The sequence below is a fragment of the Pseudomonas veronii genome (assembly GCF_001439695.1).
Classification (GTDB): Bacteria; Pseudomonadota; Gammaproteobacteria; order Pseudomonadales; family Pseudomonadaceae; genus Aquipseudomonas; species Aquipseudomonas veronii.
The window spans coordinates 227,061-342,403 of sequence record NZ_JYLL01000002.1; the positions used below are offsets into that span (position 1 = coordinate 227,061).

Annotated in this window: 103 protein-coding genes and 1 pseudogene (2 of these 104 cut by a window edge); 72 read left to right on the top strand and 32 right to left on the bottom strand. The window is 62.4% G+C overall.

Translation table 11 applies throughout. From position 1 onward, the window contains the following. Positions 1-138 carry the 5' portion of a YbaN family protein gene (locus TU80_RS03525; protein WP_057003912.1) on the bottom strand. The gene continues 246 nt to the left of window position 1, outside the view, so the window shows 138 of its 384 coding nt (coding positions 1-138); it begins with the start codon at positions 136-138; its stop codon lies off the left edge, out of view. 20 nt (positions 139-158) lie between these two features. Continuing rightward, positions 159-746 (bottom strand): UPF0149 family protein, encoded by a 588-nt coding sequence (locus TU80_RS03530; protein ID WP_017845347.1) that lies wholly within the window; start codon positions 744-746, stop codon positions 159-161. A 275-nt stretch (positions 747-1,021) separates the two neighbouring features. Between TU80_RS03530 and recQ the strand changes: the two genes are divergently transcribed. Beyond that, positions 1,022-3,148 (top strand): DNA helicase RecQ, encoded by a 2,127-nt coding sequence (recQ, locus tag TU80_RS03535; protein WP_017845348.1) that lies wholly within the window; start codon positions 1,022-1,024, stop codon positions 3,146-3,148. 121 nt (positions 3,149-3,269) lie between these two features. Next, the gene (locus TU80_RS03540) at positions 3,270-3,704 is read left to right on the top strand and encodes a MarR family transcriptional regulator (RefSeq protein ID WP_017845349.1); all 435 of its coding nucleotides are present in this window, start codon (positions 3,270-3,272) and stop codon (positions 3,702-3,704) included. 136 nt (positions 3,705-3,840) lie between these two features. Here TU80_RS03540 and TU80_RS03545 read toward each other — a convergent pair whose 3' ends face one another. Next, on the bottom strand, positions 3,841-6,030 hold the full coding sequence (locus TU80_RS03545) for a patatin-like phospholipase family protein (RefSeq protein ID WP_057003856.1): 2,190 nt from the start codon (positions 6,028-6,030) through the stop codon (positions 3,841-3,843). Between the two features lie 84 nt (positions 6,031-6,114). On the opposite strand from TU80_RS03545, the gene TU80_RS03550 reads away from it, so the two are divergent. Further along, on the top strand, positions 6,115-6,402 hold the full coding sequence (locus TU80_RS03550) for an Rdx family protein (protein ID WP_017845351.1): 288 nt from the start codon (positions 6,115-6,117) through the stop codon (positions 6,400-6,402). A gap of 41 nt (positions 6,403-6,443) precedes the next feature. On the opposite strand, the gene TU80_RS03555 is transcribed toward TU80_RS03550, so the two are convergent. The 3 genes from TU80_RS03555 to TU80_RS03565 form a co-directional block, all read right to left on the bottom strand. Further along, the gene (locus TU80_RS03555; RefSeq protein WP_046488286.1) at positions 6,444-6,725 is read right to left on the bottom strand and encodes a hypothetical protein; all 282 of its coding nucleotides are present in this window, start codon (positions 6,723-6,725) and stop codon (positions 6,444-6,446) included. Positions 6,726-6,852: 127 nt separating this feature from the next. Further along, a complete protein-coding gene (locus TU80_RS03560) occupies positions 6,853-7,737 on the bottom strand; it encodes a DMT family transporter (RefSeq protein ID WP_046382500.1) in 885 nt (294 codons plus the stop codon). A gap of 96 nt (positions 7,738-7,833) precedes the next feature. After that, a complete protein-coding gene (locus TU80_RS03565; protein ID WP_057003857.1) occupies positions 7,834-8,586 on the bottom strand; it encodes an AraC family transcriptional regulator in 753 nt (250 codons plus the stop codon). A 137-nt stretch (positions 8,587-8,723) separates the two neighbouring features. Here TU80_RS03565 and TU80_RS03570 point away from each other — a divergent pair, with 137 nt between their 5' ends. Beyond that, positions 8,724-9,533, top strand: a complete 810-nt coding sequence (locus TU80_RS03570; RefSeq protein ID WP_057003858.1) for a UDP-2,3-diacylglucosamine diphosphatase — start codon at positions 8,724-8,726, stop codon at positions 9,531-9,533. A 130-nt stretch (positions 9,534-9,663) separates the two neighbouring features. On the opposite strand, the gene TU80_RS03575 is transcribed toward TU80_RS03570, so the two are convergent. From TU80_RS03575 to phhA, 3 genes are all read right to left on the bottom strand, one after another. Beyond that, on the bottom strand, positions 9,664-10,860 hold the full coding sequence (locus TU80_RS03575) for an amino acid aminotransferase (protein WP_017845356.1): 1,197 nt from the start codon (positions 10,858-10,860) through the stop codon (positions 9,664-9,666). Continuing rightward, positions 10,860-11,216, bottom strand: a complete 357-nt coding sequence (locus TU80_RS03580) for a 4a-hydroxytetrahydrobiopterin dehydratase (protein WP_017845357.1) — start codon at positions 11,214-11,216, stop codon at positions 10,860-10,862. The genes TU80_RS03575 and TU80_RS03580 overlap by 1 nt, the downstream gene beginning before the upstream one ends. Before the next feature lie 105 nt (positions 11,217-11,321). Next, on the bottom strand, positions 11,322-12,113 hold the full coding sequence (gene phhA / locus TU80_RS03585; protein WP_046382503.1) for a phenylalanine 4-monooxygenase: 792 nt from the start codon (positions 12,111-12,113) through the stop codon (positions 11,322-11,324). Positions 12,114-12,369: 256 nt separating this feature from the next. Between phhA and TU80_RS03590 the strand changes: the two genes are divergently transcribed. Then, positions 12,370-13,953 carry a sigma-54-dependent phenylalanine hydroxylase transcriptional regulator PhhR gene (locus tag TU80_RS03590; RefSeq protein WP_017845359.1) on the top strand — a complete coding sequence of 528 codons (1,584 nt, stop codon included), beginning with the start codon at positions 12,370-12,372 and terminating at the stop codon, positions 13,951-13,953. A gap of 43 nt (positions 13,954-13,996) precedes the next feature. On the opposite strand, the gene TU80_RS03595 is transcribed toward TU80_RS03590, so the two are convergent. Further along, the gene (locus tag TU80_RS03595; RefSeq protein ID WP_057003859.1) at positions 13,997-14,785 is read right to left on the bottom strand and encodes a hypothetical protein; all 789 of its coding nucleotides are present in this window, start codon (positions 14,783-14,785) and stop codon (positions 13,997-13,999) included. Between the two features lie 597 nt (positions 14,786-15,382). Here TU80_RS03595 and TU80_RS03600 point away from each other — a divergent pair. From TU80_RS03600 to cspE, 36 genes are all read left to right on the top strand, one after another. Next, a complete protein-coding gene (locus TU80_RS03600; protein ID WP_046382505.1) occupies positions 15,383-16,123 on the top strand; it encodes a flagellar basal body rod protein FlgF in 741 nt (246 codons plus the stop codon). 67 nt (positions 16,124-16,190) lie between these two features. Next, positions 16,191-16,976: a flagellar basal-body rod protein FlgG gene (flgG, locus tag TU80_RS03605; protein WP_046382506.1), complete on the top strand. Its 786-nt coding sequence runs from the start codon at positions 16,191-16,193 to the stop codon at positions 16,974-16,976. Positions 16,977-17,029: 53 nt separating this feature from the next. Next, positions 17,030-17,725: a flagellar basal body L-ring protein FlgH gene (flgH, locus tag TU80_RS03610; protein ID WP_046382507.1), complete on the top strand. Its 696-nt coding sequence runs from the start codon at positions 17,030-17,032 to the stop codon at positions 17,723-17,725. A 27-nt stretch (positions 17,726-17,752) separates the two neighbouring features. Further along, positions 17,753-18,841: a flagellar basal body P-ring protein FlgI gene (locus TU80_RS03615; protein WP_164887039.1), complete on the top strand. Its 1,089-nt coding sequence runs from the start codon at positions 17,753-17,755 to the stop codon at positions 18,839-18,841. 4 nt (positions 18,842-18,845) lie between these two features. After that, positions 18,846-20,111 carry a flagellar assembly peptidoglycan hydrolase FlgJ gene (gene flgJ, locus TU80_RS03620; protein WP_046382509.1) on the top strand — a complete coding sequence of 422 codons (1,266 nt, stop codon included), beginning with the start codon at positions 18,846-18,848 and terminating at the stop codon, positions 20,109-20,111. A 10-nt stretch (positions 20,112-20,121) separates the two neighbouring features. Continuing rightward, positions 20,122-22,164: a flagellar hook-associated protein FlgK gene (gene flgK, locus TU80_RS03625; RefSeq protein ID WP_057003860.1), complete on the top strand. Its 2,043-nt coding sequence runs from the start codon at positions 20,122-20,124 to the stop codon at positions 22,162-22,164. 14 nt (positions 22,165-22,178) lie between these two features. Further along, positions 22,179-23,780, top strand: a complete 1,602-nt coding sequence (locus TU80_RS03630) for a flagellar hook-associated protein 3 (RefSeq protein WP_057003861.1) — start codon at positions 22,179-22,181, stop codon at positions 23,778-23,780. Positions 23,781-24,059: 279 nt separating this feature from the next. Then, on the top strand, positions 24,060-24,989 hold the full coding sequence (locus TU80_RS03635; protein WP_057003862.1) for a ketoacyl-ACP synthase III: 930 nt from the start codon (positions 24,060-24,062) through the stop codon (positions 24,987-24,989). A 277-nt stretch (positions 24,990-25,266) separates the two neighbouring features. Further along, positions 25,267-26,682 carry a flagellin N-terminal helical domain-containing protein gene (locus TU80_RS03640; protein WP_057003863.1) on the top strand — a complete coding sequence of 472 codons (1,416 nt, stop codon included), beginning with the start codon at positions 25,267-25,269 and terminating at the stop codon, positions 26,680-26,682. A gap of 74 nt (positions 26,683-26,756) precedes the next feature. Beyond that, the gene (locus TU80_RS03645) at positions 26,757-27,107 is read left to right on the top strand and encodes a flagellar protein FlaG (protein WP_057003864.1); all 351 of its coding nucleotides are present in this window, start codon (positions 26,757-26,759) and stop codon (positions 27,105-27,107) included. A gap of 80 nt (positions 27,108-27,187) precedes the next feature. Further along, positions 27,188-28,594, top strand: coding sequence for a flagellar filament capping protein FliD (gene fliD / locus TU80_RS03650; RefSeq protein WP_057003865.1), 1,407 nt, complete (start codon positions 27,188-27,190; stop codon positions 28,592-28,594). Positions 28,595-28,734: 140 nt separating this feature from the next. After that, on the top strand, positions 28,735-29,139 hold the full coding sequence (fliS, locus tag TU80_RS03655) for a flagellar export chaperone FliS (RefSeq protein ID WP_057003866.1): 405 nt from the start codon (positions 28,735-28,737) through the stop codon (positions 29,137-29,139). 24 nt (positions 29,140-29,163) lie between these two features. Next, positions 29,164-29,460 (top strand): flagellar protein FliT, encoded by a 297-nt coding sequence (gene fliT, locus TU80_RS03660; protein ID WP_057003867.1) that lies wholly within the window; start codon positions 29,164-29,166, stop codon positions 29,458-29,460. Positions 29,461-29,630: 170 nt separating this feature from the next. Further along, positions 29,631-31,106 (top strand): sigma-54 dependent transcriptional regulator, encoded by a 1,476-nt coding sequence (locus tag TU80_RS03665; RefSeq protein ID WP_046382517.1) that lies wholly within the window; start codon positions 29,631-29,633, stop codon positions 31,104-31,106. A gap of 110 nt (positions 31,107-31,216) precedes the next feature. After that, a complete protein-coding gene (locus TU80_RS03670; RefSeq protein WP_046385204.1) occupies positions 31,217-32,428 on the top strand; it encodes a sensor histidine kinase in 1,212 nt (403 codons plus the stop codon). A 6-nt stretch (positions 32,429-32,434) separates the two neighbouring features. Then, positions 32,435-33,811, top strand: a complete 1,377-nt coding sequence (locus TU80_RS03675; protein WP_017845376.1) for a sigma-54-dependent transcriptional regulator — start codon at positions 32,435-32,437, stop codon at positions 33,809-33,811. 131 nt (positions 33,812-33,942) lie between these two features. Further along, entirely contained in the window at positions 33,943-34,272 is a 330-nt protein-coding gene (gene fliE / locus TU80_RS03680; protein WP_046382518.1) for a flagellar hook-basal body complex protein FliE, read from the top strand. 16 nt (positions 34,273-34,288) lie between these two features. Continuing rightward, positions 34,289-36,067 (top strand): flagellar basal-body MS-ring/collar protein FliF, encoded by a 1,779-nt coding sequence (fliF, locus tag TU80_RS03685; protein ID WP_017845378.1) that lies wholly within the window; start codon positions 34,289-34,291, stop codon positions 36,065-36,067. Then, positions 36,060-37,079, top strand: a complete 1,020-nt coding sequence (fliG, locus tag TU80_RS03690) for a flagellar motor switch protein FliG (protein ID WP_010563975.1) — start codon at positions 36,060-36,062, stop codon at positions 37,077-37,079. The genes fliF and fliG overlap by 8 nt, the downstream gene beginning before the upstream one ends. 10 nt (positions 37,080-37,089) lie before the next feature. Beyond that, the gene (fliH, locus tag TU80_RS03695; protein WP_017845379.1) at positions 37,090-37,854 is read left to right on the top strand and encodes a flagellar assembly protein FliH; all 765 of its coding nucleotides are present in this window, start codon (positions 37,090-37,092) and stop codon (positions 37,852-37,854) included. Beyond that, the gene (fliI, locus tag TU80_RS03700) at positions 37,844-39,202 is read left to right on the top strand and encodes a flagellar protein export ATPase FliI (RefSeq protein ID WP_017845380.1); all 1,359 of its coding nucleotides are present in this window, start codon (positions 37,844-37,846) and stop codon (positions 39,200-39,202) included. Before fliH ends, fliI begins: the two co-directional genes overlap by 11 nt. Before the next feature lie 3 nt (positions 39,203-39,205). Further along, a complete protein-coding gene (gene fliJ, locus TU80_RS03705; protein ID WP_017845381.1) occupies positions 39,206-39,655 on the top strand; it encodes a flagellar export protein FliJ in 450 nt (149 codons plus the stop codon). A 120-nt stretch (positions 39,656-39,775) separates the two neighbouring features. Beyond that, the gene (locus tag TU80_RS03710) at positions 39,776-40,081 is read left to right on the top strand and encodes an STAS domain-containing protein (protein WP_017845382.1); all 306 of its coding nucleotides are present in this window, start codon (positions 39,776-39,778) and stop codon (positions 40,079-40,081) included. After that, positions 40,078-41,796: an ATP-binding SpoIIE family protein phosphatase gene (locus TU80_RS03715; RefSeq protein WP_057003868.1), complete on the top strand. Its 1,719-nt coding sequence runs from the start codon at positions 40,078-40,080 to the stop codon at positions 41,794-41,796. Before TU80_RS03710 ends, TU80_RS03715 begins: the two co-directional genes overlap by 4 nt. A 30-nt stretch (positions 41,797-41,826) precedes the next feature. Next, a complete protein-coding gene (locus TU80_RS03720; protein WP_017845384.1) occupies positions 41,827-42,171 on the top strand; it encodes an Hpt domain-containing protein in 345 nt (114 codons plus the stop codon). 98 nt (positions 42,172-42,269) lie between these two features. After that, entirely contained in the window at positions 42,270-43,658 is a 1,389-nt protein-coding gene (locus tag TU80_RS03725) for a flagellar hook-length control protein FliK (RefSeq protein ID WP_057003869.1), read from the top strand. 228 nt (positions 43,659-43,886) lie between these two features. Further along, positions 43,887-44,387: a flagellar basal body-associated protein FliL gene (gene fliL / locus TU80_RS03730; RefSeq protein ID WP_017845386.1), complete on the top strand. Its 501-nt coding sequence runs from the start codon at positions 43,887-43,889 to the stop codon at positions 44,385-44,387. Positions 44,388-44,396: 9 nt separating this feature from the next. Beyond that, positions 44,397-45,365, top strand: a complete 969-nt coding sequence (fliM, locus tag TU80_RS03735; RefSeq protein WP_017845387.1) for a flagellar motor switch protein FliM — start codon at positions 44,397-44,399, stop codon at positions 45,363-45,365. 56 nt (positions 45,366-45,421) lie between these two features. After that, positions 45,422-45,889: a flagellar motor switch protein FliN gene (fliN, locus tag TU80_RS03740; RefSeq protein ID WP_017845388.1), complete on the top strand. Its 468-nt coding sequence runs from the start codon at positions 45,422-45,424 to the stop codon at positions 45,887-45,889. Between the two features lies 1 nt (position 45,890). Further along, a complete protein-coding gene (gene fliO, locus TU80_RS03745; RefSeq protein ID WP_026139822.1) occupies positions 45,891-46,334 on the top strand; it encodes a flagellar biosynthetic protein FliO in 444 nt (147 codons plus the stop codon). Further along, positions 46,334-47,077, top strand: a complete 744-nt coding sequence (gene fliP / locus TU80_RS03750) for a flagellar type III secretion system pore protein FliP (RefSeq protein ID WP_046382522.1) — start codon at positions 46,334-46,336, stop codon at positions 47,075-47,077. The genes fliO and fliP overlap by 1 nt, the downstream gene beginning before the upstream one ends. Positions 47,078-47,081: 4 nt before the next feature. Continuing rightward, positions 47,082-47,351 (top strand): flagellar biosynthesis protein FliQ, encoded by a 270-nt coding sequence (gene fliQ / locus TU80_RS03755; RefSeq protein WP_003175300.1) that lies wholly within the window; start codon positions 47,082-47,084, stop codon positions 47,349-47,351. 4 nt (positions 47,352-47,355) lie between these two features. Further along, a complete protein-coding gene (fliR, locus tag TU80_RS03760; RefSeq protein WP_057003870.1) occupies positions 47,356-48,141 on the top strand; it encodes a flagellar biosynthetic protein FliR in 786 nt (261 codons plus the stop codon). Positions 48,142-48,144: 3 nt separating this feature from the next. After that, positions 48,145-49,281 carry a flagellar biosynthesis protein FlhB gene (flhB, locus tag TU80_RS03765; protein WP_017845392.1) on the top strand — a complete coding sequence of 379 codons (1,137 nt, stop codon included), beginning with the start codon at positions 48,145-48,147 and terminating at the stop codon, positions 49,279-49,281. A gap of 161 nt (positions 49,282-49,442) precedes the next feature. Further along, the gene (locus TU80_RS03770) at positions 49,443-49,643 is read left to right on the top strand and encodes a cold shock domain-containing protein (protein WP_057003871.1); all 201 of its coding nucleotides are present in this window, start codon (positions 49,443-49,445) and stop codon (positions 49,641-49,643) included. 44 nt (positions 49,644-49,687) lie between these two features. After that, the gene (cspE, locus tag TU80_RS03775; protein WP_017845394.1) at positions 49,688-49,891 is read left to right on the top strand and encodes a transcription antiterminator/RNA stability regulator CspE; all 204 of its coding nucleotides are present in this window, start codon (positions 49,688-49,690) and stop codon (positions 49,889-49,891) included. Between the two features lie 109 nt (positions 49,892-50,000). On the opposite strand, the pseudogene TU80_RS03780 reads toward cspE, so the two are convergent. Next, positions 50,001-50,282: pseudogene (locus TU80_RS03780) on the bottom strand (DUF6124 family protein). A 447-nt stretch (positions 50,283-50,729) separates the two neighbouring features. Here TU80_RS03780 and TU80_RS33675 point away from each other — a divergent pair. The 18 genes from TU80_RS33675 to yegS all read left to right on the top strand — a co-directional run bounded on the left by TU80_RS33675 (position 50,730) and on the right by yegS (position 68,414). Beyond that, positions 50,730-50,855: a hypothetical protein gene (locus TU80_RS33675; protein WP_262375255.1), complete on the top strand. Its 126-nt coding sequence runs from the start codon at positions 50,730-50,732 to the stop codon at positions 50,853-50,855. Next, positions 50,852-52,318: an S-type pyocin domain-containing protein gene (locus TU80_RS03785; RefSeq protein ID WP_057003872.1), complete on the top strand. Its 1,467-nt coding sequence runs from the start codon at positions 50,852-50,854 to the stop codon at positions 52,316-52,318. Before TU80_RS33675 ends, TU80_RS03785 begins: the two co-directional genes overlap by 4 nt. Continuing rightward, complete coding sequence (locus TU80_RS03790; protein ID WP_057003873.1) at positions 52,318-52,779, top strand: DUF6392 family protein; 462 nt, start codon at positions 52,318-52,320, stop codon at positions 52,777-52,779. Before TU80_RS03785 ends, TU80_RS03790 begins: the two co-directional genes overlap by 1 nt. 261 nt (positions 52,780-53,040) lie before the next feature. After that, the gene (gene flhA, locus TU80_RS03795; RefSeq protein ID WP_057003874.1) at positions 53,041-55,155 is read left to right on the top strand and encodes a flagellar biosynthesis protein FlhA; all 2,115 of its coding nucleotides are present in this window, start codon (positions 53,041-53,043) and stop codon (positions 55,153-55,155) included. A gap of 11 nt (positions 55,156-55,166) precedes the next feature. Further along, complete coding sequence (gene flhF, locus TU80_RS03800) at positions 55,167-56,483, top strand: flagellar biosynthesis GTPase FlhF (protein ID WP_046382525.1); 1,317 nt, start codon at positions 55,167-55,169, stop codon at positions 56,481-56,483. 105 nt (positions 56,484-56,588) lie between these two features. After that, the gene (gene fleN, locus TU80_RS03805; protein ID WP_003192912.1) at positions 56,589-57,422 is read left to right on the top strand and encodes a flagellar synthesis regulator FleN; all 834 of its coding nucleotides are present in this window, start codon (positions 56,589-56,591) and stop codon (positions 57,420-57,422) included. Beyond that, positions 57,419-58,159: an RNA polymerase sigma factor FliA gene (fliA, locus tag TU80_RS03810; protein WP_017845400.1), complete on the top strand. Its 741-nt coding sequence runs from the start codon at positions 57,419-57,421 to the stop codon at positions 58,157-58,159. Before fleN ends, fliA begins: the two co-directional genes overlap by 4 nt. Before the next feature lie 168 nt (positions 58,160-58,327). Then, complete coding sequence (locus TU80_RS03815) at positions 58,328-58,702, top strand: chemotaxis response regulator CheY (RefSeq protein ID WP_003192908.1); 375 nt, start codon at positions 58,328-58,330, stop codon at positions 58,700-58,702. 18 nt (positions 58,703-58,720) lie between these two features. Then, positions 58,721-59,509 (top strand): protein phosphatase CheZ, encoded by a 789-nt coding sequence (locus TU80_RS03820; protein ID WP_017845401.1) that lies wholly within the window; start codon positions 58,721-58,723, stop codon positions 59,507-59,509. Positions 59,510-59,520: 11 nt separating this feature from the next. Continuing rightward, positions 59,521-61,770, top strand: a complete 2,250-nt coding sequence (locus tag TU80_RS03825; protein WP_057003875.1) for a chemotaxis protein CheA — start codon at positions 59,521-59,523, stop codon at positions 61,768-61,770. Between the two features lie 48 nt (positions 61,771-61,818). Next, on the top strand, positions 61,819-62,943 hold the full coding sequence (locus TU80_RS03830; RefSeq protein WP_046382527.1) for a protein-glutamate methylesterase/protein-glutamine glutaminase: 1,125 nt from the start codon (positions 61,819-61,821) through the stop codon (positions 62,941-62,943). Further along, complete coding sequence (locus tag TU80_RS03835) at positions 62,943-63,683, top strand: flagellar motor protein (protein ID WP_017849387.1); 741 nt, start codon at positions 62,943-62,945, stop codon at positions 63,681-63,683. The genes TU80_RS03830 and TU80_RS03835 overlap by 1 nt, the downstream gene beginning before the upstream one ends. 142 nt (positions 63,684-63,825) lie before the next feature. Beyond that, on the top strand, positions 63,826-64,713 hold the full coding sequence (motD, locus tag TU80_RS03840; protein ID WP_017849389.1) for a flagellar motor protein MotD: 888 nt from the start codon (positions 63,826-63,828) through the stop codon (positions 64,711-64,713). 50 nt (positions 64,714-64,763) lie between these two features. Then, positions 64,764-65,552 (top strand): ParA family protein, encoded by a 789-nt coding sequence (locus TU80_RS03845; RefSeq protein WP_017849390.1) that lies wholly within the window; start codon positions 64,764-64,766, stop codon positions 65,550-65,552. Continuing rightward, complete coding sequence (locus tag TU80_RS03850; RefSeq protein WP_017849391.1) at positions 65,552-66,364, top strand: CheW domain-containing protein; 813 nt, start codon at positions 65,552-65,554, stop codon at positions 66,362-66,364. The genes TU80_RS03845 and TU80_RS03850 overlap by 1 nt, the downstream gene beginning before the upstream one ends. 80 nt (positions 66,365-66,444) lie before the next feature. Next, positions 66,445-66,927 carry a chemotaxis protein CheW gene (locus TU80_RS03855; protein ID WP_017849392.1) on the top strand — a complete coding sequence of 161 codons (483 nt, stop codon included), beginning with the start codon at positions 66,445-66,447 and terminating at the stop codon, positions 66,925-66,927. Beyond that, positions 66,928-67,320 carry a DUF2802 domain-containing protein gene (locus TU80_RS03860; RefSeq protein WP_046382529.1) on the top strand — a complete coding sequence of 131 codons (393 nt, stop codon included), beginning with the start codon at positions 66,928-66,930 and terminating at the stop codon, positions 67,318-67,320. A 173-nt stretch (positions 67,321-67,493) separates the two neighbouring features. Beyond that, a complete protein-coding gene (gene yegS / locus TU80_RS03865) occupies positions 67,494-68,414 on the top strand; it encodes a lipid kinase YegS (protein WP_046382530.1) in 921 nt (306 codons plus the stop codon). Here yegS and TU80_RS03870 read toward each other — a convergent pair. The 3 genes from TU80_RS03870 to TU80_RS03880 all read right to left on the bottom strand — a co-directional run bounded on the left by TU80_RS03870 (position 68,373) and on the right by TU80_RS03880 (position 70,651). Next, positions 68,373-69,032 (bottom strand): response regulator transcription factor, encoded by a 660-nt coding sequence (locus tag TU80_RS03870; RefSeq protein ID WP_057003876.1) that lies wholly within the window; start codon positions 69,030-69,032, stop codon positions 68,373-68,375. The genes yegS and TU80_RS03870 overlap by 42 nt on opposite strands. Beyond that, on the bottom strand, positions 69,029-69,922 hold the full coding sequence (locus tag TU80_RS03875) for a sensor histidine kinase (RefSeq protein WP_046382531.1): 894 nt from the start codon (positions 69,920-69,922) through the stop codon (positions 69,029-69,031). Before TU80_RS03875 ends, TU80_RS03870 begins: the two co-directional genes overlap by 4 nt. A gap of 279 nt (positions 69,923-70,201) precedes the next feature. Beyond that, positions 70,202-70,651, bottom strand: coding sequence for a hypothetical protein (locus TU80_RS03880; protein WP_169865368.1), 450 nt, complete (start codon positions 70,649-70,651; stop codon positions 70,202-70,204). Between the two features lie 551 nt (positions 70,652-71,202). Between TU80_RS03880 and TU80_RS03885 the strand changes: the two genes are divergently transcribed. Both TU80_RS03885 and TU80_RS03890 read left to right on the top strand, forming a co-directional pair. Continuing rightward, a complete protein-coding gene (locus TU80_RS03885; RefSeq protein ID WP_046382532.1) occupies positions 71,203-72,138 on the top strand; it encodes a chemotaxis protein CheV in 936 nt (311 codons plus the stop codon). A 39-nt stretch (positions 72,139-72,177) separates the two neighbouring features. Next, complete coding sequence (locus tag TU80_RS03890; RefSeq protein ID WP_046382533.1) at positions 72,178-72,984, top strand: MOSC domain-containing protein; 807 nt, start codon at positions 72,178-72,180, stop codon at positions 72,982-72,984. A 62-nt stretch (positions 72,985-73,046) separates the two neighbouring features. Here TU80_RS03890 and ppnP read toward each other — a convergent pair whose 3' ends face one another. The 7 genes from ppnP to TU80_RS03925 form a co-directional block, all read right to left on the bottom strand. Further along, positions 73,047-73,331, bottom strand: coding sequence for a pyrimidine/purine nucleoside phosphorylase (gene ppnP, locus TU80_RS03895; protein ID WP_017849400.1), 285 nt, complete (start codon positions 73,329-73,331; stop codon positions 73,047-73,049). A 64-nt stretch (positions 73,332-73,395) separates the two neighbouring features. Beyond that, complete coding sequence (locus tag TU80_RS03900) at positions 73,396-73,938, bottom strand: 3'-5' exonuclease (protein ID WP_057003877.1); 543 nt, start codon at positions 73,936-73,938, stop codon at positions 73,396-73,398. Between the two features lie 73 nt (positions 73,939-74,011). Further along, a complete protein-coding gene (locus tag TU80_RS03905; RefSeq protein ID WP_057003878.1) occupies positions 74,012-75,925 on the bottom strand; it encodes an acetyl/propionyl/methylcrotonyl-CoA carboxylase subunit alpha in 1,914 nt (637 codons plus the stop codon). Continuing rightward, on the bottom strand, positions 75,922-76,689 hold the full coding sequence (locus tag TU80_RS03910; RefSeq protein WP_046484819.1) for an enoyl-CoA hydratase/isomerase family protein: 768 nt from the start codon (positions 76,687-76,689) through the stop codon (positions 75,922-75,924). The genes TU80_RS03905 and TU80_RS03910 overlap by 4 nt, the downstream gene beginning before the upstream one ends. Next, the gene (gene atuD, locus TU80_RS03915; protein ID WP_046382537.1) at positions 76,686-77,843 is read right to left on the bottom strand and encodes a citronellyl-CoA dehydrogenase; all 1,158 of its coding nucleotides are present in this window, start codon (positions 77,841-77,843) and stop codon (positions 76,686-76,688) included. The genes TU80_RS03910 and atuD overlap by 4 nt, the downstream gene beginning before the upstream one ends. Positions 77,844-78,371: 528 nt before the next feature. Beyond that, positions 78,372-79,988, bottom strand: coding sequence for a geranyl-CoA carboxylase subunit beta (atuC, locus tag TU80_RS03920; protein WP_057003879.1), 1,617 nt, complete (start codon positions 79,986-79,988; stop codon positions 78,372-78,374). A gap of 75 nt (positions 79,989-80,063) precedes the next feature. Continuing rightward, complete coding sequence (locus TU80_RS03925) at positions 80,064-81,842, bottom strand: acyclic terpene utilization AtuA family protein (protein ID WP_057003880.1); 1,779 nt, start codon at positions 81,840-81,842, stop codon at positions 80,064-80,066. A gap of 154 nt (positions 81,843-81,996) precedes the next feature. Between TU80_RS03925 and TU80_RS03930 the strand changes: the two genes are divergently transcribed. Together TU80_RS03930 and TU80_RS03935 are read left to right on the top strand one after the other, a co-directional pair. Then, a complete protein-coding gene (locus tag TU80_RS03930; RefSeq protein WP_046382540.1) occupies positions 81,997-82,620 on the top strand; it encodes a TetR/AcrR family transcriptional regulator in 624 nt (207 codons plus the stop codon). 92 nt (positions 82,621-82,712) lie between these two features. Then, the gene (locus TU80_RS03935; protein ID WP_079444439.1) at positions 82,713-83,501 is read left to right on the top strand and encodes a substrate-binding periplasmic protein; all 789 of its coding nucleotides are present in this window, start codon (positions 82,713-82,715) and stop codon (positions 83,499-83,501) included. A 36-nt stretch (positions 83,502-83,537) separates the two neighbouring features. Here the strand turns inward: TU80_RS03935 and TU80_RS03940 are convergent, their stop codons facing one another. Continuing rightward, positions 83,538-84,089 carry an RNA polymerase factor sigma-70 gene (locus TU80_RS03940; protein WP_017845800.1) on the bottom strand — a complete coding sequence of 184 codons (552 nt, stop codon included), beginning with the start codon at positions 84,087-84,089 and terminating at the stop codon, positions 83,538-83,540. A 303-nt stretch (positions 84,090-84,392) separates the two neighbouring features. Between TU80_RS03940 and TU80_RS03945 the strand changes: the two genes are divergently transcribed. Beyond that, complete coding sequence (locus tag TU80_RS03945) at positions 84,393-85,145, top strand: thioesterase II family protein (protein WP_057003881.1); 753 nt, start codon at positions 84,393-84,395, stop codon at positions 85,143-85,145. Positions 85,146-85,190: 45 nt separating this feature from the next. Continuing rightward, positions 85,191-98,087, top strand: a complete 12,897-nt coding sequence (locus tag TU80_RS03950; RefSeq protein ID WP_057003882.1) for a non-ribosomal peptide synthetase — start codon at positions 85,191-85,193, stop codon at positions 98,085-98,087. Between the two features lie 114 nt (positions 98,088-98,201). On the opposite strand, the gene dsbG is transcribed toward TU80_RS03950, so the two are convergent. Genes dsbG through dsbD form a run of 3 tightly spaced genes read right to left on the bottom strand, consistent with a single transcriptional unit; the run spans position 98,202 to position 101,526 of the window. Further along, entirely contained in the window at positions 98,202-98,963 is a 762-nt protein-coding gene (gene dsbG, locus TU80_RS03955) for a thiol:disulfide interchange protein DsbG (RefSeq protein ID WP_017845803.1), read from the bottom strand. After that, on the bottom strand, positions 98,939-99,799 hold the full coding sequence (locus TU80_RS03960; protein ID WP_046382546.1) for a TlpA disulfide reductase family protein: 861 nt from the start codon (positions 99,797-99,799) through the stop codon (positions 98,939-98,941). Before TU80_RS03960 ends, dsbG begins: the two co-directional genes overlap by 25 nt. Further along, complete coding sequence (gene dsbD, locus TU80_RS03965; RefSeq protein WP_057003883.1) at positions 99,799-101,526, bottom strand: protein-disulfide reductase DsbD; 1,728 nt, start codon at positions 101,524-101,526, stop codon at positions 99,799-99,801. Before dsbD ends, TU80_RS03960 begins: the two co-directional genes overlap by 1 nt. A 177-nt stretch (positions 101,527-101,703) precedes the next feature. On the opposite strand from dsbD, the gene TU80_RS03970 reads away from it, so the two are divergent. From TU80_RS03970 to TU80_RS03990, 5 genes are all read left to right on the top strand, one after another. Continuing rightward, positions 101,704-102,384 (top strand): response regulator, encoded by a 681-nt coding sequence (locus TU80_RS03970; protein ID WP_046382548.1) that lies wholly within the window; start codon positions 101,704-101,706, stop codon positions 102,382-102,384. Continuing rightward, on the top strand, positions 102,384-103,703 hold the full coding sequence (locus TU80_RS03975) for an ATP-binding protein (protein ID WP_046382549.1): 1,320 nt from the start codon (positions 102,384-102,386) through the stop codon (positions 103,701-103,703). Before TU80_RS03970 ends, TU80_RS03975 begins: the two co-directional genes overlap by 1 nt. Positions 103,704-103,827: 124 nt before the next feature. After that, positions 103,828-104,595: an N-acetylmuramoyl-L-alanine amidase gene (locus tag TU80_RS03980; RefSeq protein WP_057003884.1), complete on the top strand. Its 768-nt coding sequence runs from the start codon at positions 103,828-103,830 to the stop codon at positions 104,593-104,595. A 174-nt stretch (positions 104,596-104,769) separates the two neighbouring features. After that, complete coding sequence (locus TU80_RS03985; RefSeq protein WP_046382551.1) at positions 104,770-106,182, top strand: aspartate aminotransferase family protein; 1,413 nt, start codon at positions 104,770-104,772, stop codon at positions 106,180-106,182. Between the two features lie 82 nt (positions 106,183-106,264). Then, positions 106,265-106,486: an MbtH family protein gene (locus tag TU80_RS03990; RefSeq protein ID WP_017845810.1), complete on the top strand. Its 222-nt coding sequence runs from the start codon at positions 106,265-106,267 to the stop codon at positions 106,484-106,486. 73 nt (positions 106,487-106,559) lie between these two features. Here TU80_RS03990 and TU80_RS03995 read toward each other — a convergent pair whose 3' ends face one another. The 7 genes from TU80_RS03995 to minC all read right to left on the bottom strand — a co-directional run bounded on the left by TU80_RS03995 (position 106,560) and on the right by minC (position 113,315). After that, positions 106,560-108,728, bottom strand: a complete 2,169-nt coding sequence (locus TU80_RS03995; protein ID WP_057003885.1) for a mechanosensitive ion channel family protein — start codon at positions 108,726-108,728, stop codon at positions 106,560-106,562. A gap of 72 nt (positions 108,729-108,800) precedes the next feature. Further along, the gene (locus tag TU80_RS33005; RefSeq protein WP_169796378.1) at positions 108,801-108,977 is read right to left on the bottom strand and encodes a hypothetical protein; all 177 of its coding nucleotides are present in this window, start codon (positions 108,975-108,977) and stop codon (positions 108,801-108,803) included. Positions 108,978-109,123: 146 nt separating this feature from the next. Continuing rightward, complete coding sequence (locus TU80_RS04000; RefSeq protein WP_046382553.1) at positions 109,124-110,413, bottom strand: M18 family aminopeptidase; 1,290 nt, start codon at positions 110,411-110,413, stop codon at positions 109,124-109,126. A gap of 161 nt (positions 110,414-110,574) precedes the next feature. Further along, positions 110,575-111,210 (bottom strand): RluA family pseudouridine synthase, encoded by a 636-nt coding sequence (locus TU80_RS04005; protein WP_015885133.1) that lies wholly within the window; start codon positions 111,208-111,210, stop codon positions 110,575-110,577. A 96-nt stretch (positions 111,211-111,306) separates the two neighbouring features. Then, on the bottom strand, positions 111,307-111,561 hold the full coding sequence (gene minE / locus TU80_RS04010; protein WP_003175252.1) for a cell division topological specificity factor MinE: 255 nt from the start codon (positions 111,559-111,561) through the stop codon (positions 111,307-111,309). A 3-nt stretch (positions 111,562-111,564) separates the two neighbouring features. Beyond that, complete coding sequence (gene minD / locus TU80_RS04015; RefSeq protein WP_003209098.1) at positions 111,565-112,377, bottom strand: septum site-determining protein MinD; 813 nt, start codon at positions 112,375-112,377, stop codon at positions 111,565-111,567. A gap of 200 nt (positions 112,378-112,577) precedes the next feature. Next, entirely contained in the window at positions 112,578-113,315 is a 738-nt protein-coding gene (minC, locus tag TU80_RS04020; protein WP_017845814.1) for a septum site-determining protein MinC, read from the bottom strand. 119 nt (positions 113,316-113,434) lie between these two features. Between minC and TU80_RS04025 the strand changes: the two genes are divergently transcribed. Then, entirely contained in the window at positions 113,435-114,370 is a 936-nt protein-coding gene (locus TU80_RS04025; RefSeq protein WP_057003886.1) for a lipid A biosynthesis lauroyl acyltransferase, read from the top strand. Positions 114,371-114,400: 30 nt separating this feature from the next. Then, positions 114,401-115,343 carry the 5' portion of a patatin-like phospholipase family protein gene (locus TU80_RS04030; RefSeq protein ID WP_017845816.1) on the top strand. The gene runs 212 nt beyond the window's last position, so only the first 943 of its 1,155 coding nucleotides appear in the window; its start codon is at positions 114,401-114,403; its stop codon lies beyond the right edge, outside the window.

Here is a 115,343-nt window from a genome sequence, read left to right on the forward strand (position 1 = left end):
CGCGAAGCAGGCGGCGGCAAGAAGCAGGAAGGGGGTGGTGGGCAATACCGGCAGGAAGATGCCGATCACCCCCAGCGCTACGCTCAGCCAGCCGATGGCCAGCAGTGCGTAACGCAGGAGCGGCGAGCGCTTGCCCATGGCGATCACGGGCGTGCGACTCAGTGGTGACGTGGCTTGAGGAGCGCCGGTTTTTCGTCGGGGGCGTTGCACAGCAGGTACAGGGCGGTCAGGGCTTCCGGGATCTGTACGATCATGTCGTCCATCAGATTGGCGTCGGCGGCGATGTCGGAGAACTCCGGCTGGTCGTCGAACAGGCCCGAACCGACCATGATCGGCAGCAGCATTTCGCTGACTTCTTCTTCGGCGGTTTCGAACCAGGCGGCTTCGCGCAGGAACACACCTTCCATGAAGCCGATGCACCAGCCGCGCAGGTCGGAGTCGTCCGGCTCTTCGCCCAGGTCGAGGTCGCACGGCAGCTCGAATTCCTCGTCGGAGGCCAGTTGGCGACCGATGTGGGCCTTGAGGGCGAGCAGGGTGGCTTCGATCTCTTCGCGCTGGGCGGCGTCAGCGTAATGAGGCTCTTCGGCGAACAAGGCGTCGATCCACTCACGGTCCGGCACGATGTCGGAAGAAATCGACAGGGCGGTCAGGTAGCCGTGGGCGGCCACGTAGTCCAGCGCCTCGTCATGCAGCTCATCGGCGTCGAGGAAGGCTTGCAGGCGGGTTAGTTGCTCAGCGAAGGACATTGAAGGACTACCTTGGGAATAAACGATGCTGAATTCTAGGCTTTCTTGAGCGCCCAGGCCAGCCACACTGCATATTTGGCCGGTTTTAGATAGCGGCCGCTGTTCGTCAGCCGCGCCCTTTGCCGGCCGACGCTCGGGTATACTGCCGCGTTTTGTGATGCCCCCTGCAGGCCAGCGCCAACCCGAGAAAACTTCGCTTACGGATTATTTTCCGTAGATACGCGCTTTTTCGGCCAGCCTGTATGGAGGGATTTCGGCGATATTTGGAGTTTTACATGCTCGAGCAGGCTCAACGCGTCCTCAAGGACATCTTCGGCTACGACAGTTTTCGTGGCCGCCAGGGTGCAATCATTGAGCGCGTGGCCAATGGCGGTGATGCCCTCGTCCTGATGCCGACCGGCGGTGGCAAGTCGTTGTGTTTCCAGGTGCCGGCGTTGCTGCGTAACGGCCTTGCCGTGGTGGTGTCGCCGTTGATCGCGCTGATGGACGATCAGGTGGCGACCCTTGAGGAACTCGGCGTTGCTGCCGCCGCATTGAACTCCACGCTCAGCGCCGAACAGCAGCGCGACCTGGCCGCGCGTATCAAGCGCGGCGAAGTGAAAATGCTTTACCTGGCCCCCGAGCGCCTGGTGCAGCCGCGCATGCTGGCCTTCTTGCAGAGCCTGGAAATCGCCCTGTTCGCCATCGATGAAGCGCACTGCGTATCGCAATGGGGGCATGATTTCCGTCGCGAATATTTGCAGTTGGGGCAGTTGGCGGAACTGTTCCCCGACGTCCCGCGTATCGCCCTGACCGCCACCGCCGACAAGCGCACTCGCGAAGAAATCGTCGAGCGTCTGCATTTGCAGAACGCCGAGCGCTTCCTGTCGAGCTTTGACCGGCCGAATATTTTCTATCGCATCGTGCCCAAGGAGCAGCCGCGCAAGCAGTTGCTGGCGTTCCTGTCCGAGCGGCGCAGCGATGCGGGCATCGTCTATTGCCTGTCGCGCAAGAAGGTCGACGAAGTGGCCGCCTTCCTGTGCGAGCAGGGTTATCCGGCGCTGCCCTACCATGCAGGCTTGCCCAACGACTTGCGTGCCTATCATCAGAAGCGCTTCCTCAACGAGGAAGGCCTGATCATGGTGGCAACCATCGCGTTCGGCATGGGCATCGACAAGTCCAACGTGCGCTTCGTGGCCCATATGGATCTACCCAAGTCCCTCGAGGCGTATTACCAGGAAACCGGGCGCGCCGGGCGTGATGGCCTGCCGGCCGATGCGTGGATGGTCTACGGCCTGCAAGACGTGGTGATGCTCAAGCAAATGCTGCAGAACTCCGAAGGTGACGAGCGCCACAAACGCCTGGAACAGCACAAGCTCGACGCCATGCTGTCACTCTGCGAAGAGACGCGTTGCCGCCGCCAGACCTTGCTGGCGTATTTCGACGAAGACATGCCCGAACCCTGCGGCCATTGCGACAACTGTGTCGACGGCGTGCAAACCTGGGATGCCACTGAACCGGCGCGCCAGGGTTTGTCTGCCATCTACCGCACCGGCCAGCGTTATGGCGTCGGCCATCTGGTGGATGTGTTGCTGGGCAAGGACAACGAGAAGGTGCGCAGCTTCGGCCACGAGAAACTCTCGGTCTACGGCGTCGGCAAGGCCCGTGCCGAAGGCGAATGGCGATCGCTGTTCCGCCAGATGGTCGCGCGCGGCCTGGTGGACATCGACATCGAAGGCTACGGCGGCCTGCGCCTGAACGACAGTTGCCGGCCGTTGCTCAAGGGGGAAGTGAGCCTGGAACTGCGCCGCGACCTCAAGCCGCAGACCACCGCCAAGAGCAGTACCAGCCAGGCCAGCCAACTGGTGCGCTTCGAGGAGCGTGAACAGTGGGAAGCCTTGCGCGCCCTGCGGCGCAAACTGGCGCAGGAACACAGCGTGCCGCCTTACGTTATTTTCCCCGACTCGACCTTGCTGGAGATGTTGCGCGAGCAGCCGACCACCCTGGCCGAAATGGGCCGGGTCAGTGGCGTGGGCGCACGCAAGCTGGAACGTTATGGCCAGGCCTTCCTCGAAGTGCTCGGCGGCCAGGCCGAAGCGCCGAAGGAAATTGCCGATATTCGCCACGAATTGATCAGCCTGGCGCGGGCCGGCATGACCCCGATCCAGATCGCTGGCCAGTTGCAATGCTCGGAAAAAAACGTCTACACGCTGCTGGCCGAATCCATCGGTAAGCAACAGTTATCGTTAGAGCAGGCCCTTGATTTGCCAGAAGATTTGCTCGGTGAAATCCAGGATGCTTTCCTGGACGGTGAAGGCGAACTGCCACCAGTTGCGGAGATTGCACCGCTGTTCACGGGGCGGGTTCCCGAGGGTGTTTTGTACTGTGTGCGTGCCGCGTTGCAGTCTGAGTTCGAAATTTAGTGTGCCAATTGCGACGATGAAACGAATCAGTACAGACGAGCGCTTGCCTACTGACATGGCTCATGCTTAGCTGACTAATAATTAGTCATACTTTGTTTTCAGTCTAAACCATGAGTTTTTTATGCCGTTAACCGATCAACACCGTTTTGGCATGCAGTTGGCGCAAATGTCCCGAGGTTGGCGCGCCGAACTGGATCGCCGTTTGGCGGGGCTGGGCTTGTCTCAGGCACGCTGGCTGGTGCTGCTGCACTTGGCGCGTTTCGAAGAGGCGCCGACGCAGCGTGAGCTGGCACAAAGTGTCGGCGTCGAAGGGCCGACACTGGCACGCTTGCTCGACAGCCTGGAAAGCCAAGGGTTGGTGCAGCGCCAGGCGGTGGTGGAAGACCGGCGCGCCAAGCGCATCCTGCTGTGTGACAGCGCCCGACCGTTGATCGAGCAGATTGAAACCATCGCCACTGCATTACGCCATGAGTTGTTCGTGGGCGTGAATGAAGAGGACCTGCGGGTGTGCATGCGCGTGCACGGGCACATTCTGGCGAATCTGGAAAAGTCCTGACGTCAGGCGCAACAGAGATCGAATAGGTGGGAGTTGGCTTGCCTGCGATAACGGACATTCAGTCAATTGATCTGGCGACTGAAATACCGCCATCGCAAGCCAGCCAGCTCCCATCTTGGTTTTTACGGTCAGCGTTTCAGAAGGTCTGGCCGAGGTTCAGGTACACCGCCTGCTGATTGTCGTCGTTGAACCCGTAGCTGAAATTCAGCGGCCCCAACGGTGTGTCGAAGCCCAGGAAAATACTCGCGGCGTTGATGTAACCGCTGTCGAACTCATTGTCGTTGTTCCACGCCCGTCCGCGTTCCAGCGACGCGCCCAGGTACAGCGGGAAATCCAGCGGCAAGTATGAGCGCGGCGTCAGGCGGCGGTAGTACACGGCGCGCATCAAGCTGACGTTCTGCCCCGAGATCGCGTCCTGACGGAAGCCCGACAGCTGCCGTGCGCCGCCCAGTAGGAAGCTGGATATCACCACGTCCGTATTGTCCATGGTGCGTCCGTAGCGGCCGCCCAGTACGAGTGTGTCCGGGCCGTGGCTCATGGCCTTGTCCAGCTTGAATTCCCATTGCCGGTAGCGTTGATCGGACCCCAGCCCCGGTTCGAATTCGCGCCAAGCCAGGCCGATGTCTTCGCCGGTGTGGGGGAAGTACACGTTGTCCAGGGAGTCGAAGGAGTACTTCAGTTCGTAGAAGCCTTCGCTGAAGCTCACGCTTGGCAGGTCGCGGTCGCCGATGCGTACATCCGCCTTGCCCCAGGCTTCGCCGACGCCGAAACGCAGCTCGCCACTGTTGCCGATCTGGCGCCCGACGTTCAGGCCGAAACCGTAGCGTTCCAGGCGGTATTCGGAGATGGGGTCGTTGTCCAGAATCAGTTCGACATTCTGCGCCTGGGCCTTGAGGTAAGGGGCGACGAAATAGCGCGAGCCGGTGTCCATCGGTTGGTAGAACTCGCTGTACAGCTCTTGCCGATCGCCGATCTGCACCCGCGTCAGCCATTCCGCGCCGAGGCGGTTGATGCCATTCATGCGGTAGCTGGCGCCGAGGTTGAAGGCGCTGTCGCCACGCATGTCGTCCGACAGGTTCAGGCCCAGGCGCAGGTAGTCGGTGCCGCTGCGTTTGCCGCGTGCGCTGATCACCAGGGTGTTGTCGTGGCCTTTTTTCACCACGCGGTATTGCACCTGTTCAAAGTAATCCAGGCCATACAAGGTGCCCATGTCCACTTGCAGGCGGCTCAGGTTCAGCGGCTCGCCGAGGGCTTGGTGGATGTAATAGCGGATCACGTCGTCGCTGACTTTCGAGTCGTTCTCCACGCTGATCGCAGTGATGATCGGAGTCCGTTCGCCCGGCGCGCGCGCGGCCACCAGTTCCGGGTCGATCGGCTCGGCGGGACGCAGGTGGGCCAGGCGCACATCGAGGGCGCGGGTGGCGCGGTAGCCGGCGTCGATCATGTCCTTGGCGCGGCCGAAGTCGGTGACGCCGTAGGCGGCCAGAGGCGGCTGGATCAGCACATCCTTGGGGTGCAGGGCCTTGAGTTGTTCTTCGGAATTGCGCCGGGTCATCAGGGTGATGGACTGGTTGAGCACGTCCACCACCGTGGCCAGTTGCTTGCGCGAGCGCAGCGGCGTGCCGATGTCCACCACGATGGCGATGTCGACGCCCATCTCCCGCGCCACGTCCAGCGGGATGTTATCGGTCATGCCGCCGTCCACCAGCAGTCGGCCGTCGAGTTCCACTGGCGCGAACACGGCCGGGATCGACATGCTGGCGCGGATCACCTGGGGCAGATGGCCTTTGCTGAACACCACTTTTTCGCCGGTGGTGATATCGGTTGCGACGGCGCGAAAGGGGATCGGCAGCTTGTCGAAATTTCGCGTGTTGCTGCTGTGGGCAAACATGCTTTCCAGCAGCAGCGCGAGGTTCTGGCCCTGGATGACGCCCAGCGGCAGGCCGAGGCTGCCATCGTCGCGGAAACTGAGTTTCTGCTTGACCAGGAAGTCCCGGTCATCCTGCTTGCGGCGAAACGGCACGTCCTCCCGGGGTGGCGCATCGGAGAGTGCCTGCTGCCAATCGATACCCAGTGCGAGCTTTTCCAGCTCATCAATCTTGTAGCCCGACGCGTACAACCCGCCGATCACCGCGCCCATGCTGGTGCCGGCAATTGCATCGATATGAATCCCTTGTTCCTCCAGGGCCTTGAGCACGCCGATGTGGGCCAGCCCGCGTGCGGCGCCGCCGGACAGCACCAGGCCGATTTTCGGGCGTGGGGTTTCAACCGCCTCGGCAAGAAGGGGCAGCAGGCACAGCAACAGGCAGGACAACAGGCGGCGCATCATGAATCTCGGGGCTGGACGATAAAGGCCGGTATTATAGCCACCCGACCCTCCCAGCCCGTTACGCCAGGAACCTGTCAAATTATGTCGCCGAATAAACCCGAGATCGTCATCACCTATTGCACCCAGTGCCAGTGGCTGTTGCGCGCCGCATGGTTGGCCCAGGAACTGTTGAGTACCTTTGCCGACGACCTGGGCAAAGTGGCGCTGGAACCGGCTACCGGCGGCGCTTTTCGCATCACCTGCGACGGTGTGCAGATCTGGGAGCGCAAGGCCGATGGCGGCTTTCCGGAGGCCAAGGTGCTCAAGCAGCGCGTGCGCGACCAGATCGACCCGCAGCGCGACCTGGGGCACAACGATCGCAAGGCGTGAAGGTCACCGCCGCACAGGGGCGGTGACCGGGCGATGCGCCCCTACTTGGCGGCCATCTTGCTCTTGATGAAACCGACGACCCACGTCAGCACCAGGCCGCCGACGCCACCGCCGACGATGTTGCTGCCGACCGTCGCCACATCCATGGCTTCGCCGCCGGATGTGCCCGTCAGCGCCGAGACGAGCTGGCCCAGCACCAGGCCGCCGACACCGCCGAGGAAGGTATTGAGCCCGGTGCCCAGGCTCTGCTTGGTCATCCCCGCCAGATTACCGCCGACGGCACCGCTGATGATCTGAACCAGCAAGCTGATAAGTGTTTCCATGATGCAACTCCTGCATAGCGTTAATGGCGTGACCACTCGCTTGCAGCACCGTTAAACACCCTGGCTGTCGTCGAGAAGTCTTTATCCGTCGACGACGACACACTGTTGCGGATGGGCAGAGTATAGATCAGGCCGTTGCAGCCGGCTGTTTGGCCTGGCTGGCGCTGCCCAGCAGGCCGGAAAGCACGATGGCGACGATGATCAGCGCGCCGCCCAGCAGCATGCGCAAGGTCGGGGTTTCGGCAAACAGCAGCCAGGCGACGGTGATGCCGTAGACCGGTTCCATGGCGAACACCACCGAGGCGGTGCGGGCCTTGATCACCGCGAGGCTGGCGACAAACAGGCTGTGGGCCAGGCCGGTACAGAACACACCGAGCAGGCCGATCCACAGCCAGTCGAGCGCGCGCACATCCGCCAGCCCCGGCGCCGCCACGGGCAGCAGGCACAGCGCGACCACCACGTTCTGGCACAGCGCCGCCTGTACCGCTGGAACCCGGCCGGAGCTGGCGCGGTTATTCAGTGACAGCAGGGAGAACAGCAACCCCGAGGCGATGCCCCAGAGCAGGCCGCCCGTGGCTTGGCTGGCGAGGTTGAAGTCCGGTGTCACCAGCACCAGGCCCACCGTGACCAGGGCCACCAGCAGCACTTCGTTGGCGCGGATGCGCTCGCGGAAGATCAAGCCTTCGAGGATCACGGTAAACGCCGGGAACGCGGTAAACCCCAGGGTGGCGACGGCCACGCCGGCGACTTTGACCGCGATGAAGAACGTTACCCAGTGCGCCGCCAGCAATACACCGCTGATCAGCAGCCGGCGCCAGTCGCGCATCTGCAGCTGTTTCCACGGCGCATTGCTGGCGAACCGCGCAAAGATCGCCAGGGCAATCACCGCAAACGCGGCGCGACCGAACACGATGATGGTCGGCGAGGCGGCCGCCAGTTTGCCGAATACGCCGGTGAGGCCAAACATCAATGCGCCGATATGCAGGGCGCCGAGGGCTGAGCGGGGAGTCATTGGGATCCTTGAACCAACGGGGTGACAGGCGCGCAGTCTAGAGGTTGGGGGCGTGAGTGTCTGTCGCCCGACTGGCGATTTTTAGCGCAGGACTCGCTATTTTGTGGTGCGCCGCAGCGCGCTGGGCGCGGCGCCGAATTCGCGCAGCATCGCAGCGGCAAACGCGCTTTGCGAGGCATAGCCGACGCGCTCGGCAATTTCGCCGATGGGCAACGGCGTTTCCCTTAACAGGCCCAAGGCCTTATGCAGGCGGCGACTGCGGATGAAGTCCATGGGCGTCTGCCCGCACTCGGCGATGAAACGGGCATGCAGGCGCGCTACCGACAGGTCGGCGAGGCGTGCCAGGTCCGCGACTTGCAGAGGATGGGCGGCGTGCCGTTCGATATGTGCATTGAACGCGGCATAGGGCAGGCGGCGGCCCGGCACGCTGGGGGGCAGCGGATGATTGAGGCTGGCCAGCAGCAGTACCGCGCCTTGCTGGACGATCAGCGGGTCGTCCACCGGGCTGTGCGCCAGCCATTGCACCAACTGGCTTTGCCGCGAATCCAGGGCCAGACGCGCCGGTTGGTCGAGCAGGCGGCGGCTGGCATCGGCATGCTCGCCCAACGATTGCAGCACCCAGTGTTCGGTGGGCACGTCCAGCACCAGGCATCGGCTGCCATCGCGACTGCCGCAGGTGTGGTGGGCCGAGAAGGGCAACACCATCACGCTGCTCTCGCGGACCTGGCTGCCGCGCCCCTCCACTTCAAGGTCCAGGTGCCCGGACAGGCCGAAGACCAACTGCGCATGGTCATGGCTGTGGGCAATGGGTGCTTCGATGTAGTGGCGTAGCGTGAGGGACGCTCTCATCGCGCTCTCCTGGGCAGCAGGTTGCCAGTCTACAACGCTTCGCCGTCGGCGGGCGCTGTCATCAGACTGACGCACAGCTGTCATGGGCTATTAATCGCCAGGGCGCAAGCTCGCGAAAACACCGTCGAGGGATGCCCATGACCCGTGCCGAATTCGCTACACCCAGCCGCAAGCAACGGGTTCGTACCCTGTGGATTTCCGATGTACATCTGGGCACTCGGGATTGCCAGGCCGAACACTTGGCGCAATTTCTCAAGGGCTACCACGCCGACAAGGTGTACCTGGTGGGCGATATCATCGACGGCTGGAAACTGCGCGGCGGCATGTATTGGCCCCAGGCCCATACCAACGTGATCCGCCGCCTGTTGACCATGGCCAAGCGCGGTACCGAGGTGATCTATGTCACCGGCAATCACGACGAGTTCCTGCGTCGCTACTCCAAGCTGATCCTGGGCAACATCCAGTTGGTGGACGAAGCCATCCATGTCACCGCCGATGGCCGCCATCTCCTGGTGATCCACGGCGACCAGTTCGATGTGATCACGCGCTATCACCGCTGGCTGGCGTTCCTCGGCGACTCGGCCTACGAGTTCACCCTGACGTTGAACCGTTGGTTGAATCACTGGCGTGCGCGGTATGGCTACGGTTACTGGTCGCTGTCGGCGTATCTGAAGCACAAGGTGAAGACGGCGGTGAGCTTTATCAGCGATTTCGAAGAAGCCATCGCCCATGAAGTGACCCGGCGCGAATTGCATGGGGTGGTGTGCGGGCATATTCACCATGCGGAGATTCGCAAGGTGGGCGAGGTGGATTACCTCAACTGCGGGGATTGGGTGGAGTCGTGCTCGGCGTTGATCGAGCACTGGGACGGGCATATCGAGTTGTATCGGTTGGCGGATGCGCAGGCTAAAGAGGCGCAGCTGAAATCGGAGATGGTCGCGGGTTAAGGCCTGGCTCGGCCCAACAAGTGGGAGCGGGCTTGCTCGCGATCGCGCAGTGTCAGTCACTGTATTTGGCGACTGATCCATTGCTATCGGGAGCAAGCCCCCTCCCACATTGGGCTTTGCATTTCTTCGGTTAAGTGTGCGAAACGTCTGCAATGGCTTGCGCCAGCAGCGTCAATCGCGTCGCATCGATCCCCGCGACGTTGGCTCGCCCCGAACTGACCATATACACGCTGTGTTTCTCGCGCAGTTGCTTGACCTGTTCGGCGCTCAAGCCGGTATAGGAAAACATCCCACGTTGTGCGCCGATATGTGCAAAGCGTTCGGCCAGCCCGTGTGGCGCGAGCGCCTCCACCAGCCCGGCGCGTAACTGTGCGATGCGCGAGCGCATGGCTTCTACTTCGTCGCTCCACTGTGCCTTCAGCTTGGCATCGCCGAGGATCGTCGCGACGACTGCCGCGCCGTGATCCGGCGGAGTCGACCACAGGTTGCGCGCGATATTCGCCAACTGGCTGCGCACATCCGTCAGCTTTTCGGCATCCGCCGCACACACGATCAGCGCGCCGACACGGTCGCTATACAGGCCGAAGTTCTTCGAGCAGGAGCTGGTGATCAACACTTCCGGCAGCTCGCTCGCGAACAGGCGCACCGCCCAGGCATCCTGCTCCAGGCCGTCGCCAAAGCCCTGGTAGGCGAAGTCGATCAGCGGCAGCAGGTGGCGCTCGCGCACGATCTGCAGGACCTGGCGCCAGTCAGCCTGGGACAGGTCGAAACCGGTCGGGTTATGGCAGCAGGCGTGCAGCAGCACCACGTCGCCCTCGGGCACCGTGGATAAGGTCGCCAGCATCGCGCTCACATCCAGGTGATTGTCCGCACCGACGTAAGGGTAGTGACTGACCTTGATCCCGGCCTTGGCGAAGATGCTTTCGTGGATCGGCCAGGTCGGGTTGCTCAGCCATACGCCGCGGCCGGGCAGGCTGTGGGCGATAAAGTCGGCGCTCAGGCGCAGGGCGCCGGTGCCGCCTGGAGTCTGGGTCGCACCGGCACGGTGTGCGCGCAGCAGCGTGGACTCGGCGCCGAGCACCAGTTCGCTGATCAATCTGCCGAACGCAGCGTCGCCGTGGCCGCCAATGTAGGTCTTGGTGGTTTGCTGCTCCACCAGGCGCTGCTCGGCGAGTTTCACGGAAGGGAGGATCGGTGTCAGCCCCTGGTCGTCCTTGTACACGCCCACGCCGAGGTCGAACTTGTTCGGGTTGGCATCCTGGGCATACAGGTCCATCAGCCCGAGGATCGGGTCGCCGGGCACGCGGCCAATCGCATCGAAGTGCATTATTTGCGGCCCTCGGCATCCTTGGCCACTTCGTCGGTGCGCGCGGCCATGATGAAGTCGTTGCGGTGCAGGCCTTTGATGGAGTGGCTCCACCAGGTCACCGTGACCTTGCCCCACTCGGTGAGCAGGCCTGGGTGGTGACCTTCGGCTTCGGAAATGGCGCCCATGGCGTTGGTAAAGGCCAGGGCGAACTTGAAGTTCTTGAACAGGAAAACCTTTTCCAGTTGCATGACGCCATCGCGGACTTCGATGTTCCAGTCGGGGATCTGCTTGAGCAGCACCGGCAGTTCTTCATCGCTGACTTGCGGGGCATCGGCGCGGCAGGCTTCGCAGTGGGCTTGGTTCAAGGTGGTCATGTGGGGGGTCCTGAATTCGAGTGTCTGGAAAACGGTCGTCAGTGGCGTCACCCTAAAGCAACGCGGGGCCAGGGAACAGATTCACCTGGTATCAAAACCTACGGTTCACGCCGCTTTGGGTTTGGGTGGGAACTTCGGTGCGTGCAGACCCAACTGCATGCCGCGCTCGACCATGCCCATGATGTCTTCCTGGGCGACATCGAACAGGCGCTTGAGCTCGGGCAAGACAAAATATAGCGGTTGCAGGATGTCGATGCGATACGGTGTACGCATCGCCTCCAGCGGGTCGAAGGCCTGGTGCTCAGGTTCGGACGACAGGCTGTACACCGTTTCCTTGGGCGACGACAAAATACCGCCACCGTAGATGCGCCGGCCTGCGGGCGTATCCACCAGGCCAAACTCGATGGTCATCCAGTACAGGCGCGCCAGGTACACGCGCTGCTCTTTGGTGGCCGCGAGGCCGAGCTTGCCGTAGGTGTGGGTGAATTCGGCGAACCAGGGATTGGTCAGCAGCGGGCAGTGGCCGAAGATCTCGTGGAAAATATCCGGCTCTTGCAGGTAGTCCAGTTCTTCGCGGGTGCGAATAAAAGTCGCCACCGGAAACTGCTTGTTGGCGAGTAACTCAAAGAACGTCTGGAAGGGGATCAGCGCCGGCACGCGGGCGACTTGCCAGCCGGTGGTCTCGGCCAGCACCGTGTTGATTTCGCTCAGTTGCGGGATGCGGTCCAGGGGCAGGCCGAGCTTGTCGATGCCGTCCAGGTATTCCTGGCAGGCCCGGCCCTCGATCACCTTCAACTGGCGTGTGATCAGGGTGTTCCACACCGCGTGTTCTTCCGGCGGGTAGTGGATAAAACCTTGCGCATCGGGCTCGCGGGCCACGTAGTGCGTCTGCTTCATACGGCTCTCCTGCTAGGCATTCGTTCTTGTTATGTCCTGCGATGTACGTATTGATAACCCGATTGGGGTGAGATTCCAGCGGCCTGCGCAAGGGGACCGTAGGAAAATTTACCGATATTCGTAAAGTATTCGTTACGGAATGGCCGTTCATTGATGTGTTGGGCTGTGAAAAGACGGCTGACTGTCACATAATCTTGACGACTATCTGCGCCCAGCGACAAAAAGACGCGGCGCCTACCCTTCTTCGGGCCTTTTCATGCGTATCAAAGTGCATTGCCAGAACCGCATCGGCATCCTGCGGGACATTCTCAACCTGTTGGTGGAGTACGGCGTCAACGTCGCCAAGGGCGAGGTCGGCGGTGAGCATGGCAATGCCATCTACCTGTTCTGTCCGAATCTGGTGAACATGCAATTCCAGGCGTTGCGCCCGCAGTTCGAGGCGATTGCCGGGGTGTTTGGCGTAAAGCGTGTGGGGCTCATGCCCAGCGAACGTCGGCACATGGAGCTCAATGCGTTGCTCGGGGCCCTGGAGTTTCCGGTGCTGTCCATCGACATGGGCGGCTCGATCGTCGCCGCTAACCGCGCGGCCGCGCAGTTGCTCGGGGTGCGGGTGGACGAGGTGCCGGGCATCCCGCTGTCGCGTTACGCCGAGGATTTCGACTTGCCGGAACTGGTGCGCGCGAGCAAATCGCGGATCAATGGCCTGCGGGTCAAGGTCAAGGGTGACGTATTCCTGGCGGACATCGCGCCGTTGCAATCCGCCGAACACGACGACAGCGAAGCCATGGCCGGCGCAGTGTTGACCCTGCACCGTGCCGACCGCGTCGGTGAGCGCATCTACAATGTGCGCAAGCAGGAGCTGCGTGGCTTCGACAGCATCTTCCAGAGTTCCAAGGTCATGGCTGCCGTGGTCCGTGAGGCCCGACGCATGGCGCCGCTGGATGCGCCGCTACTAATAGAAGGCGAAACCGGCACCGGCAAGGAGCTGCTTGCCCGCGCCTGTCACTTGGCCAGCCCTCGTGGCCAATCGCCGTTGATGGCGCTCAATTGTGCCGGTTTGCCGGAGTCGATGGCCGAGACCGAGCTGTTCGGCTACGGCCCCGGCGCTTTTGAAGGGGCACGGGCCGAGGGCAAGCTGGGGCTGCTGGAGCTGACGGCGGGCGGTACGCTATTTCTTGATGGCGTCGGGGAAATGAGCGCACGCCTGCAGGTGAAGTTGCTGCGGTTCCTGCAGGACGGTTGCTTTCGCCGAGTCGGCAGCGATGAAGAGGTGTACCTGGATGTGCGGGTGATCTGCGCAACCCAGGTGGACCTCTCGGAACTCTGCGCGCGGGGCGAATTCCGTCAGGACCTTTATCACCGCCTGAACGTGCTGTCGCTGCATATCCCGCCGCTGCGCGAATGCCTCGATGGCCTGGCGCCGCTGGTGGAACACTTCCTCGATCAAGCCAGCCGGCAGATCGGCTGCCCGTTGCCCAAATTGGCTTCGGCGGCCATGGAGCGACTCAGTCATTACCACTGGCCGGGCAATGTACGGCAGCTGGAAAACGTCCTGTTCCAGGCGGTTTCGCTGTGTGAGGGCGGGACGGTCAAGGCTGAACACATTCGTCTGCCGGACTATGGCGTGCGTCAGCCGCTTGGCGATTTCTCTCTGGAGGGCGGCCTGGAAGCCATCGTCGGCCGGTTTGAAAAGGCCGTGCTGGAAAGTCTGTATGCCGAACATCCCAGTAGTCGGCAGTTGGGCAAGCGCTTGGGCGTCTCCCATACAACGATTGCCAACAAGTTGCGGGATTATGGTTTGGGCAAGGAGGGCAAAACCCCTGAACACGCTGCTCGATAGACGCCATGTCCAGGGTTTTTCTGCGAGGGGTGACACGGCGGCGTCAATACATCGCGTAGCTTGGATCTTGATGGATGAGCACGGTGTCATCTGTTTCTTTCTCAACCCAGGCCATGTAAGGCGCTTCATTGGGTGGGGGGGAAAAGAGTGTGGTCAGTGCGTAGTCTTTATGATTCTGCAGTTTTTCAAGGCTCTGATTGATCTCCGGAGGAAGACGCCCGTACTTTCCGGATCTCAGTTCGTTGGCAGAAACCCCTTCGTTGTTATAGGTGGGTATAAGCATTGATAAGTCGATATGTTCAAGCAACGCTGAGCCATTGGGCGGAAATACCGTCCCCTCTGTAGAACTTTCGATTTCAATGGGGCTGCCGCCGTTTTCAGGGAACCATGCCAATGATCCGCTTATTGAGTCATTCTCCTCTTTAACGCGAGAGACCAATTGGTAGTTTTGGTTCTTATCCAGTTTTTCCAGTTCCCTGAGTGCGCTGTGCGATAACGCTCCAAACTTGCCGCTGCGTACATCGTTGGCGGACACGCCCAGGCCGGTCTCGATGGTCCTGCCGGGGATGTTGTCCAGCAGTTCCAGGAACGCCGAGGTCGTCGGGTCTAGGTCGCAACAGGGCGGCAGTGTCCCGGCATCGTACTCCCCAGCTCGGCTTTCCCAGTATTCTTTATTGTTAGGATTCAGCTCCGGGCGTACCTCCAACTCGCGCTGTTGTTCGGGCGATAGGCTGCTTAATGGCTCGAACCGGTCTAGAATTTCGTTATAAGAAAATTGTTTTTGCCAAGTTGTCGTCATGTGCGTATGGGGGGCATTATCAATACCAGGCATTTCAGTATCCTTGGAAAATAATAAGTTGATAAGGTGCGAGTGATCGGAAAGTAGTCGTGACCGCTTTGCGCCGCACCGAAGTTACGGGTGCTGTATTTGAACGCCAAGTGGGTTTTGATCAGTAAATGTAAAAAGCTATCGGACTATTCTTGTTTGGAGTTGGCTTTGTCTGGGTTTTATAAAAATCAAGCCAGCTACATATGTACTCACGCATTTACCGGGCCGTCAGGCATATGGTTTTTTGGGCGCTTGTAATGGTCGGACAACAAAACCTCGGTCCCATCGTTTCGAGGTGGCCAACGGGGAGGGCAAGTGCCCAGTGGCTTGCCAAGTGTTTCAGCGGTTCGGCGTGCTCCGCGCTCCACCCATGCGTAGCGCTTGAGCGCCGGGAAAAGCCTGCGGGACACCAAGCGTTGCCGTCTGCGGCATAACTCCGCCGTTTTTTCGACTCCGCCTGGGCCTGCCTTTTTTCACGCCTTGCCGCAAACCCTTGCCCCGCCTGGGCTTTCTGCACTTTTTGAAAGTTGGTTCGCAAATTGCTTAAGCCTCATCAGTACAGCGGTGGGCGGCAAGCGTCCGTCAGAAAGAGGATAGAGCGTGGACAAGTACCTTTACGTGGCAATGACCGGCGCCAGCCAGAATGCTCTGGCGCAGAAGGCCCATGCCAACAATCTGGCGAACATTTCCACCAACGGCTTCCAGCGTGACCTTGAGCAGGCGCGCTCGATGCCGGTGTTCGGTGACAGCTTTCCGGCGCGGGCGTTTGCCATGACCGAGCGGCCTGCCACCGACTTCTCTCCGGGTGCCATGATCGAAACCGGTCGTGACCTCGATGTGGCGGTCAGCGGTGACGGTTGGATGGCCGTGCAAACCCCCGATGGCAGCGAAGCCTACGTGCGCAGCGCCAGCATGAATGTGGATGCGCTCGGCGTGCTGCGGGCCGGCAATGGCATGCCGATCATGGGCAACGGTGGTCCGATCGCCGTGCCGCCGCAGCAGAAGATCGAAGTAGGCGCCGACGGCACCGTCAGCATCCGCGCAATGGGTGAAGGCCCGCGGGTGATGGCTGAAGTGGACCGGATCAAGCTGGTCCAGCCCGACCTCAAGAACATGACCAAAGGCCTGGACGGCACCATCCACACCAAGGACGGCCAGCCGGCCCAGGCCGACGCGAACGTCAAGCTGACCTCGGGGTTCCTGCAGGCGAGCAACGTCAATGCGGTGGAAGAAATGACCGCGGTGCTGGCGCTTTCCAAGCAGTTCGAGCTGCACATCAAGATGATGAACAGCGCTAAAGAAGACGACCAGGCCATGACCCGCGTTCTGGCGATGAGCTGATAGCGGTTTCACTGAATACTAATTTTGCGGCGCAGCGCCAACAAACAGGCGCACGAAGGAGAACAGCATGCTTCCGGCTCTATGGGTTGCCAAAACAGGTCTGTCCGCCCAGGACACCAACCTGACCACCATCTCCAACAACCTGGCGAACGTTTCGACCACGGGCTTCAAACGTGATCGCGCCGAGTTCCAGGACCTGCTCTATCAGATCAAGCGCCAGCCAGGCGCCCAGTCGACCCAGGACAGCGAACTGCCGTCGGGCCTGCAATTGGGTACCGGTGTGAAGATCGTCGGCACCCAGAAGAACTTCACGGCCGGTAACCTGCAGCAAACCGGTCAGCCTCTGGATATGGCGATCAACGGCAAAGGGTTCTTCCAGATCCTGCAACCAGACGGAACGACGTCCTACTCTCGTGATGGTTCTTTCCACCTGGACTCCAACGGCCAGATCGTCACGTCCAACGGTTTCGCCCTGGAACCGGCCATTATCGTGCCGGCCAATGCCCAGACCTTCACCGTCGGCAACGATGGCACCGTGTCCATCACCGTGGCGGGCAACCCAGCGTCGCAAGTGATCGGCAACCTGCAAACCGCCGACTTCATCAACCCGGCCGGCCTGCAAGCCATCGGCGGCAACCTGTTCCTGGAAACCGCCTCCAGTGGCGCGCCGCAAATCGGCACCCCGGGCCTGAACGGTTTTGGTACCACGCTGCAAAGCACCCTGGAAACCTCCAACGTCAGCACGGTGGAAGAGATGGTCAACATGATCACCACTCAGCGCGCCTACGAGATGAACTCCAAGGTGATTTCCACCGCCGACCAGATGCTTTCGTTCGTTACGCAGAATCTGTAATCAAGTCTATGGGGCGCTCCTGAGGGCGCCTGCAACACCGTGAGGTTAGGGTCATGAATCGCTATGTTTCCGTTCTGGCATTGAGTGGGATTGCCGTGCTCGCGGGCTGTGTCGCCCCGACGCCAAAACCCAATGACCCGTACTACGCGCCGGTGTTGCCACGCACACCGCTGCCGGCGGCGGCCAATAACGGCTCGATCTACCAGGCCGGTTTCGAACAGAACCTGTACGGCGACCGCAAGGCGTTCCGGGTCGGTGACATCATCACCATCACCCTCAACGAGAAGACCACGGCCAGCAAGAACGCCAACTCGCAGGTGGGCAAGACCAGCAAGACCGGTATTGGCCTGACCTCGTTGTTTGGTGCCGTGCCGAACACCAACAACCCCTTGGGCAGTGGCGACTTGAGTTTGAGCGCCGGCTACAGCGGTGACCGCGCCACCAACGGCAAGAGCTCCGCTGGGCAGAACAACAGCCTGACCGGTTCGATCACCGTGACAGTGGCCGATGTATTGCCCAACGGCATCATCGCCGTGCGCGGTGAGAAGTGGATGACCCTCAACAGTGGTGACGAGCTGGTACGCATCGCCGGCATGGTCCGTGCCGATGACATTGCCACCGACAACACGGTGCCTTCGACGCGCATTGCCGATGCGCGCATTACCTACTCGGGTACGGGTTCGTTTGCTGATGCGAGTCAGCCGGGCTGGTTCGACCGTTTCTTCCTTAGCCCGCTGTTCCCTTTCTAGGTGGCCACTTTGAAATTCAAACAGCTGATGGCGGCGGCACTGTTGCTGTCCCTGAGCGCAGTCGCCCAGGCTGAACGCCTGAAAGACATCGCCAGCATTTCCGGCGTGCGTTCTAACCAGTTGATCGGCTACGGCCTGGTGGTCGGGCTTAACGGTACGGGTGACCAGACCACCCAGACCCCGTTCACCCTGCAGACCTTCAACAACATGCTCTCGCAGTTCGGCATCAAGGTGCCGTCGGGCTCGGGCACCGTGCAGCTGAAAAACGTCGCGGCCGTGTCCATCAGTGCCGACTTGCCGGCGTTCTCCAAGCCGGGTCAGGTGGTGGACATTACCGTGTCGTCCATCGGTAACTCGAAAAGCCTGCGCGGCGGCACCCTGTTGATGACGCCGCTCAAAGGTATCGACGGCAACGTCTACGCCATCGCCCAGGGCAACCTGGTGGTGGGCGGGTTTGACGCTGAAGGCCGCGACGGTTCGAAGATTACGGTGAACGTGCCATCAGCCGGGCGCATCCCTGGCGGCGCCACGGTTGAACGCACCGTGCCCAGCGGCTTCAACCAGGGCAACAGCCTGACCCTGAACCTCAACCGTTCCGACTTCACCACCGCCAAGCGTGTGGTCGACAAGATCAACGACATGCTCGGCCCTGGCGTGGCCCAGGCCATCGACGGCGGCTCGATCCGGGTCACTGCGCCGCTGGACCCAAGCCAGCGCGTGGATTACCTGTCGATCCTGGAAAACCTCGAGGTCGACCCCGGTCAGGCAGTGGCCAAGGTCATTATCAACTCGCGCACCGGCACTATCGTGATCGGCCAGAACGTCAAAGTGTCGCCGGCCGCGGTGACCCACGGCAGCCTGACCGTGACCATTACCGAAGACCCGATCGTCAGCCAGCCTGGGCCGTTGTCCAATGGCCAGACCGCCGTGGTACCGCGCTCGCGGGTGAACGCCCAGCAAGAAGCCAAGCCGATGTTCAAGTTCGGCCCCGGCACCACCCTGGACGAGATTGTCCGCGCGGTGAACCAGGTGGGCGCGGCGCCCGGCGACTTGATGGCGATCCTCGAAGCATTGAAACAGGCCGGCGCCTTGCAAGCCGACCTGATTGTGATCTGAGGCCATGGCCATGGATATGCGCAACAGCGGGATCAGCAGCACGGCGGACTCGGGGTCTTATTCCGACCTGAACCGGCTTAACCAGCTCAAGGTCGGCGCCGACAAGAACAGCGACGGCAACATGCGCAAAGTGGCGCAGGAGTTCGAGTCGCTGTTCCTGAGCGAGATGCTCAAGTCGATGCGCTCGGCCACCGACGCCCTGGGCAAGGACAATCCGCTGAACACTCCGGCCGCCAAGCAGTACCAGGAAATGTACGACCAGCAGTTGGCTGTCTCGATGTCCCGCGAAGGCGGGGGTATCGGCCTGGCCGACGTGCTGATGCGTCAGATGCAGAAGAACAAGCCGGTGGACGCCCAGGCGGCCACCTTGCAGGGCCCGGCGGCGGCTGAGCCGGTGAAGAAAGTCGACGTACCGACGGAAATCGCCGCCGGCACCCAGGCGACCGGGCCGCTGGGCCGCTCCAATGGCCAGCGCCCACTGTGGGCCTACCGCGTGGCTGTCCCCGAAGGCGCCAGCGCTCACACCAACGATGTGGCACTGATGAACCAGCGCCGCCTCGCCTTGCCGAGCAAACTGACCGATCGACTGCTCGCCGGCATCGTGCCGAGCGCGCCGGTCGCGATCGATGCCAATCGCGCACCACTGCGTAACAGCGTCGCCGATGACAACGTGATCAACAGCAGCGCACGCAGTTTTGCCGTGCCCAGCGGCCGCATGCAGGTCTACGGCCGCGCCGTGGCCCAGCCGCCGTTGGCCCCGGCGAAGAAAGCCTTCAGTTCCCAGGACGAATTTGTCGCCACCATGTTGCCGATGGCCAAGGCTGCCGCGGCGCGTATCGGTGTCGATCCGAAGTACCTGGTGGCCCAGGCCGCCCTGGAAACCGGTTGGGGCAAGTCGGTGATGCGCGCCGACGACGGCAGCAGCAGCCACAACCTGTTCGGTATCAAGGCCGGCCAGAGCTGGCAGGGCGGCCAGGCCCGCGCGATCACCAGCGAGTTTCGCGATGGCGCGATGGTCAAGGAAACGGCGCAGTTCCGTTCCTACGATTCCTACCAGGACAGCTTCCATGACCTGGTGACGTTGTTGCAAAGCAATGATCGCTATAAAGAAGTTGTGAAGTCAGCCGACAACCCGGAACAGTTTGTGCGCGAGTTGCAAAAAGCCGGCTATGCCACCGATCCGGATTACGCCAGCAAGATTTCGCAGATTGCCAAAACGATGAACAGCTACCAGAACTACGCTGCCGCGGGCGCGACCACTCATTTATAAGGTCTGAATCATGAGTTTGCTCAATATCGGGATGTCGGGGCTAAACGCCGCTCAAGGATCGTTGTCGGTCTTAAGTAACAACATCGCCAACGCCAATACCGCAGGCTACTCGCGTCAGCAGACCACTCAGAGCGCCAGCGCTTCGAACCAGTACGGCGGTGTGTTCATCGGCAGTGGCACGACGTTGGCGGATGTGCGCCGGGTTTATAACGAATTCCTGGACGCGGCCTACCAGAACAGCACGTCGCTCAACAGCGATGCTAAGGCTTATGCCGATCAGGTCAGTGCTGTCGACAAGACCTTGTCGGACAAGACCACCGGCATGTCCTCGGTACTCAGTGCATTCTTCTCCGCGGTGCAGACCGCGGCCGCCAACCCCAGTGACACGTCCGCCCGGCAGGTGCTGCTGACCAGCGCGCAGACCCTGAGCAACCGGTTCAACTCGATCTCCTCCCAGTTGAACCAGCAGAAAGAGTCGATCAACGGCCAGTTGAGCACCATGAGTGATCAGGTCAATCAGTTGACCTCCTCGATTGCCTCGCTCAACAAGCAGATCAGTCAGGTCCAGGGCTCGACCAACACTGCGCCGGCCAATTTGCTGGATGCGCGTAATGAAGCCGTGCGCTCGCTCAATGAGCTGGTGGGGGTGACCACCAGTGAAAAGAACGGTGTGTTCAGTGTCAGCACCGGCTCGGGCCAGTCCCTGGTGCTGGGCGACCAGTCCAACAGCATTTCCGCCGTGCCGAGCAAGAGCGACACCAGCCAGTACACCATTGAGTTGAACGTGGGCGGCGGGACCTCTGTGGACCTGGGCAACGTGCTGTCCGGCGGCAGCATCGGCGGGTTGCTGCGTTATCGCAGTGATGCGCTGATGCCGGCCATCAATGATCTGGGGCGTATCGCCCTGGCGACGGCCGATACGGTCAACAATCAGTTGGGCCAAGGCCTGGACCTGAATGGCGACTTCGGCACCTCGCTGTTCAAGGACATCAACAGCGCGACAGCGATTGCCCAGCGCAGCCAGGGCGCCGTTGGTAACAGCAGTGCCGGCAACCTGAATGTGAGCATCGCCGATACCAGCAAGCTGTCGACCTATGACTATAAGGTCACCTTCAGCAGCGCCAACAATTACACCGTGGTGCGTTCCGACGGCAAAGCCATGGGCGCGTTCGACGTCACCACCACGCCGCCGCCGGTGATCGATGGGTTCACCTTGGCGTTGGATGGCAAGGGGGCGATGGCGGCGGGCGATAGCTTCAAGGTCAGCCCCACCGCGACTGGCGCCACCAATATCGGCACCGATATGACGGACTCCAATAAAATCGCGTTTGCCGGGCCTTTACTGGGCGAAAGCAGTAAAACCAATCAGGGGACTGGCACTTTCACACCACCGAGCCTGACGCTGCCGATCGACATTCATGGCGGCGCGACTACCGCTCAACTGCGCGCCGGGATTGAACACTCAATGCCGGTGAAGATGGTCTTCGGCAAGCCGGCAGCCGACGGTACCCAGGCCTACACGCTCAACGATGCTCAGGGCAACTCGATAGGCAGCGGCACGATTGTGCCGGGCCAGGGTAACAAGATCACCGTCAACGTACCGATGCGCGATGCCAGTGGTGCGCTCGTCGTACCGGCCGCGAGCTTCGGTTTCGATACGACCGTCGGCGGCTCGCCGACCGATGGCGACAGCACCACGTTCTCTTTCAATGCTTCCGGCAGGTCGGACAACCGCAATGCCCAGGAACTGCTCAATCTGCAGACCAAGGCCTCGGTCGGTCTGGCCGATGGCAGCGGGGGCGGGGTGAGCCTGGTCGCGGCCAACAGCCGCCTGGTGTCCACCGTGGGGGCCAAGGCCGCCTCGGCCACTACTGACACCACGGCCACTGGCGCGTTGTTGACGGCCAACAAAAACGCACGCAACTCGGTGTCCCAGGTCAACCTGGATGAAGAGGCGGGCGACATGATCAAGTTCCAGCAGTACTACACCGCGTCGTCGCAGATCATCAAGGCTGCGCAAGAAACCTTCACTACGCTGATCAATAGTCTTTAAGGGAGTCTGGGACGATGCGAATTTCTACACAGCAGTATTTCGAAACCAGTTCCGCCAAGTATTCGGATAACTATTCCAGTGTGGTGAAGGCCCAGGATCAGGCCAGTTCCGGTGTGCGTGTGCAAACCGCCGCGGATGATCCGGTGGCGGCCGCCCGTTTGTTGTTGTTGCAACAGCAGAAAGACATGCTGGGTCAGTTCAATGGCAATATCACCAGCCTGAAAAACTCCCTGACCAACGAAGAAAGCGTGCTCAGCTCGATCAACGATGCCTTGCAGCGCGCCACTCAGTTGGCCCTGCGTGCCGGCGGCTCGATCAGCGATGCCGATCGCCGCTCGATTGCCAGTGAAGTCGGGGCGATCGAGGATCAGGTCCTGGGCATGCTCAACAGCAAGGACTCTTCCGGCAACTACTTGTTTTCCGGTTCCAAGACCCAGACCCCGCCCTACAGCCGCAACAATGACGGCACTTACAGTTATCAAGGCGATGAAACGCCGCTGACCCTGCAAGTCTCCAATACGTTGAAGATCAGCGCCGGTGATACCGGCAAGACCATTCTGGAGGGCGCCGCCAACACCAGTCGCACCCAGGCCACATGGCTTGCCCCTGTGCCTCAGACGGTGCCGCCGACGGTCAATGACAACAAGGTTGCGCTGTCGGCCGGCTTGGTGACTTCAAGCGCCGACTACTCCAACAAGTTCGCCGACGGCCAGCCGTACAAGCTGACCTTTACCAGCAGCACCCAATACAAGGTGTCCGATAAGAACGGCACTGACGTGACCTCGGAGATTGCGGGTAACGGCACCTTCGATGCCACCAAGGAAGGCAGCACCAGCGTGGCACTGCGTGGGGTGAAGTTCGACATCACCATGGGCCTCGGGGATGTTGCCCCGGGCGCCAACTCCGATGCGCTGGTCAAGGATCGCTCGTTCAGCCTGGAAGCCAAGCCGGATACGTTCAGTATCTCGCGCACGCCAAGCAACACGTCCACTGCGCAATTGAACGGTGCCACCGTGTCCAACCAGACGGACTATGCCAGCACGTTCCCGAGCAACAGCGGGGCGCTGATCAAGTTCACCAGCGCGACCGCCTACGAGGTGTACGCCCAGCCCTACACGGCCGCTAGCAAAACCATTGCCACCGGTGATACCGGTGGCGGTACGACCTTGACGGCGGCCGGGGTGACGTTTGACATCAGCGGCGGTACGCCACAAGCGGGCGATCAGTTTTCCGTCGGTGCCAATACCCAGAAAACGCAGAATGCGCTGGACACCCTAGGCCAATTGCGCAAGGCGCTGGAGCTGCCGGCCGACGGTAATCCGGCGGCGACGGTCAAGCTCAAGGACGTGCTGGATGCCTCCATCAGCAACTTGGCAAACTCAATGTCCCAGATCACTAACGTGCGCGGTGACATCGGTGCGCGGGGGAACGCCCTGGATATTCAGTCCGGCGAAAACACCAGCATCGGTCTGGCCAACACCAGCACCATGAGTGACCTGGCTAACGTCGACATGGGAGAGGCGGCGATCAATCTGACGCTGCAGCAGACCATGTTGCAGGCTTCACAGCTGGCCTTCGTTAAAATTTCCCAGTTGAGCCTGTTCAGCAAAATGTGATTTCAGCGTGACAACACCGCGGCCCACTCTGGAAACAGGGTGGGCCGTTGTCGTTTTTACGGCTCAATTGTTCAAAGGTTTTGCATAAACCGCACAAAATTGAGTGACCTGTGAGTCATAAAGCGCATCTTCACTGTATCGTATGAAAAGGATAAGTCGTCACAGGGTCCTTGCGGGACGGCTTTCAGCGAAATTGTCATGGGGTTATCCCCTTTATTGTCAGCACTCCAGGCGTCGTCCGAGGGGTGTTCTCCAGCTATTTAGTATTGGGAAGCCACAATGATTGGCATAAAAAGCATCGCCAGTTACGTGCCGGCCGACGGGATCGATAATTACGCCCAGGGTGCCAAATTCGCCAAGGATGAAGAGTTCATCATTGGCAAGATCGGGTCGGCATTCCTGCCGCGCAAGGAAGCTGGGCAGGAGACCTCCGACCTGTGTGTCGAAGCGGTCAATGCATTGTTTGCCAACAACCCGCAGTTGAAGCGTGAGTCTATCGACGCGCTGATCGTCGTCACCCAGAACGGCGACGAAGAGGGCTTGCCCCACACCGCCGCCATCGTCCAGGACAAGCTCGGCCTGCCGACTCACGTCGCTGCCTTTGACCTTTCCCTGGGTTGCTCCGGCTACGTCTATGGCATCTACGCGATGAAGGGCTTCATGGAGGCCACCGGCCTGAAGAACGGCCTGCTGATCACCGCCGATCCGTATTCGAAGATCGTCGACCCGGAAGATCGCAACACCACCATGCTGTTCGGCGATGCCGCCACCGCGACCTGGATGGGTGAAGATGCCTCGTGGTTGCTCGGCAAGGCCAAGTTCGGCACCGACGGCTCCGGCGCACCGCACTTGAAAGTCAGCGACGGCGTGTTCTTCATGAATGGCCGCCAGGTGTTCAACTTCGCCTTGCTCAAAGTGCCGGCGCACTTGCACGCGCTGCTCGATGAGTCGGACCTCAAGGCCGACGACATCGATGCCTTCTGCATTCACCAGGGCAGTGCGGCGATCGTCGACGCCGTGGCGCGGCGTTTCGAAGATGCGCCAGTGGAAAAATTCATCAAGGACATGGTCGAGACCGGCAACACCGTGTCGTCGAGCATTCCGTTGCTGCTGGAAAAGCATGCGATGGACTCCACCTGGAAACGCGTGGCAATCAGCGGATTTGGTGTGGGCCTGTCCTGGGGCTCGGCGATTCTCTATCGTCCGTGACGCTTAAATAGGTTGCACGCGCTTCAAGCATGAAGACGCCGATGATCGAACGATCATCGGCGTTTTTTATTTGGCGCCAGAAAAACCAATGAAATCAGGCCTTTTTGCCGGACTAAGCCCTTGAATTACAAGGGGTGGCACGGTGCTAGTAAAAAAAATCAAAAAACTCCTCAAGCAACCGGCTACCACGACGATAACTATTACGTAGGTTCTCTAGGCCACACCCGGCGGTTGCCAGGGCCGGAAGCCGCAGTATCCATCCAACGAGGATTTCGTCATGGCTTTAACAGTAAACACCAACATTGCTTCCATCACTACCCAGGGCAACCTGAACAAAGCTGGCAGCTCCCTGGCCACTTCCATGCAGCGCCTGTCTTCCGGCCTGCGTATCAACAGCGCTAAAGACGACGCTGCCGGCTTGGGTATTGCTACCCGCATGACTAGCCAAATCAACGGCCTGGGTCAAGCAGTCAAGAACGCCAACGATGGTATCTCCATCGCGCAAACCGCTGAAGGCGCAATGCAGGCTTCGACCGACATTCTGCAAAAAATGCGTACCCTGGCTCTGTCTTCGGCTACTGGCTCCCTGAGCACCGACGACCGTAAGTCGAACAACGACGAATACCAGGCTCTGACTTCGGAACTGACCCGTATCTCGCAAACCACCACTTTCGGCGGCCAGAAACTGCTGGACGGTTCGTACGGTACTAAAGCTATCCAAGTTGGCGCCAACGCTAACGAAACCATCAACGTAAGCCTGGACAACGTTGCTGCCAACAACATCGGTTCGCAGCAGATCAACAGCCTGGGCATCACCCCTGGTGCTGGTGTTGCTGGTGGCGCAATCGCTGTGACTGGTAACGGTCAGTCTACCAGCGTAACCGTAGCTGCCGCTGCTTCCGCTAAAACCATCGCTGCCCAACTGAGTGGCGCCGTCGGTGGCCTGAGCGCTACTGCCAGCACTGAAGCTCAGTTCGTTGTCGGCGCGGGTGCTGCTGCTGCTCCGGCTTCGTTCACCATGACCGTTGGCGGCCAAGCCACCACGTTCGTCGGTGTGAAAGATACCGCCAGCCTGGCTGACCAACTGAAGTCGAACTCCGCCAAACTGGGTATCAGCGTTAACTACGATGAATCCAAAGGCACTCTGTCGGTTAAATCCGACACTGGTGAAAACCTGGCCTTCAGCGCTTCGACCGCTGCCGGTACCATCACTGTTGCGACCAAAGACGGTTCCGGTACCTACGGTACTGCTACTGCCCTGGCTGACGGCATCATCGCTACCGGTGCTGTGAACATGAACTCCTCCAAGGGTTACTCCCTGGAAGGTGCTGGTGTGACCGGTCTCTTCGGTGCCGCGACTTCCGCTGCCTCGGCCAAGACCTCCGTATCGCAGACCGACGTGACTGACGCCACCAAGGCTCAGAACGCTGTGTCCGTGATCGACCAGGCTATCGCTACCATCTCCAGCTCCCGTTCGGGCCTGGGTGCTGTTCAGAACCGTCTGACCAGCACTGTGGATAACCTGACCAACATCCAGAAAAACACTACATCTGCCCGTAGTACTGTTCAGGACGTCGACTTCGCTTCCGAAGCCGCTGAACTGACCAAGCAGCAAACCCTGCAGTCGGCTTCCACCGCGATCCTGTCGCAGGCTAACCAACTGCCATCCGCTGTACTGAAGCTGCTTCAGTAATCACGGCACTGGGTAAATGATGGGGGGGCGCGTTTACGTGCCCTTTCGTCTTTTCCAATCAGAGGAGATTGGGCATGGACATGAATGTAAAACTGAACTTGTCTTATCCGCCACAGGCCCCTCAAGGCCCCGTGGCACCTGTGGTTGCTGACAAAGACAAGACTAAGGTTGAGCCGGCCGCGCCAACCACGGACAAGCCCCAAAAGGGCGATCTGGAAAAAGCGGTCACCGATATTAAAGAATTCGTACAAGCGGCCCAGCGTAATCTGGATTTTTCCATTGATGATTCCACCCATAGGGTTGTGGTCAAGGTCATTGCCACCGACACCGGTGAAGTGATCCGCCAGATTCCCTCGGAAACGGCCTTGAAGCTGGCGCAAAGTTTGTCCAGCGCCAGTCACGTATTGTTTGACGACAAGGCTTGAGCTGGCATGAAAATTGTTGCTGTTACGGCTTGAAGTGTTCTTCGTCAAGATAACGGCAGCCACCGTAAAGGAGAAAGATGATGGCGGGTACAACGATTACTGGCGTGGGGTCGGGCTTCGACACCCAGGCAATTGTGAAATCCCTGGTGGATGCCGAGCGAGCGCCGAAACAGGCGCAGATCAACACCCAATCGCAAAAGGCAACTACCCAGCTGTCGTCGATCGGCAAGATCCAGGCAGCCCTGGACGCCTTCCGTGGTGCGCTGACCAGCATGGGCACCGACAACAGCTTCAGCGGCTTGACCGGTACCTCTTCGGACGAAAAGGTCGCCACCATGACGGCCAACCAAGGTGCGGCGAACGGCAGCTTCTCGCTGATCGTCAACCAGCTGGCCGCGCCTTCGAAGCTATCGACCAAAACGTTTGCCGGTGGCCAGTCGACAGTCGTCAACGCCGGCACCACGCCGACAACGCTGACAATCACGCAGTCGGGCAAGAACTTTGATTTGAGTGTGCCGGCAGGCGCGACACTGCAACAGGTGCGTGATTCGATCAACTCCACGTTCGGCACCGCCGGCCTGAGTGCCAACATCCTCACCGACTCCACCGGTTCGCGTCTGATCCTGACCTCCACCAATGGCGGGGTCGGTTCGGACCTGACGATGTCGGGCAACTCTGGGATTGATACCGGCTACACGGTAGTCAGCTCGCCTCAGAACGCCAAGTACACTATCGATGGCATTGCGGCGGAGTCCAAGTCCAACAGCATCACGGATGCGGTGAGTGGGGTAAGCATCAAGTTGCTGTCGCTGTCGCCTACGGTCACGGCCAACGATCCGAATACAACCAACCCGCTTCGTACCGCCATGACCATCTCGGTCAGCACCAGCGCCACCGCGCTGAAGTCCGGGGTCAAGGGCTTCGTCGACACCTACAACGCTCTGCTCAAGGCCATGAACGCCGAGACCAAGGTCACCAAGGATGCTGCCGGTAACTCCATCGCCGCAACCCTGACTGGCGACTCGACCATGCGTACCTTGCAGTCGGCGATCCGCAACGAGTTCAACGCACTGTCCGGCAACGGCACCTTGAAGTCCCTGGCGCAGTTCGGCGTCACGACCGACCAGGACACCGGGGCGCTGAGTATCGACAGCAAGCAGTGGGATAAGGCTGTCGCCACCAATGCCGCCGACATCAACAGTATTTTCAGCGGCAAGACCGGCTTGCTGGCGCGCCTGACGGCGGCTACCGATGGCTACGCCAAGGCCTCCACCGGGATTCTGGCGACGCGCACGACGTCGTTGGCCGACAGCCTGAAAGACCTGACCAAGCAGCAAACCGATCTGGATGATCGTCTCACGACGATGCAGGACTCCTTGACCCGCAAGTACACGGCCATGGACACGCTGGTGGCGCAGTTGCGGCAACAGAGCAGCAGCATCCTTGGCACGCTCAGTGCGCTGAGCAACTCCAAAAGCAGCAGCTGATTGAATGTGCGTGAAAAAGCCCGGGTCCGTTGACCTGGGCTTTGTTCTTTATAGCGCCGGCGGGTTAAAGTTTTTTGCGATCCAGTCGACATAATGGTTACTGCAACCCATCTAGCTGTTGCCTGTCACGAGGTAGAAACATGAATCCCATGAGAGCCCTTCGCCAATATCAGAAGGTCAATTCCCATGCTCAGATCTCCGAAGCCAGCCCGCATCGCCTGGTGCAAATGCTGATGGAGGGCGGTCTGGACCGTATGGCGCAAGCCAAAGGGGCGCTGGCGCGTGGCGATATCGCTCAGAAGGGCCTGATGCTCGGCAAGGCTTCTGACATCCTCATTGGCCTTCGTGATGGCCTGGATGCGGAAAAAAGCGACAACAAGGAATACGTCCAGCAATTGGACGGTCTATATGTCTATATGACCAACCGTCTGATGGAAGCCAATTTGCACAACGATGTCGACATGATCGACGAAGTCGCTCGTCTGTTGATTACCGTCAAAGAAGGCTGGGATGCCATTGCCGCACCACAAGGTGCCGCACAGTAAGGCCTCGGCCTTGAGGAACTGATCATGAGCCAAGCACTGCAACGCATCGATGAAACCCGCGAAGCCCTGATCGGCGCGCTGGCGGAGCGCAACTGGGAAGCCGTTGGCGAACTGGACCTGGGCTGTCGCGCGGTGATTGATCAGGTACTCAGCGAAGCGCCGGTGGACGAGGACGCCCTGCGGGAAAAGCTGGAGAGCTTGCTGGCGGTGTATCAGCAGTTGCTTGAGGTGACGACCGGTGAGCGCCAGGCGATTTTCGAAGAGATGTCGCAGATCAACCGAGCGGAAAGTGCGTCAAAGGTTTACCATTTGTTCGGCTGAATGGGCTCAGTTAATCCGAACGGTGCGTCATATATTTGACTGTGCCAGCATTTTTGACTTAACTAGTGCTGTTTTCAGATTTCAGACGTCTAGTAAGGTAAGAAATCTTACAAACGTCTAGATTGCCCTCACTCTGGGGCAGAGCGTTTTACTAGGGAAGTTGCTATTGCATGTGGCGTGAAACCAAAATTCTGCTGATTGATGACGATAGCGTCCGCCGCCGCGATTTAGCGGTGATTTTAAATTTTCTTGGCGAAGAAAATCTGCCCTGCGGTAGCCATGATTGGCAGCAGGCGGTCAGCTCGTTGTCCTCGAGCCGTGAAATCATTTGTGTACTGATCGGGACGGTAAACGCTCCTGGCGCAGTTCTGGGCTTGTTAAAGACACTGTCAACCTGGGATGAGTTCCTTCCGGTGTTGCTGATGGGCGATATTTCTTCGCTCGACCTGCCGGAAGACCAGCGCCGCCGGGTGTTGTCCGCCCTGGAAATGCCGCCCAGCTACAGCAAATTGCTCGACTCCCTGCATCGCGCCCAGGTCTATCGCGAGATGTACGACCAGGCCCGTGAGCGCGGTCGTCACCGCGAACCCAACCTGTTCCGCAGTCTCGTCGGCACCAGCCGGGCGATCCAGCACGTGCGCCAGATGATGCAGCAAGTGGCCGATACCGACGCCAGTGTGCTGATCCTCGGCGAGTCGGGCACCGGCAAGGAAGTGGTCGCGCGCAACCTGCACTATCACTCCAAGCGCCGCGACGGGCCCTTTGTGCCGGTCAATTGCGGGGCGATCCCGGCAGAGCTGCTCGAAAGCGAACTGTTCGGCCACGAGAAGGGCGCCTTTACCGGGGCGATCACCAGCCGTGCCGGGCGTTTCGAGCTGGCCAACGGCGGCACGCTGTTCCTCGACGAAATCGGCGACATGCCGCTGCCGATGCAGGTCAAACTGTTGCGCGTGTTGCAGGAGCGCACCTTCGAACGTGTGGGCAGCAACAAGACCCAGAGCGTCGACGTGCGGATCATTGCGGCCACCCACAAGAACCTCGAAAGCATGATCGAGGTCGGCAGCTTCCGCGAAGACCTCTATTACCGCCTCAACGTGTTCCCGATCGAGATGGCCCCGCTGCGTGAGCGCGTGGAAGACATCCCGTTGCTGATGAACGAACTGATCTCGCGCATGGAGCACGAAAAGCGCGGTTCGATCCGCTTCAATTCGGCAGCGATCATGTCCCTGTGCCGCCATGGCTGGCCGGGCAACGTCCGCGAGCTGGCCAACCTGGTGGAGCGCATGGCGATCATGCATCCCTACGGTGTAATCGGCGTGGTCGAGCTGCCGAAGAAATTCCGCTACGTCGACGAAGAAGACGAGCATCTGGTGGACAGCCTGCGCAGCGACATGGAAGAGCGGATCGCCATCAACGGTCATACCCCGGACTTCGGTGCCACCGCGATGCTGCCGCCGGAAGGCCTTGACCTCAAAGACTACCTCGGCAACCTTGAACAAGGGCTGATCCAGCAGGCCCTGGACGACGCCAACGGCATCGTCGCGCGTGCCGCCGAGCGCCTGCGTATCCGTCGAACCACCCTGGTGGAAAAGATGCGCAAGTATGGGATGAGCCGTCGAGACGGTGATGAACAGGCAGATGATTGACGCCTGTTTTTCAAGTAACTGAAAACTAAGCGCATTTTTTTAGGCACGGGTATTGCTACAGCCCTCGCAACGTTCCGTTTAACTGACGGTCAGCCAAGCGAGAGAGCATGATGCCCCACGCCGCCCAACTACCTTCGGCCCCTGAACTCCAGGGGCCTGTCCCGTCCGCCGAACAGCTCAGCCGGCATGGCCTTGAGCAGGCGTTCTCGCTGTTCAGTCAGATGTCCAGCCAGTTGACCGACTCCTACAGCCTGCTGGAAGCGCGGGTCTCCGAGCTCAAGGGCGAATTGGCGGTGGTCAGTGCCCAGCGCATGGAAGAGCTGGCCGAGAAAGAGCGCCTGGCCAACCGTCTGCAGAACCTGCTCGATCTGTTGCCTGGCGGTGTGATCGTCATCGACGACCAGGGCCGTGTGCGCGAAGCCAACCCGGCCGCCTGCGACCTGCTCGGACTGCCGTTGGAGGGCGAACTGTGGCGCCATGTCATCAGCCGCTGCTTCGCGCCGCGTGAAGATGACGGCCATGAAATCTCCCTCAAGGATGGGCGCCGCTTGTCCATCGCCACTCGCTCCCTGGACGCGGAGCCCGGTCAACTGGTGCTGCTCAACGACCTGACTGAAACCCGTCACCTGCAAGACCAACTGGCGCGCCATGAGCGCTTGTCGTCGCTGGGTAGGATGGTCGCTTCTTTGGCGCATCAGATCCGCACGCCGTTGTCGGCGGCGTTGATCTACGCCAGTCATTTGACTGATGAGCAATTGCCCGCGGACACCCACCAGCGTTTTGCCGGACGCCTCAAGGAGCGCTTGCATGAGTTGGAGCACCAGGTGCGCGACATGCTGGTGTTTGCCCGCGGCGAATTGCCGCTGACCGACCGCATCACGCCGTCCGGCCTGATGCAGGCGTTGCAAGCGGCGGCCGCCACCCATGTGCAGGACGCCAATGTGCGCTGGCAGTGCGACAGCCACCAAGGCGAATTGCTGTGCAACCGCGACACCCTGGTGGGCGCGCTGCTCAACCTGATCGAAAACGCGACCCAGGCCAGCGGCCCCGGTGCGCGGCTCAAGGTGCATGTGTACGCCCGTGCGCAAACCCTGCGCCTGTGCATCAGCGACAGCGGTAGCGGTATCGAGCCGCAGGTGCTGCAGCGCCTGGGCGAACCGTTTTTCACCACCAAGACCAACGGTACGGGCCTCGGCCTGACGGTGGTCAAGGCTGTGGCGCGCGCCCATCAGGGAGAATTGCAGCTGCGTTCCCACTTGGGGCGTGGCACTTGTGCATTGATGACCTTGCCGCTGTTTTCATGCGCGGCAAGCGCGGAGTAAAAGGCTATGGCTATCAAGGTTCTGTTGGTGGAAGACGATCGTGCCCTGCGTGAGGCATTGGCTGACACGCTGCTGCTGGCGGGCCATGACTATCGGGCGGTCGGTTCTGCCGAGGACGCCTTGGCGGCGGTGGAGCAAGAGGCCTTCAGCCTGGTGGTCAGCGACGTGAACATGCCTGGCATGGACGGCCATCAGTTGCTCGCGCTGCTGCGCGCACGCCAGCCGCAGTTGCCGGTGCTGCTGATGACCGCCCATGGCGCCGTCGAGCGCGCAGTGGATGCCATGCGCCAGGGCGCGGCGGATTACCTGGTCAAGCCGTTCGAGCCCAAGGCGTTGATCGAGCTGGTGGCGCGGCATGCCCTGGGGGTGATTCCTGTCGGCGAGGCAGACGGCCCGATTGCTTTTGAGCCGGCCAGCGCACAATTGCTGGAACTCGCGGCCCGCGTGGCGCGCAGTGATTCCACCGTGTTGATTTCCGGCGAGTCGGGCACCGGCAAGGAAGTGCTGGCGCGCTATATCCACCAGCAATCGGGGCGCGCCCAGCAGCCCTTTATCGCGATCAATTGCGCGGCGATCCCCGACAACATGCTCGAAGCCACGCTGTTCGGCCACGAAAAGGGCTCCTTCACCGGCGCCATCGCGGCCCAGGCGGGCAAGTTCGAGCAGGCCGACGGCGGTACCATCCTGCTCGACGAAATTTCGGAAATGCCCCTGGGCCTGCAAGCCAAACTGCTGCGGGTGCTGCAGGAGCGTGAAGTGGAGCGGGTCGGTGCGCGCAAGCCGATCCAGCTGGATATCCGCGTGGTCGCCACCACCAACCGAGACCTGGCGGGTGAAGTGGCGGCGGGGCGCTTTCGTGAAGACTTGTTCTACCGCCTCTCGGTATTCCCCCTGGCCTGGCGCCCGCTGCGCGAGCGCCCGGCGGACATCATCCCGCTGGCCGAGCGCCTGCTGAACAACCACGTCAAAAAAATGAAGCACGCTCAGGCGCGGCTGTCGGCCGAAGCCCAGGCATGCCTGATCGGCTACCCCTGGCCCGGCAACGTGCGGGAGCTGGATAACGCCATTCAGCGCGCGTTGATTCTGCAACAGGGCGGCTTGATCCAACCCCAGGACTTCTGCCTGGCCATGGGCAGCGGCGCCGCGCCGTTACCGAGCCTGGCGCCCGCGCCGCTGGTCGCCGAAGCCGAATCCGCCGGGGCCCTGGGCGACGATCTGCGCCGCCGTGAATTCCAGATGATCATCGACACCCTGCGCGCCGAACGCGGCCGCCGTAAAGAAGCGGCCGAGCGCCTGGGCATCAGCCCACGCACCCTGCGCTACAAGTTGGCGCAGATGCGGGATGCGGGGATGGACGTGGAAGCTTATCTGTTTGCTATCTGAGCGGTAACAAGGTCGACAAGTTTTGTCGCCTTTTCTTACAGGTTGATACAGAGCTGGCACCCTTGTTGCTACCACCCCTAGTAACCGCTGCGTAGTGTCAAAAAATTGCGGGTCGTCGGAGAGAGAAGGTCATGAGCCAGGGTATTGAGTTCAATCGGTTGATGTTGGATATGCGCTCCATGCAAATGGACGCCATGGCTCAACCGAAATCCGTCGCACAAGCGCCGGAATTGGGCCAAAGCAGTTTCGCCGATATGCTCGGCCAGGCCATCAACAAAGTCAGTGACACCCAGCAAGCCTCCAACCAGTTGGCGACCGCGTTCGAGATTGGCAAGAGCGGCGTGGACCTGACCGACGTGATGGTCGCTTCGCAGAAAGCCAGTGTGTCCTTTCAAGCCTTGACCCAGGTGCGCAACAAACTGGTCCAGGCTTATCAAGACATCATGCAGATGCCGGTTTAAGGACGAGATTTAAGTCATGGCAGAAGCAGTCGTGGACAACGTACCCGCCAAGACAGACGGCAAGCCGCCGCTGTTTGGCCTGTCGTTCCTGGAAAACCTCTCGGAAATGACCATGCTGCGTCAGGTGGGCCTGATGGTCGGCCTGGCGGCCAGCGTGGCGATTGGTTTTGCTGTGGTGCTGTGGTCGCAGCAACCCGATTACCGGCCGCTGTACGGCAGCCTGGCCGGTATGGACTCCAAGCAGATCATGGAAACCCTGGCCGCCGCCGACATCGCCTACACCGTGGAGCCCAACTCCGGGGCACTGCTGGTCAAGGCCGATGACGTCGCCCGGGCGCGCATGAAGCTGGCCGCCGCCGGCGTGACCCCGTCCGACAGCAACATCGGTTTCGAGATCCTCGACAAGGACCAGGGCCTGGGCACCAGCCAGTTCATGGAAGCCACCCGCTACCGTCGTGGCCTGGAAGGCGAACTGGCGCGCACCATCTCCAGCCTCAATAACGTCAAGGGCGCGCGGGTCCACCTGGCGATTCCGAAGAGTTCGGTGTTTGTGCGCGACGAGCGCAAGCCAAGTGCCTCGGTACTGGTCGAACTGTTTTCCGGCCGCTCCCTGGAGCCTGGCCAGGTGCTGGCGATCATCAACCTGGTGGCCACCAGCGTTCCCGAATTGAGCAAGTCGCAAATCACCGTGGTCGACCAGAAGGGCAACCTGTTGTCCGACATGGCCGAAAATTCTGCGCTGACCCAGGCCGGCAAGCAGTTCGACTACAGCCGCCGCATGGAAAGCATGCTCACCCAGCGTGTCCACAACATCCTGCAACCGGTGCTGGGCAACGACCGCTACAAGGCTGAAGTGTCCGCCGACGTGGATTTCAGTGCCGTCGAGTCGACCTCCGAGCAATTCAACCCGGACCAGCCGGCCCTGCGCAGCGAGCAGTCCACCAGCGAACAACGCACCGCCAGCAACGGCCCGCAAGGCGTACCGGGTGCCCTGAGCAACCAGCCGCCGGCCCCGGCCTCGGCACCGCAAACCACCGGCGGCGCTGCCGCGACCGCGGGCGCCATCGCTCCCGGCCAGCCACTGTTGGACGCCAACGGCCAACAGATCATGGACCCGGCCACCGGCCAGCCGATGCTCGCTCCGTACCCGGCGGACAAGCGTAACCAGTCGACCAAGAACTTCGAACTCGACCGTTCCATCAGCCACACCAAGCAGCAACAGGGCCGGATCAACCGCCTGTCGGTGTCGGTGGTGGTCGATGACCAAGTCAAGGTCAACGCCGCTGACGGCGCCGTCACCCGCGCACCGTGGAGCGCCGACGAATTGGCGCGCTTCACCCGCCTGGTGCAGGATGCCGTCGGTTTCGACGCCAGCCGTGGCGACAGCGTCAGCGTGATCAACATGCCGTTCTCCGCCGAGCGTGGCGAAGTGATCGCCGAAGCGGCGTTCTACACCCAGCCGTGGTTCTGGGACATCGTCAAGCAAGTGCTGGGCGTGTTGTTCATCCTGGTGCTGGTGTTCGGCGTGCTGCGTCCGGTGCTCAACAACATCACCGGCAATGGCAAGAAACAACTGGCGGCCTTCGCTGGCGGCGACGTCGAGTTGGGTGGCATGGGCGGCCTGGACGGCGAACTGGCCAACGACCGTGTCAGCCTCGGCGGCCCGCAAAGCATCCTGTTGCCAAGCCCGAGCGAAGGCTATGACGCTCAGTTGAACGCAATCAAGAGTCTGGTGGCAGAAGACCCGGGCCGTGTGGCCCAGGTCGTGAAAGAGTGGATTAACGCAGATGAGTGATAATCGAGCCGCTGTTGCCAAACTCACCAAGGTCGACAAAGCCGCAGTCCTGCTGCTGTCCCTGGGTGAAACCGACGCCGCCCAAGTGCTGCGCCACATGGGCCCCAAAGAGGTTCAACGGGTCGGCGTGGCCATGGCGCAAATGCGCAACGTTCACCGTGAGCAGGTCGAACAGGTGATGAGCGAGTTCGTCGAGATCGTCGGCGACCAGACCAGCCTGGGTGTCGGCTCCGACAGCTACATCCGCAAGATGCTCACCTCGGCCCTCGGCGAAGACAAAGCCAACGGCCTGATCGACCGCATCCTGCTGGGCGGCAACACCAGCGGCCTCGACAGCCTCAAATGGATGGAACCGCGCGCCGTCGCCGACGTGATCCGCTACGAGCACCCGCAGATCCAGGCGATCGTGGTGGCCTACCTCGACCCGGACCAGGCTGGCGAAGTGCTCGGCCACTTCGACCATAAAGTGCGCCTGGACATCATCCTGCGCGTATCGTCGTTGAACACCGTGCAGCCGGCGGCCCTGAAAGAACTCAACACGATTCTCGAGAAGCAGTTCTCGGGCAACTCGAACGCTTCGCGCACCACCTTGGGTGGTATCAAGCGCGCCGCCGACATCATGAACTTCCTCGACAGCTCGGTCGAAGGCCAGTTGATGGACTCGATCCGCGAGATCGACGACACCCTGTCCGGCCAGATCGAAGACCTCATGTTCGTGTTCAACAACCTCTCCGATGTCGACGACCGCGGCATCCAGGCGCTGTTGCGCGAAGTCTCCTCCGACGTGCTGGTACTGGCCCTCAAGGGCTCGGACGAAGGCGTCAAGGAGAAGATCTTCAAGAACATGTCCAAGCGCGCCTCGGAACTGTTGCGCGACGACCTGGAAGCCAAAGGCCCGGTGCGCGTCAGCGACGTGGAAACCGCCCAGAAGGAAATCCTCACCATTGCCCGCCGTATGGCCGAAGCCGGAGAAATCGTTCTCGGCGGGAAGGGCGGCGAAGAAATGATCTAAGGCGCCTCGCATGTCGAACAAAGATGAGACGCCCAGCGATCTGATTCGCGCGCGGGACGTGGGCGGGTTCGACATCTGGTCGTTGCCCAGCTTCGATCCGCATGTGCCGGAGCCCGAACCCGAGCCTGTGGAAGAACTGCCGGCGGAAATGGAAGAAGTGCCGCTGGAGGAAGTCCAGCCGCTGACCCTGGAAGAGTTGGAAAGCATCCGCCAGGAGGCCTACAACGAAGGCTTTGCCGCTGGCGAAAAAGATGGTTTTCGCAGCGCCACGCTCAAGGTCCGCCAGGAAGCCGAGGTCGCCTTGAGCGTCAAGCTGGCCAGCCTCGAACGCCTGATGGGCAGCCTGTTCGAGCCCATCGCCGAGCAGGATTCGCAGATCGAAAAAGCCATGGTTGGGCTGGTCGAGCACATCGCCCGTCAGGTGATCCAGCGCGAGCTGGTGCTGGACTCCAGCCAGATCGAAAGCGTCATGCGCGAAGCCCTCAAGCTGCTGCCCCTGGGCGTCGGCAATGTGCGGCTGCACATCAACCCGCAGGATTTCGAACAGGTCAAAGCCCTGCGCGAGCGCCATGAAGAAACCTGGCGCATCGTCGAAGACGCCGATCTGCAGCCCGGTGGTTGCCGCGTCGAGACCGAATACAGCCGCATCGACGCCACTGTGGAAACGCGCATCAGCCAGATCATGGCCCAACTGCTGGATCAGGTCCACGAGCAGCTCCTGAACCCGGCTGAACCGGACATGAGCGTGGACCTGGACGCCGCCGATGCGCCTTGATCGCACCAGCTTCGCCAAGCGCCTGGGCGGTTACATCGAGGCCACCGGGTTGCCCGGCCAGCCGATTCTCGAAGGGCGCCTGCTGCGCATGGTCGGCCTGACCCTCGAAGCCGAAGGCCTGCGTGCCGCCATGGGCAGCCGCTGCCTGGTGATCAACGACGACAGCTACCACCCGGTGCAGGTCGAAGCCGAAGTCATGGGCTTTTCCGGCAGCAAGATTTTCCTCATGCCCGTCGGCAGCCTGGCGGGCATCGCTCCCGGTGCCCGCGTGGTGCCGCTGGCCGATACCGGCCGCCTGCCCATGGGCATGAGCATGCTCGGCCGCGTGCTGGACGGCGCCGGGCGCGCGCTGGACGGCAAGGGCGGCATGAAGGCCGAAGACTGGGTGCCGATGGACGGCCCCACCATCAACCCGCTCAAGCGCAACCCGATCAGCCAGCCGCTGGACGTGGGCATTCGCAGCATCAACGGTTTATTGACGGTCGGCCGCGGCCAGCGCCTGGGCCTGTTCGCCGGTACCGGCGTGGGTAAGTCGGTGTTGCTCGGCATGATGACCCGCTTTACCGAGGCCGACATCATCGTGGTGGGGCTGATCGGCGAACGGGGCCGGGAAGTGAAGGAGTTCATCGAGCACAGCCTCGGTGAAGAAGGCCTCAAGCGTTCGGTGGTGGTTGCCTCCCCGGCCGACGATGCGCCGCTGATGCGTTTGCGCGCGGCCATGTACTGCACGCGCATCGCCGAATATTTTCGCGACAAGGGCAAGAACGTCCTGTTGCTGATGGATTCCCTCACGCGTTTCGCCCAGGCCCAGCGGGAAATCGCCCTGGCCATCGGCGAGCCGCCGGCCACCAAAGGTTATCCGCCGTCGGTGTTCGCCAAGCTGCCCAAGCTGGTCGAGCGCGCCGGTAATGCCGAGGCGGGCGGGGGCTCGATCACCGCGTTCTACACCGTGTTGTCTGAAGGCGATGACCAGCAGGACCCGATCGCCGACTCGGCGCGCGGCGTGCTCGACGGTCACATCGTGCTGTCGCGGCGCCTGGCGGAAGAGGGGCACTACCCGGCGATCGACATCGAAGCCTCCATCAGCCGGGTGATGCCGTCGGTGGTCACGCCCGAGCACATGGCCCGCGCCCAGCAGTTCAAGCAGCTGTGGTCGCGCTATCAGCAGAGTCGCGACCTGATCAGCGTCGGCGCCTATGTGGCCGGTGGCGATCGTGAGACCGACCTGGCGATTGCCCTGCAACCGCAATTGGTCACCTACCTGCGCCAGGGTCTCAACGACAACATCAGCATGGGCGAAAGCGAAGCGCACTTGCAGTCCATCTTCGCCCCCGCGCCAGGCGGCTAAGCCATGGCCAGCAGCCGCTCGTCACGCCTGGCCCCGGTGGTGGACATGGCCGAAAAGGCCGAAAAAACCGCGGTCCAGCGCCTGGGTTACTTCCAGGGCCAGGTGCGCCTGGCAGAAAGCAAACTCGGCGACCTGGAGCGCTTTCGCGGCGAGTACCAGCAGCAGTGGATCGAGCGCGGCACCAAAGGCGTGTCCGGCCAGTGGCTGATGGGCTACCAGGGCTTTCTCAACCAACTTGAGACCGCCGTCGGCCAGCAGCGCCAGAGCCTGGCCTGGCACCAGAACAACCTCGACAAGGCCCGCGAGAGCTGGCAGCAGGCGTATGCCCGGGTCGAAGGCTTGCGCAAGCTGGTGCAGCGCTACATCGACGAAGCGCGGGCGATCGAGGATAAGCGCGAGCAGAAGCTGCTCGACGAGTTGTCCCAGCGCCTGCCGCGGCAGAATCCCTACTAGCGCCAGGCCCGCTGTTCAATGTGGGAAGGGGCTTGTCTCCCATATTTGATTCGCCGTGTTGCCCATAGCCCATTCGCCTGCTACACCTTCTATCTAGACCCATGACAAGGAAGCAGTCACATGTCAGTCGTGTCAGAAGTATCCCTGGATGGGACAAAGTTGACGATTGCAATCAAAGGCCGGTTCGATTTCGGCAGCCACCAGATCTTTCGTGAGGCCTACGAGCGTTTCTACAAGGTGCCGGACGTGTACGTGGTCGACCTGAAGGAAACCACCTACATGGACAGTTCCGCCCTGGGCATGCTCCTGCTGCTGCGCGATCATGCCGGGGGCGATGATGCGGAAGTCCAGGTGATCAACATCAGCTCCGACGTGCGCAAGATCCTCGCGATATCCAACTTCGATAAACTGTTCGATATCAATTGAGCGCTCTGGCTCCGGTCCTCGAACCGCTGACCGTCCTGATCGCCGAAGACAGCGCCACCGACTTGCTGTTGCTGTCGACCATCATCCGGCGCCAGGGCCACCACGTGCTCACCGCCAGCAACGGTGTAGAAGCGGTCGACCTGTTCGCCCGCGAACGCCCGCAACTGGTGCTGATGGACGCCCTGATGCCGGTGATGGATGGGTTTGAGGCTGCGCGCCGGATCAAGCAACTGGCGGGCGAAGCCCTGGTGCCGATCATCTTCCTCACCTCCCTGCGCCAAAGCGAAGCCCTGGCCGAATGCCTGGATGCCGGTGGCGATGACTTCTTGCCCAAGCCCTACAACCCGCTGATCCTCGCGGCCAAGATCAATGCGATGGACCGCCTGCGCCGCCTGCAGGCCACGGTATTGCAGCAGCGCGACCTGATCGCCAAGCACCACGACTACCTGCTGCATGAGCAACGCGTGGCCAAGGCGGTGTTCGACAAGGTTGCCCATTCCGGCTGTATCAACGCGGCGCCGAACATTCGCTACCTGCAATCGCCGTATGCGCTGTTCAACGGTGACTTGTTGTTGGCGGCCTACACGCCGGCGGGTGATATGCATGTGCTGCTCGGCGATTTCACCGGGCATGGCCTGCCGGCGGCGGTCGGCGCGATGCCGTTGGCGGAAGTGTTCTACGGCATGACGGCCAAGGGCTACGGGCTGACGCAGATCCTGCGGGAGATGAACGCCAAGCTCAAACGCATCCTGCCGGTGGACATGTTCTGCTGCGCCGCGCTGTTGTGCCTGAGCACGCAGCGGCGCGTGGTGGAGGTCTGGAATGGCGGCATGCCTGATGGCTATGTACACGAAGTCGCCACCGGCAAGCGGACACCGTTGGTGTCACGGCATTTGCCGTTGGGCGTGCTGTCGGCACAGGCGTTCGAGGATCGTACCGAAGTCTGGCCGATGGCCCTGGGCGACCGCGTGTTTCTGCTCTCCGACGGCGTGCTGGACACCGCCGACGCCAACGAACAGTTGTTCGGCGCCGAGCGCTTGCAGCAGGTGTTTGCCGCCAATCGCGAGCCCGACTGCCTGTTCGAGGATATCGAGCAGGCTCTGGCGGCGTTTTGCGGTGAGGTGCGGGATGATGTGAGCATGGTCGAAATCACCCTGCAGGCCGGCCAGTCGATGCGTGCGACGGGGCCGTTGTACGCCGACAGCGGCCAGTCGTGCCCGTTGGATTGGTCGGTGGGCTTTGAATTCCGCGCCGAGACCCTCAAGCGTTACAACCCGCTGCCCTATCTGTTGCAACTGCTGCTCGAGATCCACGGCCTGCGCGAGCAGAGCGGGGCGCTCTACAGCGTGATGGCCGAACTGTATTCCAACGCTCTGGAGCATGGCGTGCTGGGCCTGGACTCGCGGCTCAAGCGCGATGCCGAAGGGTTCGCGCAGTATTACCGCGAGCGCAACGAACGGCTGATGCGGCTCAACAGCGGTTATGTGCGCGTGCAGGTGCAGGTGGCGCCCACCGTTACCGGCGGCAGGATGAGCTTGCGCATCGAAGACAGCGGCCCCGGGTTCGATGTGGAACAGGTGCTGGCGCGCCCGCTGGATGTCGACCGTCTGTCCGGTCGCGGCTTGAGCCTGGTACGGCAACTGAGCAGCGATGTACGCTGGTCCGACGGCGGGCGCAGCGTCTGCGTGGAGTTTTGCTGGGAGGCTCTGGCATAATCCGCCGATTCTTGATCAAGGAGCGAACAAGTGGTTGAGGTTCATCTGGACCCGGACGTGTTATCGGGTTTGCAGGAAGTCATGGAAGGCGAGTACCCCAAGTTGCTCGATACCTTTCTCGATGATTCGCAAAAGCGCGTCGAAGCGCTGCGCAAGGCGCGCGACGATGCCAAGGCATTGGCGCTTATCGCCCATAGTTTCAAGGGCAGCAGTGGCAACCTCGGGGCGGTGCGGTTGGCGCACTTGTGCCAGCGCCTGGAGGTTGAGTCCGTCGAGGCGGCGGCGGACCTGGGGGCCTTGGTCGATCAGATCGATCATGAGTTTGCGCTGGTCAAGCCGCTGTATGAGTCGGAGCGCCAGCGCTTCCAGCTTTAATTTCAGGCGCGGGACGGCTTTTCGATAGGAGCTGGCCCGACTCTTGCTCTATCTCCTGATACTGCATCCCCGATCCCCATGCAGTGGAGACCTTACCTATGCCAGTCGCCCCTAATTCGCTCCTTCAGGCTGCCTCCGTGGCCAAGCCTCAAGCGCCTGCCGCCAATCCACCGGCGGCGGCTGCGGAGCCGCGGGATAAGGGCCCTGGCTTTGCTCAGGTGTTCGCCAGCCAAGGTTCGAAGCCCTCGGCCAAGGCCGACGACAACTCGGCCAAACCCACGCGCGACAAGCCTGCCGACGCGAGTGCCAAACCGGTTGCCGGCAACGATAAGCCTGTCGCGAACAACGATAAACCTGCCGCCGGTACGCCAGCGGTTGCCGATAGCGGCAAACCCTTGCCTGCCGACCCGCCGGCCAAGCCGACCGACAGCGCCAGCAGTGATCAAACCCCGCCCGCCGACCCGGCCTTGGCGCAGCAGCCTGCGGCAGACCCGACGGTTGCGCCGGTGGTTGACCCCGCGTTGATTGTCACGGTCACGCCAGTTGCGGTGCCGGTGCCGGTGCCAGTGCCGGTGGAAACGCCAGCCCCGGCCGCCGCCAAGGATGACAAGGCCCAGCCGCTGGTCACGACGCCGTTGGCAGCGACCGATGCGGCCAAGCCAGCCTTCGATCCCACGGCAGACCCTCTGGACGCCCTGCCGGCGGTACGCCTGGCGATGGAGCAGGGCGGCCATGTGTCGGCCAGCAGCCAGACGCCGCAGAAAGCCGCGCCGACGTCCCAGGACCAGCCGACTGTCGCGCAGAACTTCGCCACGGGCCTGGCTAACATGGTGGATCAGCAAGCCAGCAAGGACAGCACCGACCAGGGCGGCGACAAAGCCTTTGGCGGGTTGATCGAAGAAGGCCTCAAGGATTTGAAGGGCGCCAGCAGCGACACCCGTGTCGATGACTTCGCCAACCGCCTGGCCGCGCTGACCCAGGCCGCCACGCCGAAAACCGCCAACGCGTTGCCGCCGGTGACCAACGCACCGCTGGCCATGCACCAGAGCGGCTGGACCGAGGAAATCGTCAACCGCGTGATGTACCTGTCCAGCGCCAACCTCAAGTCGGCGGAGATCCAGCTGCAACCGGCCGAACTCGGGCGCCTGGATATCAAGGTCAACATGACAGCGGACCAGCAGGCCCAGGTCACGTTCATGAGCGGTCACGCCGTGGTGCGTGACGCGCTGGAAAGCCAGTCCGGCCGGTTGCGCGAGATGTTCGCCCAGCAGGGCATGGGGCAGGTCGACGTCAACGTGTCCGACCAATCCCGCGGCTGGCAGGGCCAAGGTCAGGGCCAACAGCAACAGAACCAGGCGAACGGTGTCAGTGGCCGTGGCGGTCGGGGTGACAACGGCGACGTTGCCGATCACGCCGAAGTGGCAGCGGCCGTCGCGCCGGTGACGTCCACCGTGATCGGCTCCAGCGCCGTCGACTACTACGCCTGATTCAGGGCCAACACCGGCCTGAGTGTGGGAGGGGGCTTGCCCCTGATGATCACGACCATTAAGCCTGACCTGAGTCGATCGCAATCCAAAGGTGGGAGGGGGCAAGCCCCCTCCCACAATGGATCTGTGGCGTGGCCGCTGTCCTGCTCTGCCTGACAACTCTGGCATAACACTTGCTCTTGCCTTTCCGTAGATCTATGAATCCCCGAATAGTGACGGATTATTGGCATGGCGAAGAGCGACGACGCAGCAAAAGCACCTGCAGGCAAGGGTAAGCTCAAGCTTATCCTGTTGATTGTCCTGGCCCTGGTCCTGGCCATCGGCGCCTCCGTGGGCGGCACTTGGTACATCATGCACAGCAGTGCGAGCAAACCGGCGCCCGCCGCCGAAACTGCCAGTAACGTCAAGCAACCGGCAATCTTCGAACCGATGCTTCCGGCCTTTGTCGCCAACTTCAACCAGAACGGTCGTCAACGCTACCTGCAGGTGAGCATCACCTTGCTGGCGCGCAACCAGGCGGACCTTGATGCGCTCAAGGTGCATATGCCGGTGATCCGCAACAACCTGGTGATGTTGTTTTCCGCGCAAAGCTTCGACAACCTGGCCACCCCGGTGGGCCAGGAAATGCTGCGCCAGAAGGTCACTGCCAGCGTGCAGGAAGTGGCCCAGAAAGAGCTCGGCAAAGTGGTGGTCGAGCAGGCGCTCTTCACTAATTTCGTATTGCAGTAGGATCACCACATGGCCGTGCAAGACCTGCTGTCCCAGGATGAAATCGATGCGCTGCTGCATGGCGTGGACGATGGTCTGGTACAGACCGAAACGGCTGCCGAACCCGGCAGCGTCAAAAGTTATGACCTGACCAGCCAGGATCGCATCGTCCGTGGACGCATGCCGACCCTGGAAATGATCAACGAGCGTTTCGCCCGTTACACCCGCATCAGCATGTTCAACATGCTGCGCCGCTCGGCGGACGTGGCGGTGGGCGGCGTGCAGGTGATGAAGTTCGGTGAATACGTACACTCGCTGTACGTGCCTACCAGCCTCAACCTGGTCAAGATCAAGCCATTGCGCGGCACGGCGTTGTTCATCCTCGACGCCAAACTGGTGTTCAAGCTGGTGGACAACTTCTTCGGCGGCGACGGCCGTCACGCCAAGATCGAAGGCCGGGAATTCACCCCCACGGAACTGCGGGTGGTGCGGATGGTGCTGGAGCAGGCCTTCATCGACTTGAAGGAAGCCTGGCAGGCGATCATGGAAGTCAACTTCGAGTACATCAACTCGGAAGTGAACCCGGCCATGGCCAACATCGTCGGCCCCAGCGAAGCGATTGTGGTGTCGACGTTCCACATCGAACTCGATGGCGGTGGCGGTGACCTGCACGTGACCATGCCGTACTCCATGATCGAGCCGGTGCGCGAAATGCTCGATGCCGGCTTCCAGTCCGACCTCGACGATCAGGATGAACGCTGGGTCAAGGCCCTGCGCGAAGACCTGCTGGACGTCGACGTGCCGCTGAGCGCCACCGTGGCGCGTCGTCAGTTGCGCCTGCGGGATATCTTGCACATGCAACCGGGCGACGTGATTCCCGTCGAGTTGCCGGAAGAACTGATCATGCGCGCCAACGGCGTGCCGTCGTTCAAGGTCAAGCTCGGTTCCCACAAGGGCAACCTGGCGCTGCAAGTGGTGGAGCCGATCAACCGGCGTTGAGTCACCCGTATTGATGCACCCCTATTTATGAATGTTTGCTCCGCCGAGGACATGTAATGGCTACCGAACACGAAAACACTTCCGCCGAAGACCAGGCCCTGGCCGACGAATGGGCTGCGGCCCTGGAAGAAACCGGCGATGTCGGCCAGGACGATATCGACGCGCTGCTGGCGGCCGATGCCTCTACTGCGCCGGCCAGTAACCGCCTGCCCATGGAAGAATTCGGCAGCGTGCCGAAGAACAACGACCCGGTGAGCCTCGACGGCCCGAACCTGGACGTGATTCTCGACATCCCGGTGTCGATCTCCATGGAAGTCGGCAGCACCGACATCAACATCCGCAACCTGCTGCAGCTCAACCAGGGTTCGGTGATCGAGCTTGACCGCTTGGCCGGCGAGCCGCTGGACGTGCTGGTCAACGGCACGCTGATCGCCCATGGCGAAGTGGTGGTGGTCAACGAAAAGTTCGGCATTCGCCTGACCGACGTGATCAGCCCGAGCGAACGCATCAAGAAGCTGCGCTGACATGAAGTATTCGATGGCGGGACTGTTGCTGGCGCTGCCATTGAGCGCCCTCGCGGCCGAGCCGGTCGCGCAAGCGGCCGCGGCGGCGGCACCGGTGGTGAGCAGCGGTATCGGCGGTCAGTTGACCCAACTGGTACTGGGCCTGCTGCTGGTGGTCGGGCTGATTTTCGTGCTGGCCTGGCTGATGCGTCGGGTGCAGAACATTGGCCCGGGCAACGCCCAGGTCATCGAGATGATCGGCTCGCGCGCCCTCGGCCCGCGTGATCGGCTGGTGCTGGTGCAGGTGGGCGAGGAACAGATCCTGCTGGGCCTCACCCCCGGCCGCATCACCCCGCTGCATGTGCTCAAGACCCCGGTCAACGTCGCCCCGACCCAAGCCGCCACGCCAGAATTCGCCCAACGCCTGATGGAGTTGCTGGGCAAGGATCAGAAGGATAAGAAGTAATGCGCGTTTTATTGACGCTCATGCTGTGGCTGGCCGCGCCATTGGCGTTCGCCGCCGACCCGTTGTCGATCCCGGCGATTACGCTTGGCACCAACGCGGCCGGGGCCCAGGAGTATTCGGTCAGCCTGCAGATCCTGCTGATCATGACGGCGCTGAGTTTTATCCCGGCGTTTGTCATGCTGATGACCAGCTTCACCCGCATCATTATCGTGTTCTCGATCCTGCGTCAGGCCCTGGGCCTGCAACAGACGCCATCGAACCAGATCCTCACCGGCATGGCGCTGTTCTTGACGATGTTCATCATGGCGCCGGTCTTCGACAAGGTGAACCAGCAAGCGCTGCAGCCTTACCTCGCGGAAAAGCTCACGGCGCAAGACGCCATCGACAAGGCCCAAGGCCCGATCAAAGACTTCATGCTGTCGCAGACCCGCTCCAGCGACCTTGAGCTGTTCATGCGCCTGTCCAAGCGCACCGACATCGCCACGCCGGACCAGGCGCCGCTGACGATCCTGGTGCCGGCGTTCGTCACCTCGGAACTGAAGACGGCGTTCCAGATCGGTTTCATGATCTTTATCCCGTTCCTGATCATCGACCTGGTGGTGGCGAGCGTGCTGATGGCCATGGGGATGATGATGCTGTCGCCGCTGATCATCTCGTTGCCGTTCAAGATCATGCTGTTTGTGCTGGTGGATGGCTGGGCACTGATCATCGGCACGTTGGCCAGCAGTTTCGGCGGAGTGTAGGGCTATGACCCCAGAAGTTGCCGTCGACCTGTTCCGTGAAGCGTTGTGGCTGACCACGATGATGGTTGCCGTGCTGGTGGTGCCGAGCCTGTTGGTCGGCCTGCTGGTGGCGATGTTCCAGGCCGCGACTCAGATCAACGAACAAACCCTGAGCTTCCTGCCGCGCCTGCTGGTGATGCTGGTCACGTTGATTGTCGCTGGCCCGTGGCTGGTGCAAACCTTCATGGAATATATCCTGCAGCTGTACGGCAGTATTCCGCAGTTGATCGGCTGACCGCATGCAATCGCTGCTGGCGTTGACCGACACCCAGATCAGCACCTGGGTCGCGTCGTTTATCTTGCCGCTGTTCCGGGTCACGGCGGTGCTGATGAGCATGCCGGTGTTCGGCACCACCCTGGTACCGCGCCGTATCCGCCTGTACTTCGCGGTGGCGATCACCGTGGTGCTGGTGCCGGGCTTGCCGCCGATGCCTGCGGTCAATGCGCTGGACCTCAGTGCGCTGATGCTGATTGCCGAGCAGATCCTGATCGGCTCGCTGCTGGGTTTCTCTCTGCAACTGTTCTTCCAGGCATTCGTGATCGCCGGGCAAATCATCTCGATCCAGATGGGTATGGGTTTTGCGTCGATGGTCGACCCCACCAACGGCGTGTCGGCGGCGGTGATCGGGCAGTTCCTGACCATGTTGGTGACCTTGATGTTCCTGGCCATGAACGGCCACCTGGTGGTGTTCGAGGTGCTGACCGAAAGTTTCACCACCTTGCCGGTCGGCTCGGGGCTGGTGGTCAATCACTTCTGGGAACTGGTGGGGCGCCTCAGTTGGGTGTTGGGCGCTTCGCTGTTGCTGGTGCTGCCGGCGATCACCGCGCTGCTGGTGGTCAACATCGCGTTTGGGGTGATGACCCGCGCGGCGCCGCAGCTGAATATCTTCTCTATCGGTTTCCCGTTGACCCTGGTGTTGGGCATGGGGATTTTCTGGATCGGCATGGCCGACATTCTCAATCAGTATCAACCGCTGGCGAGCGACGCCTTGCAGTTCTTACGTGATCTGGCACGGGCGCGCTGAGCCATGGCCGAGAGCGAGAGTGGTCAGGACAAAACAGAAGACCCCACGGAGAAACGAAAAAAGGACTCCCGGGAAAAGGGCGAGATTGCCCGCTCCAAAGAGCTCAACACCGTTGCGACGATGATGGCCGGTGCCGGCGCCTTGCTGATCTACGGCGGCGGCCTGGCGCTCGACCTGATGGAGTTGATGAAACTCAACTTCAGCCTGCCCCGTGAAGTGCTGCTCAGCCCCGGCGCCATGGGGCAGTACCTGCTGCATTCGGGGAAAATCGCGATCCTGGCCGTGCAGCCGATTTTGATCACCTTGCTCCTGGCCGCGCTGATCGGCCCCGTCGCCCTTGGCGGCTGGCTGTTCGCCGCGAGCAGCATGGCGCCAAAATTCAGCCGCATGAACCCCGCCGCCGGGCTCAAGCGCATGTTTTCCACCAAGGCGTTGGTGGAACTGCTCAAGGCCCTGGCCAAGTTCATCCTGATTCTGTTCGTGGCCTTGGTGGTATTGTCCTCCGACATCGATGACCTGCTGCGCATCGCCCATGAGCCGCTGGAGTCGGCGATCATCCACAGCGTGCAAGTGGTGGGCTGGAGTGCGTTGTGGATGGCCGCCGGGCTGATCCTGATCGCCGCCGTGGATGCGCCGATCCAGCTGTGGGAAAGCCACAAGAAACTGCTGATGACCAAGCAGGAAGTGCGCGACGAACACAAGGACCAGGAGGGTCGCCCCGAGGTCAAGCAGCGCATTCGCCAACTGCAGCGCGAAATGTCCCAGCGCAAGATGATGGCTTCGGTGCCCGACGCCGACGTGGTGATCACTAACCCGACCCACTACGCCGTGGCCCTCAAGTACGACCCGGAGAAGGGCGGCGCGCCGATGCTGCTGGCCAAGGGCAGCGACTTCACGGCGCTGAAAATCCGCGAAATCGCCGTGGCCAACGACATCCTGTTGCTGGAGTCGCCGGAACTGGCGCGGTCGATCTTCTACTCCACCGACCTCGACCAGGAAATCCCCGCCGGGCTGTACCTGGCCGTGGCCCAGGTATTGGCCTACGTCTACCAGATCCGCCAGTACCGTGCGGGCAAAGGCAAGCGCCCCGATCCGCTCAAGGACCTGCCGATTCCGCCGGATTTGCGGCGCGATTCCTGACGTGCAGCCAAGGTGTCCTCTGGGGCAAGCGGGCTCGCCACATCACTTCTACCGCTTGTCGTTAATTGCCGTCTACCTGTCAACTTTGACAGTAGTCAGCATCGCCTTTTCACGGTTCCATTGCCTCAGGTACTGCGCAGCAAGAGGTCGGAAGTGGGGCAATGCAGCTATTCACAGGTACGGTTAAGTCTTATGACCCGCAGAACGGAAAAGGTTTGATTGCGCTGGACAGCGGGGGAGACGACGTGTCGGTAGATCTGCGCAGTTCGGATGGATGCAAGCTTTCGGAGGGCCAGAACGTGGCGTTTCAGATGATCCATCGACCGGATGGTGTCTATGCATGCGACATCACGCTGATCTGATGTCAGCTGTGCAAGTCCTTAATTGAAGTGTGCGGAGAACGACAATGGCAACGGGCACTGTGAAATGGTTTAACGCGGAGAAGGGGTTTGGTTTTATTTCTCCCGACGACGGCAGCACGGACGTGTTTGTCCACTATTCAGCAATCACCGGCACCGGTTTCAAAAGTTTGGAAGAAAATCAAAAAGTGGAATACGACGTGACGCAGGGCCAAAAAGGCCCGCAGGCCGAGAATGTGCGTCCTGTATAAAGATCGCCACTGATAGCATCCCTTCGCCGCGCCCATCAGCGCTCTGTCCCCTTGAAGCAAAAGTTGATCGTTCCCACTGGCGGGAACGATCACTGGGTTGGACGCTTGTCTAGGGTTTACCCAGTTCTGTCTCGGCTGATGGCTCGATGTCATCCAGTACTCGCTCAGCCAATAACCGCGCTACCTCAACCAATTGCGCAATTCCCAGCGCCCCTTCTCACCGTGATCCTTCCAGATCAAAGGCGAAGTCGCAGGTCAGGGCGTGTGCGCAAGCCAGGGTTTCGGTGAGGTTGACCAGCAGGTCTTCGGTGCTGATGCCGTCGATGAGGGTGAACAGCACGGTGGGTGGGGTATTGGTGCCGCGCGGGGGATTTGGGGTTGGTTTAACCATTGTGACGCTCCTGATTTAAGTGGAGCTGCCACTGATCGCCGCGATGCGATGGGGTGGCAGCTGTACGCAGGTTCGCGGACCGGAATCAGGAAACCGGCATACCCGAAGGTATCCCGCGCACAGCCACCGTAGCGCCGCACAGTAGACGATAAAAAAACGTCAACTGAAAGCGGACAATGGCACTTTGCGCCTGAATTTACATGGGCCGCGACGCCCGACCGCTGCGTGTGCAGCGAAGTACGGAGACTAGAGAGCGAGTTTCCTAGGGGCAACCTCAAACACTTGTCGGAAGTTTCTGTTTTTACAAAAACCTAGCCGAACGGTCAGTTGTTTGGTCCTTCATCATTCAGCAGCCTCTTCCTGGCGCCACTCCCGGCGCGATCCCCTCTGCACGACTCAACACCACGATGGTGTGTGAGGCCTCTGCACGCAAAAAAAGGAAGTGACATGAACAGCTCCGATAACACACTGATCGGCAGCCTGCAAAACCTGGCTCAGGTGGTGGAATACGCGGACGACGATGGCATCCCTGACCTTCTGCAGCCTGGATATCGCGTGGAGAGCCAGATGTGAAGCGCTACAACATCACCACTGGCGCGACGACCACGGCGGGCGGCAAAGTGATCAGTGGCCTGGAGCGCACCAGCTTCAACGGCCAAATGATCGCCAGGGAGGGTGACCGGGTCGCTTGTCCGGCATGCGGCACTGAAGGCGTCATCGCGCTCGTTGGGCCTCACCTGCACGAAGACTGGGGCGGCAAACAAGCGGCGCTAGAGGGCGATCTCTGTCTGTGCAAATGCGACCCGCCACCGGAGCTGATCGCCTGCCAGCGCTTCAAGTGTCAGGTGTTCGAAACACAACCCCAGCGTGCCGCCTTCACTTGGACCGGACCAAACACCCCCAACCCGCCCGTTTCCAACTTATCCACCCCCGGCGTAATGAATCGTGCCGCTGATGCGTGTGTGTTCGCCAAGTCATGCGTTTCGGTGCCGGTCGGTTCCACGGCGGCGGGAACCAGCCCTGAACACGCGACAAACTTTGGCACCACGGCCGTCATGGCTTCGACCGGCACTGCGGGTGCCGTCGGGAGGGTCGCCGGAACACTCGGCAGCGGCCTTGGCGCCTGGGCCATACGAGGACTGGCCGGAGCCAGTTCAGCACTCAACGTCGTGCTGCTGGCTTTTTGGCCAAGGGATATGGGTGATTCGACGCTCTACACCCCGGAACAACTGGCAGGTATGCGCTCGGCCAGTACGCGAGTGCGGTTTCAGTTTCGCCAGGATGAATCAGGTGAACTACGCGTCTACGGCATACATACCAAGCCTGAAAGTGGCGCTGATCGTGTGTCTGTTGCGCAAGCCAGTTGGAATGCGGACAAGAGCGCGATGGTCGCGGTGCTAGATGGCATCAGCATCACTTGGACGCCGAACAATGGGCCGGTGGTCAGTACGCCGAGCCCGTATCCGGGTACACCGGAACGCTTGGATAATTTGTTCGTTCATCCGGTTACGGTGGGGCAGGATTCGGCAATCAGTCACTACCCAGGCCAGGATGCAGAGGATGTTACCTGGCAGGACACGATCATTACGTTTCCTGCTGACTCGGGTGTGCCGCCGCTGTACTTGGTATTTGCCAAGCCTATGGTTAGCCCGTTGGAGGTTGGTCGCGCGGCCGATCTAATGAGCCGGAGTCGAAAAGATGGCCTGGACATCGACCACATACCTGCACAAAAGGTACTGGAGGCAACGTTACTTCAGTTGGATGCCAAAATGCCGCGTCAACAGGTGTTGGATTATCTAAAGAACGCTCCAGGCATTGCGATTCCGACACATGTGCATCAGAAGCATAGTGAAACTTACGGCGGGCGCAGTACCAGGGCCAAGCAAGCCAAAGATGTCGCCGACCTACGGGCGGCTGTTAATAGCAATGTCGATGCGATCAAGAGCGGGTTACTGGATGAAGGCTATCCTGAAGCTGAAATTGAGGCGGCCCGAGAGCAATTACATCAACTCAACCAGAAACAAGGGTGGTACTAATGGACGCCACAACGATTGCACTGTGGATCAAAAGCCTGGGGCGCCCCTATGAATCCTTAGTCTCAGAGGGTGTCATCCCCAATATGCCTCTACAAGAGCTTTATAAGGGAAGGGACTGGCTGGATATTGAACCAGAGGATGGAGTTGAGTTGAGTTTTTCAGCTGACTCCAAACGCCTGGAAACTCTATATATCACTCTTGTTAAGGCTGTAGAGGGGCAGTCTGTATATCGTGGAAAACTGCCACTGCCGCTGGCTTTATCGATGAGTCAGGCTGACGTAAAGACCTCCTTCGGTGTTCCTTTAGAGTCAAAGGGTCCGACAAAACTCCCTCTAAACAGAAAAACAGGGGGGTGGGATGCGTATGAGCTTGAGCCCTCGGTGTATCCGAACGCCAAGCTGATATTTAAGTACGCGGAAAACTATCAAGTTAATACGCTGGTGTTCACTCTCCGCGCCTAGTCTCCTCAAACTGAGCGCACTGCCAGCCAGTTGCGAATGTCTTTTCTGGCCGGCATCAGGACTCGGCCATCCAGGCAGAGAGGCTGATCGGAGGCGAAAAGTGAAAAGGGGACGCCTATATTTAATTGAAATGAATTCCCTCATCCGGTGACCTCAAGCAAAAGTTGGAAGGCTTCTTGCAATACCGCCTTCAGGGCGCCCTCTGGCGTCAAAACTTTGCTTCAAGGAACGCGAGGAATACCGGTGGTAGATCGCTCTCAAATGCTCAGCACGGCCCGCAGCACCCTGACTGACCTCTCGCGGGGCAATCTGGGTGTGCCGTTGTTGTTGCTGGTGATGCTGGCAATGATGATGTTGCCGATGCCGCCGTTCCTGCTCGACGTGTTCTTCACCTTCAACATCGCCTTGTCCGTCGTGGTCCTGCTGGTCTGCGTCTACGCGTTGCGGCCGCTGGATTTCGCGGTGTTTCCCACCATTCTGCTGATCGCCACGCTGTTGCGGCTGGCGTTGAACGTGGCGTCGACCCGCGTGGTCATGCTCCACGGCCAGGACGGGCATGCCGCCGCCGGTAAGGTGATCCAGGCCTTCGGTGAGGTGGTGATCGGCGGTAACTACGTGGTCGGTATCGTGGTGTTCGCGATCCTGATGATCATCAACTTCGTGGTAGTGACCAAGGGCGCCGGGCGGATTTCCGAGGTGAGCGCGCGTTTTACCCTCGACGCCATGCCCGGCAAACAGATGGCCATCGACGCCGACCTCAACGCCGGCCTGATCGACCAGAACCAGGCTAAATCGCGTCGCCTGGAAGTGGCCCAAGAAGCCGAGTTCTACGGTTCCATGGACGGTGCCAGCAAATTCGTGCGCGGTGACGCCATCGCCGGCCTGTTGATTCTGTTCATCAACCTGATCGGCGGCATGGCGGTCGGGATCTTCCAGCACGGCATGACCTTCGGCGATGCAGGCAAGGTCTACGCCCTGCTGACCATCGGTGACGGTTTAGTGGCGCAATTGCCATCACTGTTGTTATCTACAGCTGCGGCGATCATGGTGACCCGTGCGTCGGGCTCCGAAGACATGGGCAAGCAGATCAGCCGGCAGATGTTCGCCTCGCCCAAGGCGCTGGCCGTGGCGGCGGGCATCATGGCGATCATGGGCATTGTGCCCGGCATGCCTCATATCTCGTTCTTGAGCATGGCGGCCATGGCCGCCGGTGGCGCCTACCTGTTCTGGAGAAAGCAGAACTTGGTCAAGGTGAAGGCCCAGCAAGAAATCGCGCGCCAGCAGGAACTGCTGCCGTCGCCGGCCCGCGCCCAGGAAACCAAGGAGTTGGGCTGGGACGATGTGACCCCGATCGACATGATCGGCCTGGAAGTCGGCTACCGCCTGATCCCGTTGGTCGACCGCAACCAGGGCGGCCAATTGCTCGCGCGGATCAAGGGCGTGCGCAAGAAGCTGTCCCAGGACCTGGGCTTCCTGATGCCCACTGTGCATATCCGTGACAACCTCGACCTGGCCCCCAGCGCCTACCGCCTGACCCTGATGGGCGTGATCCTCGCCGAAGCGGAGATCTACCCCGACCGCGAGCTGGCGATCAACCCGGGCCAGGTGTTCGGCACGTTGAACGGTATAACCGCCAAAGATCCGGCTTTTGGTCTGGAAGCGGTCTGGATCGAAGTCAGCCAGCGCAGCCAGGCGCAGTCCCTCGGCTACACCGTGGTGGACGCCAGCACCGTGGTCGCCACGCACCTCAACCAGATTCTGTACAAGCACTCCCACGAGCTGATCGGTCACGAAGAAGTCCAGCAACTAATGGGTTTGCTGGCCAAAGCCTCGCCCAAGCTCGCCGAAGAGCTGGTGCCGGGCGTGCTGTCGCTGTCGCAATTGCTCAAGGTGCTGCAGGCGCTGCTGGCCGAACAGGTGCCGGTGCGCGACATTCGCAGCATCGCCGAGGCCATCGCCAACAATGCCGCCAAGAGTCAAGATACTGCCGCGTTGGTGGCCGCCGTGCGCGTTGGATTATCCCGCGCTATCGTACAAAGCATTGTAGGGATTGAGTCTGAGCTGCCTGTGATCACCTTGGAGCCAAGGTTGGAACAAATATTGCTCAATAGTATTCAGAAGGCAGGACAGGGCCAGGAAGAGGGCGTTCTGCTGGAGCCAAGCATGGCTGAAAAACTGCAGCGTTCGTTGATCGAAGCAGCGCAGCGTCAGGAAATGCAGGGCCAACCGGTGATTCTGCTGGTGGCAGGCCCGGTCCGAGCGATGTTGTCGCGGTTTGGACGCCTGGCAGTGCCGAATTTGCACGTTTTGGCTTATCAGGAAATCCCTGACAACAAGCAAGTGACTATCGTCGCGACAGTAGGGCCCAACGGCTGAGGTAGTGGGTTATGCAAGTAAAGCGTTTTTTCGCCGCCGATATGCGTCAGGCCATGAAACTGGTACGTGACGAGCTGGGCGCCGACGCTGCGATTATCGGTAACCGTCGTATTGCCGGCGGTGTCGAGCTGACGGCTGCCCTGGATTACACTCCTTCGGCGCTGGCCCCGCGTGTCCCGAACATGGAGCTTGAAGACGAGCTGCGCAAGACGGCCTCGCGCATTGTCTCGGCCCAGGCCGAACTGAGCATGCGCGGCGACAGCGATGCGACCACCAATCGCCAGTTGTTCGCCGGCCTGCCGCTGACCGCCGCCGAGCCGCTGGTCGAGCCGACGTTCATCGAACCGCCGCGTCCTGCCGCGCCTGCCCCGGCCGCCGCAGTCGACCAGCGTGTGTTCGACTCGATGCGCTTTGAGCTCAACGGCCTGCGCGAGCTGCTGGAAGTGCAGCTCGGTTCGCTGGCCTGGACCCAACTGCAAGGCAGCAAGCCGCAACAGGCCAACCTGTGGCGTCGCCTGCAACGCATCGGCCTGTCCGGCCCGTTGTCCCGCGACCTGCTGGCGCTGACCAGTGAAATCGAAGAACCTCGCCAGGCCTGGCGCATGTTGCTGGCCCACCTGGCGCGGATGATCGTCACCCCGGAACTCGAACCCCTGGAAGAGGGCGGCGTGATCGCCATGGTCGGCCCTGCCGGCATGGGCAAGACCACCACGCTGGCCAAGCTGGCGGCGCGCTACGTGCTCAAGTACGGCGCCCAGAACATCGCGCTGGTAAGCATGGACAGCTACCGCATCGGTGCCCAGGAGCAACTCAAGACCCTGGGCCGCATCCTCAATGTGTCGGTGACCCACGTCGACCCGGGCCAGTCCCTGGCCAACGCCCTCGATCCGTTGCTGCGCAAACGTGTGGTGCTGATCGATACCGCCGGCCTGCAAGCCAGCGATCCGGCGTTGCGCATGCAGCTGGAGAGCCTGGCCGGGCGTGGCATCAAGGCAAAAAATTACCTGGTGCTTGCAACCACCAGCCAAAAACAAGTTCTTACCGCTGCGTACCATAGCTACAAGCGCTGCGGCCTGGCCGGATGCATCCTCACCAAGCTCGACGAAACCGCGAGCCTGGGCGAGGTGCTGAGCCTGGCTATCAGTCATGAACTTCCGGTCGCCTACCTGACCGACGGGCCGCGGATTCCGGATGATTTGCATCTGCCGCGCCGTCATCAGCTGGTCAGCCGTGCCGTCAGCGTGCAAATGCAAGAAGAGCCTAGCGAGGAAGCGATGGCCGATATGTTCGCTGACCTTTACCACAACCCGGCAAAGCGGGTGGGTTGAGGCAGCATGAACACCATGAAATGTATCTACATCGATGGTCTGCAAGCGATTCACGCGGCCAAGCCATGTAGCCTGCGTCTAAGCAAGACAAGGTAAAGAATTAAAATGGGCAGCATGCATCCCGTACAGGTGATCGCGGTGACCGGCGGCAAAGGTGGCGTCGGGAAAACTAACGTGTCAGTGAATTTGTCCCTGGCCCTGGCAGAGCTTGGCCGTCGTGTCATGCTGCTGGATGCTGACCTTGGGTTGGCGAACGTTGACGTTTTGCTGGGGCTCACGCCCAAACACACCCTCGCCGATGTGATCGAGGGTCGCTGCGAGCTGCGCGACGTGCTGCTGCAGGGCCCTGGAGGCATCCGCATCGTGCCGGCCGCCTCGGGCACCCAGAGCATGGTCCACTTGAGCCCTGCGCAGCATGCCGGCCTGATCCAGGCGTTCAGCGATATCGGCGACAACCTCGACGTGCTGGTGATCGACACCGCCGCCGGGATTGGCGAGTCCGTGGTCAGCTTCGTGCGCGCCGCGCAAGAAGTCCTGCTGGTGGTCTGCGATGAACCCACCTCGATCACCGACGCCTACGCCCTGATCAAACTGCTCAACCGCGACTACGGCATGAACCGCTTCCGCGTGCTGGCCAACATGGCCCAGAGCCCGCAGGAAGGACGCAACCTGTTCGCCAAGTTGACCAAGGTCACTGATCGCTTTCTCGATGTCGCCTTACAATACGTCGGCGCAGTTCCCTATGACGAGTGTGTACGCAAGGCCGTGCAAAAGCAGCGTGCGGTCTACGAAGCGTTCCCTCGTTCGAAATGCGCGTTGGCGTTCAAGGCTATTGCTCAGAAGGTCGATACCTGGCCGTTGCCCGCCAACCCTCGGGGGCATCTGGAGTTTTTCGTCGAGCGATTGGTGCATCAGACGAGCGCAGGACCGGTGCTATGACAGCCAGCGGCTATAACCTTTACAAAAATTCGGCACGTGACCGCCAGGGCGAATTGATCGAGCGCTATGCGCCGCTGGTCAAGCGCATTGCCTATCACTTGCTGGCACGCCTGCCCGCCAGTGTCCAGGTCGAAGACTTGATCCAGGCCGGCATGATCGGCCTGCTCGAAGTATCGACCAAATACGACGCGAGCAAGGGTGCGAGTTTCGAGACGTATGCGGGTATCCGTATCCGTGGTGCGATGCTCGATGAAGTGCGTAAAGGGGATTGGGCGCCGCGTTCGGTACACCGCAATACGCGCATGGTCAGTGACGCAATTCGTGCAATTGAAGCAAAAACCGGTCGCGACGCTAAAGATCACGAAGTTGCGGCCGAACTCCAATTGAGTCTCGACGATTATTACGGGATTTTGAACGATACCTTGGGCAGCCGCCTGTTCAGTTTCGACGACCTGTTGCAGGACGGCGAACACGAAGGGCTGCACGAGGACGGCGCGAGTGCTCATCTCGAACCGTCGCGCGACCTGGAAGATGAACGCTTTCAGGGGGCGCTGGCGGACGCGATTGCCAATCTGCCGGAGCGTGAGCGACTGGTGTTGGCGCTGTACTACGACGAAGAGCTGAACCTCAAGGAAATCGGTGAGGTCCTGGGGGTCAGCGAATCGCGTGTCAGCCAGCTGCACAGCCAGTGCGCAGCCCGCTTGCGGGGACGCCTGGGAGAGTGGCGCGCGCGCTGACAGGCAGTGTGGGGACACTGCAGACACTACCGCGAGGCCCTTGGTTTTCGCGGGTGAGTTTCGTGGTGCCCTGGGCAGTCCTTTTTGTGTAACGCCTGTTGATTGAAATGGCGCGTCCAGGTGCTGGACGCGTTTTAAGACTGCTTGGAGGTCGAATTGGACAAGAACATGAAAATCCTCATCGTTGATGACTTCTCAACGATGCGGCGGATCATAAAAAACCTGTTGCGTGACCTGGGGTTCACCAACACGGTCGAGGCGGATGACGGCCTTACGGCGATTCCGATCCTCAACAGCGGGAGCATCGACTTTCTGGTAACCGACTGGAACATGCCCGGCATGACCGGTATCGACTTGCTGCGCCATGTGCGCGCCGATGAAAAACTGCGCAGCCTTCCCGTGTTGATGGTGACCGCCGAAGCCAAGCGTGAGCAGATCATCGAAGCCGCCCAGGCCGGGGTCAACGGCTACGTGGTCAAGCCATTCACTGCATTGGCCTTGAAAGAGAAGATCGAAAAAATCTTCGAACGCATCCACGGCTAATGCCATCGCGGGGGAGCTATGGAGCATAAAGAAACGTCACAGGGGGACTTTGAGTCGACCCTGAAAAAGCATGCTCACCAACTGGTCGAGAGCCTTGAAAAAGGCCAGTTCGGCGACGCGGTGCAGTTAATCCATGAGCTTAACCAGACCCGTGACCGCGGCCTGTATCAGGAAGTGGGCAAGCTCACGCGCGAGCTGCACAGTGCGATCGTCAATTTTCAGATTGACCCGCACATGCCCCAGGCTGAAGAAATTTCGCAAATCACCGATGCCACTGAGCGCCTGTCCTATGTGGTCAGGCTGACTGAAGCGGCGGCCAACCGCACCATGGACCTGGTGGAAAACGCCACGCCCCTGGTCAACGGCATGGCCAACGAAGCCCAGGCCCTCAGCGTTGACTGGGGCCGCTTCATGCGTCGGGAAGTGGGGGCTGAGGAATTTCGTGAGTTGGCCCGTCGGGTCGAGGGTTTCCTGTCGCGCAGCGAACAGGACAACCACACGGTGTCCAGCAACCTCAATGACATTCTGCTCGCCCAGGATTACCAGGACCTCACCGGTCAGGTGATCAAGCGCGTGACCCAATTGGTCACCGAAGTGGAAAGCAACTTGCTCAAATTGGTGCTTATGGCAGGCCAAGTTGATCGTTTCGCCGGCATCGAACATGACCGCGAAGCGATCCTCTCGGAAAAAGATCCACAAAAACATCTCGCCAAGGGTGAAGGTCCGCAGATTCATGCCGATAAACGTGAAGACGTTATGTCAGGTCAGGATGACGTAGATGACCTGTTATCCAGTTTAGGCTTCTAAGGAGCACACCCATGAGCTTCGGCGCCGATGAAGAAATCCTTCAGGATTTCCTTGTAGAGGCCGGCGAAATTTTAGAGCAACTGTCCGAACAACTGGTCGAGCTGGAAAGCCGACCGGATGATGCGAACCTGCTCAATGCAATTTTTCGCGGTTTTCACACTGTAAAAGGGGGCGCCGGCTTCCTCCAGCTCCATGAGCTGGTGGAGTGCTGCCACATCGCCGAGAACGTGTTCGACATCCTGCGCAAGGGTGAGCGTCACGTTGATTCGGAGCTGATGGACGTGATTCTCGAAGCGCTGGATGCGGTCAACGGCATGTTCAGCGAAGTTCGCGAACGTGCCCCGATCACCGCAGCCACCCCGGAACTGCTGGCCGCCCTGGCGCGTCTGGCGGAACCTGCCGACACCGCGGCCGCGCCGGTGGTGGAAGCGGCTCCGGAGCCTGTGGTCGAAGCCGAAGCGGATGTCACCGACAGCGAGTTCGAGCAACTGCTCGACTCCCTCAATGCGGTCAAGGCCGAAGCCGAAGCGCCGCAAGCGGTCGCTGCAGTGGCCGCGCCCGCCGCGCCGACCGGCGAAGACATTACCGACGCAGAATTCGAATCCCTGCTCGATCAGTTGCACGGCAAGGGCCAGTTCGCTGCCGACGCCGTTGCACCTGCGGCTGAGGCGCAAGCACCTGCGAGTACCTCGCAAGTTCCGGCAGCCACCGCCGCCGCCGGCACCGACATTACCGACGACGAATTCGAAGCGTTGCTCGACCAGTTGCATGGCAAGGGCTCCTTTGCTGCCGATGCCTTGCCGGAAGTCGCCGCAACTGCTGCCGCACCGGCTGCTGCCGCTGCCGCACCTGCCGGCGACGGGCTGATTTCCGATCACGAATTCGAAGCCCTGCTCGACGAATTGCACGGCAAGGGCAAGTTTGCCGAAGTGGCCGCTGGCGCTGCGGCGACGGCAGCCCCGGTGGCGGCCAAACCGGCACCGGCCAAAGCCGCGGCACCTGCTGCCGCCAAGCCAGCCCCGGCTGCCGCCGCTCCTGCCGCTGCCGCGCGTGCCCCGGCCGCCGCCGCGGCCGACAAGCCTGCCAGCGAAGCCGAAACCACGGTGCGTGTGGATACCGCGCGCCTGGACGACATCATGAACATGGTCGGCGAACTGGTGCTGGTGCGTAACCGCCTGGTGCGCCTGGGCCTGAACAGTGGCGACGAAGCCATGCAGAAGGCCGTGTCGAACCTCGACGTGGTCACTGCCGACCTGCAGACCGCGGTGATGAAGACGCGGATGCAGCCGATCAAGAAAGTCTTCGGTCGCTTCCCGCGCCTGGTTCGTGACCTGGCTCGCCAGCTCAAGAAAGAAATCAACCTGGAACTGGTGGGTGAAGAAACCGACCTCGACAAAAACCTTGTCGAGGCCCTGGCCGACCCGCTGGTCCACTTGGTGCGCAACGCCGTCGACCACGGCGTGGAAACCCCGGAAGAACGCGAAGCCGCGGGCAAGTCCCGTAACGGCAAAGTGATTCTGGCGGCGGAACAAGAGGGCGACCATATCCTGCTGTCGATCACCGATGACGGCAAAGGCATGGACCCGGCGATCCTGCGCGGTATCGCCGTCAAGCGTGGCGTGATGGACAAGGATGCCGCCGACCGCTTGACCGACACCGAGTGCTACAACCTGATTTTCGCGCCGGGCTTCTCGACCAAGACCGAGATTTCCGACGTGTCGGGCCGTGGCGTGGGCATGGACGTGGTGAAAACCAAGATCAGCCAGCTCAACGGTTCGATCAATATCTACTCGACCAAGGGCCTGGGCTCGAAGATCGTCATCAAGGTGCCGTTGACCCTGGCGATCATGCCGACCCTGATGGTGATGCTGGGCAACCAGGCCTTCGCTTTCCCGCTGGTCAACGTCAACGAGATCTTCCACCTCGACCTGTCGCGCACCAACGTGGTGGACGGCCAGGAAGTGGTGATCGTGCGCGACAAAGCGTTGCCACTGTTCTACCTCAAGCGCTGGCTGGTCGCCTCGGCCGCCCATGAAGAGCAGCGCGAAGGCCATGTGGTGATTCTCTCCGTGGGCACCCAGCGCATCGGCTTTGTCGTCGATCAACTGGTCGGCCAGGAAGAAGTGGTCATCAAGCCTTTGGGCAAAATGCTGCAGGGAACCCCGGGCATGTCGGGTGCGACCATCACCGGTGACGGTCGTATCGCGTTGATTCTCGATGTTCCGAGCATGCTCAAGCGTTACGCCGCACGGCGTATTTGATTCTGGTGGGGCAGGGCGGTATTGCCTGCCCCGCCTAACGGAGTGTTTATGGTAGTCAAGGTCCTGGTGGTGGACGATTCGGGTTTCTTCCGCCGCCGCGTCTCGGAAATTCTTTCCGCCGATCCAACGATCCAGGTGGTCGGCACGGCCACCAACGGTAAAGAGGCGATTGATCAAGCCATTGCGTTGAAGCCGGACGTGATCACCATGGACTACGAGATGCCGATGATGGATGGCATCACCGCAGTCCGACACATCATGCAGCGCTGTCCGACCCCGGTATTGATGTTCTCCTCGCTGACCCACGAAGGCGCCCGGGTCACCCTGGATGCGCTGGACGCCGGTGCGGTGGACTTCCTGCCGAAGAATTTCGAAGACATCTCGCGCAACCCCGAGAAGGTCAAGCAGATGCTGTGCGAGAAGGTCCACAGCATTTCGCGCAGCAACCGTCGCAGCCTGTTCAGCGCCCCGGCGCCTGCGCCGGTCGCGGCTCCGGCGGCACCCACCAGCACGGCGTTCGGTCGCCCGGCGCCGGCAGCGGTTGCCCGGCCTGCCGCGGCACCCGTGCGGGCACCTGCGCCAAGCGCCCATTCGCCGGCGCCGAAACGCAAGGCCTACAAGCTGGTTGCCATTGGTACTTCGACCGGCGGCCCGGTTGCCCTGCAACGGGTCTTGACCCAACTGCCGGCCAACTTCCCGGCGCCGATCGTGCTGATCCAGCACATGCCCGCCGCGTTCACCAAGGCCTTCGCCGAGCGCCTGGACAAGCTGTGCCGCATCAGCGTCAAGGAAGCCGAGGATGGCGACATCCTGCGTCCTGGCCTGGCGCTGCTGGCGCCTGGGGGCAAGCAGATGATGGTCGATGGCCGTGGCGCGATCAAAATCCTGCCGGGCGATGAGCGCCTCAACTACAAACCCTGCGTGGATATCACCTTCGGTTCGGCAGCCAAGTCCTACGGCGACAAAGTTCTGGCGGTGGTGCTCACCGGCATGGGCGCCGACGGTCGCGAAGGCGCGCGCCTGCTCAAGCAGGGCGGCAGTGCGATCTGGGCCCAGGACGAAGCCAGTTGCGTGATTTATGGCATGCCGATGGCCATCGTCAAGGCTGAGCTGGCCGACGCGATCTACAGCCTGGACGATATCGGCAGGCATTTGGTGGAGGCCTGCCTCTGATGGATGTACTGAGTCTGATCGGTATCACCATGGCGTTTGTCGCGATCATCGGCGGCAACTACCTCGAAGGCGGGCACCTCGGCGCCCTGGCCAACGGCCCGGCGGCGCTGATCGTGATCGGTGGCACCGTGGGCGCGGCATTGCTGCAGTCGCCCTTGAGTTCGTTCAAGCGTGCCATGCAGATCCTGATCTGGATTATTTTCCCGCCGCGCGTCGACCTGGCCGGCGGCATCGACCGCGTGGTCAACTGGAGCCTCACCGCACGCAAGGAAGGCCTGCTCGGCCTGGAAGGCGTGGCCGATGCCGAGCCCGACAGCTACGCGCGCAAAGGCCTGCAATTGCTGGTGGACGGCGCCGAGCCGGAGGCGATCCGCAGCATCCTGGAAGTGGATTTCTACACCCAGGAAAGCCGCGATATCAACGCCGCCAAAGTCTTTGAAAGCATGGGCGGCTACGCGCCGACCATCGGCATCATCGGCGCGGTGATGGGCCTGATCCACGTGATGGGCAACCTCGCCGATCCGTCGCAACTGGGCAGCGGCATTGCCGTGGCGTTTGTCGCCACCATCTACGGTGTGGCGAGTGCCAACCTGGTGCTGTTGCCGGTGGCCAGCAAGCTCAAGTCGATTGCCCTGCGCCAGTCGCGTTACCGCGAAATGTTGCTCGAAGGCATCCTGTCGATTGCCGAGGGCGAGAACCCGCGCTCCATCGAATTGAAGCTCCAGGGCTTCATGGATTGATGTACATGAAACGTGTAGGAGCGAGCTTGTTCGCGAAAATCGTCAACGATGACGCGGGCATTTTGGACGAACGCGTTGCTCTCGGATTTTTCGCGAGCAAGCTCGCTCCTGCAGGTGATTCGTTTTGCGGAGGTAATCGTCTGTGAGCCGTCGCCGTCGCGAGCCTGAAGAACACGTCAACCATGAACGCTGGCTGGTGTCCTACGCGGACTTCATCACCTTGCTGTTCGCGTTTTTCGTGGTGATGTACTCCATCTCGTCGATCAACGAAGGCAAGTACAAAGTCATTTCCCAAGCGCTGATCGGCGTGTTCAACGACGCCGATCGTTCGCTCAAGCCGATCCCGATCGGCGAAGAGCGGCCCAAGACCGTGACCCCGGCCAAGCCGCTGGTCAACGACAGCGATGAGACCTCCGCCGGCATGGGCGGCACCGGCGACCCGCTGAAAAGCATCGCCGACGATATCAGCGCCGCGTTCGGCGACTTGATCAGCTCCAACCAGATGACCGTGCGCGGCAATGAGTTGTGGGTGGAGATCGAGCTCAATTCGAGCCTGCTGTTCGCCAGCGCCGATGCCATGCCCAGCGACCAGGCGTTCACCATCATCGACAAGGTGGCGGCGATCCTCAAGCCGTTTGAAAACCCGATCCACGTCGAAGGCTTCACCGACAATATCCCCATCAGTACCGCGCAGTACCCGACCAACTGGGAGCTGTCGTCGGCCCGGGCGGCGAGCATCGTGCGGATGCTCGCGATGCAGGGCGTGAACCCCGGTCGCCTGGCGTCGGTCGGCTACGGCGAGTTCCAGCCGGTGGCCAATAACGCCACGGCGGAAGGCCGCGCCCGCAACCGCCGGGTGGTGCTGGTGGTCTCGCGCAACCTGGATGTGCGCCGCAGCCTGACCGGCACCGGCACGGCAAATGCAACCCCGGACGCGGCATTGAAGCGGGCTGGCACACAAACTGCACCGGCCCTTGCAAAGCCGCCGGTACGGCAAAGCTCCGTCAATTCTCCGTCACCGGCTCAATAACCTATGCACTGTCTCGGTCGCGCCTGTGCCCGCCGGGAGGAATCAACCGAATGAGAGTCTGGGCAGTTGCCAATCAAAAAGGTGGAGTCGGCAAGACCACCACCTCCATCGCCTTAGCCGGCTTGCTGGCCGAGGCGGGCAAGCGCGTGGTCGTGGTCGACCTGGACCCCCACGGCTCGATGACCAGCTATTTCGGCTACGACCCGGACGCGCTGGAGCACAGCTGCTACGACCTGTTCCTGCACAAGGGCAGCGTGCCGAGCGATCTGCCTGGGCAACTGCTGCTGCCCACCAGCAATGAAAGCATTTCCCTGCTGCCGTCGAGCACCGCCCTGGCCACCCTTGAGCGCCAGTCGCCGGGGCAGAGCGGCCTGGGTCTGGTGATCGCCAAGACCCTGGCGCAACTGTGGCAGGACTTCGACTACGCGATCATCGACAGCCCGCCGTTGCTCGGTGTGCTGATGGTCAACGCCTTGGCGGCCAGCCAGCAGTTGGTGATCCCGGTGCAGACCGAGCACCTCGCGGTCAAGGGCCTGGAACGCATGGTCAGCACCCTGGCGATGATCAACCGCTCACGCAAACAGGCGCTGCCGTTCAGCATCGTGCCGACGTTGTTCGACCGCCGCACCCAGGCGTCCCTCGGCACCTTGCGCGTACTGCGCGACGCCTACCCGGACACCATCTGGCAAGGCTATATCCCGGTGGACACGCGCCTGCGCGACGCCAGCCGCGCCGGCCTGACCCCTTCGCAGTTCGACGGTAAAAGTCGCGGCGTGCTGGCGTACCGCGCGCTGCTCAAGCACCTGCTGTCGCAACAGCTTGTGGCGCAGGTGGCGTGATGAACCGTCCTGTCGAACTCAAGGTCAAGACGCGGCCGCAACTGGCACTGGAATCCTACCTGGATGCCTTGCTGCAGGACGCGACCGAGGAAGAACTGCCGGAACCGCTGCTGGTCCTCGAACCCGCCGTAGACGCACAAAGCACACTGGATGAATTCCAGTTGGCGGTGCTGGAAGAACAGGCGCGTGATGCGCAGGTGATGGTGCCGAGTCCACCGGTCGTGGTTGCGCCTGTAGTGGTTGCGCCTGTGCCGGTCGCACCCGTGGTGGTCGAGCCGGTGGTTGAAGTCCACCTGCCGCCGAGCATCACACCGCCGCCGGTCACCGGCGACGGCCGCCCGGCGTGGGCCGCCGAGCCGTTCGAATGCCTGCTGTTCGACGTCGCCGGGTTGACCCTGGCGGTGCCGCTGGTGTGCCTGGGCTCGATCTATTCCCTGGAAGGCCAGGAGCTGACACCGCTGTTCGGGCAACCGGAGTGGTTCCTCGGCATCCTGCCCAGCCAGGCCGGCAACCTCAAGGTGCTGGACACCGCGCGCTGGGTGATGCCCGACCGCTACCGCGATGATTTCCGCCAGGGCTTGCAATACGTGATTTCGGTGCAAGGCTACGAGTGGGGGCTGGCCGTGCATCAAGTCAGCCGCTCGTTGCGCCTGGACCCGAATGAAATCAAATGGCGCAGCCAACGGGGCCAGCGCCCTTGGTTGGCGGGCACCGTGATCGAACACATGTGCGCGTTGCTCGACGTTGCCGAACTGGCCGAGTTGATCGCCAGCGGCGCGGTCAAGTCGATGCCGGGCCAGCAACGCAGTTAATTGAACAAGATCGGCCGCACGGTTGTGCGGCCAAAGAAGCACACACGCCGTGTCCAACGGCATTTGAAGGGGTCAGGGGTATGAATAAGTCAGCGTCCGCACAAGGTTTGGATGATCCGATCCTGCAATGGGTTACCTTCAAACTGGACAACGAGTCCTACGGCATCAACGTCATGCGCGTGCAGGAAGTGCTGCGCTACACCGAAATCGCTCCGGTTCCGGGTGCGCCAAGCTACGTGCTGGGCATCATCAACCTGCGCGGCAACGTGGTGACGGTGATCGACACCCGCCAGCGTTTCGGTCTGATACCGACCGAAGTCAACGACAACACCCGCATCGTCATCATCGAGGCCGACAAGCAAGTGGTCGGGATCATGGTCGACAGCGTGGCCGAAGTGGTTTACCTGCGCCAATCGGAAGTGGAAACCGCGCCGAACGTGGGTAACGAAGAGTCGGCCAAGTTCATCCAGGGCGTCTGCAACAAGAACGGCGAACTGCTGATTCTGGTCGAGCTGGACAAAATGATGAGCGAAGAAGAATGGTCGGATCTGGAGAACATCTGATTGTTCCTTGAAGCAGCGGTGATCGTCCTGGCCCTGTTGTGGGCCGGGACGTTGGCGTTTTTGCTGCGCTATGTGCGCCAGCAACGCGAGTGGGTGGTGCAACAGGCCGAACGCGATGCCGTGCGTGACCGGCGCGTGGTGGAGTTGGCCAAGCGCGTCGATCACTTCCAGCAAAGTGCGGTGCGGGTCGGGGATGAGGTGCATGAACTGCGCGCGATCCTCGGGCCGTTGCCGGACAAGCTGGCGCAGATTGAACAGCGCGATCCGTCCAGCCTGTCTTTTGCCCAGGCGGCGAAGCTGGTTGGCATGGGCGCGACCGTGGATGAGCTGACGCAGTCGTGCGGCTTGACCCAGGCTGAGGCGCAGTTGATGAGTAAGTTGCACAAAAGCTGATTGCGCGCTGATGGGTATCTAGCGATCCAACTGTAGGCGCTGGCTTGCCCGCGCTTACAGGAAAGCAGCCTGGCGTCGCCCCTGGCCAATTAAATTGCAAACCCGATGGCTTTTTTTATCTCCTCAAAGGTCAACATCCTTCAAGCACCTTTGACCCCAGGAGAGCTCCCCCCATGACCACCCACAAAGCCCTGTTGATCCTCCACGGCAAGCAAGCCCTCAACGAGGACGTGCGCGCTGCCGTGCTGGCTCGGCGTGAGCAGGGCTGGGAGCTGGCGGTGCGGGTGACATGGGAGGGCGGCGACGCGCAGCGGCTGGTCAACGAGGCCCTGGACGGCGGGTACACGCACATCATTGCCGGCGGCGGTGACGGCACCTTGCGCGATGTGGCCGAGGCGATGGCCCAGGCCGGGACCGATGCGAGCCTGGTGCTGATGCCGTTGGGCACCGCCAATGATTTTGCCCGCGCCGCCGGTGTGCCGCTGCAGCCCGACCAGGCCCTGGCGTTGCTGGATGTGCCGGCCAGGGCGATCGACCTCGGCCGCGTCGGCGGGCAAGTATTCCTCAACATGGCCACTGGCGGCTTCGGCAGCCAGGTCACCGCCAATACCTCCGAAGAACTGAAGAAAGTGCTGGGCGGCGCGGCCTATCTGTTCACCGGCTTGTCGCGCTTCAGTGAGTTGAAGGCCGCGTATGGCGAGCTGGAAGGCCCGGATTTCCATTGGAAAGGCGAGCTGCTCGCGCTGGGCATCGGCAACGGCCGCCAGGCCGGCGGTGGGCATGTGCTGTGCCCCGACGCACTGGCGGACGATGGGCTGCTGGACATCAGCATTTTGCCGGCCCCCCAGGAAGTGGTCGGCACCCTGCGTGAACTGATGAACAATGGCTGGGGCCTGGACACCATGTTTGTCCGCGCGCGCCTGCCGTGGGTCAAGATCAAGGTGGCGCAAGGTTTGTATATCAACCTGGATGGCGAACCGCTGCAAGGCGATGACCTGCATTTCGAGGTCGTGCCCAAGGCCCTGCGCGTCCATCTGCCGCCGGGTTCGCCCTTAGTCGTCCAGGCTGATGATCTGCTCGCGCACGGCAAATAACACCAGGCCCGCCACATCGAAAATCTGCAGGCGCTTCATGATTTGCGAGCGGTGGGCTTCCACGGTCTTGATGCTCAACCCGAGGCCGTGGGCGATTTCCCGGGTGGATTTGCCACGCACGACCAGGCGCAGGATTTCCAACTGGCGAGCGGTGAGGTTGTGGTTGTGGGCGACCGGGGAGGACGGGGCCTGATTGCGTACCAGCGCCTGGCTGATCACGGTGTGGGCAATCGCCGGGCTCAGGTAGCGCTCGTCATTGCTCAGCGCCAGCAGTGCCTGCTCCAGTTCGTTGGCGCTGGTGTCCTTGAGCAGGTAGCCATGGGCGCCGGCCTCCAGGGCACGCATGATCAGCTCCGGGTCGGTGTGCATCGACAGGATCAGCACCTTGCTCTTGGGGTAGGCCGTCTTGAGCTGGTGCAACGCATCCAGGCCGCCGGTGTGTTTCATCGACAGGTCCAGCAGCACGATATCCGGCAGCAGGGCGCTGAATGTTTCCAGCACCTGCGCGCCATCGCTGGCTTCGCCAATCACCGTGTAGCCGGGAATGTCCAGGACCAGCGCGCGGACGCCGGCCCTGATCAGTGCGTGGTCATCCACCAGGAGTAAAGTGCGGGTCACTCGAGAACCTTCAGGGGACTGGCCCGTTCGAGGGCGCGCGGCGCCCAGGGGAAAAGTGCGTCGATCCGGGTGCCTTTGCCTGGCTGGCTGCTGACGGACAAGGTGCCCCCCAGTTGATCAATCCGCTCGGACATGCCCGCCATGCCCCGTTGGCCTTCCAGGCCTGGGTTGCTGGCGGGCGAAAAGCCCTGGCCGTCATCACTGATAAACAGCGACAGGCCCTGGGGCAGGCGTTGCAGGCGAACCAGCAGGTTTTGCGCCTGGGCATGGCGCAGCATGTTGGTCACCGCTTCCTGGGTGATGCGAAAAGCGGCCACGGCCATTTCTTCGGGAATGCCGGTCAGCCGTTGCTGGCATTCCAGGCTCCAATGAATCGAGGTGTTTCCCAGGGTCTTGAGCAGGTGCGCGCGCAGGCTGGCTTCCAGGCCCAGGCTGGCCAACTGACGCGGGTTGAGAATGGCGGACACGTCGCGCACCTTGGCCAAGGTCTCGTTCAGGGTGTTGCACAGCACTGTGCATTGGCCCTGCAGGTCTTCCGGCAGGCGGCGCTTGAGCCATTCGCTTTGCAGCTTGGCGGCGGTGAGCAATTGGCCGATATCGTCGTGCAGCTCTCGGCTGAGGCGGTGCCGCTCGTTTTCCTGGACTTGCAGCAGGCGATCGGCCAGTTCCTGGGGCTGGAACTTGATCGATTTACGTGAGTTCCACTGCCGCAGGCCCACCAGCACCAGGGTGGCCACGTTGATCAGCAACACCATCAATGGCAAGGGCGTGGAGCGAGCGTAGGCCCACAGCCCCAGCAGCAGTGAGCACAGGCACAACACGAGAACCAGTCGACGGGCATTGCTGCGGGAAGCGGATTTGACGAGGAGTGACTTGAGGCTGGCGTACATAGCGGATGCTTTTCACGTTTTATGCATCATGACGTTAGGTCACTTCGAGGGCGGCATGGTACCACTTTGCTTACCGTTGGTCGCCAGGCGTCATTTGCACGGAGTGGGGGCATGCCTATTAAGAATAGTTATATGTTGGCGGTTATTTGGTATGGATTGGCTTTATAGCGCGGGCAACTTGGTTGTCGCCACTTATTGCAGGGCACATTAGTTATTCTTGTCGTTTTTGGGCAAGACGCTGGGTGAAAGCGACACCTTAGTGCTTAACGGCGCAGTCATTCATGAAACGTGGTGCAGACGCTGTTGCGGCTTATTGGTGAAGTCCTTCTGCGGGATCTGGAGAGTGACCGTCGCAATCAGTGAGGTTTGTTCACTTTCATCCAGGCTCAACTCACCGGTGCGGGTGTCGATCAACTCCAGCTGCCACGCCAGTAACGTCAGGCAGTTGTTCAAGGCATCGAGGGCCTGATCGTGCAGTTGCAAAGGGCTCTGCGCGTTGGCAATCAGGTCCTGGATATGTCGCGAGAACTCGCTGATCGCCTGCAGAGCCAGATCATCGGCCTTTTCGGCGAGCGCCGTGAGGCTGAACTTCATGCAGTCGATGGCATCGCTGTCATTACGAATCAAATGCAGATGGCTCAAGCACTCTTCCGACTTTCTCAGCAGCTTTTCGGCCTCTAGCAGGAATTCGGGAAGTGTGGTTTGCCACTCGTTCGCGCTATTCATCATGCAAGTCTCCACAGCATACGGTCGGGCGATGAGATGTCGCACTGCGTGAATAGCGTAAAACTACCGCTGAAAGATGACTGAAATCTGTAGGGCGCTTCTGAGACTTTAGTAGGACGTTTATTTGAATGATCATGCGAGGCGCGCACTGCCCTCGTCATCGGGGCCGATTGCGCAACTTCGATTGCCGACAGGTGAGTGTCCGGAAGGCCCGCGGGCCTTGGGCTTACGATGGCAAACAAAAGCCTGACTCCATTCATGCAATGAGAATGGCGTCACATTAATGGCAATTAGATATCGCGAATATCAGGTTGGGCCTGATTGTGCCTAGGGGAATCCCTTACGCAGCGGAACCTTGCGCCGATTTGAATGTCGCGCAATGTTGCGATTCTGCCCAATGAAGAGGCCTGTGCAGTAAAGCATGATGTCAGTGTGACATCAATGGATTTGCGTGGCATTTTACAGGGGTCAAGGTCTGGCGCTTGCCGCCGATAACAAGCTTAGCGAACCGCATAATCCCTTAGCGCGACCTGCGCGCATATCAGGAGCTTTTAATGGCCGGCATTCTCGACACGGTAGATCAACGCACACAATTGGTGGGTGAGAATCGCCTGGAGATTCTCATGTTTCGCCTGGCCGGGCGGCAGCTGTTCGCGATCAACGTGTTCAAGGTGCAGGAGGTCTTGCAACTGCCCAAGCTGACCCTGATGCCTCAGCGCCACCCGTTTGTGTGCGGCGTGGTCAACCTGCGGGGCCAGACCCTGCCGGTGATCGACCTGTCCCAGGCCATCGGCATGCGCCCGCTGGTGCCGGGGCCCAACAGCACCATCATCGTCACCGAGTACAACCGCTCGGTGCAGGCGTTCCTGGTGGGCGGCGTCGATCGCATCGTCAACATGAACTGGGAAGCCATCCTGCCGCCGCCGACCAGCGCCGGGCGCCAGCACTACCTCACGGCCATCAGCAAGGTCGATGACCAGTTGGTGGAAATCATCGACGTGGAAAAAGTCCTCGCCGAGATCGTGCCATACAACGCCAAGGTCTCCCGCGATAAACTCGATGACCCGATACTGGAGCGCGCCCGTGGCCGTGAAGTGCTGCTGGTGGACGACTCCAATGTCGCGCTGTCGCAGTTGCGCGACACCCTGGGCCAGTTGGGCGTGAAGATGCACATCGCCAGTGACGGCCTCAAGGCGCTGAACATGCTCAAGGCCTGGGCCGACAGCGGCCAGGTGATGACCGACAAATTGCTGATGATCTTCACCGACGCCGAAATGCCTGAGATGGACGGCTACCGCCTGACCACCGAGATCCGCAATGACCCACGCCTGCGTGAGCTGTACGTGGTGCTGCACACCTCGCTGTCGGGCAGTTTCAACGAGTCGATGGTGAAGAAGGTCGGGTGCGATAACTTCCTGTCCAAATTCCAGCCGGACAAGCTGGTGGATGTGGTGCGTCAGCGACTGATGCTGGACGAAGCGCCGGCTTGACCTTAGGGTGACGGTTTTGCCCCTCAGGAATGCAGGCTCATGCTCCGTCTCAGCGCGCTGTACCGTTACCCTTTGAAATCCGGCAAGGCCGAAACGTTGCAGCAGATCGGCCTGGACAAGCTCGGGTTGGATGGCGATCGACGCTGGATGCTGGTGGACGAAGCCAGCGGGCGTTTTTTGACGCAGCGCGCCGTGGCGACGATGAGCCAGCTGTCGGCGCTGTGGAACCGCAGCGGTGGCCTGACCCTCAGTTCGCCTGGCTACGCAGCGCTGGACGTGGCGTTGCCCGGCAGCGAGGCTGAACTGCGCGGTGTGACCATCTGGCGCGACACCTTGCGCGTGCCGGATGCGGGCGATGCCGCCGCCGCCTGGGTCAGCGACTTTATCGGCAAGCCGACGCGGCTGGTCCACATCCCGCTGGAGCGCGCGCGCACCACACAAGCCGGTTATGGCAAGGACGATGATCAGGTCGCGTTCGCCGACGGTTACCCGTTGCTGCTGATCGGCCAGGCCTCCCTGGACGACCTGTCCCGGCACGTCGGTCGGCCCATGGAAATGCTGCGCTTTCGCCCCAACCTGGTGATCGACGGTGGCGATGCGTTCGCCGAAGACGGCTGGAAACGCCTGCGCATCGGCGATGTCGAGTTTCGTGTGGTCAAGCCGTGCTCACGCTGCATTCTGACCACCATCGACCCGCAGACCGGCGAGCGCAGTGCCGACCGCGAACCGTTCGTGACGCTGGAGGCCTATCGCAAGACCGAAGACGGCGCGATGTTCGGCCAGAACCTGGTCAACGATGGCGTGGGCCGCCTGGAAGTGGGCATGCCGGTGACTGTCCTCGAATAATGCGCCCCCAAAAAAAATGCCCGTCTCCTGCGAGACGGGCATTTTTTTCGCGCGGGAATTGCTTAGCCGCGGTATTCGCACAGGTAAGCGGTGTCCACGGCGACCTTCAGCTGGAACTTGCTGTTGGCCGGAACGTGGAACAGGCTGCCGGCGGCGAAGGTTTCCCAGGTGCTGCTGTCGGGCAGCTTGACGGTCAGGGCGCCGGATACCACGTGCATGATTTCACGCTGGGCGGTGCCGAATTCGTATTCACCCGGGGCCATGACGCCGATGGTCGCCGGACCTTCTGCGGTGCCGAAAGCGATCGACTTGACGGTGCCGTCGAAGTACTCGTTGACTTTAAACATGGGCGAATCCTCGGAAAAAGGGTCTGGAAAGGTCGGCCAGTATGCCCAAGGGCAAGGGAGCTGCCTAGACCGGCAAAATCAGCGGTAACAGGCGTGCGGTGTTGCGCGCATCTTCCAGCGCCCGGTGTTGCTGGCCATTGAACTGCATTCCCGCCAATTGCAGGGCGCTATTGAGCCCCGTTGGCTTGTCCAGGCGCCTGGCCTTGGCAAAGCGTTGCTTGAGGTTGATATGGGGCGTTTGGGCCAGCGCGCTGCTCAGGCCATGGCGCTGCCACTCCAGCTCGAGCTGCTGGCGATCGTAGTCGCCCCAGCTGGCCCAACCTTCCAGGTGTGCCTGATGCCGGCCCAGCCAGCGCTCGAACAGCGCCCACACTTCGCCGAAAGGCGCGGCGCTGTCCATGTTCGCCTGGGTGATATGGGTCAGCTTGCGGCAGAAGGGCGTCAGCAATGGACGCCGCTGCGGTCGCACAAAACGCTGGAAATGATCCAACTCGCGGCCCTGGCGGTTGACCAGGCTTGCGCCGATCTCGATGACTTCCATCTCCGTCACGGGCCAGCCGCCGTCATCCGTTGTGGCTTCAAGGTCAATAATCAGCCAATGAGGCATCGTGCAGGTTCCCGTACTCTTCCCGTCCTGATGGGGATAGAGCGTAGCCCGGCCGCGTAGTTCCGCCCAGGCTTTATTCGATCTCCAGCAACACCTGGCGATTGCGCACCTGATCGCCGGCCATGACCTGCACGGCCTTGACCACACCGTCGATGCCGGCCTTCAGCGGATGCTCCATTTTCATCGCTTCGAGCACCAGCAGCAGTTGCCCCTGAGTGACGCGTTCACCGGCGCGCACGCGCACATCGACGATGGCGCCGTCCATCGGCGCCTCGACCCTGCCGCCGCCGGCCGGGAGCTGGCGGTTGGCAACGTGGTGGTTGCGGTTGGTCACGCTCACGCCCGGTAGCCACAGCTGGGCACCGTCGAGGTGGTAGGCACTGCGGCGGCGGATGCCGTTGATCACTGCGGTGGCCCAGCGGCCGTCGCTGCTGAGGTGGCGGATGTCGATGCCGTTGGCCTGCAGGTGATGGTCGGCGAGGACGCTGACCGTGATGTCCTGGACCGCATCGTCGACGGCCAACTGATAGCTCCACGGCACGTCAGCGCCGTTGCGCCACCCCGATAAGGCCGGGGCATGGGCCTGAGCGCTGTGTTGATAAAACAGCGCGGCGGCCAGGGCCAACTGTTCGGCGGATGCGCGGGGGCGGCGGATCTCGCTGAAGTGTTCGGCGATCAACGCGGTGCTGAAGTCGCCGTGGATAAACTTCGGGTGCTTGAGCAGGTCGGTCAACAGCTGCTGGTTGCTCGCCACGCCCAGCAGCACCGTGTCCTCCACGGCGCGCAGCAGCTTGCGCCGCGCCTCCTCGCGGGTGGCGCCATGGGCGACGATCTTGCCGAGCAGCGGGTCATAGAACGGGCTGATGCGCTGACCTTCGAGAACCCCGTGGTCGACCCGCACGCCCGCGGCCGGTTCCCAGCGCAGCACCGCACCGGTTTGCGGCAGAAAGCCCTGGGCCGGGTCTTCGGCGTACAGGCGCACTTCCATGGCGTGGCCGCTGAGGCTGACCTGCGCTTGCTGTAACGGCAGCGGTTGGCCGGCGGCAATTTGCAGTTGCCAGTCGACCAGATCGAGGCCGCTGATCAGTTCGGTGACTGGGTGTTCGACTTGCAGGCGAGTGTTCATCTCCAGGAAGTAGAACCGGCCGTCGCGGTCGAGCAGGAACTCCACCGTCCCGGCGCCGACGTAATTCACCGCACGCCCGGCCTTCAGCGTCGCGTCGCCCATGGCCTGGCGCAGGGCCGGGGTCATCACCGGGCAGGGCGCCTCTTCAATGATTTTCTGATGGCGGCGCTGGACCGAGCAGTCGCGTTCGCCGAGGTGGATCAGGTTGCCGTGGCTGTCGCCGAACAGTTGGATTTCGACGTGGCGCGGTTCGATCAGCGCCTGTTCCAGGATCAGTTCGTCACTGCCGAATGCATTCAGGGCTTCGGAGCGGGCGCTGCGCAGTTGCTCTTGCAGGTGTTCGCGCTGATGCACCAGGCGCATACCTCGGCCGCCGCCGCCGGCACTGGCCTTGATCATCAGCGGGAAGCCGATGCGTTCAGCTTCTATTTGCAACGTGGCGTCGTCCTGGGCGCTGCCTTGGTAGCCGGCGACGCACGGGACACCGGCCTCGAGCATGGCGAGTTTGGACCGGCGCTTGCTGCCCATCAGTTCGATGGCCTCGACGCTGGGGCCGATGAAGGTCAGCCCGGCGTTTATGCAGGCGCGGGCGAAATCGGGGTTTTCAGAGAGAAAGCCATAACCGGGGTGGACCGCGTCGGCACCGGTGCGTTGGGCTGCGCTGAGAATCGCCGGGATATTCAGGTAGGACTGCTGCACCGGCGCCGGGCCGATATTCACGGCTTCGTCGGCCATCTGCACGTGCGCAGCCTGGGCGTCGGCGTCGCTGTAGACCGCTACGGTGCGATAGCCCAAGGCCTGGGCGGTGCGCTGGATGCGGCAGGCGATTTCGCCGCGGTTGGCGATCAGGATCTTGTTCATTCGGCCCACCGTGGCTTGCGCTGTTGCACAAAGGCCTGGGTGCCTTCGATCCCTTCTTCGCCCGTCGCCGCCTCGGCGAACCACGCGGCGGCCTGATCCAGCAACGGCCCCAGCGGTTGCTCCGCGCTGGCCAGCAGCAAGGCCTTGGTCCGCCCATTCGCCCCCGGCGCGCAACGCAATACCTGGCCCAGCACTTCATCCAGGCGTTCGGCCAACGCCTGCGGATCGCGCTCGACAAAATGCACCACGCCCAAGCGCTCAGCCTCGACCCCGTCGAACCGCGCCGCCGTCAGCGCCAGCCGGCGCGCGTGCGTCAGACCGATGCGCTTGACCACAAACGGCGCGATCTGCGCCGGCAGCAAGCCCAGGCTGGTCTCGGGCAAGCCGAACTGCGCCTGGTGATCAGCCAGCGCAATATCACTGACGCACGCCAAACCAAAGCCACCGCCCAGCACCGCGCCTTGCAGCACCACGATCACCACTTGGGGCACGGCTTCAACTTCCTGCAGCAAGGTGCCGAACGCGCGGTTCAGCGCCTGCAATTGCGCCTTGTCGCTGGCGCCGAGCAGGTCTTTCACGTCCGCCCCGGCACAGAAATGCCCGGCCGCGCCGCTGATCACCAGCGCGCGCACCTGATCGTCCAACTGCGCCAGCACCGCGCGCAGTTCATTGACCATCTCCAGGCTCATCGCGTTGCGGCTTTGCGGACGGTTGAGGGTGATGTGCAGCACCCCGTTATGGGGTTCGAGCAGCAGGGTGTTCATGGTTTTTTCCCCGGCAGGGTGCCCATCAGTTTGCAGATGATGCCCAGCATGATTTCGTCGGCGCCGCCGCCAATCGACACCAGGCGCATATCGCGATAGGCGCGGGCCACCGGGTTGTCCCACATAAAGCCCATGCCGCCCCAGTATTGCAGGCAACTGTCGCTGACTTCGCGGCCCAGCCGCCCGGCCTTGAGCTTGGCCATGGAGGCCAGGCGCGTCACGTCCTGGCCTTTGATGTACTGCTCGGTGGCCTGGTAGACCAGGGCGCGCAGGCATTCGATTTCGGTGGCCAGTTCGGCCAGGCGAAAGTGAATCACCTGATTGTCGATCAGCGCTTTGCCGAAGGTCTGGCGCTCCTTGCAGTATTCGATCGTGCTGTCGATGCAGGACTCCAGGCCCTTGATCATATTGGCCGCGCCAAACAGGCGTTCTTCCTGGAATTGCAGCATCTGCATCATGAACCCCGCGCCTTCATGGCCGATGCGGTTGCGTTGCGGCACACGCACGCCGTCGAAGAACACCTGGGCGGTCTCGGAGCTGTGCATGCCGAGTTTTTCCAAGGGCGGGCTGACGCTGATCCCCGGTGTGTTCATCGGCACCATGATCAGCGACTTGTTGAGGTGCGGCTTGTCGTCGGAGGTGTTGGCCAGCAGGCACATGAAGTCGGCGCTCGGCGAGTTGGTGATCCACATTTTGCTGCCGTCGATCACGTAGTCGTCGCCGTCCTTGCGTGCCTGGGTCTTCAGCCCGGCCACATCGGAACCGGCGCCGGCTTCCGAGACGCCGATGCAACCGACTTGCGCACCGCTGATCGCCGGGCGCAGGAATTCTTCGCGCAGTGCGTCGCAGCCGAAGCGGGCGAGGGCGGGGGTACACATGTCGGTCTGTACGCCGATGGACATGGGGATGCCGCCGCAGCGGATGCTGCCGAATTCTTCGGCGGCGACGATGGAGTAGCTGTAGTCCAGGCCCATGCCGCCGAATTGTTCGGGTTTGGAGATGCCCAGCAGGCCGAGGTCGCCGGCCTTGCGCAAGATATCGTGGATGGGGAAGCGGCCGGCTTTTTCCCATTCGTCGACGTGGGGGTTGATCTCGCGGTCGACGAAGGCGCGGACGGTGCGGCGCAGTGCCTGGTGTTCCTGGGTGAAGATCATTTTTTATTGTTCTCCGTGTGGGCGTTCTTCGGGTGTGCATGGCTCCGTCTGTGGGAGCTGGTTTGCTGGCGGTCTTGCAGCGGGTAGATATCCAATGGGCTCACCTCGCTCGAAATTGGGCTCACCTCGCTCCAAATGTGGGAGGGGGCTTGCCCCCGATGGCGGCCTCTGGGTCGACCATTTTTTTGGGTTGAGTACATATCCGTTTCTTTGGTAACGGCTGCTATGGGTTCCGCTCTTACAGCGGGTCACTTTTGGAAAAGAGCCCCAAAAGTAACCAAAAGGGCTCTTGCCCCACCACTCGGCACCTCGCCTAGGCTCGGTGTGCCCGAACGCAGGCTTGAATCCGTGGGCCGCCGTCATGGGCCATCCCTGGCCCAGGACGGCTAACCCGGCGTCCTGCCGGGTTACCCACGGATTCAAGCCTGCGTTCGGCCAGCGTGGTTTGACGGGGCGCCTAAGATCAAGATCAAGATCAAAAGCAGAGCAACAGCAGAGCAACAGCAGGGTTTTGTTGTCTTGATGACTTTAGAACCGTGCTACGCCAAAGCTGTTCGGTTGCAACGTCCGCATGTCGGCTTCCTGGCAAATATCCAGCAGGAACCCCAGCAACGTGCGGGTATCCCGTGGGTCGATCAGGCCGTCATCCCATAGGTTTGCACTGCCGTACAGCGCGGTGGATTGGCTGTCGAGTTTTTGTGCGGTGACTTGTTCCAGCATGTCGAGCATCTTGGGGTCGGGGGTCAGGCCGTCTTTCCGTTGTTTGGCTTCGGTGACGATGCGCAGCACTTTGCCGGCCTGGGCGCCGCCCATCACGGCGGTGCGGCTGTTGGGCCAGGCGAAGATGAAGCGCGGGTCGAGGCCGCGGCCGCACATGGCGTAGTTGCCGGCGCCGTAGGAGCCGCCGACCACCACGGTGAGTTTGGGCACACGGGCATTGGTCACCGCCTGGATCATCTTCGCGCCGTGCTTGATCACGCCTTGCTGTTCCGCCTCGGTGCCGACCATAAAGCCGGTGGTGTTGTGCAGGAACAGCAGCGGCGTGCGGCTCTGGTCGCACAGTTGGATGAATTGCGCGGCCTTGCTGGCGCCCTTGGGCGTGATCGGGCCGTTATTGCCGATCACGCCGACGGCGCGGCCCTGGATGTGCAGGTGGCCGCACACGGTATGTGCGTCGAACTCGCCCTTGAACTCGAGGAAGTTCGAACCGTCGGCCAGGCGTGCGAGGATTTCGCGGACGTCGTAGGGTTTTTTCGGGTCGTCGGGGATCAGCCCGAGCAGTTCGTCGATGGGGTACAGCGGCTCGGCATACGTGCGTTTGGGCATCGACGGCAGGCGCTCGTTCCACGGCAGCAGGCTGACGATCTCGCGCACGATCCGCACCCCGTCGGCATCGTTTTCCGCCAGGTATTCCGCGGTGCCGGCGATTTGCGCGTGCATCTCGGCGCCACCCAGTGCTTCATCGGTGGCGACTTCGCCGGTCGCGGCCTTGAGCAGCGGCGGGCCGGCCAGGAACAGCTTGGCCTTGCCGCGCACCACCACCACGTAATCCGACAGCCCCGGCTGATACGCGCCGCCCGCCGTGGCCGAGCCGTGGACCACGGTGATCTGCGGCAAGCCCATGGCCGACATGCGCGCCTGGTTGGCGAAGCTGCGCGCGCCTTCGACGAAAATCTCCGCCGCGTAGTTGAGGTTGGCGCCGCCGCTTTCGGCGAGGGTCACCACCGGCAGTTGGTTTTCCATCGCGATCTGTTGCAGGCGCAGGGATTTCTTCAGGCCCGTGGGGGAAATGGTGCCGCCCTTGATCGCGCTGTTATTCGCCACCACCAGCACGCGCACGCCGCTGACGTAACCGATTCCGGCGATCAACCCGCCGCCGGCGGCGCTGCCGTCCTTGTCGTCATGGAGTTTGTAGCCGGCCAGGCTGGCCAGTTCCAGGAACGGCGCGCCAGGGTCCAGCAGCAGGTTGAGGCGTTCACGCGGCAGCAATTGCCCGCGTTTGTCGAACTTGGGCTTGGCTTCCTGCGCCTTGCTCAACAGGTTCTGCTCCAACAGGCGCAGTTGCTGCAGGCTCGCCAGCAGCGCTTCGCGGTTGCGCACAAAGTCTGGGCTGTGGGCGTCGATCAGGGTTTCGATCACCGGCATGGTTTATGACTCCCCTTTGAGGACATCCGGCAGGTCGGCTTTGAAGATCGAGTCGAAGGCCACGGCAACGCTCCTTTACGTGAGTTGATCGGCGATGTGCTGCGGCACGGCGATGGGGATTTCCAGCAACTGCTGGGCAAAGGCCTTGCCCTGCGGGTCGATGCGCAGGCTGGCGATGCCGCCGCCGCCCAAGGCGTTTTCCAGCAGGAAGTTGAGGCTGTGGCTGCCGGGCAGGTACCAGCGTTCGACGCGACCGTGGACCGGGTCGAGCACGTGGCCCATCCAGTCGACGACCACGGCGGGGGTCAGGGCTTCGGCGATCCACGGCAGGTACGCCGGGTCGCGGGCAATCACCCCGACGTTGCTGTGGTTGCCCTTGTCGCCGGAACGGGCCACCGCGAGTTTCACCAGGGGCACGCTGGCATCGGCGCGGCCTTGGGGTTTGGGCGGTTCGAGGGCGGCGGCCGGCGTGCCCAGTGCGTGGCTGGCCGGAAGCGCGCAAGCGTGGCGTTCACCCTGCAAATCAATCGCCAGCTCACAGGACGATTTATCGATCAGGAACGAAAACAGTCGAATCAACGGATACACCGTCGGCCGCCCGCCGACGATGCCGGTCAGCCCCGGTGCCATGCCGGTGGCGGCCTGGGCGATTTCGCGGGCGAACAGCACCAGCGCCGGCTTGCTCGGGTGGCGCACCGCCAACTTCACCACCACCTCGCGGCAGTCCCGGCGTCGCGCATGCGCGCCGTAGGTGGCTTCGCTGCCGAGCAGTTCGATGTTCACCTCGGTGTAGGGCGCCCAACCGCGCTGGCTGAACAGCTCCGACGTCTTGTCGATAATCGCCTGGGCGACCCGCTCGGCCTTGGCCACCGCGTCGATCCCGGCGATCAGGCAACTGGCGGTGCAGCGAAAGCCATCCGGGTAAGTGGCGCTGACCTTGTATTGAGCGGTCGGCGGCAACCCCTTGGCACCGTGCAGACGCACACTGTGTTTGCCTTGCTGCTGCAATTTGACCTGGCTGAAATCGCAGATCACATCGGGCAGCAAGTAGGCGCGCGGGTCGCCGATTTCGTAGAGCAGTTGTTCGGCCACGCTCAGCTCGCTGATCAACCCGCCGCTGCCCGCGACTTTATTCACGGTGAACTGGCCGTCGGCGCTGACGTCGACGATGGGAAAACCGATGTGCTCGTAATCCGGCACGTCGCGCCAGTCGGTGAAGTTGCCACCGGTACACTGCGCGCCGCATTCGATGATATGCCCGGCCAGGGCGGCCTGGGCGAGGCGGTCGTAGTCCTGCCATGACCAGTTGAATTCATGCACCAACGCAGCGCTGACCACCGCGCTGTCGACCACCCGCCCGGTGATGACGATATCCGCCCCCAGCTCAAGCGCGCGGACAATGCCCGGCGCGCCGAGGTAGGCATTGGCGGACACGCACAGCGGCGGCAGCGGCGCGCCGTTGAACATGTCGACGCTGCCGCGCAGGTGTTTGAGTTGGGGCTGCAGGTCATCGCCCAGCAGCACGGCGATTTTCAGCGGCAGTTGCGCCGCGTCGCAGGCCGCTTGCAGGGCGGCGGCGCAGGCCTGGGGGTGGATGCCCCCCGCGTTGCTGATCACGCGGATGCCCTGGCGTTGGATCTCGGCCAGCAGCGGCGACAGCACCTCGACAAAGTCCGTGGCGTAGCCGGCCTGGGGATCTTTGATCCGCGCAGCGGCGAGGATCGACATCGTGACTTCCGCCAGGTAGTCGAACACCAGATAGTCCAGCTTGCCGCCGTGTACCAACTGGGCGGCGGCGGTGCAGGTGTCGCCCCAGAAGGCGCTGGCGCAGCCGATGCGAACCGTCTTGCTCATGAGAAATCCTTCCTCGAATGGCTGGCGACGAGACTACCAAGCAAGCGCTTGGTTTGTAAACTCCGGGCACAAGTTTTCAGCCAAGCGCTTGCTTGGCTGGCAGGCACGGCCTAAATTGCCGGCCAAGATGTCAGCAGACGTAAAGGAGAGCAGCATGGATGAGCACAAAGCCCTGCGGGTGATGCGCGCCATGGTCGACGGCGGCCAATTGACCGACCCCGACAGTGCCCGGGGCAAGTTGCTGCAAACCGCGGCTCACCTGTTTCGCAACAAGGGTTTCGAGCGCACCACCGTGCGCGACCTGGCCGGTGCCGTGGGCATCCAGTCCGGCAGCATCTTTCATCACTTCAAGAGCAAGGACGAGATCCTGCGCGCGGTGATGGAAGAAACCATCCGCTACAACACTGCGCTGATGCGTGCGTCGCTGGAAGAGGCGAGCACGGTGCGCGAGCGCGTGCTGGCGCTGATTCGCTGCGAATTGCAGTCGATCATGGGCGGCAGCGGCGAAGCCATGGCGGTGTTGGTGTACGAGTGGCGTTCGCTGTCGGCCGAGGGCCAGGCCCAGGTGCTGGCTTTGCGTGATGTCTATGAAGCGATCTGGCTGCAGGTGCTGGGCGAGGCCAAGGCCGCCGGCTATATCAAGGGGGATGTGTTTATCGCCCGGCGCTTCCTCACCGGTGCCTTGTCCTGGACCACAACTTGGTTCCGCGCCGAGGGCAGCTTGACCCTCGAGCAGTTGGCCGAAGAGGCGTTGTTGATGGTTTTGAAGGCTGATTGAGGCGCAAGCTATTAATTTTCCGGTGGAAGTTGTCTCGCCAGACAAAAACGCCTAGCTTATTGCCATCAGCAGGTTAAACGGTGTGTGCCTTAATGTTTTCGCCATGGCGACTGGCTGCAGGACTTACTTTATGGGCACTGGGCACCGTTGCGTGGATGCCGGCTTCGGCTGCGCAATTGGTGAGGATCGGCGCTGCGCATTTTCCGCCGTACACCGTGCGCCCCGAGCAGGGCGCCGACACCGGATTACTGCCGCAGTTGGTCGAAGCCCTGAACGCCTCGCAAACCGATTATCAGTTCGTGTTGGTGCCGACCTCGATCCCGCGACGCTTTCGCGATTTCGAGCAGGGCCGGGTCGACGTGGCGATTTTCGAAAACCCCGACTGGGGCTGGCAGAAGATTCCTCACACCACGGTCGACATGGGCCTGGAAGATGCCGAAATCTTCGTCGCCCAGCGTGAGCCCGATCGCGACCAGAATTATTTCGCCAGCCTTGGCGGCAAGCGCCTGGCGGTATTCAGCGGTTATCACTACGCCTTCGCCAACTTCAATGCCGACCCCAAGTTCATGGCCGAGCACTTCAACGCGACGTTGACCTACTCCCATGACAGCAACCTGCTGATGGTCGCGCGCGGTCGCGCCGATATCGCCCTGGTGACCCGCTCGTACCTGAGTGATTTTCTGGCGCGCAACGTCGACATGGCCGCCCAGTTCCTGATCTCGGAGCGCGTCGACCAGGTGTACCACCACTACGCGTTGCTGCGGCCCAAGGCGCCGATCAGCAGCGCAGCGTTTGCCGGCCTGCTCAAACGTTTGCGCGATGACGGCGAGCTGTTGAAGATATTCGAGCCCTATCGCATCGATGTGACGGCGGTGCCCTGAGGTTTCGGGAGACCAGGCTTCGCGCCGGGGCGAGTTTCAGAGCCGCCGTGCAAATGTATCGCTGTGACTGCCCGACACCTTGCGGCAATGCACCAGCGCATCGCGAATCATGAAGTTGACCAGGGTCGGCGAGACGCCGAGTTCCTTGGCGATGTCCTTTTGCGGCACGCCGTGCAGGCGGTACATCTCGAACGCATAGCGGGTGCGCTGGGGCAGTTCCGTCAGGGCGTCGGCGATGTTCTCCAGGGTGTTGAAATTGATGTGCGAAGTTTCCGGTGACGCGCCCTGAATCACCACATTCAAGCCTTCCTCTTCGGTCCCCGAATATTTGAGCTCCAGGGCCTGCTTGCGATAGTGATCGATCGCCAGGTTGCGCACGATCTGGAACAGATAACTCAATTGCGCCTTGAACGATGAGGTGATCGTCGGCGCCGATTGCAGCCGGAAGTAGGCATCCTGCACGACGTCTTCGGCCCGGGAGCGGCAGCCGGTAATACGTGCTGCGATCTTTACCAGAATCAGCCGATTATCGACGAATGCCTGGAGCAGCGGTGAGTCGCACCTGCCTGTGGATACTTGTTCCGTCATGGAAATCACCTTGATCGCAAAAGAGGTTAGGGGAGGGCGTCCGTGCTGAGGCCTCCTACACATCGGGCAACAAATTATGCTGAATGATAATTATTGTCAAATGAGAAGTCTGACTGATTTTGTCCGTGGGCTGAAGGTGTGAACCCCGTCTCGCTCGTCCACGACGACTAATTATTTGGCAGCGCCGTCCGTTCTTCTGGGTGACAGGTTCGTTGGTAAAACGGCCAAGGATCAGCACCCGCAGGAGGGCGAGATGGGTTTTTATCGTGCATATGGCGCGTTTCAGGTGGGGGGCGTCGAGCGATGAGCGCGCCGACTCGACTGCGCCTGTTCTGCCTGCCTTATTCGGGGGCCAGCGCCATGGTGTACGTGCGTTGGCGGCGTGTTCTGCCGGACTGGTTGCAGGTGTGCCCGCTGGAGTTGCCGGGGCGCGGTATGCGGATGGACGAGCCGTTGCAATGCGACATCGGCGCCTTGGCCGCGCAGTTGGCGGATGAAATCAGTCGTGACCTGAACGGCCCCTACGCGTTGTTCGGCCACAGCCTTGGCGGCCTGCTGGCGTTCGAGCTGGCGCACGCGCTCAAAGCGCGCAACGTGCCTGCGCCGCTGGCGCTGTTTGCGTCCGGCACCGCCGGCCCGGCGCGGCGCGACGTCAGCGAGTACGCCCGCGAAAAGACCGATGAGCAACTGATCGCCCGCCTGCGCGACCTGCAAGGCACCGCCGAAGCAGCCCTGGCCAACCGCGAATTGATGCAGTTGATGCTGCCGATCCTGCGCGCCGACTTCCTGCTCTGCGGCAGCTTCGCCTACGGCCGACGCGAGCCGCTGGGCATGCCGATTCATGTGTTCGGCGGCAAGCAGGACAGCGTGCGCGCCGACCAGTTACTCGACTGGCAGGCAGACGCCGCCAGCGGGTTTTCCCTGGACCTGTTCGACGGCCACCACTTCTTTCTGGTGCAGCACGAAAGCGCGGTGCTGCGCTGTGTGCGGCGCTACGCCGAGGAACACCTGGCGCGCTGGCGCAATGGCGCGGTGCGGCGACTGACCGCCGGCTGAACCCTTCCCGATTTTCCCGTAAGCCGATTTCAGGCAGGAACCCCCATGATGGACGCCTTCGAACTTCCCCGCACCCTGGCCCAGTCCCTTCAACGCCGCGCCGCGCAGACTCCGGAGCGGATCGCTCTGCGTTTCCTCGCTGAGTCCGCCGAACACAACGTGGTCCTCAGCTACCGCGACCTCGACCGACGCGCCCGTGCCATCGCCGCCGCCCTGCAGGCCAACGCCGACCTGGGCGACCGTGCCGTGTTGTTGTTCCCCAGCGGGCCGGACTATGTGGCGGCGTTCTTCGGTTGCCTGTACGCCGGGGTGATCGCGGTGCCGGCCTATCCGCCGGAGTCCGCTCGTCACCATCACCAGGCGCGCTTGCTGTCGATCATCGCCGACGCCGAACCGCGCCTGTTGCTGACCATCGCCAGCCTCGGCGATGACTTGGCGCAGATCGAAAACGCGCCGCCGCTGCTGGCGGTCGACACCCTCGACAGCGCGCTTGCCGAGCGCTGGGTCGCCACCGATGTGCAAGCCGACGACATCGCCTTCCTGCAATACACCTCGGGCTCCACCGCCTTGCCCAAGGGCGTGCAGGTCAGCCACGGCAATCTGGTCGCCAATGAACTGCTGATCCGGCGCGGTTTCGGCATCGACCTGAACCCGGATGACGTGATCGTCAGCTGGCTGCCGCTGTACCACGACATGGGCCTGATCGGCGGCCTGCTGCAACCGATCTTCAGCGGCGTGCCCTGCGTGTTGATGTCGCCGGCGTACTTCCTCGGCCGGCCCTTGCGCTGGCTGGAAGCGATCAGCGAATACGGCGGCACCATCAGCGGCGGCCCGGATTTCGCCTATCGCTTGTGCAGCGAACGGGTCAGCGAATCGGCCCTGGAACGCCTGGATTTGAAGCGCTGGCGCGTGGCGTATTCCGGCTCCGAACCGATCCGCCTCGACACCCTGGAACGCTTCGCCGAGAAGTTCGCCCCGTGCGGTTTCACCGCGAACAACTTCTTCGCCTCCTACGGCCTGGCCGAAGCAACCCTGTTTGTCGCCGGCGGCCGCCGTGGCCACGGCATCCCGGCCCTGCGCCTGGATGCCCAGGCGCTGGCCGCCAACCGCGCCGAGCCGGGGCCGGGCGCGGCGATCATGAGTTGCGGCACACATCAGCCGGACCACGCGGTGCTGATCGCCGATCCCCACACCTTGAGCGAACTGCCTGACAACTGCGTCGGCGAACTCTGGGCCAGCGGCCCGAGCATTGCCCACGGCTACTGGCGCAACCCCGAAGCCAGCGCCAAGACCTTCGTCCAGCACGCCGGCCGCACCTGGCTGCGCAGCGGCGACCTGGGCTTTTTCCGCGAGGGCGAGGTGTACATCACCGGGCGCTTGAAAGACCTGCTGATCGTGCGCGGCCACAACCTCTACCCGCAGGACATCGAGCAGACCATCGAGCGCGAAGTGGAGGTGGTGCGCAAAGGCCGGGTCGCGGCGTTCGCGGTGAATGAGCAGGGCCAGGAAGGCATCGGTATCGCCGCTGAGATCAGCCGCAGCGTGCAGAAAATCCTCGCGCCGCAAGCGCTGATCACGGCGATCCGCCAAGCCGTGGCCGAAGCCTATCAAGAGGCGCCGTGCGTGGTGGTGTTGCTCAACCCCGGCGCGTTGCCGAAGACCTCCAGCGGCAAGCTGCAGCGCTCGGCATGTGCGTTGCGTTACGCCGATGGCAGCCTCGACAGCTATGCGCAGTTCCCCGGTCTGCAAGGGGCGGCCAGTGATGTCGCGCTGGGGTCCACCTTGCAGACCCAGATCGCGGCGATCTGGTGCGAGCAGTTGCAGGTGGCGACGGTAGCGGCGGATGACCACTTCTTCCTGCTCGGCGGCAATTCCATCAGCGCGACCCAAGTGGTTGCGCGCCTGCGCGAAACCCTGGGCCTGGAACTGAACCTGCGCCTGCTGTTCGAAGCGCCGACCTTGTCGGCCTTCGCTGCCGATGTGGCACAGTTGCAGCAGGATGGCGGCGTCGCTCAAGGCACGATCCAGTGCTTGTCGCATGAGGATGAACTGCCGCAATCCCTCGCACAGAATCGCCTGTGGATCACCTGGCAACTCGACCCGCAGAGCCACGCATACACCATCCCCGGTGCCCTGCGCCTGCGCGGCGAGCTGGATGCAGACGCAGTGCGCGCCAGCTTCGCGCACCTGATCCAGCGCCACCCAGCCCTGCGCACGCGCTTCTACGAACGGGATGGGCAAGCCTTCCAACGGGTGTTGGCCAGCAGCGCATTCGACTTGCACGTCATCGACCTTGGTGACCTGCCCGCCGCCGCGCGCGAAGCCCGGGCGCAGCAGATCCGCGAGGAGCAGGCGCACACCGCGTTCGACCTGGAAAACGGCCCGTTGCTGCGGGTGAGCCTGGTGCGCCTGGACGACGAAGATCATCAGTTGCTGGTGACGCTGCATCACATCATCGCCGACGGCTGGTCGCTGAATATCCTCATCGATGAGTTCTCGCGCCTGTACGCCGCGGCGTCCCAGGGCCAGCCCCTGCAACTGCCGCCACTGGCCGTGCAATACGCCGACTACGGCAACTGGCAGCGCCAATGGTTGGCCGAGGGCGAAGGCCAGCGGCAACTGGCGTACTGGAAGGCGCAGTTGGGAGACGAACACCCAGCCTTGAGCCTGGCCACCGATCACCCGCGTGCAGCGCGGCAACGCAACAGTGCTTCGCGCCACAACGTGCGTCTGGGCGCAAGCCTCAGCGCGGCGATTCGCCAGACTGCCCAGGCCAACCAATCGACGCCGTTCATGCTGTTGCTCGCGGCGTTCCAGACCTTGCTCTACCGCTACAGCGGCCAGCGCGACATCCGCATCGGCGTGCCCAGCGCCAACCGCCCGCGCCAGGAAACCCAAGGCCTGGTCGGCTTCTTTATCAACACCCTGGTACTGCGCGCCGAGCTGGACGGGCGCCTGCCGTTCAACCAGCTGTTGGCGGCCACGCGCCAGGCGGCAGTGGGCGCCCAGGCCCATCAGGATCTGCCCTTCGAGCAACTGCTCGAAGCGTTCCCCCACGCCCGCGAACAGGGCCTGTTCCAGGTGATGTTCAACCATCAGCAGCGCGACCTCGGCGCTTTGCGTCGCCTGCCGGGCCTGCTCGCCGAAGAACTGGCGTGGCACAGCCGCGAAGCCAAGTTCGACCTGCAATTGCACAGCGAAGAAGACCGCAACGGGCGCCTGAGCCTGGCGTTCGACTACGCCGACGAATTGTTCGAAAGCACCACCATCCAACGCCTGGCCGAGCACTTCATCAACCTGCTGCACGCCGTGTGCGAGCAACCGCAGCGGGCCCTCGGCGACCTCAAATTGATGCAACACGACGAACAGCGGCCCTGGAGCGAAGCGCCTTGCGCGCCGGCCCGGCAATGGTTGCCCGAACAGCTCAACCAACACACCTCGGACCGCACCGCGCTGGTCTGGCAGGGCGGCAGCCTGAGCTTTGCCCAACTGCACACCCAGGCCAACCGCCTGGCCCATTACCTGCGCGACAAGGGCGTCGGCCCCGACGTGTGCGTGGCCATCGCCGCCGAGCGTTCGCCGCAACTGTTGATCGGCCTGCTGGCGATCATCAAGGCCGGCGGCGCCTACGTGCCGCTGGACCCGGATTACCCCGCCGAGCGCCTGGCCTACATGCTCAAGGACAGCGGCGTCCACCTGCTGCTGACCCAGACCGCGTTGCTGGCGCAATTACCCACGGCCGAAGACGTGTGCGTGATCGCCATGGACGGCCTGCACCTCGACCGCTGGCCGACCCAGCCGCCGGGCCTGCATCTGGACGGCGAGCACCTCGCCTACGTGATCTACACCTCCGGCTCTACCGGCCAGCCCAAGGGCGTGGGCAACACCCATGCGGCCCTGGCCGAGCGCTTGCAGTGGATGCAGGCCACCTACGCGCTGAATGACAACGACGTGCTGCTGCAAAAAGCCCCGATCAGTTTCGACGTGTCGGTGTGGGAGTGCTTCTGGCCGCTGATCACCGGCTGCCGCCTGGTGTTGGCGGGGCCGGGCGAGCAGCGCGACCCGCAGCGCATCGCGCAACTGGTGCAGGCCCATGGCGTGACCACTCTGCACTTTGTGCCGCCGCTGTTGCAGCTGTTTATCGACGAGCCGTTGGCGGCCGAATGCACCAGCCTGCGCCGTCTGTTCTGCGGCGGCGAAGCCTTGCCCGCCGAGTTGCGTGACCGTGTGCTTGCGCGGTTGCCGGCGGTGCAGTTGCACAACCGTTATGGCCCGACCGAAACCGCGATCAACGTCACCCATTGGCACTGCCGCGCCGAGGATGGCGAGCGCTCGCCGATTGGCCGACCGCTGGGCAATGTGATCTGCCGCGTGCTCGACGAACAGCTCAACCCGTTGCCAGCGGGGGTGCCGGGCGAGCTGTGCATCGGCGGCATCGGCCTGGCACGCGGTTACCTCGGCCGCGCCGGGCTCACCGCCGAGCGTTTTATCGCCGACCCCTTGGGCGCGCCGGGCAGCCGTCTGTATCGCAGCGGTGACCGCGCACGCTGGAGCGCTGACGGCGTGCTCGACTACCTCGGTCGTCTCGATCAGCAGGTCAAGTTGCGCGGCTTTCGCGTCGAACCGCAAGAAATCGAAGCGCGCCTGCTGGCCCTCGACGGTATCGCCCAGGCCGTGGTGCTGGTGCGCGATGATCAATTGATCGGCTATTACACCGCCACTGCCGCGCTCGACGCCCAAACCGTCAAAGCCGCCCTGGCCGCTGGGTTGCCGGAATACATGGTACCTGCGCACCTGATGCGCCTGGACGCCATGCCCCTGAGCCCGAGCGGCAAGCTGGACCGCCGTGCGCTGCCCGAGCCGGTGTGGCAAACCCGCGAACACGTTGAACCCGAGAGCCCGTTGCAGCAGCAGATTGCGGCGATCTGGCGCGAAGTGCTGGGCCTGCCGCGGATCGGCCTGCGCGATGATTTTTTCGCCCTCGGCGGCCATTCGTTGCTGGCCACGCAAATCATCTCGCGCACCCGGCAGGCGTGTGACGTCGAGCTGCCGTTGCGCACCCTGTTCGAAGCCAGCGAACTCGGCGCATTTGCCGAGCAGGTCGGGCAGATCCAGGCCGCCGGCCAACGCAACCAACAGACCGCCGTCGCCCAGGTCGACCGCAGCCGGCCGGTGCCGCTGTCCTATTCCCAGCAGCGGATGTGGTTCCTCTGGCAGTTGGAGCCGGACAGCCCGGCGTACAACGTCGGCGGCATGGCGCGTTTGCGCGGGGTGCTCGACGTGGGGCGTTTCGAGGCCGCGTTGCAGGCCTTGGTCATGCGTCACGAAACCCTGCGGACCACCTTCCCGAGCGTCGATGGCGTGGCCCATCAGCAGGTGTCGGCGCAGACCGGCCTGCGCATGGGCTGGCAGGACTTCTCGGCGCTGAGCCACCTCGAATGCGAGCAACGCTTGCAGCAGCTGGCCGATGTCGAGGCGCACACGCCGTTCAACCTGGAAACCGGGCCGCTATTGCGCGTGTGCCTGGTCAAGGCCGGCGCGCAGGAACATTACCTGGTGCTGACCTTGCACCATATCGTCACCGAAGGCTGGGCCATGGACATCTTTGCCCGTGAACTCAGCGCGCTGTACGAAGCCTTCATCGATGAGCGCGACTCGCCGCTGGCGCCGCTGCCGGTGCAGTACCTCGACTACAGCGTGTGGCAGCGCCAGTGGCTGGAGTCCGGCGAGCGCCAGCGCCAGCTCGATTACTGGATCGCGCAATTGGGTTATGAGCATCCGCTGCTGGAACTGCCCGGCGACCGCCCGCGGCCGCCGGTGCAAAGCCACCGCGGCGGGCTGTACCGTTTTGATTTGAGCGACGAACTGGCCGCGCGCGTTCGGGCCTTCAATGCTGCGCACGGCCTGACCCTGTTCATGAGCATGACCGCCACGCTGGCGGTGTTGCTCTACCGCTACAGCGGCCAGACCGACCTGCGCATCGGCGCTCCGGTGGCCAATCGGATTCGCCCGGAAAGCGAAGGGCTGATCGGCGCCTTCCTCAACACCCAGGTACTGCGTTGCCGGCTCGACGGGCAGATGAGCGTCGGTGAGTTGTTCGAGCAAGTCCGCCACACCGTGATCGAGGGCCAGTCTCACCAGGACCTGCCGTTCGACCATCTGGTGGAAGCGCTGCAACCACCGCGCAGCGCGGCGTACAACCCGCTGTTCCAAGTGATGTGCAACGTGCAGCGCTGGGAATTCCAGCAGCGCCGCCAACTGGGCGGGATGAGCGTCGAGTACCTGGCCAACGATGCGCGTGCGACCAAGTTCGACCTCAACCTGGAAGTCACCGACCTCGACCATCGCCTGGGATGCTGCCTGACCTACAGCACCGATTTGTTCGATGAGCCGCGCGTTGCGCGCATGGCCGAACATTGGCGCAACCTGCTCGAAGCGCTGATCGCCGACCCGCAGCAACGCCTCAGCGAACTGCCGATGCTGGGTGCCGACGAGCAGCACGCATTGCAGCGCAGCCTGGGAAGCGACGCGGCTGAACAGCGCCTCGACCAGTGCCTTCACTCACTGTTCAACCAGCAGGCACTGGCCCGTGCCGACGCGCCGGCACTGACGTTTGCCGGTGAGACCCTCAGCTACCGCGAACTGAATGCCCGCGCCAACCGCCTGGCCTGGATGCTGCGCGAGCGTGGCGTCGGCCCGCAGGTGCGGGTCGGCCTGGCGTTGCCGCGCTCCCTGGAAATGGTCATCGGCCTGCTGGCGATTCTCAAGGCCGGCGGCGCCTATGTGCCGCTGGACCCGGAGTACCCGCTGGACCGCCTGCATTACATGATCGAAGACAGCGGCATCGGCTTGCTGCTCAGTGATGCGGCGATGTTCGCCGCCCTCGGTGAACTGCCGGCGACGCTGGCGTGCTGGTGCCTGGAAGACGACCTGCCGGTGCTGGCGAACTACCCGGCCAGTGAGCCGCCGTTTCTCAGCCTGCCGCAACACCCGGCGTACCTGATCTACACCTCCGGCTCCACCGGCAAGCCAAAAGGCGTGGTGGTGTGCCACGGCGAAATCGCCATGCACTGCCAGGCCGTGATCGAGCGTTTCGGCATGCGCCCGGATGACTGTGAGCTGCACTTCTATTCGATCAACTTCGACGCCGCCACCGAGCGTTTGCTGGTGCCGTTGCTCAGCGGCGCACAACTGGTATTGCGCGCCCAGGGCCAGTGGGATGCCGAGCAGATCTGCGGGCTGATCCGCACCCATCGCATCAATGTGCTGGGCTTCACCCCGAGCTACGGCAGCCAGTTGGCGCAATGGCTGGCAACCCAGCGGCAGACCTTGCCGGTGCGGTTGTGCATCACCGGCGGCGAGGCGCTGACCGGCGAACACCTGCAGCGCATCCGCGCCGCGTTCCAGCCGCAGGTGTTTTTCAACGCCTACGGCCCGACTGAAACCGTGGTGATGCCGCTGGCCGGCCTCGCACCGCAGCACTTGGCGGAGGGCGTCGGCAGCGTGCCGATCGGCAGCATCGTCGGCGCCCGCGTGGCCTATATTCTCGACGCCGATCTGGCCCTGGTGCCGCAAGGCGCGAGCGGCGAGTTGTACGTCGGCGGGGCAGGGCTGGCGCAGGGTTATCACCAGCGTCCGGGGATGACGGCGGAGCGTTTTGTCGCGGACCCCTTCGCGGCCCGTGGCGGTCGCCTGTACCGCACCGGCGATCTGGTGCGCCAACTGAGCGATGGCCAGGTGGAATACCTCGGGCGGATCGACCATCAGGTGAAGATCCGTGGTTTCCGCATCGAACTGGGCGAGATCGAAACGCGCCTGCTTGAACATCCCGCCGTGCGGGAAGCGGTGGTGCTGGCGCTGGATTCGCCGAGCGGCAAACAGCTGGTGGCCTATCTGGCCAGCGACGCCGAGCACGGCCCCTTGCGCGACGCCTTGAAGGCGCACCTCAAAGCGCAACTGCCGGACTACATGGTGCCCGCCCATTGGCTCGTGCTGGACAGCATGCCGCTGACCGCCAACGGCAAGCTCGACCGCCGCGCCTTGCCGCCGCCGGATGCCGAGGCGAATCGCCAACACTACGTGGCGCCGCGCAACGCGCTGGAGCAGGCGTTGGCGGCGATCTGGTGCGCGGTGTTGAACGTGCAGCAGGTCGGTCTCGACGATAACTTTTTTGAACTGGGCGGCGATTCGATCCTGTCGATCCAGGTGGTCAGCCGTGCGCGCCAGGCCGGGATTCACTTCAGCCCGCGGGATTTGTTCCAGCACCAGACCGTACAGACCCTGGCCGCCGTCGCCACGCGCGCCGAGCAGGTCAGCGCCGAGCAAGGCGTGCTGAGCGGCCGCTCGGGGCTCACGCCGATCCAGCAGTGGTTCTTCGAGACAGAGATTCCCGCGCGTCAACACTGGAACCAGGCGCTGGTGCTCAAACCGCTGCAACTGCTCGATCCCCATCGCCTGGAGCAAGCCCTGCTGGCGGTGCTGGAACAGCATGACGCGCTGCGCCTGAGCTTCACCCGGCGCGACGCGCAATGGCACGCCGAACACCTGGCCGTGCCGGAGGGCGGTGTGCTGATGCAGGCGCAAGTGTGTGATCTGCAACAGTGCAGCGCGTTGTTCAGCGACACCCAACGCAGCCTCGACCTGGCCCACGGCCCGCTGTTGCGCGCGTTGCTGGTGGACGGCCCGCAAGGCCAGCAGCGCCTGCTGATCGTGATCCATCACCTGGTGGTGGATGGTGTGTCGTGGCGTGTGTTGCTTGAGGATCTGCAAAACGGCTATCGCCAATTGAGCGACGGCCAATCCGTCAGCCTGCCGGCCAAGACCAGTGCCTTGCGCGACTGGGCCGCCCGCTTGCAGGCCTATGCCGGCAGCGAATCCCTGCGCGAAGAATTGTGCGTCTGGCAGGAGCGCTTGGCCGGTGCGGCGGTGCCCTTGCCGGTGGCGCGCCCGCACGGCGCATTGCGCCATCGCGATGCCGAGACGCTCAGTGTGCGCCTGGACGCCGAACGCACCCGCCAGTTACTGCAACAAGCCCCCAGCGCTTATCGCACCCAGGTCAACGACCTGCTGCTGACTGCCCTGGCCCGCGTACTGTGCCGCTGGAGCGGTCACGCCTCGGCGCTGATCCAACTGGAAGGCCACGGCCGCGAAACCCTGTTCGATGAGATCGACCTGACCCGCAGCGTCGGCTGGTTCACCAGCGCCTATCCGGTGCGCCTGACGCCGCTGGCGGAGCAGGGCGCATCGATCAAAGCCATCAAGGAGCAACTGCGCGGCGTGCCGCACAAAGGCCTGGGCTACGGCGTGCTGCGCTACCTGGCGGACGACCTGTGCAAACAGACGATGGCCGCACTGCCGAGTGCCGACATCACCTTCAACTACCTCGGCCAGTTCGACCAGAGCTTCGGCGCCGATGCACTGTTCCACCCGCTGGAGGAATCCGCCGGCCTCGCCCATGACCCGGATGCGCCGCTGCCCAACGAACTGAGTGTCGACAGCCAGGTGTACGGCGGCGAACTGGTGCTGCGCTGGACCTTCAGCCGCGCACGCCACGATCAGCAGACGATTGGCGAGTTGGCCGCGGCCTACCTGGACGAACTGCACAGCCTGATCGCCCATTGCCTCAAGGACGACGCCGGCGGCCTCACGCCTTCCGACTTCCCCCTGGCGCGCCTGACCCAGGCGCAGTTGGACGCCTTGCCGGTGCCCGCCAGTGCGATCGAAGACGTGTACCCGCTGACCCCGATGCAGGAAGGCCTGCTGCTGCATACCCTGCTTGAACCGGGCACCGGCCTCTACTACATGCAGGACCGCTACCGCATCGACAGCGCCCTCGACCCCGAGCGTTTCGCCCAGGCCTGGCAAGCGGTGATCGCCCGTCACGAAGCCTTGCGCGCCTCGTTCTGCTGGAACGTCGGCGAGGACATGCTGCAAGTGATCCACAAACCCGGCAGTACGCCGATCGAGTACCTGGACTGGCGCGCCGTTGCCGAGGCCGAACAGGAACCGCGCCTGCAAGCGCTGCTCAAGGCCGAGCGCGAAGCCGGTTTCGATCTGCTCAACCAGGCGCCGTTCCACCTGCGTCTGATCCGCGTCGCTGAAGCGCGCTACTGGTTCATGATGAGCAACCACCACATCCTCATCGATGCCTGGTGCCGTTCGCTGTTGATGAATGATTTCTTCGACCTCTACACGGCCCTCGGCGCAGGCCACGACGCGCAACTGGCCACGCCGCCGCGTTATCGCGACTACATCGCCTGGCTGCAACGCCAGAACCTGAGTGCGGCGCGCCAGTGGTGGCAGCACAACCTGCGGGGCTTCGAGCGCACCACGCCGATCCCCAGCGACCGCCCGTTCCTGCGCGAACACGCCGGTGGCAGCGGCGGCATGGTAGTGGGCGATTGCTACACCCGCCTCGATGCCCGCGACGGTATACACCTGCGCGAACTGGCCCAGGCCCATCAACTGACCGTCAACACCTTTGCCCAGGCCGCGTGGGCCCTGGTGCTGCGGCGCTTGAGCGGCGAGCGTGACGTGCTGTTCGGCGTCACCGTGGCCGGGCGTCCGGTGGACATGCCGGACATGCAACGGACCGTCGGCCTGTTCATCAACAGCATCGCGCTGCGTGTGAAGCTGCCCGAGGAGGGCCAACAGTGCAGCGTGCGCCACTGGTTGAATGGCCTGCTCGACAGCAATATGCAACTGCGCGAGTACGAATACCTGCCGCTGGTGACCCTTCAGGAACACAGCGAATTGCCCAAGGGCCAACCGCTGTTCGACAGCCTGTTCGTGTTCGAAAACGCCCCGGTGGAAGTCTCGGTGCTCGACCGTGCGCAAAGCCTGAACGCCACCTCGGACTCCGGCCGCACCCACACCAACTTCCCGCTGACGGCCGTGTGCTATCCGGGCGATGAGCTTGGTTTGCACCTGTCCTACGACCAGCGTTACTTCGATGAAAGCACCGTGCAGGGCATGTTGAGTGAGTTCAAGCGCCTGCTGCTGGCGCTGATGCAGGGTTTTCATGGCGACATGGCCGAGCTGCCATTGATGGGCGCGCAGGAGCGTGAATTCCTGGTACACGGCTGCAACCGGAGCGAGCACGCCTACCCGCTGGAGCGCAGCTATATCGAGCTGTTCGAAGCCCAGGTGGCGCAGCATCCGCAACGCATCGTCGCCACGTGCCTCGACCGACAGTGGACGTATGCCGAGTTGAACCGGCGCAGTAACGGCCTGGGCCACGCACTGATCGCCGCGGGTGTCGGCCTGGATCAGCCGGTGGCATTGCTGGCGGAGCGCAGTCTCGATTTGCTCGGCATGATCATCGGTAGCTTCAAGGCCGGTGCCGGTTACCTGCCGCTCGACCCGGGGCTGCCCGGTCAGCGTCTGAGCCGGATTATCGAGCTGAGCCGCACCCCGTTGCTGGTGTGTACCGAGGCGTGTCGCGAGCAGGCCATTGAGCTGCTGCAAGGCGTGGAATGCCAGTTGCTGGTGTGGGAGGAGGTGCCTGCTCGTGGGGCGAACCCCGGCATTTACAGTGGCCCGGACAACCTTGCCTATGTGATCTATACCTCGGGCTCCACCGGCCAGCCCAAAGGCGTGATGGTCGAACAGCGCGGCATGCTCAACAACCAGTTGAGCAAGGTGCCGTACCTGGACCTGAGCCCGGTGGATGTGATCGCGCAAACCGCCTCGCAGAGTTTCGATATTTCGGTGTGGCAGTTCCTTGCCGCGCCGCTGTTCGGCGCGCGGGTGGATATCGTGCCGAATGCCGTCGCCCACGATCCCCAGGGCTTGCTCGCCCATGTGCAGGCCCAGGGCATCAGCGTGTTGGAAAGCGTGCCGTCGCTGATCCAGGGCATGCTGGCCGAGGCACGCATCCGCCTGGACGGCCTGCGCTGGATGCTGCCGACCGGCGAAGCCATGCCGCCGGAGCTGGCGCAGCAGTGGTTGCTGCGTTACCCCGAGATTGGCTTGGTCAACGCTTATGGTCCGGCGGAATGTTCGGATGATGTGGCGTTCTTCCGTGTCGACCTGGCCTCGACCCGGGGCACTTACCTGCCGATTGGTGCGCCGACCGACAACAACCGCTTGTACGTGTTGGACGCTGCACTGGCGTTGGTGCCGCAGGGCGCGGTGGGCGAGCTGTGCGTCGCCGGTACCGGCGTAGGGCGCGGTTACGTCAGCGACCCGCTGCGCACCGCCCAGGTGTTCGTGCCCAACCCGTTCGGCGCCGCGGGCGAGCGTCTGTACCGCAGCGGCGACCTGGCACGGCGGCGCAGCGATGGGGTGCTGGAGTACGTCGGGCGTATCGACCATCAGGTGAAGATCCGCGGCTACCGCATCGAGCTGGGGGAAATCGAAGCGCGTCTGCATGAGCAAGCGGCAGTGCGCGACGCGGCGGTCGGGGTGCAGGAGGGCGTCAGTGGCAAGCATCTGGTCGGCTATCTAGTGGCCGCTGATGCTGCGTTCAACCCTGGCGAGTGCCTGGAGCGCATCAAGCAACACCTGCGTTCTGAACTGCCGGAATACATGGTGCCACTGCATTGGCTCTGGCTCGAGCGCCTGCCGCTCAACGCCAATGGCAAACTCGACCGTAACGCCCTGCCGGCCCTGGAGATCGGCCAGCTGCACAGCCAGGGCTACCTGGCGCCGCGCAATGAGCTGGAAACCACCTTGGCCGCAATCTGGGCCGAAGTGCTGAGAGTCGAAAGGGTGGGCGTGCAGGACAACTTCTTCGAACTGGGCGGGCACTCGTTGCTGGCCACGCAGATCGCCTCGCGCGTGCAAAAGACGTTGCAACGGGATGTGCCGTTGCGGGCGATGTTCGAGTGCAGCACGGTGGCGCAGTTGGCCGAGTACATCGATGGGCTGGCGGCGACAGCGATCAGTGCCGAGAAGGTGGATCGGTTGAGTGATTTGATGGCGGAGTTGGAGGGCCTGTAATTTTCGCTGCCTGCATGGGCCTCATCGGGGCAAGCCCCCTCCCACACTCGACCGGGTTCATGCCTTCAAATGTGGGAGGGGGCTTGCCCCCGATAGCGTCAGTCCAGACGCCGCCTATTTCGGCCCAAGGATCTTCACCAACTTATCCGGCGACGGCGCCCCTTGCTGTTGCTGCAAGCCGCCCTTGTCATCCAGATAGAAAATCGCTGGCGTCGCCGACAACTCCAGCTCATCCATCAACTTCATATTGGCCTCGAGCTTGGCTTCAATCGCCGCCGGGATTTTGTCCAGCGCCTGCAACTTGCTGCCCTTGCCGGCGGCTTCGTGTTCTTGCAGGGCTTTTTGCGGGTCTGGGCTGGCCAGCAGGGCGGCGGATTTGCCTGGGCTGTCTTGGCGGATGATGCCGACCATGATGTGACGCAACTGCACCTTACCGGCCTTGACCCAGGGCCGCGCCTGTTCCCAGAACATGTTGCAGTACGGGCAGTTGGGGTCGCTGAACAGGTAGACCGTGCGCGGCGCGTTGGTGTCGCCGTCCTGGATCCAGCTGCTTTTTTCCATCTTCGCCCAGACTTCCTTGGCCATCGGCGCGTACACCAATTGTTCCAGGGGCGCGCTGCTCAGGTCATTGCCCTGGGCGTCGTACAGGGTGCCGGCGAGCACGCTTTTGCCGTCGGCGCTCAGGTACAGCGCCATGCCGCGGTTCTGGTACTGCGCGGCGTAGCCGGTGAGGCCGCTGGGGGCGTCGAACTTGCCGAGGATCTTGGCGCCCTTGGCTTCGATCTGTTTGATCGGGGCCGGCCAGTCTTCGGCCTGGGCCAGGGTGGCGGCCATGCTCAGTGATAACAGGGTCAGCAGGTGGCGGAGGCGGGGCATGTCGGTTTCCTTGTAGGGGGCGTGACGGCGGGGGCGGTGTCGAAGGGTTCCATGGCACGGGCCAGGCTGGCCTGGGACAGTTCACCGAGGTGGCTGTTGATCAGGCGTCCATCGGCTTGGTAGAACAGCGTGGTCGGCAAGGCCATGGAGCCCACGGCCTGGCCGAGGCGGCCGCTGGCGTCGAACAAGACGTTGTCCAGGGTCAGGCCCTGGGTCGCCAGGTAAGTGCTGACGCTTTGCATGCTTTCGGCCTGGTTGACGAACAGGAACGTCACGTCGGGGCGTTGGCGTTGGGCGCGTTCCAGTACTGGCATTTCCCGACGGCACGGCGGGCACCACGTGGCCCACAGGTTGATCACCAGCGGGCCGCCCTGGTAATCGCCCAGTTGCACCACCTCGCCGTTGGCGTTGCGCAGGGTGATGTCCGGCAGGCGCGAGCCCTTGTCATACAGGCTCAGCGACAGGCTGGTCATACCCCAGAACAGCAGGCCGGTGATGACCCCGGCACTCAACGGTTTGCGCAGGGCCGGGCGGCGCCAGCCATACAGCAGCGCGCCGAGGATCAGTGCAATGACGCCGGGCCAGGCGAGAAAGCCGCCGTCGCGCAGGTCGACGATCTGCAACGGGTCGTTGCGGTAGTAACTCCAGTACATCAGCACAAAGCTGACGCGGGCCGTCAACATGCCCAGCAGGAACAGGCTGAACAGCACCGACTCCGGGTTCTCCCCGCCACGCTTGGCCACGCGCCAGCCCACCAGAGTGGCGAGAATCAGCGCGCCGATCAGCAGGATGTGATTCAGGGCGATGGCGAAGGTGCCGATGGTCAGGGTCAGCATCAGCGGGCATCCCGCGTCTGGGTCCAGCGTTGCAGGAACGTATCGGCATCGACTTCGCCGGTAATGCGTCGGGCGCGGCGTTCTTCACCGTCCGGGCCGATCCATACGAAGCTCGGTGGCCCCGGCACTTTGTAGCGATCGAGCAGTGCGCGGCTGGCGGCATTGTCGGCGGTGACGTCCAGGCGCAGCAGGCGCACGTCTTTCAAGGCGTCCATTACGTGGGGTTTGCCGAACACCTGTTTTTCCATGATCTTGCATGACACGCACCAGTCGGCGTAGTAATCCACCAGCACCCATTGGCCCTGGGCCTTGGCGCTGTCGAGCTGGCTTTGCAGCACGGCCGGGTCGTTGATCGTCATGAACGCATCGTGGGCACTCGGCGCGCCGCTGATCCGCGAGCCGCTGTAGACCTTCAGCGGTTGCCACACATCGTCGCTGCCACCTGCCGCACCGACCAGCAGCAAGCCGCCCCACAACCCGAGCACCACGGAAACGGCGCCGGACAGCATGGCGACCCGCCCGAAATCCTGGGCCAGGCGCCAGCCGCAATAGGCCATGGCCATGGCCAGCGCGCCCCACAGGCCGAGCCACAGGTTTTCCCCGACCACTGGGCGGATCATCAACACGGCGGTGGCCAGGAACAGGAAGCCGAACACGCCCTTGAGCACGTTCATCCAGGTGCCCGGCTTGGGCAGGAAGCGGTTGCCCACGGTCACCAGCAGCAACAGAGGCACGCCAATACCGATGCCCATGGCGAACAGGATCAGCCCGCCGTGCAGGGCATTACCGCTCTGGGCGATATAGAGCAGGGCGCCGGCCAGGGGCGCGGTCATGCAGGGGCCGACCAGCAGGCCGGACAGCGCGCCGAGCACTCCGGCGCCGATCAGGCTGCCGCCGCTCTGGTTGCGGCTGACGTTGTCGAGGCGATCGCGCAGGGCCACCGGCAGTTGCAGTTCGAAAAAGCCGAACATCGGCAGGGCCAGGATCACGAACAAGGCCGCGAAGCTGCCGAGTATCCACGGGGTTTGCAGCAGCGCCGCCAGGTTGCTGCCGAGCAGCGCGGCCAGTACGCCCAGCGCGGCATACACCAGCGCCATGCACACCACGTAGCTGCCGGCCAACGCAAAACCGCGACGCGGGTTGGCCCCGCTGCCGACCACCAGGCCGGCGAGGATCGGCAACATCGGCAACGAACACGGGGCAAACGCCAGCAACAGGCCCAGGCCGAAGAACACCAGCAGGCTCCACCCCAGGCTGCGCTGCTGCAGGCCGCTGGCCAGGCTCTGGTCCTGGGCTTGTGCGGTGGCGGCGACGGCCGGGTTGCCGCCCAGGTCCACGGTCATCGACTGTGGCGGGTAACACAGGCCGGCATCGGCACAGCCCTGCCAGCCCAGCTTGACCTGGCCGGTCGTCCCCGCCGGAATCTTCACTTCGAGGCCTTGGCGGTATACTTGCTGTTCGCCGAAGAACTCATCGCTATGGGCTTCACCCTCGGGCAGCGCGGGTTTTTCGGCGAGGCCGTCGAACTTCATGCGTTGTTGGTACAGGTAATAACCATCGGCTATCTGCCAGAACAGCTGGGTTTCGCCGGACTCCAGGCGTTCGGACGTCAAGGTGAAGGCCTTGCCCACCGGGAGGAAGTCGGGTTTGGTCTCGAACGGGTTACCCGGCGCAGCCTGGGCGAATCCCGCGAACAACATCAGCAGTAAGGTAAATAGATGCCGCATGGTCAAGCCTTAGTTCGATGCAAGTGAGGCACACAATGTGTGGCGTTGATTAACCGATGATTAACCGGACGCTATTCTAGAGCGTAGGGATTATCTGATGTTGCGAACTTTGCCGGCATAATGCGCGCTTAATCGATCTGTCTTCTAATCCCCCCCATCTTTCATGAAGGGTTCAGCATGCACGTACTGGTCTGTGAAGACGACGAACTGATCGCCAGCGGCATCGTGGCCGGCCTCGGTGCCCAGGGCTTTACCGTCGAGCGCGTGGCCACCGCCGCCGCCGCGCGGGCGATGCTCAAGGCTGCCGAATTCGACATCATGGTGCTCGACCTCGGGCTGCCCGACGAAGACGGCCTCAAGTTGCTGCAACAACAGCGCAGCCAGGGCCTGGAAATTCCGGTGCTGATCCTCACCGCGCGGGATTCGGTGACCAACCGCGTCGACGGCCTGCAAGCCGGCGCCGATGATTACCTGCTCAAGCCCTTCGACCTGCGCGAACTCGCCGCGCGCCTGCAAACCTTGCTGCGCCGCGTGGCCGGGCGCAGCGTCAACCTGATCGAACACGGCCGCCTCAGTTACGACCCGAGCAGCCGCGAAACCCTGCTGGCCGGGCAGCCCGTGGACCTTTCCCGCCGTGAACAAGCGCTGTTGCAGGCGCTGCTGCACAACAAGGGCCGCGTGCTCTCCAGCGAACAGCTCAAAGACAGCGTCTACGGTTTCAACGACGAACTGGAAAGCAACGCCCTCAACGTGCATATCCACCATCTGCGGCGCAAATTGGGCAACGGCATCGTCGAAACGGTGCGTGGCCTGGGCTACCGCCTGGGGCCGGCGGATGGTGGAGAGAGCGCTTCGTGATGAGCCTGCGCCTGCGCCTGACCTTCAAGCTCGGTGCCGCTTTTGTGTTGATCTGGGCGCTGGCGGCGGCCTGGATGCTCAACGATCTGCGCAACCAGATGATGTTCTCCCTCGACCAGCGCCTGGTCGCGTCGGCGCGTATGGTCGCCGGTTTGATGGAGCAGATGCCGGGCCTGGCGAGCAGCGCCGAGGGCAAGCACTTCAGCGCCGAGCAACTGAACGTGCCGGGCGGCATGGCCTGTCAGGTCAGTTCCTTGCGCGGCGAAGTGTTGGCGCGCAGCCACACCACGCCGGACCAGGGGCTGGAATCCCATCGCAGCGGTTTTCGCGACCAGATCATCGACGGCGCGGCGTGGCGCAGCTTCACCCTGGCCCGTGGCGATCTGTTCATTACCACCGCCGACCGCCAGGTGGAGCGCGAGGCGTTGAACCTGTCGATCCTGCTGGCGGCCTCGGTGCCGGTCGGTGTGGCGTTGTTGGGCTGCCTGTGCCTGCTGTGGCTGGGGATCGGTCAAAGCCTGCAGCCGCTCAATCGCATGCGCGATGCATTGATGCGGCGCAGCGCCGATTCCCTCGAACCGTTGCAGATCCACCCGCTGCCCAGCGAGCTGAAACCGCTGCTCGACACCCAGAACCAGCTGTTGCAGCGCATTGCCAAGACCATCGAGCGCGAACGCCGCCTCACCGGCGACGCCGCCCACGAACTGCGCAGCCCGCTGACTGCGATCAAGACCCACCTGCAAGTGGCGCGCATGACCGACGGCGCGGCCCGCGACCAGTCCCTGGCCCATGCCGAGGAGGGCGCCGACCGCCTGCACCGCACCCTCGAGCAATTGCTGTTGCTGGCACGGGTGGAGGGCAGCCTGTCGTTCGACGACGGCGTGCAGTCGAGTGCCGAGCAAGTCGCACGGCTGGCGATCCAGGATGCCAACGCCGGCGACAACCAGCGCATCGACCTGATCCTGCCGGACGACCTCAGCGATACCCCGCTGGAAATGCCGGTGGGCCTGGCCGTCGCGGCCCTGCGCAACCTGCTGGACAACGCCCTGCGCCACACCCCGGCCGATACCCGGGTGGAGCTGAGTGTGTTGATGGCCGGCGATCAGGTGGTGTTCCGCGTGCGCGACCACGGCAAACAGATCGCCAGCGAAGACCTGCAATACCTGACCCAGCGCTTCTGGCGCAACGGCAACAGCGAGGGCTGCGGCCTGGGCCTGGCGATTGTGCAGGCGATCGTCCAGCGCTGCTCCTGCTCGTTGACGTTCGACAGCCAGCCGGATGGCCTGCGGGTCGATCTGGGCATGCCGCTGCGGCGCTGACCCGCGTTCTTTCGTGTGCCAAATAGTTACCGCCCGCCTGACGTTCAACCCTTCAGGATGGCGGTCATTGTTTTGCGCTTGAACGGGCCGAATGACTCGGCCTGTACCGAAAAGGACGCTTCTTATGTTGGTCATCGATACCAGTTTTCCCGCCAAGGACTTCAACGCACGCAACGGCGAGCCCGTGGCGCAAGTGGTCCTGCATTACACCGCCGCGCCCTTTATGTCATCCCTGCACACCCTGACGCGACACGGCGTCAGCGCGCACTATCTGCTGCCTGATCCGGCCGAGCCCGGCTACCGCGCCGCCGGTTACGACGAGTTGCGCGTGTTCCGCCTGGTGGATGAGAGCCAGCGCGCCTGGCATGCCGGGGCGAGCCACTGGGGCGGACGGGACAACCTCAACAGCCGCGCGATCGGCATCGAGGTCGTCAACCTGGCGCGGGATGAGGGCGGGGTGTTTACCTTTCCTGCGTACCCTCGGGAGCAGGTGGAGGTATTGATTGAATTGCTGCGCGACATTCTCGCGCGTTACCCGCACATCGGCCCGAGCGACATCCTCGGGCATTCGGATGTGGCGTACTGGCGCAAGAGCGATCCGGGGCCGCGCTTGCCTTGGCGCGGCCTGTTCGAGGCGGGCGTGGGGGCCTGGTTCGATGACGCGACGCGGGCGATGTATCAGCGCCGCTTTTGTGTCGGGTTACCGCCCGAGGTGGAAGTGGAGCGGGCGTTTCAGCGCTACGGGTATAAACCGGCGCAGAATCGCCAGGCGTTCGAACTGCGGACCCGCGCGTTTCAAATGCACTTTCGGCCCAGGGATTACGGCGGGGCCCTGGATGCTGAGACGTGTGCGATTTTGTATGCGCTGAATGACAAGTATCGGGGCCTTTGACAGCGAGCGCGGCTCAATTGGCGGCGCTTGATCCGTCCGTTAACCGCCACAACACCTAAATCCATTCGACGCTGGTGCGTTTCCACAACAGGCAATCCGCGCGCAGGCCCTTGGGCCAGACGCCAACGGATCGGCAGTTTGGTCACCATCACCCGCGTATCGAGGGATCCAGAGATGTCAGTCGCTACCAGCCAAATCGCAGACGCTCGGGTGCAGGTCAGCCCGGCACCCGTGGAAACGCTCTACCAGTTCGATGAAAGCCCGCTGCTGGCACGCCAGCGCCAGCAGGAGTCCAACGCCCGCAGCTACCCGCGGCGCATCCCTTTGGCACTCAAGCGCGCCAAGGGCATCTACGTGGAAGACGTGGAAGGCCGCCGTTTCATCGACTGCCTGGCCGGCGCGGGTACCTTGGCGTTGGGGCATAACCACCCGGTGGTGATCGCCGCCATCCAGCAGGTGTTGAGCGACGAACTGCCGTTGCACACCCTCGACCTGACCACCCCGGTCAAGGATCAATTCGTGCAAGACCTGTTCGGCCTGTTGCCGGCCGCGTTGGCGCAGGAAGCGAAAATCCAGTTCTGCGGCCCCACTGGCACTGACGCGGTAGAAGCCGCGTTGAAGCTGGTACGCACCGCCACGGGGCGTAGCACGGTGTTGTCGTTCCAGGGCGGTTATCACGGCATGAGCCAGGGCGCGCTGAGCTTGATGGGCAGCCTGGGGCCGAAGAAACCCTTGGGCGCCTTGCTCGGCAATGGCGTGCAATTCCTGCCGTTCCCCTACGATTACCGCTGCCCGTTCGGCCTGGGCGGCGCGCAAGGCGTGCGGGTCAACCTGCATTATCTGGAAAACCTGCTCAACGACCCGGAAGCCGGGGTGCTGTTGCCGGCGGCGGTGATTGTCGAAGTGGTGCAGGGCGAGGGTGGCGTGATCCCGGCGGACCTCGACTGGCTGCGCGGCCTGCGGCGGATTACCGAGCAGGCGGGTGTGGCGTTGATCGTCGATGAAATCCAGAGCGGTTTCGCGCGCACCGGCAAGATGTTCGCCTTCGAACACGCGGGCATCATTCCGGATGTGGTGGTGATGTCCAAGGCCATCGGCGGCAGCCTGCCGTTGGCGGTGGTGGTGTACCGCGACTGGCTCGACACCTGGTTGCCGGGCGCCCATGCTGGCACCTTCCGTGGCAATCAGATGGCGATGGCGGCAGGGTCGGCGGTGATGCGCTACCTCAAGGAGCACGACCTGGCCGGCCATGCGGCGGCGATGGGCGAGCGCCTGGCGGAGCAGTTGCGCATCCTGCAGCGCGACTTTGCGCAATTGGGCGATATTCGCGGGCGCGGGTTGATGCTCGGCGTGGAACTGGTGGACCCGAACGGCGCGCCGGATATCCAGGGCCACCCGCCGGTCCACCGCCAACTGGCGCCGCTGGTGCAGCGCGAATGCCTCAAGCGCGGCCTGATTCTGGAACTGGGCGGCCGCCATGGCAGCGTGGTGCGCTTCCTGCCGCCGTTGGTGATCAGCGCCGCCCAGATCGACCAGGTCGCCGAGATCTTCGGGCGTGCCCTGGCTGCGGCGGTCGCCAGCCTCTAATTTTTTACCCGCCTGGTACGTTCCTACAGATATCAGCGCTGCGCGTGGTGCGCAGCCGGCCTTTGAGCGATGGAGAACAGCAATGACCTCAGTATTCGACCGCGACGACATCCTGTTTCAGGTAGTGGTCAACCATGAAGAACAGTATTCGATCTGGCCCGACTACAAGGCCGTGCCGGAAGGCTGGCGAACCGTGGGCAAGAGCGGCATGAAGAAGGAGTGCCTGGCCTACATCGAAGAGGTCTGGACCGACATGCGGCCGTTGAGCCTGCGCCAGAAAATGGACGGCACCGCGCTGGCTTGAGCCCGCGACACTGACATCAGCGAAGATCCAATGTGGGGGCTCGATCGCTTGCTCCCACATTGACCCTCAGGACTCAGGCGTTCTTGTCTTTCTCCAGCCCGCCCGACGCGCCGGTCACCACTTGCACACTCAGGCGCGGCGTGGCCAGGTCCAGCCCAGCCTCGTCCAGATGACGTTTCAGCGACAGGTTGAACGCCCGCGACACTTCCCATTGCTTGATCGGCGCGGTCTTGAAGCGCGCCCGCAGAATCGCGCTGCCCGACTCGAAACTTTCCACGCCCTGAATCTCCAGCGGTGACCAGATATTGCGGCGTTGCAGCGGGTCGTTGCGCATTTTCTGGCCGACGTCGCGCATCAACTTGATCGCATCGTCGATTTCCATGTTGTAGGGGATCGCTACCCGGAAGATCGCGTAGCCGAACTCACGGGAGTAGTTCTTGATGCTCTTGATCTCGCTGAACGGGATGGTATGCACGATGCCGTCGATGTCGCGCAGGCGCACGGTACGGATGGTCAGGCCCTCGACCGTGCCGAGGTGGCCGCCGACGTCGACGTAGTCGTCGATGGCCAGGGAGTCTTCGATGATGATGAACAGGCCGGTGATCAAGTCCGCCACCAGCGACTGCGCGCCAAAACCGATGGCCAGGCCGATCACACCGGCACCGGCCAGCAGCGGCGTGACGTTCATGCCCATGTTGGCCAGGGCGACGATGGCGGCAATGATGAAGATGGTCACGAACAGCACGTTGCGGATCAGCGGCATCATGGTCTGCGCACGGGCGTTGGCCAGGCCTTTGCGCGAACGGGTGAGGGCGTGATGGATCGCGGTGTCGCTGAGAATCCAGATCAGCCAGGCAAACAGCAGCGTGCCGCCGAGGCCGAACAGCTTGACGCTGATTTCATGGCCGTCGCCTTCGGTGAAGCGGATCAGCGACAGGCCCCAGACCCGTAGCCCCAGCTCGATAAACGTCAGCCACACCAGCAGGTGGGCGAGGGTGTAGACGAAACTCTTCAAGCGCTCGGAGTACAGCGCATGGCGCTTGTGCCCGCGTTGCGGCTTGAGGGCATGGCGGCGTACCAGGCCGTTGATCACCATGCACAGCACCAGCAACACCGTGCAGAGCAGCGACTGGCGCAAGGCGGTGCTGGTGTCGCCGGCGGAGACGAAGGTGGCGAACAGTGAAATGCCGACCAACAGCAAGGCCGGGATGTACCAGAAGGTGCCGATGATTTCGATCGTGTCGCTGAGGGCGCGGCGGGTCAGGCGACGGGACAGCGGCTGGTTGCGGATCAGGTGCGCAATCGGCCGGCGGAAGCGCAGGATGAACACACCGGTGGACAACGCGGCCATCACATTGGCGACGGTTGCCGCCGTGTGCGCCAGGTGCTGGCCAAGCGCAGCGACCAGCCTGGGGTCGCCCAGGGCTTCGCCAAAGGCGGCGAAACTGCCGATCCACCACAACGGCCGGAACGCCTGGCGCCGCAGGATATACAACGCGTGACGGCGATGGGGACCGTCGAGCACGGAGAATGCGATCACGCAGATCGCCGAGAAACAGGTGCCGACCACCAGCGCATACGCCAGCACCATCGCCAGGGATTTGCCCAGGGACGAGGGCAACGCGTAACTCAGGTACACGGTGATCACCAGCGCGATCAGCCACGGCCCCAGTTTGCGCAGGGCGAAGCGCAGCATGTCCCAGGTGCGCGGGTGTTGCGGCAGTTCTTCGGTCAGGCCGAAGCGTTCGCGCACCCGGTGGCTGAGCCAGATCAGCGCGGCGGCCAGCAGGCTCCACACGGCGAGGATCAGGGCAAAACCGAAGATGATCGGCAGCCATTCGTTGGCCGGCAGCATCAAGGCCTCGAGTTCATCCGTGGCCATGTCCACTTCGTCGGACCAGCGTCCCAGCGGGCTGTCGGCGCCGGAAAACTGCTGCTCAAGGCCGGACAGCGTGCTGCCGATCAGCCCGAGCACGCCTTGTTCGGCGGCCGGCTGGGCCTTTTGCGTGGTCTGGCGCAGCTTTTTCAGGTCGTTGAGCAACTGGGTGCGTTGCTGGTCGTTTTCCAGGGTCTTGATCACCTCGTCCAGCGACTGACCCAGCGGCAGCTCGGCCTGGGGTTGCGGCTTGCTGGTGCCACCCAGCAGCCCGGGCAAACCCACGGCCTGGGCCGGGGCGAGCGGGAGCAGGGTGAGCAGGGCGATCAGCAAACAGCAGGGCAGGGCAAGCAGACGGGAAAGCACGAGGCGGTCAACCTTGAAAACGACGAATTGACCGAGTGTACGAGGCCCCTATGCCCAATGCGAGTGCATTTGTTATTCAGCGAGTTTAGCGAGGATCTTGTAAACCACGGTGCCCAGAATCAACAGCATGCCGATCCACATGCTGAACACGCCGAGGGGCTTGTCACGAAAGTTGAAGCCGACCGCGAGCATGATCATGCCGATCAGGATAGGGATGAGCATGGCGTGGAAGGAGGACATGGTGATCATGAGGCGATGGCCTTCTCAGAGTGGGAATACTGACAAGTCTAGGTGGGATTGCGGGAAATGCAGGTGATATAGATCAGGTCCACGCGAAGCCAAATGTGGGAGGGGGCTTGCTCCTCCCATATGTTTAACTGCATTCGGCCTTTGGATCAGGGCAGATCGCGGCTTGCGTAGAACGCGCCGAGCACTTTCACCAGATGTGCCAGGTCATGGCTGCCGCACAGTTCGCGAATGGAGTGCATGGCGAACGTCGGCAAACCGATGTCGACGGTCCGCACGCCCAGGTGGCTGGCAGTGATCGGGCCGATGGTCGAGCCACAGCCCATGTCGCTGCGCACCACAAAGCTCTGCACCGGGACTTCCTCGGCCATGCACAGGTGGCGGAAGAAACCGGCGGTTTCGCTGTTGGTGGCGTAGCGCTGGTTGCTGTTGACCTTGATCACCGGGCCGGCATTGAGTTTCGGGCCGTGGTTGGCGTCATGCTTGTCGGCATAGTTCGGGTGGACGCCGTGGGCATTGTCGGCCGATACCAGCAGCGATTTCTGAATGGTGCGGACAAATTCGTCACCTTCGGGCAGCAGGCGGCGCAGGGTCTGCTCGAGCATCGGGCCATCGGCACCGCAGGCCGAGCAGGAGCCGACTTCTTCGTGGTCGTTGCACACCAGCACGCAGGTTTCATCGGTCTCGCTGGTGAGCAAGGCTTGCAGGCCGGCGTAGCACGACAGCAGGTTGTCCAGGCGGGCGCCGGCGATGAAGTCGCCATTGAGGCCGATCACGGCGGCGCTTTGGGTGTCGTAGAAGCTCAGCTCGTAATCGAGCACCACATCGGCGTTCAGCCCGTGCTCGCGAGCCAACTGCTCGGTGAGCACGGCGCGGAAGTCCACGCGCTCGTCGCCGGCGAACTGCGCGAGGATCGGCGGCAGTTCGGTCTGGGCATTGATCGCCCAGCCCTGGTTGGCTTCACGGTTCAGGTGGATCGCCAGGTTGGGGATGATGGCAATCGGCAGCTTGAAGTCGATCAGCTGGCTTTCGACCTTGCCGTCGCGGCGGAAGGTCACGCGGCCGGCCAGGGACAGGTCGCGGTCGAACCACGGCGCCAGTAATGCGCCGCCGTAGACTTCGACGCCCAGTTGCCAGAAACCCTGGCGTTGCAGCTCGGGTTGTGGCTTGACCCGCAGGCACGGGCTGTCGGTGTGGGCGCCGACCAAGCGGATACCGCCCTGCAGCGGCGAATGGCGGCCGAGCTTGAAGGCGATGATCGAGGAGTCGTTGCGGGTCACGTAATAGCGCCCGTTGGCTTCGGTGGTCCAGGTGTCGCGCTCGTCGAGACGCTGGTAACCGGCCGCTTCGAGGCGTTGGGCCAGGGCCGCAGTGGCATGAAAAGGAGTAGGGGAGGCCTTGAGGAAGTCGATCAGGCCTTGATTCAACGCTTCGCGCATAAATAGCTCCAGACAGCAATGCGCGGAGTTTACCGTTCGATGGCGAGAAGTGCACAGCACAAATGTGGGAGGGGGCTTGCCCCCGATGGCGGAGTGTCAGTCACTGCATTTGTTCACTGACCCACTGCAATCCCCTTCCACATTTGACGGTGTTTACAGCTTTAGAAGGGCGCCGGGCACTCGAAGCGCAGCCGCTCGCCGCTTTGCGGGTGGGTGAAGCTCAGCATGCTCGCGTGCAGGCACAGGCGCGGCCAGGCGGCCAGGGCTTGTTCATGGGCGTACAAGCCGTCGCCGAGCAGCGGGTGGCCGATGGAAAGCATGTGTACCCGCAACTGGTGCGAGCGCCCGGTGATCGGCGTCAGCTCGACGCGGCACCAGTCACCGCAACGCTCCAGCACCTTCCAGAAGGTCAGCGCATGCTTGCCGAACTCGTGGTCGACCACATGGCGTGGCTTGGTCGGCGGATCGTAGCGCAGGGGCAGGTCGATGCTGCCGCTGTCCAGTTCCGGTTGACCCCAAGCCAGGGCGGTGTAGGCCTTTTCGGTTTCGCGGTCATGAAACTGGCGGGACAGTTCGCGGTGGGTGTCGGCGTCCCGCGCGAGCAGGATGATCCCGGAAGTTTCCCAATCCAGGCGATGGACGATTCGGGCCTCTGGGTAGCCGTTTTCCTGCAGACGGGTGATCAGGCAGTCCTTGTTGTCGTCGGCGCGGCCGGGCACCGAGAGCAGCAGAGTCGGCTTGTTCACCACCAGGACGGCGGCGTCCTGGTAGAGGATATGGATGTTGGACAACGGCATTAAACAGCCTCGTAACAAACGCCAACGGCGGCTCGATCACCCGGCTCCCGCAAAGGGATCAAGGTGACGGAGCCGCCGTGGCGACCGCCCTTTCGATCAACGATCGGGCAGGGTGATATTGAGTTCCAGAATCGAGCAGCTGCCGTCGTTTTCCAGGGCGACATGTACGTCGTCGTTACCGATATTGACGTACTTGCGGATCACCTCGACCAGTTCCTTCTGCAAGGCTGGCAGGTAGTCCGGGGTGCTGCGTTGGCCGCGTTCGTGCGCCACGATGATCTGTAGACGCTCTTTCGCTACCGACGCGGTACTTGGCTTTTTGTTGGCGCGAAAGAAGTCGAGAAATTTCATTGTTTAGTTGCCTCCAAAGATACGCTCGAAGAATCCCTTCTTCTTGACATCGAGGAAGCGGTGTTCCACGGTCTTGCCCAGTAAGCGATCAACCGCGTCGCTGTACGCCTGGCCGGCGTCGCTCTGGTCGTCCAGAATCACCGGGACGCCCTGGTTGGAGGCCTTCAGCACCGCCTGGGACTCGGGAATGACACCCAGCAGGGTCACTGCGAGGATCTCTTTGACGTCTTCAACGCCGAGCATCTCGCCATTGCTGACGCGCTCAGGGTTGTAGCGGGTGAGCAGCAGGTGCTCCTTGATCGGGTCTTCGCCTTTTTCGGCGCGCTGGGACTTGCTGGCCAGCAGGCCAAGCATGCGGTCCGAGTCACGTACCGAGGAGACTTCCGGGTTGGTCACCACGATGGCTTCGTCGGCGAAGTACATCGCCAGGTGAGCACCGGTTTCGATACCGGCCGGGGAGTCGCACACCACGTATTCGAAGGTTTCCTTCAGTTCAGCGAGGACTTTGCCTACGCCTTCCTTGGTGAGCGCATCTTTGTCGCGGGTCTGGCTGGCGGCCAGTACGTACAGGTTCTCAAGGCGCTTGTCCTTGATCAGGGCCTGTTGCAGGTTGGCTTCACCGTTGACCACGTTGACGAAGTCGTACACCACGCGGCGTTCGCAGCCCATGATCAGGTCGAGGTTACGCAAACCGACGTCGAAGTCGACGATGACTGTCTTGTGGCCGCGCAGAGCGAGGCCGGTACCGATAGCGGCGCTGGTGGTGGTCTTACCCACACCACCCTTGCCGGATGTAACCACGAGAATCTTGGCCAAGGTGTTTCACCCCTAAGGAAAAAGGACTTTTCAGCCCCCGAAAAACATCTCTTGGAACTCGCTGCAGGCGGACAGCCTTTGTAGGGAAAAGAGGTGGTTTCCGCGTGGAAACGCCAACTTCAAACTAGTCCTACGCAAGTCTTGCCGGTTTCGCTGTGCTATCAGAGTCTAGAGATGCTTGGAAAATGCGGCAGTATCCGTTAAAGACGGATGATGTTCAACACATCGCCCGACAGGCTGACTTGTACCGCGGCGCCCCACAGCGGATCGCGGCGCAAATCTTCGGAAACCTTGTACTGACCCGCGATCGAAACGAGTTCAGCGGTCAACTGCTGGCAAAAAATACGTGCCTTGGTATCACCCTTGATGCCGGCGAGGGCACGTCCGCGCATGGGGCCGTATACATGGATGTTGCCATCGGCCAGAAGTTCCGCGCCCGGACTGACCGACGAGATCACCACCAGGTCGCCGCCCTGGGCGTAAATCTGCTGCCCGCCGCGCACGGGGGAGGTGATGATCTTGGTCGGCTTGACCGTCGGCTCCGGCGGTTTTTCCGGTTTTTTCTTCACTTCACCGGCCAGCGGGTCGAGTGGGCGCTCGCGGGCACCGGACGGTGGCAGTACTGGCAGTTCAATAGCGATGGCGGCGGCAATGTCTTCGATACGGCTGGCACGAATCGCCAGGGTGCGCAGGCCATGGGAGCGGCACACGCGCATCAGGCCCGGCAGGTCGATTGCGCCTTGGCCGGCTGGCAGCTTGTCCAGGGCCAGCACCAGCGGCGCGTTGTTGAAAAAGTTCGGTGCCAGGGCGACCTTGGCGGCGAGCTGGCGGTCCAGGGCGTCGAGGTCATTGCGGGCCAATTCCAGCACGGTAATGGCGAGCATGCTGCCTTTCAGCTGGAACACGGGATCTTGGTCTAGCGGTTCGGTTTGGCTCATGGTCGGCAAAAGCGGCTTGTCACGAAAAGTGTCGAGACTTATAACGAGAACAACCACTGGCCGCAAGCCGAGTCGAACCGTTGTAGAATGCGCGGCCCTTGTCTTTACCGGAATCTGTAATGGATCGCCCGCGTTTTCGAGCTGTATTTTTTCACCCGCGATTTTGGCTGCTATGGCTGGGACTCGGCCTGTTGTGGCTGGTCACTCAATTGCCATACCGCGCGCTGCTGACCATTGGTCGCCTGCTGGGCGCGGGCATGTACCGCGTGGCCGGCGAACGTCGCCGCATCGCCGCGCGCAACCTGGAACTGTGCTTCCCGGAAAAGTCCGCGCAAGAGCGTAAACATTTGCTCAAGGAAAACTTCGCCTCCACCGGCATCGCCTTCTTTGAAATGGCCATGAGTTGGTGGTGGTCGCGCCAGCGCCTGGCGCGGCTGGCCCACGTCGAAGGCCTGGAGCACCTCAAGCAGGCTCAGTTGGACGGCAAGGGCGTGATCCTCATGGCCCTGCATTTCACCACCCTGGAAATCGGCGCGGCCCTGCTCGGGCAAAAACACACGATCGACGGCATGTACCGCGAGCACGGCAACCCGCTGTTCGACTTTATCCAGCGCCGTGGCCGCGAGCGCCACAACCTCGACTCCCTGGCCGTGGAGCGTGAAGACGTGCGCGGCATGCTCAAGCTGCTGCGCGCCGGCCGCGCCATCTGGTACGCGCCGGACCAGGACTACGGCGCCAAGCAAAGTATCTTCGTGCCGCTGTTCGGCATCCAGGCCGCCACCGTGACCGCTACCAGCAAGTTCGCCCGCCTGGGCAAGGCGCTGGTGGTGCCGTTTACCCAGGAGCGCCTGGCCGACGGCAGCGGTTATCGCCTGGTGATCCACCCGCCGTTGAGCGATTTCCCCGGCGAAACCGATGAGATCGATTGCCTGCGCATCAACCAGTGGGTCGAGACCTCGGTGCGCGAATGCCCCGAGCAATACCTGTGGACCCATCGCCGCTTCAAGAGCCGGCCGCCGGGTGAGCCCAAGTTGTACGAAAAACGCCGTCGGTAAGACCCGCCTTTCTCTACATGGAGTGACGCAATGCGCCCAGCTGAACCGGTTACAGGCTTGATTCTTTCCGGCGGCGGGGCGCGTGCGGCGTATCAGGTGGGGGTACTGGCGGCGATTGCCGAGTTGCTGCCGCCGGGCGCGGCCAATCCGTTTCCGGTGATCGTCGGCACATCGGCCGGCGCGATCAACGCGGTGAGCCTGGCCAGTGGCGCCATGGACTTCAGCGCGGCGATCGAGCGTCTGACGGCGTTCTGGCAGGGCTTCCGCAGCCACCTGGTGCTGCGCAGCGATTGGCCGGGGGTGATTCACCAGGCCGCTCGTTTCTGTTTCCACAGCCTGCTCGGCCTGGGCGCCCAGGTCCCGGTGGCGCTGCTCAACAGCGCGCCGCTACGGGACCTGCTGCACGAGATGCTGCACCTGGATGGCATCGACCAGGCCATCCGCGAAAAACACCTGAAGGCGGTGGCGGTCACGGCCTTCGGTTACGAGTCCGGGCAAGCAGTGACCTTTTACCAGGGCGGCGGCACCATCGATGCCTGGCTGCGCCATCGGCGTATCGGTGTGCCCAGCCGACTCACGGTCGAACACCTGTTGGCCAGTTCGGCGATCCCCTTGCTGTTTGCTCCGGTGAAGCTCGACCAGGAATATTTCGGCGATGGCGCGGTGCGGCAATCGGCCCCCATCAGCCCGGCCTTGCACCTGGGCGCCAGCCGCGTGCTGGTGGTGGGTGTCAGCGGCAACCCGCGCGGCGTCGAGCATGAACACGCCTCGCAGCGCGCCTACACCGGCCAGCAGCCGACCCTGGCGCAGATCGGTGGGCACATGCTCAACAGCACGTTCATTGACAGCCTGGAAAGCGATATCGAGTTGCTGGAGCGCTTGAACCAGTTCAGCCATTTCCAGCCCGCCGACAGCGCGGCCCGGGGCCTGGCGCCGGTGGATGTGCTGGTGATTGCGCCGAGTCAGCCGATCG

What these genes read in the sequence shown, in the direction of transcription:
- TU80_RS03990 (WP_017845810.1), top strand. Translation starts at nt 106,265, where the DNA reads ATGACCTCAGTATTCGACCGCGACGACATCCTGTTTCAGGTAGTGGTC.
- TU80_RS04025 (WP_057003886.1), top strand. Translation starts at nt 113,435, where the DNA reads ATGGATCGCCCGCGTTTTCGAGCTGTATTTTTTCACCCGCGATTTTGG.
- TU80_RS03875 (WP_046382531.1), bottom strand. Translation starts at nt 69,922, where the DNA reads ATGTACGCCAGCCTCAAGTCACTCCTCGTCAAATCCGCTTCCCGCAGC.
- flgK (WP_057003860.1), top strand. Translation starts at nt 20,122, where the DNA reads ATGAGTTTGCTCAATATCGGGATGTCGGGGCTAAACGCCGCTCAAGGA.
- TU80_RS04000 (WP_046382553.1), bottom strand. Translation starts at nt 110,413, where the DNA reads ATGCGCGAAGCGTTGAATCAAGGCCTGATCGACTTCCTCAAGGCCTCC.
- fliJ (WP_017845381.1), top strand. Translation starts at nt 39,206, where the DNA reads ATGGCCAGCAGCCGCTCGTCACGCCTGGCCCCGGTGGTGGACATGGCC.
- TU80_RS03885 (WP_046382532.1), top strand. Translation starts at nt 71,203, where the DNA reads ATGGCCGGCATTCTCGACACGGTAGATCAACGCACACAATTGGTGGGT.
- flgG (WP_046382506.1), top strand. Translation starts at nt 16,191, where the DNA reads ATGCTTCCGGCTCTATGGGTTGCCAAAACAGGTCTGTCCGCCCAGGAC.
- atuD (WP_046382537.1), bottom strand. Translation starts at nt 77,843, where the DNA reads ATGATCTTCACCCAGGAACACCAGGCACTGCGCCGCACCGTCCGCGCC.
- flgJ (WP_046382509.1), top strand. Translation starts at nt 18,846, where the DNA reads ATGGCCATGGATATGCGCAACAGCGGGATCAGCAGCACGGCGGACTCG.
- TU80_RS03845 (WP_017849390.1), top strand. Translation starts at nt 64,764, where the DNA reads ATGAGAGTCTGGGCAGTTGCCAATCAAAAAGGTGGAGTCGGCAAGACC.
- TU80_RS03825 (WP_057003875.1), top strand. Translation starts at nt 59,521, where the DNA reads ATGAGCTTCGGCGCCGATGAAGAAATCCTTCAGGATTTCCTTGTAGAG.
- TU80_RS03580 (WP_017845357.1), bottom strand. Translation starts at nt 11,216, where the DNA reads ATGACCACCTTGAACCAAGCCCACTGCGAAGCCTGCCGCGCCGATGCC.
- TU80_RS03570 (WP_057003858.1), top strand. Translation starts at nt 8,724, where the DNA reads ATGACCCGTGCCGAATTCGCTACACCCAGCCGCAAGCAACGGGTTCGT.
- TU80_RS33005 (WP_169796378.1), bottom strand. Translation starts at nt 108,977, where the DNA reads ATGATCACCATGTCCTCCTTCCACGCCATGCTCATCCCTATCCTGATC.
- yegS (WP_046382530.1), top strand. Translation starts at nt 67,494, where the DNA reads ATGACCACCCACAAAGCCCTGTTGATCCTCCACGGCAAGCAAGCCCTC.
- TU80_RS03645 (WP_057003864.1), top strand. Translation starts at nt 26,757, where the DNA reads ATGGACATGAATGTAAAACTGAACTTGTCTTATCCGCCACAGGCCCCT.
- TU80_RS03960 (WP_046382546.1), bottom strand. Translation starts at nt 99,799, where the DNA reads ATGCTGACCCTGACCATCGGCACCTTCGCCATCGCCCTGAATCACATC.
- TU80_RS33675 (WP_262375255.1), top strand. Translation starts at nt 50,730, where the DNA reads ATGAACAGCTCCGATAACACACTGATCGGCAGCCTGCAAAACCTGGCT.
- TU80_RS03830 (WP_046382527.1), top strand. Translation starts at nt 61,819, where the DNA reads ATGGTAGTCAAGGTCCTGGTGGTGGACGATTCGGGTTTCTTCCGCCGC.
- TU80_RS03640 (WP_057003863.1), top strand. Translation starts at nt 25,267, where the DNA reads ATGGCTTTAACAGTAAACACCAACATTGCTTCCATCACTACCCAGGGC.
- TU80_RS03900 (WP_057003877.1), bottom strand. Translation starts at nt 73,938, where the DNA reads ATGCCTCATTGGCTGATTATTGACCTTGAAGCCACAACGGATGACGGC.
- TU80_RS03540 (WP_017845349.1), top strand. Translation starts at nt 3,270, where the DNA reads ATGCCGTTAACCGATCAACACCGTTTTGGCATGCAGTTGGCGCAAATG.
- fliM (WP_017845387.1), top strand. Translation starts at nt 44,397, where the DNA reads ATGGCCGTGCAAGACCTGCTGTCCCAGGATGAAATCGATGCGCTGCTG.
- TU80_RS03820 (WP_017845401.1), top strand. Translation starts at nt 58,721, where the DNA reads ATGGAGCATAAAGAAACGTCACAGGGGGACTTTGAGTCGACCCTGAAA.
- TU80_RS03675 (WP_017845376.1), top strand. Translation starts at nt 32,435, where the DNA reads ATGGCTATCAAGGTTCTGTTGGTGGAAGACGATCGTGCCCTGCGTGAG.
- TU80_RS03975 (WP_046382549.1), top strand. Translation starts at nt 102,384, where the DNA reads ATGAGCCTGCGCCTGCGCCTGACCTTCAAGCTCGGTGCCGCTTTTGTG.
- flhA (WP_057003874.1), top strand. Translation starts at nt 53,041, where the DNA reads ATGCTCAGCACGGCCCGCAGCACCCTGACTGACCTCTCGCGGGGCAAT.
- TU80_RS03925 (WP_057003880.1), bottom strand. Translation starts at nt 81,842, where the DNA reads ATGAGCAAGACGGTTCGCATCGGCTGCGCCAGCGCCTTCTGGGGCGAC.
- fliA (WP_017845400.1), top strand. Translation starts at nt 57,419, where the DNA reads ATGACAGCCAGCGGCTATAACCTTTACAAAAATTCGGCACGTGACCGC.
- TU80_RS03615 (WP_164887039.1), top strand. Translation starts at nt 17,753, where the DNA reads ATGGCGGCGGCACTGTTGCTGTCCCTGAGCGCAGTCGCCCAGGCTGAA.
- TU80_RS03930 (WP_046382540.1), top strand. Translation starts at nt 81,997, where the DNA reads ATGGATGAGCACAAAGCCCTGCGGGTGATGCGCGCCATGGTCGACGGC.
- fliT (WP_057003867.1), top strand. Translation starts at nt 29,164, where the DNA reads ATGAGCCAAGCACTGCAACGCATCGATGAAACCCGCGAAGCCCTGATC.
- fliS (WP_057003866.1), top strand. Translation starts at nt 28,735, where the DNA reads ATGAATCCCATGAGAGCCCTTCGCCAATATCAGAAGGTCAATTCCCAT.
- TU80_RS03815 (WP_003192908.1), top strand. Translation starts at nt 58,328, where the DNA reads ATGAAAATCCTCATCGTTGATGACTTCTCAACGATGCGGCGGATCATA.
- TU80_RS03665 (WP_046382517.1), top strand. Translation starts at nt 29,631, where the DNA reads ATGTGGCGTGAAACCAAAATTCTGCTGATTGATGACGATAGCGTCCGC.
- minE (WP_003175252.1), bottom strand. Translation starts at nt 111,561, where the DNA reads ATGAAATTTCTCGACTTCTTTCGCGCCAACAAAAAGCCAAGTACCGCG.
- TU80_RS03945 (WP_057003881.1), top strand. Translation starts at nt 84,393, where the DNA reads ATGAGCGCGCCGACTCGACTGCGCCTGTTCTGCCTGCCTTATTCGGGG.
- TU80_RS03565 (WP_057003857.1), bottom strand. Translation starts at nt 8,586, where the DNA reads ATGAGAGCGTCCCTCACGCTACGCCACTACATCGAAGCACCCATTGCC.
- TU80_RS03710 (WP_017845382.1), top strand. Translation starts at nt 39,776, where the DNA reads ATGTCAGTCGTGTCAGAAGTATCCCTGGATGGGACAAAGTTGACGATT.
- TU80_RS03790 (WP_057003873.1), top strand. Translation starts at nt 52,318, where the DNA reads ATGGACGCCACAACGATTGCACTGTGGATCAAAAGCCTGGGGCGCCCC.
- atuC (WP_057003879.1), bottom strand. Translation starts at nt 79,988, where the DNA reads ATGCCGGTGATCGAAACCCTGATCGACGCCCACAGCCCAGACTTTGTG.
- TU80_RS03880 (WP_169865368.1), bottom strand. Translation starts at nt 70,651, where the DNA reads ATGATGAATAGCGCGAACGAGTGGCAAACCACACTTCCCGAATTCCTG.
- TU80_RS03530 (WP_017845347.1), bottom strand. Translation starts at nt 746, where the DNA reads ATGTCCTTCGCTGAGCAACTAACCCGCCTGCAAGCCTTCCTCGACGCC.
- TU80_RS03635 (WP_057003862.1), top strand. Translation starts at nt 24,060, where the DNA reads ATGATTGGCATAAAAAGCATCGCCAGTTACGTGCCGGCCGACGGGATC.
- cspE (WP_017845394.1), top strand. Translation starts at nt 49,688, where the DNA reads ATGGCAACGGGCACTGTGAAATGGTTTAACGCGGAGAAGGGGTTTGGT.
- TU80_RS03850 (WP_017849391.1), top strand. Translation starts at nt 65,552, where the DNA reads ATGAACCGTCCTGTCGAACTCAAGGTCAAGACGCGGCCGCAACTGGCA.
- TU80_RS03835 (WP_017849387.1), top strand. Translation starts at nt 62,943, where the DNA reads ATGGATGTACTGAGTCTGATCGGTATCACCATGGCGTTTGTCGCGATC.
- TU80_RS03855 (WP_017849392.1), top strand. Translation starts at nt 66,445, where the DNA reads ATGAATAAGTCAGCGTCCGCACAAGGTTTGGATGATCCGATCCTGCAA.
- TU80_RS03575 (WP_017845356.1), bottom strand. Translation starts at nt 10,860, where the DNA reads ATGCACTTCGATGCGATTGGCCGCGTGCCCGGCGACCCGATCCTCGGG.
- TU80_RS03725 (WP_057003869.1), top strand. Translation starts at nt 42,270, where the DNA reads ATGCCAGTCGCCCCTAATTCGCTCCTTCAGGCTGCCTCCGTGGCCAAG.
- TU80_RS03670 (WP_046385204.1), top strand. Translation starts at nt 31,217, where the DNA reads ATGCCCCACGCCGCCCAACTACCTTCGGCCCCTGAACTCCAGGGGCCT.
- fliR (WP_057003870.1), top strand. Translation starts at nt 47,356, where the DNA reads ATGCAATCGCTGCTGGCGTTGACCGACACCCAGATCAGCACCTGGGTC.
- TU80_RS03770 (WP_057003871.1), top strand. Translation starts at nt 49,443, where the DNA reads ATGCAGCTATTCACAGGTACGGTTAAGTCTTATGACCCGCAGAACGGA.
- TU80_RS03560 (WP_046382500.1), bottom strand. Translation starts at nt 7,737, where the DNA reads ATGACTCCCCGCTCAGCCCTCGGCGCCCTGCATATCGGCGCATTGATG.
- TU80_RS03545 (WP_057003856.1), bottom strand. Translation starts at nt 6,030, where the DNA reads ATGCGCCGCCTGTTGTCCTGCCTGTTGCTGTGCCTGCTGCCCCTTCTT.
- fliE (WP_046382518.1), top strand. Translation starts at nt 33,943, where the DNA reads ATGAGCCAGGGTATTGAGTTCAATCGGTTGATGTTGGATATGCGCTCC.
- phhA (WP_046382503.1), bottom strand. Translation starts at nt 12,113, where the DNA reads ATGAAGCAGACGCACTACGTGGCCCGCGAGCCCGATGCGCAAGGTTTT.
- fliG (WP_010563975.1), top strand. Translation starts at nt 36,060, where the DNA reads ATGAGTGATAATCGAGCCGCTGTTGCCAAACTCACCAAGGTCGACAAA.
- flhF (WP_046382525.1), top strand. Translation starts at nt 55,167, where the DNA reads ATGCAAGTAAAGCGTTTTTTCGCCGCCGATATGCGTCAGGCCATGAAA.
- TU80_RS04005 (WP_015885133.1), bottom strand. Translation starts at nt 111,210, where the DNA reads ATGCCGTTGTCCAACATCCATATCCTCTACCAGGACGCCGCCGTCCTG.
- fliF (WP_017845378.1), top strand. Translation starts at nt 34,289, where the DNA reads ATGGCAGAAGCAGTCGTGGACAACGTACCCGCCAAGACAGACGGCAAG.
- fliI (WP_017845380.1), top strand. Translation starts at nt 37,844, where the DNA reads ATGCGCCTTGATCGCACCAGCTTCGCCAAGCGCCTGGGCGGTTACATC.
- TU80_RS03905 (WP_057003878.1), bottom strand. Translation starts at nt 75,925, where the DNA reads ATGAACAAGATCCTGATCGCCAACCGCGGCGAAATCGCCTGCCGCATC.
- fliQ (WP_003175300.1), top strand. Translation starts at nt 47,082, where the DNA reads ATGACCCCAGAAGTTGCCGTCGACCTGTTCCGTGAAGCGTTGTGGCTG.
- TU80_RS03890 (WP_046382533.1), top strand. Translation starts at nt 72,178, where the DNA reads ATGCTCCGTCTCAGCGCGCTGTACCGTTACCCTTTGAAATCCGGCAAG.
- fliL (WP_017845386.1), top strand. Translation starts at nt 43,887, where the DNA reads ATGGCGAAGAGCGACGACGCAGCAAAAGCACCTGCAGGCAAGGGTAAG.
- fleN (WP_003192912.1), top strand. Translation starts at nt 56,589, where the DNA reads ATGGGCAGCATGCATCCCGTACAGGTGATCGCGGTGACCGGCGGCAAA.
- ppnP (WP_017849400.1), bottom strand. Translation starts at nt 73,331, where the DNA reads ATGTTTAAAGTCAACGAGTACTTCGACGGCACCGTCAAGTCGATCGCT.
- TU80_RS03590 (WP_017845359.1), top strand. Translation starts at nt 12,370, where the DNA reads ATGCGTATCAAAGTGCATTGCCAGAACCGCATCGGCATCCTGCGGGAC.
- TU80_RS03550 (WP_017845351.1), top strand. Translation starts at nt 6,115, where the DNA reads ATGTCGCCGAATAAACCCGAGATCGTCATCACCTATTGCACCCAGTGC.
- TU80_RS03935 (WP_079444439.1), top strand. Translation starts at nt 82,713, where the DNA reads ATGTTTTCGCCATGGCGACTGGCTGCAGGACTTACTTTATGGGCACTG.
- TU80_RS03985 (WP_046382551.1), top strand. Translation starts at nt 104,770, where the DNA reads ATGTCAGTCGCTACCAGCCAAATCGCAGACGCTCGGGTGCAGGTCAGC.
- TU80_RS03630 (WP_057003861.1), top strand. Translation starts at nt 22,179, where the DNA reads ATGCGAATTTCTACACAGCAGTATTTCGAAACCAGTTCCGCCAAGTAT.
- TU80_RS03910 (WP_046484819.1), bottom strand. Translation starts at nt 76,689, where the DNA reads ATGAACACCCTGCTGCTCGAACCCCATAACGGGGTGCTGCACATCACC.
- fliP (WP_046382522.1), top strand. Translation starts at nt 46,334, where the DNA reads ATGCGCGTTTTATTGACGCTCATGCTGTGGCTGGCCGCGCCATTGGCG.
- dsbD (WP_057003883.1), bottom strand. Translation starts at nt 101,526, where the DNA reads ATGCGGCATCTATTTACCTTACTGCTGATGTTGTTCGCGGGATTCGCC.
- TU80_RS03595 (WP_057003859.1), bottom strand. Translation starts at nt 14,785, where the DNA reads ATGCCTGGTATTGATAATGCCCCCCATACGCACATGACGACAACTTGG.
- fliD (WP_057003865.1), top strand. Translation starts at nt 27,188, where the DNA reads ATGGCGGGTACAACGATTACTGGCGTGGGGTCGGGCTTCGACACCCAG.
- flhB (WP_017845392.1), top strand. Translation starts at nt 48,145, where the DNA reads ATGGCCGAGAGCGAGAGTGGTCAGGACAAAACAGAAGACCCCACGGAG.
- dsbG (WP_017845803.1), bottom strand. Translation starts at nt 98,963, where the DNA reads ATGCCCCGCCTCCGCCACCTGCTGACCCTGTTATCACTGAGCATGGCC.
- fliH (WP_017845379.1), top strand. Translation starts at nt 37,090, where the DNA reads ATGTCGAACAAAGATGAGACGCCCAGCGATCTGATTCGCGCGCGGGAC.
- flgH (WP_046382507.1), top strand. Translation starts at nt 17,030, where the DNA reads ATGAATCGCTATGTTTCCGTTCTGGCATTGAGTGGGATTGCCGTGCTC.
- TU80_RS03940 (WP_017845800.1), bottom strand. Translation starts at nt 84,089, where the DNA reads ATGACGGAACAAGTATCCACAGGCAGGTGCGACTCACCGCTGCTCCAG.
- TU80_RS03970 (WP_046382548.1), top strand. Translation starts at nt 101,704, where the DNA reads ATGCACGTACTGGTCTGTGAAGACGACGAACTGATCGCCAGCGGCATC.
- fliN (WP_017845388.1), top strand. Translation starts at nt 45,422, where the DNA reads ATGGCTACCGAACACGAAAACACTTCCGCCGAAGACCAGGCCCTGGCC.
- minC (WP_017845814.1), bottom strand. Translation starts at nt 113,315, where the DNA reads ATGAGCCAAACCGAACCGCTAGACCAAGATCCCGTGTTCCAGCTGAAA.
- fliO (WP_026139822.1), top strand. Translation starts at nt 45,891, where the DNA reads ATGAAGTATTCGATGGCGGGACTGTTGCTGGCGCTGCCATTGAGCGCC.
- recQ (WP_017845348.1), top strand. Translation starts at nt 1,022, where the DNA reads ATGCTCGAGCAGGCTCAACGCGTCCTCAAGGACATCTTCGGCTACGAC.
- TU80_RS03980 (WP_057003884.1), top strand. Translation starts at nt 103,828, where the DNA reads ATGTTGGTCATCGATACCAGTTTTCCCGCCAAGGACTTCAACGCACGC.
- TU80_RS03950 (WP_057003882.1), top strand. Translation starts at nt 85,191, where the DNA reads ATGATGGACGCCTTCGAACTTCCCCGCACCCTGGCCCAGTCCCTTCAA.
- TU80_RS03555 (WP_046488286.1), bottom strand. Translation starts at nt 6,725, where the DNA reads ATGGAAACACTTATCAGCTTGCTGGTTCAGATCATCAGCGGTGCCGTC.